The organism is Acinetobacter sp. YH12131 (genome assembly GCF_013418635.1).
Lineage (GTDB): Bacteria > Pseudomonadota > Gammaproteobacteria > Pseudomonadales > Moraxellaceae > Acinetobacter > Acinetobacter towneri.
Genome location: NZ_VPBQ01000003.1, coordinates 1 through 115,343, shown reverse-complemented (window position 1 = coordinate 115,343; position 115,343 = coordinate 1). Strand labels below are relative to the sequence as shown.

Genomic DNA, 115,343 nt, shown 5'->3' with positions numbered 1-115,343 from the left:
ACTTGGTTGTTTTCTGCGTGGTATAACCACCAACCGCCTGAAGAACCTGTTTCACTTAATGGCCAGCCTGCACCGTGCATGACTAAACCTGGTTTGTGTTTTGCAGGGTCAATTTCCCAAAGTTCTTTAATACCAATCCCGTAGTGTTGCGGATCGGCATCTTTATCCAAATTGAATTGCTGGATTAAACGCTTACCTAAATGACCACGACAGCCTTCTGCGAAAATGGTGTATTTGGCATGTAGTTCATAACCCGGTGTGAAGTTATGCGTTGGCTCGCCATCTTTACCAATGCCCATGTCACCAGTTTGGATGCCTTTAACCGTACCATCGGCATGGTAAAGAATTTCAGATGCCGCAAAGCCAGGGAAAATAGAAACTTCTAATTCTTCGGCTTTTTGACCTAACCAACGCACCACGTTGCCTAACGAGATCACGTAGTTACCATCGTTATGCATGGTTTTAGGCACCATCCAATGCGGTGCTTGCTGAGCTTTTTCAGGTGACATCAAGAAGAAAGTTTTATCTTCAGTCACAGGCACATTTAAAGGCGCACCTTCTTCTTTCCAGTTAGGAAATAACTCGTTGATGGCGCGAGGCTCAAGAATTGCACCCGAAAGGATATGCGCACCAACTTCAGAGCCTTTTTCGACCACACAAACGGACAGATCATTTAAATTGTTTTCAATTGCAAGTTGACGAATTTTGATCGCAGCAGAAAGACCCGCAGGGCCTGCGCCTACGATGACTACGTCAAACTCCATCGATTCACGTTCGATGTGTTCCATGTAGGACTCCTCATATAATTGAAGGTGGCAACCGCATCAAGCAACGGTGCTGCCATGAGTATTTTTAGTTGCCAGACACAAATTTAATCGTGTCTTTTACAGTATGGGTAAGTATTGTGAGCTAGTATAGTTTTAAACCGAGTCTTAGCCAATTGGCTGAATCGTATTATTTTTCCGTCAGTAAGGTACTGCAGCATGAAGCATGACGATAATTCAATCAAACCGACAGAAAATGTAGCTACGGCTGATAATAAAAATTTAATGCACATTGCACAATATATAAAAACTGGACAGTCAGGTCACAAAAGATCAATCCCTCCTTTGGAGCAATGGCATCCAAAGCATTGTGGAGCAATGGATTTGCTGGTCAAAGCCAATGGAGAATGGTGGCACGAAGGTCAATTGATCAAACGTCAGGCATTGGTTGATCTGTTTTCTAGTGTGTTATGGAAAGAGCAGGGCAAGTTTTATTTAAAAACCCCAGTGGAACAAATTGAAATCCAGGTAGAAGATGAGCCTTTGTTCATCAATCAGGTTGATGTGGTCGAAATCGGACAGCAAAATTATATTCAACTTATCACTACACATCAGGATATTGTGATTGTTGATGCCGAGCATCCTATTTTTATGCGTGAATATGCAGGTGAGCTGCGTCCTTATGTGCATGTGCGTTTTGGTATTAATGCCCTGATTCAGCGTGCGGCTTTTTTACATTTGGTGGAATTGGGCGAGCTGAGTGAAAATGCGCAGGGCGAAACGATTTTATCGTTGAAAAGTGGTGATTTGCACTTGCATTTAAGCAGCTGAGGTTTAAGCTTTATTCATCCCATTTTGTATTGCTGAATCTCTTGCTATGACAGCCATTCATCCTGTTTCTCCCTTAAATCAAGCCATGCCAAAAGCACAAGCCAGTGCGCCAATTGGTATTTTTGATTCGGGCATAGGAGGCTTGTCAGTTGCCATTGAAATTGCAGAATATTTGCCCAATGAACGCATCCTTTATTATGCCGATACTGCACATGTGCCGTATGGCCCACGTGATGATCAAAATATTCGAGAACTCACTGCAGCTGCAATCGAATGGTTATATCGACAAGGTTGTAAAGTTGCGGTCGTGGCGTGTAATACTGCTTCTGCTTTTAGTCTAGATTATCTGCGCGATCATTACGGCGAAGATTTTCCCATTATTGGTTTAGTGCCTGCTTTAAAGCCTGCCGTATTAAATAGCCAAAGCAAAACTGTGGCTGTACTTGCGACGCCTGCGACTTTTCGCGGACAACTTATTAAAGATGTGATGCAGCGTTTTGCGATTCCTGCTCAAGTGCAAGTCTTGAATGTCACCAATCTAGATTTAGTGCCTTTTGTTGAGCAAGGGGCGCAAATGAGTGAGGCATGTTTAAGTTCCTTACAGCAGAGTTTGCAACCTGTGGTCGATCAGGGCGCGGACTATTTGGTGCTCGGTTGTACCCATTATCCTTTCCTAAAACCTGCGATTGAGTCCATTTTTGGTCAGAAACTGACATTAATTGACTCAGGAATTGCCGTTGCGCGTCAAACTTCCCGCATTTTAATTAAAAATGAGTTATTATTTGAACAAAGTTTGGCAGATACTTTACAAATTGCGTGTTATGTCAGCGGGAACAATGCAGAACAATTAAAGCCCGTGTTGCAGCATCTTATTCCAGGCAATATTTCTTGGAGTATCGCAAATGTGAGTACTGTGGACTGACTTTAAGATAATTTTTTATGATTGGGGAAAGGCATTACAAGTAGACGGTGACCGACTTGTAATGGCAATAGGAGAGGGGAAACCAATGCTCGATAAGCGCTATCAGGTCTTTATCTCGACGTCTGGGGCAGATATGCAGCCAGAACGAGTGATCTTGGCACAAACATTGGTGGGAATGGGTTTTTTTTCGTGGGGTTTAGAACAACGTACCCCACTCAGCACTGCATTTGCACGCCGTCAAATTGATGATTGTGATTATGTGGTGATTCTATTGGGCAGCCAGTACGGTGAGCAATCGGTGTCGGGCGTGGGGTATATGCATTTAGAGTATATTTATGCAGTCACCAAGCAAAAGCCGATCATTGTATTTATGCACGAAGACCCAGATTCACGTGATTCATCTTTACATGATGAAAAACCTGAATTGCGTGAAAAATTCAAAGAGTTCCGTAAATTATTACAACAAGAAGTCGATCAGGTGTTTAGCTACCGCACTCTGCGTGATTTAGAGCTTGCTGTCCGCTTTAATATGTCGCAAATGCTAGAACGTTATCCGACTTCTGGTTGGGTGCGCCCGCAAAATACACAAGCTTTGCATGATGAAATTGAACGTTTAAAAAGTAAGTTACGTCAGCTGGAAACCGATGTGGGACAGCGCGAAGCAGACCCGTTTCTAAGCGTATCTAAAGTGTCGATGAATGAATCATATCGTTTTGAATATCGCATGCATGCCTATCAGGATGGTAACTTTAGAGAGCTGAAAGTTGAGCGAAGTTTAAGTTGGGCGCAGTTGTTGGCAATTTTAGGCAATACTTTTATTCATCCAACCCCTGAAGAATATTTTTCGAAACGCATGAATGAATATTTGAATGAAACTGGTTTGGAGGATGCACGTCGGATCATGCCACGTGCGCATGCAGTTGCACGTGCCCAAATCAATATTCGGGCCTTGCATCAGATTAAAATGCAAATGCGTCAAAATGACTGGATTGTGCAGGCGGGGCGTGATGATCGTCAGCGGATGTTGTGGCAAACCACGGCAAAAGCGCAAAAACTTTTAGAGAGCAATTTGCTAGATACCGATCGGGTTTATTCATTTAAAACACCGTATTAATCTCTCAATACAGAGTGAAAAAACTGTTAAAGTAGTCGGGCTCAATCATCAGACACGAGGGCTGAATGTTGTCTACAGCAAAACCCAAAGTAACCGTTCTTTTAGCCAATTTAGGTACGCCTGATGAACCGACTGCAGCAGCGGTTCGCCGTTTTTTAAAGCAGTTTTTGTCTGATCAGCGCGTGATTGAAATTCCAAAACCGATTTGGCAAATCATTTTGAACTTATTCATTTTGCCATTTCGTCCTAAGCGTGTTGCACATGCTTATGCCATGGTCTGGCAGCAAGATTCACCGATGCGGGAAATTTTGTTGCAACAGGTTGATGCTTTAAAACAGCAGTTATTGCCGCTATATCCTGAGTTTGAATTGAATATTCTACCGGTAATGACCTATGGCAATCCGGGTATTCAACAGGCTTTGGCAGCTTTGAGTCAAAATCCTCAAGATCACGTGATTTTGTTCCCTTTATTTCCACAATATTCGGCAACTTCGACTGCACCTTTATATGATGCCGTTGCCAAATGGGTGCCACAGCAGCGTAATTTGCCGGGCTTATCCATCATTCGTGATTATTATCAGCATCCTTTATACATTCAGGCGTTGGCGCAAAGTGTGCGTGAATTTCAAGCCGAGCATGGTGTGGCAGAAAAATTATTGATGTCGTTTCATGGCATTCCACAGCCGTATGCCGATAAGGGTGATCCGTATGCAGAGCGTTGTCGGATCACGGCCAAATTGCTTGCCGATGCTTTAAATTTAAATGATGATCAGTGGGCAATTAGCTTCCAGTCACGTTTTGGCAAACAAGAATGGGTCAAACCCTATACCGATGTCTTACTTGAAGAATGGGGACAGCAGGGCGTGAAGTCGGTGCAAATTATGAGTCCTGCTTTTTCTGCAGATTGTTTGGAAACGCTAGAAGAATTGGCGATTCAAAACGCAGAATTGTTTTTACAAGCAGGTGGCAAAGAATATGCCTATATTCCTGCACTGAATACCCGTGCCGATCATTTGGATTTGCTCAAACATTTACTTCAAGCTAATCTTGATGCTGTAAAGCTTAACCTAAGCCATTAATTTTTGAGGTTCGCCACCATGTTGCAAGTCAAAATTGTTCCCGTCACCGCTTTTCAGCAAAACTGCTCGATTGTGTGGGATGCAGAAAGCAAAGAAGCAATTTTGATTGATGCAGGCGGTGAGCCTGAAAAGCTGAAAGCCGAAGTTGAAGCGTTGGGTTTAACGGTGAAAGCTTTGTGGCTCACTCATGGACATTTAGACCATGCGGGGGCTGTTGGTGCGTTGCAACATTACTGGAATGTTCCTGTGATTGGTCCACAGAAAGAAGATGCTTTTTGGTTAGATCAACTGCAAGAAGTGTCTGCACGTTATGGTTTTCCTATCCCTGAACAAGTCACGGTTACACAGTGGTTAGAGGGTGGTGAAGTGCTGCAATTCGGTCAAGAAAGCTTTGAAGTGCGTTATGCACCAGGGCATACCCCAGGCCATGTGATGTTTTATAATGCAAAATATGGCGTCTTGTGGACAGGCGATGTGCTATTTAAAGGCTCGATTGGACGCACCGATTTTCCACGTGGGAATCATCAACAATTGCTAGATTCAATTCAGCGCGAGTGTTTTAGTTTGCCTGATGACACCCAGTTTATTTCGGGGCATGGGCCAATCAGCACCATTGGTTTTGAAAAACAGCATAACCCGTTTGTAGCAGGGCAAGCAGGTTAAAAGCAGTGTGTATTTATGCTTTAAGAAAAAGTCAGCAGTCGCTGACTTTTTTATTTGCGAAAGGGATTATTCAGCATTTGTTTGCTTTCAATTGCAAACAGCATTGTGAAAATTGTCAGTAAGATGCCTATGCACAGCATGAGTAAATCATGCGCGTACAGTCCAAAGCCTAAACTGCTGGTAGAGAGTAAAATACACAGCATTACAATTCCTTTTAACATGATTTCCATGGTGAAATGTTCCTAGGTTATTTTTTGCTTTCTTTATTGTTATGTGCAGTGACGGAGTCACGAATAGTGCAAAGTATAACCTGTGCTAATTCTGCTGAAAGCAATTATAGAATAACTAAATTTTGAATAATTTTTCTAAAAATGTGAAAAATTCCATGAAACTGTGTGTAGTTTTAGGCAATATTTGGCGTGGAAATTTATTGCTTATTCCTCAGAGTTTTCTGCTTGCGGAGCATCTTGGGTGGGTAAACGATATTCATCATTTGCCCACGCACCTAAATCAATGAGCTTGCAACGCTCAGAACAAAATGGACGAAAAGGATTGTCTTCCCATTGTGTAGATTCGCCACAACGTGGGCAAGGAAAAGTACGAGGCATGCTGAACTCCTATGAAAAATACAGGATTGGATTATGCAAATAGCACCTGAGTTGGTAGACTTGTGCCGAATTTTGTAAGTTTGATCTGATTATGCCAATTCGTCAATTTCAAGCCCAGCGTATGCATGCCCCTCGTGATTTTCAAGCCATTGCCAATGAATCGGTTTGTGTTGAAATTGGTGCGGGTAAAGGCAAGCATGCTTTATTATTTAGTGGACAACATCCTGTTAAAAAATTAATTGCGATTGAGCGTACCCGCGAAAAATTTGTGGCGATGCAAAAACAGCATCAACTTGAAGGTCAGCGTAACTTACAAATAGTACATGCCGATGCCATTCCGTGGATTGTGCATGCTTTATTTCCTGCTCAAGTTGAGCAATTCTTTATTTTATATCCGAACCCAGAACCGCATAATGCCACCCAGCGTTGGTTGAATATGCCGTTTTTTGAGTTTTTATTGTCACGCTTAAAAGCAGGCGGCAGCATTACTTTGGTGAGTAATATTCCTGAATATATTGCAGAAGCACGGCAGCAGCTGATCGAAGTGTGGAAATTGCCATTTATTCAGCAGGATGTTCCAGTAGATTCAGCACGCACTCACTTTGAAATCAAATATTTAGCACGTGGCGAGCGTTGTCAGGAACTGCAGATCAGCAAACCTGCCGCTTATACAACCCGTTTTGATGATTTTCAGCCTTTGCAAGGACAGCAGCCAACTTTAACACCGACTTCAGTTGAAACAAAATCTTCCGCAGACTCAAGCTCAGTTGCTGAGTAAATAGGCATGAAACAGCGCATTGCAATTATTGGTGCAGGCCCTGCTGGCTTAATGGCTGCCGAAGTGCTGAGTCAGTATGCCTATGAGGTGCATGTCTATGAGCAAAAACCTTCGGCAGCACGTAAATTTTTGATGGCAGGCAAAACGGGGCTGAATATTTCACATGCCGAACCAGTTGCACAATTTATTCAGCGTTATGATCAGGCAGAATGGTTGGCGCCGTGGATTCAGCAATGGGATGCCACATGGATTCAAAACTGGATGCAGGGTTTAGGGATTCAGTCTTATGTAGGTTCATCGGGGCGGATTTTTCCACAAGAAATGAAAGCTGCCCCTTTACTGCGTGCTTGGTTAAAGCGTTTAGCCGATGCAGGTGTGCAATTTCATTATCGACATCAGGTGTGTGATTTAAAACACAATCAACTCAGTATTTTAAATTTAACTAAGGTACAAACTGAGCAGCAGCAATTTGCTGCAATTGTGATGGCATGCGGTGCGGTATCTTGGTCAAAACTGGGTAGCGATGGTGCATGGCAGCGTTGGTTGTCTGCCAATGAAATTCAGCCTTTTCAAGCCAGCAATGCTGGGGTGGAATGTCACTGGTCAAGCTATATGCAGCCTGTATTGGGGCAGCCTTTAAAACGTGTGCAGGCATGGGTGGAAGGTACTGAGCCGAGCATGGGCGATATTGTGATCAGCCATTATGGTTTGGAAAGTGGCCTAATTTATAAGCAGGGGCGTGCGCTTCGACAGTTACAGCAAGCACAGCAACCAATGCAGTTATATCTAGATTTATTGCCCGATTTAAGCATTGAGCAACTCAGTCAAAAGTTACAACCCTCTAAAAAACAGTCGTTAAGTAATCTATGGCGCAAGGCGGGACTGGATGTCGCAAAGGCTGCGATTGTACGTGAACTGGTGGATAAAACACTTTGGCAACAACCGCAACGATTGGCGCAGCAGATTAAAAAACTAAAAGTGCCTTTAAAAGGCTTTCGGCCGATTGAAGAAGCAATTAGCTGTGCGGGTGGGGTGAAGCGTGAGGTATTGTCACCGCAATTACAGTTGAATTCTAATCCTCAGGTTTTCCTTTGTGGTGAAATGCTGGATTGGGATGCTCCGACAGGTGGTTATTTGCTAACAGCCTGTTTTGCCACTGGCCGTGCTGCTGCTGAAGGGGTGCATCAGTATTTACAGCAACATCCCTAAAATGCATTATTCATCAAGCTGAGGATATTGCTCACGCCAATGTTCAAGTTGTTGCTGTGCCTGCAATAAATCTTGCAAACCTTGTTGGCGCTGTTCTGCACGAATTGGATAAGTTGCTGTAGATGTTTGGCTGCTTAGATAAGCTGCTTGTTGTTCCCAATAATTGCTCATCAAACCTTGAATATAGCGCCCTTGAGGGGTTTTTAAATCTAAGTCTTTCAGCATGGCTAAGGCAGATTGCATATTGTCCTGTAGGCGGCTCTGTGCAAAGGCTTCATCAAGTTGCTTGGCTTCATGCAAACGCTCCAATTCATCTAACATATCTTCACTCATTTGCTCGTGACGCTGTTCATAATCGGTCAGCAATTGAATGTCATGCGGGTCATCTGCGGTCATTTCAAAGGGCTGAATTGCAGCCTGTTCAACCTGATTTTGCATGATTTGATCTTCAGGGCTGAGTTGGTCTGCATGCTCAACATTTTTCTGTTCGCAGGCAGTTAGACTCAAAGCCAGACCGATCAGCATGGGAGCAAGGGCGTGTTTGAAAGTAATCTGCATTGAAATGTGCTCCTTTTTTGGTTGATTTTTATGGCTTGGTTTTACCCATTTTTTTGATAGATAAACACATGGGTACAATAAGGAAATTCAATTGTATCTTGCGCATATAGTCCGGTGTATTCCAGTACCAATTGTTCAAATTGTGTTTTGAGTTGTTGTTGCTGAGCGGCAGGCATTGCAGCGATAAAACTGGTCGAAAGCAGACGCTTGGAAACTACTTGCTCGACTGTGCCAACATGCGTGTGGTGAAATTGCTGTTCGTGGCAAAGTTGGAATAAATCTGTATCTGCAAAGACCTGACGCCAGTCTTGATTGTGAAAGCGTGGTGTATCGCCCTCAAAAGGGAGAATCATTTCTGCGAGGGCATTGACCCAATTCACTGAAATATCACGCTGATTCCAGATGAGTAACAAGTGAGCTTGAGGTTTTAAGATACGATGAATTTCCTTTAAACTTTGTAGATTGGCAAACCAATGAAAAGATTGTGCGCAGCTGACTAAATCAGCACATTGGGCAGGCAAGGGCAATTGCTCACTTCGTGCCTGAACGGTTGCAACTTGTGGGTAAAGTTGGCGTAATTCAGTTAACATGCTAGCAATGGGTTCAACTGCTGTAAGCTGCGTTGTTAGTTTGAGCAAATGCGGCAGGAACTTTCCTGTGCCAGAACCCAAGTCTACAATATGGCTATTGGGTAGAACTTTGAGCTGATCTTGCAGGAAAGTATCGACTTCTTGCGGGTAACTGGGGCGAACTTGTTGGTATAGGCTTGCACCAGAACCAAAGCCTTGTTGTGCGGCAGGATGTAGAGATTGTGTCATATTTTGCGATTTTTAATCTGCTGTGCATCTATAAAATAACATATTCACTTTTGAACTTGCGTAACGTGTATTCAAGTTTAAAGTAACGGTTTAATTCAGCGCCTTGGCGCCGGTGTGGGAATGGACAAACACATAATTTTTGAAGACGGACATATCCGCGCTATTTTCATGAAAGGCTCATCTCAGGAGCTGATTTTTTCTTTTGGCGATTTAATCACTCGTGCCAAAGGAACGTCTATTAACGCCGAAAAATCACTGGAAAAGTTTCATTTTAATGTGATTGGGGTGATGCCAAAGGAAAAATCATGGTTTCCTGAAGCATCTATGCGTGCCATGTTGGCAGCCATTCAAGAGCTCATTGCCCCGTTTAAAGTCCGTGTCGGCTATGGCGGCTCTATGGGAGGCTATGCGGCAATTAAGTATTCTAATTTACTGGATTTAAACCGCATTGTGGCTTTGGTGCCGCAGTACTCGATTGACCCTGAAGATATTCACGACGCACGCTACAATATGTTTTACCATGCCGATGTGAATGCCAATATGCGTATTCAAGCGCAGGATGTATCGGCACAGCGTGAATATATTGTGGTTTATGACCAATACTACCCAGAAGATCGTGGGCATTATTTAAAAATACAGCCATTAATTCCACATTTACATACCTTGCATTTGCCATTTACAGGGCATGATGCGATTGCGATTTTGGCCAACTCAGAATTGTTAAATGACTTTTTAACCCATCCATTTGATGCGCCGTTTTTTTACCAAAAAATTCGCAAGGTGAAAAAGAACAGTAAGTTTTACTACCGTAAAGTGATTGAAAATGTATTACCGAATCACCGTTGGTCTTTAGGTCGTATTCTAAAATACAATAACTTACAGTTAGACAGTAATTTCTTTGATGCCAAGCTGAAACAGAATCTGATTCGTTCTTTATTGAGCAATAAACAGGTCGATCAGCACGACCTAAACAAATTGGGTCTGCAAATCCAGTTACCGTATGAAAATCGGAATGTATTGCTCGATCATTTTGGTCATGGTTTGGTGTTTAACATCATCAGCCAAAAAATTGAGAGCTATGCAGCAAATGCAATTGCCTTAAACCATAAATTTTTGATTCCGATTTATGCCAAAGGCAGTGGCTTGGTACAAATTTATCTAAACGATGAGCGCTACTTAATTAGTATGAATGATCGTCATGTCATGAAATTATGCAAAGAGCAAGATGCGCTTGCGGCAGGCATGCATCCCTTAATACTGAAAAAATATAGCGACTATTTTGTCTTGAGTTATAAGGATTTAAACCTGAGCAGCGATGAGTTTGGCGGCAACGACTTTGTAGAAGATTTACCAGATACTGCCAAATTTACTCTAGAACTTGAACAGTAGTCTGCAAAGTTTTAAAGCCTTAATTTCTATGGTTTAAATTTTAGACACTTGTATTGTTTTGCCATTGGGCTAAGATGGTCTTGAAACCTTGTTTTATTGATCATTCCAAGGGTAGTGTGTATGACCAAGTTGTTAATGCCTGCTGTGCTTGTTTTATTGTTCAGTTTAATTGTATCTGCAACGGCTTTTGTCGATGCGCCAGAGCCTAAAGCCTATTTATTCTTTGCTTTAGCTGTGTTGGTATTACTTGGGCTTAGCCTATATGTGTTCCGACAAATACAAAACTCTATTCGTTTTCACATGAATAAGCCTGCAGAATAATTGCAGGCTTTTTTATAATTTTAAAGCAAATCATCAATCCAATATTTTTATAGTTTAATCACTTTAATTTCTTCTTCAGATTCGTCACTTGGGGCAGCCTGAGTCTGTGCTTCCTGTGTCTGTGGCGTTGTAGTGGTTGGCGCAGGCGTTACATTTTGTGATGGTGTACTTAATGGCGCTTGATAGATCGGCACGGCTTGATCACTTTGCCCTGTAATCACTTCTTTGGTTTCCTGAATTTTATTATTGACCTGACCCGCCAGTTGCTGCCCTGTTTGCTTGGCTTGCGCTGCACCCTGACTGCCCAAAGTTTTGGCATTGTCTAAAGCCTGATGTGCCGATGGACGAATTTTCTCAATGCCTTTTTCTGTGACTTCACCCACTTTTTGTGCAGCCTGAATCACACCTTCCTGAGTTTTATAAGCCCAGACGTGTAATAAATTTGGATTGTCTGCATAAGGGCGAATCGGTTTGTGGCTTTGATTGTCTTGTGTAGGTTCAGAACTGTTTTGCGCACATACAGCAGCACTGCTGAGCAATAATCCAATGGCAATACCGAAACTGATTTTATTCATGTGTTGGCCTCTTTAAATACGCAGTGTGGTGGCTACTGAAAGCTTGAATGTAGATGAGGATTCTTGGCAGTACCCATCTTAAAATTAAAACCTTCACGCGCTATGTGGTGATGTTGTTGAGGATTGTATAAAGAATACATGACAAATACTGTTTGCTTCTCGCAAGTTTAATTGTCTTTCGGGTGACGATTGAACATGCGTTTGAATCATTTGGTGTTTCTAAGTGCAATTTATGCAGATCATAAGCAGAGCATAAATAGAAAGACCCACAATAATTTGTGGGTCTTGTTACTCTGGCGAGTTTTAAAGCAGGGCAGTATTGGACTGCACTGCATGATTATCATAATTTGAAATATCTGAAGATGGCGGGTTTGTGTTAAAAGTCACACAATCTTGCTACATCAGGATACATTCAGTTTCGTTTTAAATTAGTTGCATTGTGCAAGTGCATCTTTATGAAAGTGACTGCGCAAGGTAATGAAGTTTTTTTGTACCGTAGCATCGTGCAAGTCAAAGTGCTGTGCAGTGCTGGTGCCGTCTTGGGCAAAAGTTGCAGAACCTGCTGAAATTAAAGTGTTGCCTTTAAATGCCCATTGCTCGATTGAGCGACCTGCCTTGAGTGTACCTGTAAATTCAATAACGCATTTATCAATAAATTTAGTGAGTTTTGCACTGTTGTTTACGGTGTCTGGGTAAACTTCAATGTTTTTCACTTCTTGTAAAACACCTGCTGTGAGCTGCGGAATAACAGGTGCAGAGGTACACGCACTAAGAGAAAGGCAAGTTAAACCCGATAAAATGAGTGTTTTAAGTTTCATAAGCTTGTTTTCTTGTTGAGTGTTGTTAGGTTGAGTATAGGGAATCAGTTGGAAAATGACTATAGCTCAGTGATTAAACGATTCCAATCTTGTGTGCGAATACGGCCAGTTTGGTAATAAATTGAGACCAATTCGATAAAATTTTTAAAGTCTGAATTTTCATTTAAAATTCGATTTATTGATTGCCAATCCACTTCGGGTCTTCGGCGAGCAGGAAGTAAGATTTCACTTTCAGTTGGATTTTCTGGATTGAGTAAAATTACACCTATACCATGTAAAGCTGAAAGCATACGCAGTTCTTCTTCAACTTCATTGGTAGAAATTGAGGTCGCAACTAAATATCCTTCATTTGCCCAACTTGAATTACTAACAGCTTGGAAAAAGCTACTTCTAATATTTGAGTTATTTAGTTCTTTTTTTACCTCGAATGACCAAAGCCGAACATTCTGACCTGAACCATGTTTAACGCAGGTCTTCACTAGTTCATGCCACTTTTTATCAATAGGCTGTATAGCAACAATATCAGGGTGTAACCATTGATTACCATTTTGTCCTCGATTATTTGAAGACTTTTTTTCATCAATTCTCAGGCTATAGAGGTTTAGCTCTTTAGACAAATATTCGATGAGAACAGGATATAAATCATGTTCTGAGAGTACTTTATACGTTGGAGTAGATACTACTTCTTGCTCATCATCGAGAGGAATATTTTCTGAATTATCTAAATCAGGTAAGGGGATGTTATTTTGTTCAAACCAATACAAGCGCGGTCTAGGCTTGTCTTGCATTTGAATTTTTGGCTCGATTTTCAGGATTGCTTTTTTATGTGCACCTATTTCAGCAATAACTTGATTTAAAAAATCTTCTTCATTCGAAAATCGTGAATTGCTTCTTTTTTCTAGGTAGTCATTTGGATAAAGCTTTGTTATCCCTAGAGCAATTTCTCGAGCAGTGAATTTTTGAGTTGGATGTGCTTTTAAAAATTCCGCGACTTTTTGTGGTTGTGATAGTTTCATCTTCATAATTATATAAAAAACCCCACTATCAAAATAGCGGGGTTTCTTTTATTTTACAAGCAATTAAGACTTTAGTGCTGCAACACACTTACATCTGCAACACGTGTAAATAAGCCACGTAACTGTGCCAGTAAACGTAAACGGTTGGCTTTCAATTCAGCATCATCAGCCATGACCATCACATTGTCAAAGAACGCATCTACTGGCGCACGTAATGCTGCCAATTGAGAGAGTGCAGTGGTGTAATCTTTTGCTGCCAATAATGGCTCAACCACAGGTGTGATTTTTGATAGTTCAGCGAATAATGCTTTTTCTGCATCTTCCACCAAGTTTGCTTCAATGACGCTTCCTTCAGGCGCAGTTTCTTTGGCTAAAATGTTGGCAACACGTTTGTTGGCAGCAGCCAAAGCAGCAGCTTCAGGCAAACTACGGAAATGATTCACCGCAGTCACACGCTTATCAAAATCAAGTGGAGATTTTGGTGATAAAGCTTGAACGGCTTGAATCACATCTACCGCAACGCCTTGGTCTTCATATTTAGCACGGTAACGACCTTCAAGGAATGCAACAGCATCTGCCAAAGTCTTGTCGTGATCTTTCAATACATCGCCATAAGCAGCCAAAGCTAGCTTGATTAAGTCTTCAATTGAAACATCTAAACCGTTTTCGGTCACAAGGCGTAAAATACCAATGGCAGAACGACGCAATGCAAATGGGTCTTTAGAACCTGTCGGTGCTTGACCAATACCAAAAATACCTGTGAGCGTGTCTAAACGGTCTGCAAGGGCAATGGTCGTGCCTGTTTTGGTTTTTGGAAGAACATCGCCAGCGAATTTAGGTAAGTATTGTTCACCCAATGCTTCTGCAACTTCGTTATTTTCACCTTCAAGACGTGCGTAATAAGTTCCCGCAATCCCTTGTAGTTCTGGGAATTCACCCACAAGCTCAGACGTTAAGTCACATTTTGCAAGCAAAGCAGCTTTTTCAGCATCTTCAGCTTTTGCACCCGTAATCGGAGCAAGTGCGACAGCCAGTTTAGCAATACGTTCAGACTTGTTCCACAAAGTACCCAGTTGTGCCTGGAATACCATGTTGGCCAGTTTCTCTTTACGAGAAGCTAATGGCTGTTTCTGGTCTTGCAGGAAGAAGAACTCAGCATCTGACAGACGTGGACGAACCACTTTCTCATTACCTTCAATAATTTGAGTCGGATCTTTAGACTCAATGTTTGAAACGGTAATGAAGTAAGGCTGTAATTTGTTTTCAGCATTCACCAGACAGAAATACTTCTGGTTATCCTGCATGGTAGTGATCAGGGCTTCTTGAGGAACGGCAAGGAAGCGTTCTTCGAAGCTGGCACGTAGTGCAACAGGCCATTCTACCAATGCAGTCACTTCATCCCGTAGGTCACTAGGCACAATCGCAATTGCATTGACTTCATCTGCCAACGCTTTTACTTGTTGGTCGATAATTCCTTGACGTTCTTCAAAAGACGCAATGACTTTAGCTGCACGTAACGCATCTAAATAGTCATTGGCGTGTTGTAGTCTGATTGCTTCAGGGGCATGGAAGCGGTGACCATAAGTGACATTAGCTGCCTGATGGTCTTGAATCGTTGCTTCAATTACTTGATGATCTTTAAGTAAAACGACCCATTTTACTGGGCGCACAAATTCAGTACGGCTTGCAGCAGAACGCATACGTTTTGCAATTGGCAGGTTGTCCAATGCTGTTTGTAAAATGTGTGGCAATAACGCATCAAGGCTTTGACCTTTCACGTCTTTTAAGTAGCACACTTTTTCAACTTTACCTGCTTGGAAAGTAGAAACCTGATCAACCGTAATACCTTGACCGCGCATAAAGCCTTCAAGGGCTTTGGTTGGTTTGCCTTCGGCATCGTAAGCAGCTTGAACAGCAGGGCCGTCAAAGCGTTTTTGTGTGTCTGCTTGTGCGGCATCGACATTAGCAATTTTAAGTGCCAAGCGACGTGGTGCTGCATAGGCTTCAATTGCATCAAAAGCCAAGCCTGCATCTTTCAAACCTTTTTCAGTTTCTGCAAGTAGTGCATCACGTAAGGTTTTTAAGCTTTTCGGTGGGAGTTCTTCGCAACCGAGTTCAAATAAAACTGTATGTTTAGACATTATTTGCTTTCCTCAGTATTTTGCGCTTTGGCTTCCGCTTCAACCTGTGCTTTTAATTGTGCCAAGACTTCATCGCGTAAATGCGGTTCAGCCATTGGGAAGCCTAATTTTGCACGTGCAGCCACATAACTTTGTGCAATAGAACGTGCCAAAGTACGAACACGTAAAATATAACGCTGACGTTCAGTCACAGAAATTGCACCGCGCGCATCCAACAGGTTAAAGCAGTGAGATGCTTTAATCACTTGCTCATAAGCAGGTAATGGTAATTCTGCTGCAATTAAACGGCTCGCTTCTACTTCATAGAAGTCAAACAGTTCAAACATTTTTTCTACAGGTGCGTATTCAAAGTTATAGGTCGATTGTTCAACTTCATTTTGATGAAACACATCACCATAAGTGACTGTACCAAACTGTCCTTTAGTCCAAACCAAGTCGTAAACTGAATCTACACCTTGCAGGTACATTGCCAGACGTTCAAGACCATAGGTGATTTCGCCTGTTACAGGGTAGCATTCAACACCACCGACTTGCTGGAAGTAAGTAAACTGAGTCACTTCCATGCCGTTTAGCCATACTTCCCAACCTAAGCCCCAAGCGCCAAGTGTTGGAGATTCCCAGTTATCCTCTACAAAGCGAATGTCATGCACCAATGGGTCAATTCCAATTGCTTTTAAAGAATCTAAATACAATTGTTGGATGTTGTCTGGGTTTGGTTTCAGCACCACCTGAAATTGATAGTAGTGTTGTAAGCGGTTCGGGTTTTCGCCATAACGACCATCTTTAGGGCGGCGAGATGGTTGTACATACGCCGCGTTCCATGTTTCTGGACCTAAAGCACGTAGGAAAGTTGCAGTGTGGAATGTCCCTGCCCCCATTTCCATATCGTAAGGTTGTAAAACGACGCAGCCTTGCTCCGCCCAGTAGTTTTGTAAGGCAAGAATTAAGCCTTGAAAGGTATCAATATGCGATATGGCGCGACTCATGGTCATCCACTTAAAATTAGAGAAAAATTGTGCTCAATTATAAGGATTTTGCGGGGTGCTGGCAAAGGTTAAAGCACAACTAGCGGTTGGTTGTTTGGGGTTTTACAAATTCACTGATAAATGAAAGATATAAAACAAATACATCATTACTAAATGATTGCCTTATAATCTTGTCCAATTGTCACCACTGGATTGCCTGCCCGTGTTTCATTCACAACTTGATTGGCTGAATACGCTGAAACCCAATTTTAAAGTATTGCCGTTAAAAGAACGCCTACTTTGTGGTTTGGGCGCATTATTGGGTTTGGCATTATCTTCCCTGATTAGTTGGTGGGTATTGGGCGATATTAACGCATGGTATATCGCGCCAATGGGTGCATCTTCGGTATTGTTGTTTGCTGTGCCTGCCAGTCCTTTGGCGCAGCCGTGGAATATTGTAGTTGGGAACAGTATTGCAGCAATTATGGGCGTGAGCTGTGCTTTATATATTCCAAATTTAACCGAAGCCTTTAGTGTGGCTGTGGCTTTATCTATTTTCTTGATGATGACCACCGATTCGCTACATCCACCGAGTGGAGCAGTGGCCATTACCGCAGTACTTGGTGGAGATGCTGTGCGTGAGTTGGGTTATCACTTTATTTTTTATCCTGTGCTGCTCAATTCAGTTTTGCTGATGGTGATTGCAATTGTATTTAACCGTATGATTGGTAAGCCTTATCCTCAAACGCCACAGTTGAATCAACGTACCCAAGACCCAACGCCTACTCAAAAAGCCACTATTCAGCCGCAAGATATTCAAGATGTTTTAGATGCACAAACCCAGTTGTTAGATATTAGTGAATATGACTTACAAAAAATCATTTTAGAAGCGCAGCACAAAGCCAGTGAACGACAAACTCAAGCACTGACTTGTGCTGATATTATGAGTAAAGATGTAGTCAGTTTGCACCAAGATGATGATATTCACAGTGCTTTAGAAAAATTCAAACACATGAATTTAATGAGTTTACCTGTCATTGATACAGAGCAACATTTGGTGGGAACTTTGGCGCTGTATGAAGTAGTGGAATGGTTTAAACACGCAACAGATTTACCGTATAGCTGGAAACATCAGGTGAAACATATCATGTTGCGCCAAGTGGTCACGGTGCAACCGCAACAAAGTATTCAAGACCTTGTGCCGTACTTTGTCGAGCGTTCTTTTAACTATATTCCTGTGGTAGATCAGCAGCGTTTGGTGGGGATTATTAGCCGTGCCGATATGATTGCAGTCTTGAATCAACAGCTTGCTGTAAAGACCAATTAATAGACTCGCATTGTCGATGCGCATTCAACATGACTCAATTTTGAAAACACTAAACTGCTGTGACATTCTAAAATATGGTGCAGGCTGCAAGGCAAAAAAAAGCTACGATGCTTGGGGGAGCAATCGTAGCGAAAAAGAAGAAAGTTGTGTGAATAGGGTGGTGTCTAAGAGTGAATCGGTAAACGATTCAAGCCTATGAATCTTTAAATATGGTCAGTCTTTCAAATTTCAATACCGTTTATCGGTCTTGATCAGGATAGACTGTGCGCACAGGTCTTGTGTAGCCCTGAGTATAGTTTGCTGTATTCGACTGGTTTTGTTTAGGGATCACCAACCACAACACCAAATACACCAAAATGCCTGGAAAGGCAGCACTCATCACGGAAACAATCACAAAAATTAAGCGCAGTAAATTTGCGTTCCAACCAAAACGTTCAGCAATACCACCCATAACCCCAGCAATCATATTTGAGCGGTTTGAGCGATATAAACCAACATTGGCCATCTAATTCTCCTTGAGAGATCTAAAATTCAAAATAAATACAGGCTGAGGTTTAGGTTTACAGCACATCATCTGTCTATAGAATAAAAATGGTGATGCACTTGGGTTTTTTAAAGGGCGGTGGCAAAGCAATTAGTAAAGTTATGTAACTTTTGGTGTTGCTTAAACCAGCATCCACCTAAAATATCGTAAAGAAGCAATGGGCAGAGTAAGCGCTTGACCACAAAGGATTGAGGAAAAGCATGGCTTACATTGAGCTGTCTATTCGGTGGTTTGAATAGGACTGAATACTCGGTCTGGTCACTCTATATGAGGGATAGTGTGTCGGCTAAATTAAATATTTGCGCAGTTTCTATATGGAGTGCAGTGGCATTGCTTGGATGCGATGATTCACAACTTGAGCAAGCTGCAGTGCAAAAATATACAGAACAGGTAGAAACCAAAAGACTGACTGAGGTGGCAGGGCAGGCAACCGCACCCATGCTAACGGCTGCAACAGAACATCATATTCCCGAAAATCATCTGACTTATGTGGGACGCTATACTATTCAGATTAGCTGTGAAGATAAGTTTGTTATGTGCGAAAGCGGAAAAGTCGATTATATTCTGACCTTATTGCCTGATGGGACAGCGCATCGTATTTTTGTCAATGCGGGGCAAATCAGTTACGACAATAAAAAAAAATACCGCAAAGATTTATGGTTCTATGATGAAGACGCGCATCAAATTGTGGTGGCACGCGCCTCTGGGGTGAACTTTTACTATAATGTTGATCAAGACCATAATTTAATTATGGATAAAAACAAAATTGCGATTGCAACAGAAAATAATCGTGAATACTTTAAAAGCAATCCCTTACCTTCGCAAAACTATCATTTAATCAGAGCAAGTTAATTATTCGCTCATTCAATTCTTAGCCCATTCGTGAAAAACTTTTGGGCTTTTGTTTTTTTACATCAAGTTTTTATTTGGGATGTGTAAAGTATGATTTATCAATGATGGCACATCGTCTACAACTGAATTGAGCAAGGTGTAGTGGATAAAAGTGTTAGTCAAACAGGGCAGAATACGGGAATTCTATAGTAAATTACGAAACTGCACGATCCACAGAACAGTGCTGTGATGACTGGTAATTTAAAGATTTTTTAGAAGGAATGGTGGGTCGTCCGCGATTCGAACGCGGGACCAACGGATTAAAAGTCCGCTGCTCTACCGACTGAGCTAACGACCCAGAGGAGTAAAAATGACGCTGATCATTTTTAAAGTATCAACCTTGAAGAAGATGGTGGGTCGTCCGCGATTCGAACGCGGGACCAACGGATTAAAAGTCCGCTGCTCTACCGACTGAGCTAACGACCCATCTAAGGTTGATCAAGGAAATGGTGGGTCGTCCGCGATTCGAACGCGGGACCAACGGATTAAAAGTCCGCTGCTCTACCGACTGAGCTAACGACCCTGAACCAGCAATCAAGCAGGCTTGATTGTGAAGTGCAAGAAAAACCAGAGGGTTTTAAGCACCACTTCGTTTGATGGAGCGTATTGTAGCAAGATATGAAGCGAGCGCAAGTAAAAAATAAAAAAGTTGCCTATGTTTGATTATAAATGCAACAAATTTGTCGTATCTAATCAAAAAATAGGCAACATAGTGGCTTAGAAGCGATATTGATACTGTTGAATATTGTCGTAAATTTCTTGGGTCAGCTCGCAATAAGCAGATTGGTTTGGCAATAACACCAGAATTTTTTCATCACACTGTTTTAAATCAAAACCTTGAGTTTTCAGGGTGTTCTTCTGATATTTAAATGTACCTGTGGTTTGCATTTGCTTTTGAATGCGTAAAAAAACGGGTACTGCATAAGCGGGCATTGCTTTTTTAAACTCCACCAGCATTTGACGCAAGTCTTGTTCATCTAACTGGCAGCCTTCGTTTAAGGTAATCGCAGCCATACCTGCACGACCATTGGTATGTGGGATTTCAACGCCATACACGACAGCTTCAGCAATTTTTTCATAGTCACTGACAATGTTTTCTACTTCTGTGGTGGATACGTTCTCACCTTTCCAGCGGAAGGTATCACCTAAACGATCAACAAACTGGGCGTGGCGGAAGCCAATGTCGCGGACTAAATCGCCCGTGTTAAAGTAGGCATCGCCTTGTTTAAACACGTTTTGCATCATCACCGCCTTGTTTTTTTCAGGGTCGGTGTAGCCATCAAACGGTGAGCGACGGGTGATTTTTCCAATCAATAAGCCGACTTCGCCTTTTTTGACTTTCATGCATTTGCCTTTGGCATCGCGTACGGGTTCATTTTTTTCTTTATCAAACTGAATGACCGCATAAGGTGTCGGTGAAAAACCAACCGTGTTGTCAAAGTTAAACACATTGCTAAAGCCGACGTTGCCTTCGCTAGACGCATACAGTTCCAGAATTTCCTGAACGCCAAAGCGTGTTTTGAATTTGCTCCAAATATTAGGACGCATGCCATTGCCAATCATTTTGGTCACACGATGCCCACGCTCTAAATCAGAAGCAGGCGCATCCATTAAATAACGGCACAATTCGCCCACATAGCCAATCGCAGAGGCATTGAATTTGTGTACATCTTGCCAGAAGCATGAAGTGGAGTATTTTCTACGGATGGCAAAGGTGGCACTGCCTGCAATTACGCCACACCAGCACACCACAATGCCTGTGGCGTGGTACAGCGGCAGAGTGCAGTACATCACATCATCCTGATTTAAACCCAAGACATGACCATAGGTACCATAAGCCAACGTCCAACGGCTATTGGTGAAAATCACAGCTTTAGGTAAGCCTGTTGTACCTGAGGTATAGATATAAAACAGCCCATCTTTGCCCTGTACTGACTGTGTGGTGGCAGGGTTAAAGCTTGGGAATGATGCAATGCATTGCGCTAAATTTTGAAAACCTTCAGGGGCAGTGCCAGCATCGGTACGGGTATTTTGATCTGCAAACCAATACAGTCGATTTTCTGTAAGCTCAAGTTCTTGGCGAATATCGGCAACGGCTTGACGACATTCTTCCCCCACAATCACGGAAATTGGTTTGACTAAATTGATGCTGTGCGCCAAAACTTTGGCAACTTGTGCGGTATTGACCAAAGCCACGGTAACGCCAATTTTTGCTAAGCCAATGACACTGGCAATTAATTCAGGGCGATTTTCCAACATCACCGCAATGACATCACCTTTACGTGCACCTATGCTTAAATAGTAATGGGCAATTTGGTTGGCCCAAGCATTGAGCTGTAAATAGCTGTACAGCTGATCTTCAAACACTAGTGCACAGCCATGCGGGTTACGATGCACGGCTTTTTCAAATGCTAGACCTAAGCCTGCAGGCGTGTTGGGTGTGCGTAAATAGGCTTGCTTTAACCCTGTGATCAGGTGAGGCACTTTAGTCATAAACTGCGGAATTTTTGCCGCAACATCCGTTAAGCCAATTAAATCGCTTTTTGTCATCTGGTTCATAAGAATCCTGTTTTTGTCATCATCCGTTGCATCTGCACAGCATCACGTCTTGTTGTTTTGTAATCCCTAAGTCCTAGTGCAATCAACCTAATTTTTAGCTTTGACTGATGTTTTTATAAAAGCTGTTAAAAATCAAAAACACCTAAGTTCAAATTAGCTCGCTTAAATTTAAGTCAGCACCGCGTTGGCTCTAAAGTAGCAAAAAAAATCCAGCCATTAAAATGACTGGATTTTTTTATTCCGCTGCAAAAGTGCGAATTACGACTCAGTTGGCGGAGTTACTTTTTTAGGTGGACGACCACGTGGGCGACGCGGACGTGCAGTTTTCTCTTTTTCTGCTTTGTCCTGTTCAGATTCAGCAGTTTCGACTGGGTCATCTACTGCTAATTCCACTTGTACAGGTGCGACCACTTCAACGGCAGTTTCTTCTTGCGCTGCTGCAGTTTCAGTGACAGTTTGTGCAAGGTCGTCTTGCGCGTTCAACTCTGGCTGAGTAGCTTCAGTTGTAACCTCTACTTCAGGGTTTACTTCTGTAGTTGCTTCGACTTCTGTGCTTAGCGCTACAGACGTTTCTGCAGTAGAGTTTGCTTCTACAGATCCTTCTGTAGCTGCCACAACTTCAGTCGTTGGCTCTGCTGCAGGAGTGCTTTCCGCTTCAGCTTTTTCTACTGCCTGTGCTTGCTTGGCTTGTTCCAATGCTTGCTCAGCAGCTTGTTTGGCTAAACGACGACGCTCACGCGGATCGTTGGCAACACGCTTATCTGACACTGGTTTTGGTGGTGTTAGGTCTAACACAGGTGCAGGCTCAGCTTCAGGAGCAGCTTTGGCAACTTCCACATCACGAGTGACAGGTTTTTTCTCTGCCACAGGCGCAGTGCTAACAAGGCTTGCAGCATACTCGTCAGTGAACTTCTGCAAAGCACGATTGAACGTTGGAATTAAACCAAACTGTTCAATCAGAACTGAACAATCTTCGCCATATACGTGGCGAATCAGGCTACCAATGCTGTATTGCGCTAAAGTTGGCACCTGTGAAGGTGTTAACTTTGGTGCAGTTACTTGCTGCGCTTGACCTTCACGTTGCTGACGACGACGCTGACGCGGGTCATTGCTGGCACGTTTTGCAGGCGCAGTCGGTTGTGCTTGAGCTTCCGCAGGTGCAGCTGTTTCTTCTGCAACAACGGCTGCAGCTTCTACCACTGCAACAGCTTGAGTTGGTTCAGTAACCGTTTCAAGCACAGTTGCTTCTACTGCTGTCACTGGTTCAGCCGCTACTGGCGCAGCATTCAATGCCACAATTTCAGTTTGAGCTTGATCGACATTCACTACCAAAGCCGTCGTGTTGAACTCTTGACGCGGTGCATCAATTAAGTCCACTTTTGGCTGATTAGAAGCCACTGCGGTAGGTGCTTGCTCATTCAATACGCTTGGGTCGCGGTGACGATTTGGGCGTTCTGGACGAGGTTGGTTACGACGGTCACGACGTGGTACGGCATTTTGCTGCTGCTCATTGTTGTTTTGAGCTTCTTGCTGCTGCGGTGCTTGGTCATTGTTGTGCTGACGACGAGAGTTGCGTTTGTTTTCACGCGCTTCTTGACGTTGCTCCTGACGCGACATTTGAACCACTTCTTCATGCACTTGATGTTGTTGATTATCGTGCTGAGTTTGCGGCTCACGTTGCTCTTTGTGCTTGTTATTGTTGTTGCTGTGACGCGGCTTTTTGTTGTTGTGACGCGGAGCAGGTTTGTCTTCACGTTCAGCAGATTTATCTGCAGAGTCACGTTCAGTTTTTTGTGCCACTGTTGATGGTGCAAGGTACACATTTTGACTGCTTGCAGCAGGGGCCACAGAAGCAGTTGTAATTTGACCAAACTGACCACGGCTCACGGCACCGCTATTCACCATTTGCTCAATGGCTGCTGCAGCATTGTTGGCACTACGTGCTTGATCAATAGTGCTGGCTTGCTTTTGAACAAACAGGTTTTCTAACCATGCACATGGGCTTGCAGCTGTTGTGGCTGCCGCAGGTGCAAGCTGCTGTTGTGCAGATGCTTTATTTTGCTGTGCTGCTTGTGGTTTTCTTGCAGAGGTTTTTTCTGCCGCAGGTGCAGCAGCGTGGCTGTGCGCTTGATCGGCTTCTTCTAAATGCCATTCAGAAGATTCATAACCCAATTCTTTTTCACTTGAACGGGTTGCTTCAGTACGCTCATAGCTCGTTGGCGCAAAACCTTCAGGGTTATACGAAATTTCGTAATGCGGCGTTTCTAAGTGTGGGTGCGGTAAAACTGTCACACGTACATTTGAGGTTTGCTCAAGGTAAACCAAGCTATGACGTTTTTCATTCAGTAAGAAGGCTGCAATTTCTACAGGCACTTCAACCTGAACTTCGCCATGACGTTCACGTAGTGCAATTTCTTCCACTTTACGCATAATCGAAAGAGATAGAGAGCGTAAGTCACGCACCATACCTGTACCGTGACAGCGTGGGCAAACGTAACCAGTCGCTTCTTCAAGCGATGGACGTAAACGCTGACGGCTCATTTCCATTAAACCAAAACGTGATAATTGACCAAACTGGATACGTGCGCGGTCACTTTGAGTGGCTTCACGGAGTTTGGCTTCAACCATGCGTTGGTTACGGTCTTTGGTCATGTCGATGAAATCGATAACAACCAAACCACCAATATCACGTAAACGCAATTGGCGTGCAATTTCTTCAGCAGCTTCAAGGTTGGTATTTAACGCTGTATCTTCAACGTCTTGACCACGGGTCGATTTTGCTGAGTTGATGTCAATTGAAACCAATGCTTCAGTTTGGTCAATGACAATTGAACCGCCTGAAGGCAGTTTTACTTCACGCTCATACGCAGTTTGAATTTGGCTTTCAATACCAAAATGTGCAAACAGTGGTTCATTTAAAGTGTAAGTTTTTAGCTTGTCTAACTGACGTGGCATAACCGCTTTCACAAAGTTATAAGCTTCGTTATAGGCTTGTTCTGAGTCAATTAAAATTTCTGCAACATCATCACGCAAATAGTCACGAATGGCACGTGTGACGACACCTGCTTCTTGGTGTACTAGCATTGGTGATGGGCCTGAACTTGCAGTGCTTTGAATTTGTGCCCAAAGGTCCATTAAGTGTTGAAGGTCAAGCTGCAATTCTTCTTGAGAACGACCAATACCCGCAGTACGCACAATCACGCTCATGCCACGAGGAATGTTCAGTGAAGCTAACATCTCTTTCAGTTCTTCACGGACTGAACCCGAAATTTGACGACTGATACCGCCACCTTTCGGGTTGTTTGGCATAAGTACTAAATAACGACCTGCCAAAGAAATGAAGGTGGATAGCGCAGCACCTTTGTTGCCACGTTCTTCTTTTTCTACCTGAACCAAAAGCTCAGTACCTTCAGTAATCAGTTCGCGGATATTTGAAGTTTGGCGAGGATCGGCTTTGTAGTAAGAGTTTGCGATTTCACGCATAGACAGGAAGCCTTGGCGACCTGCACCGTATTCAACAAATACGGCTTCTAAAGAAGGTTCTACACGGGTCACATGACCTTTGTAGATATTCGATTTTTTTTGTTCACGGGTACGATTTTCTAAATCAAAATCGTAAAGACGCTGACCAGTGACAAGTGCAACGCGAATTTCTTCGGCATGTGTTGCATTAATCAACATACGTTTCATGGGTGTAACACCTAATAGTGATACACAGCAAAAAATCGCTAGACACGTAGCGAACATCAAGCATCACGGATCAACTGCTCAGATCTCAAAAAACCTATTGTGGTCTGAGCTTTTTTTACCGGCCTTATTTAGGTTGGCTGCGGTGTATGATTCACGTATTGATGATGGCAATACGGCTTTAACCTTTAAACGGATAAAGTCACCTGATCGCTTCACTGGCGGACGAGCGGTGTATTGGATGTGTGTAACTTTCACTGTCACATTGCTCGAAGATCAGCTCTTCTTTACATAGATAGAGTGTCTTGATACGGAATTATCGTCGTATCTTTACAAATTGTGCAGATCCAATACATCAAACGCTTTAGCCTGAATGCGACTTCAGGGTGCGACTAATCTGATGTGTATCAGTTTACGTTTAAAAACCAACAAAGTTGGCGACATATTTTTTCAGACAAACTGATTTATGTACCTGAGGTACAATTAAACGCAACAGTTTGCTTTTTTGCCGATATAATAAGCCTTCGGCGTCGGCATAATTCTTTTGGGACCTGCTCGTATATGGTGAGGTATTCAGTTGAGTGTTGTTTCAGAAAATTCTGAATAGATTCAACCTTAACCCACTAACGATGGTTTCCGTGCGCTGACTATATCAAACCTTGCATCATCTGCCTATGGGCTAAGCTTATGTTTCTTGTGTAAAGCATAGCCTAAATGATCAGTTTTTAATCAATTTTAGTATTTTATTAGGTCACTTAACTGTATGAATTCTACCCAACAATGGCAAAGTGTCACTTGGTTTGAAGTGGATGAGCATCAAGCGGGTCAACGCATCGATAATTTTTTGTTTAGTCGTTTAAAAGGGGTGCCTAAAAGTCGCATCTATCGTTTGATTCGCGAAGGGCAGGTACGGGTCAATAAAAAGCGTATTAAAGCAGAAACCAAACTCAATATTGGCGATCAAATTCGTGTAGCGCCTATTCGTTATGAGCAAAAAGACGACATTGCTGCGCCTATTTCAGATAAGGTTGCACAAAGCTTATTAAGCCGTGTGATTTATGAAGATGAAGGCTTAATGGTGGTGAATAAGCCTTCGGGCATTGCGGTGCATGGCGGTAGTGGTGTCGCTTATGGTTTGATTGAGGGTTTACGTGCTGCCACAGGTAAAAAATATTTGGAGCTGATTCACCGTATTGACCGTGATACTTCAGGTTTGGTGATGATTTCCAAAAAACGCAGTACCTTAAAAACCCTGCAAGATTTATTGCGCGAACATAAAATTCAAAAAACTTATGCGGCCATTGTCAAAGGGCAGGTGAGTTTAGATCAGCAATTGATTGATGCGCCGTTGCATCGTTATGAATTGGCGAATGGCGAACGTCGTGTACGTGTATCTAAAGAAGGTAAAGAGTCTAAAACCCAGTGGAATGTGGCTGAGCGTTTTATGCATGCAAGCTTGGTATATGCTTCGCCGTTGTCAGGACGTACCCATCAAATTCGTGTGCATGGTTTAAGTATTGGGCATCCTTTGGTGGGTGATGATAAATACGGACATCAAACTGAATATCGGGGTCCTGCACCACGTCGTTTGTGCTTACATGCCATGCGTTTGGAAATTCCAGGCTATCCTGTGATTGAAGCGCCTTTACCTGAAGATATGCAGAGTTTGGTGGCGCAGTTGAGAGCGCAAAAGGCGGATAAGCCGACGGCGCCACCTGAGTTTTAATTTTTGTAACTCTCTGTTGTGCGATAGCAGCTTGCTTCTTTTTAAAGATGAGGAACATTGTTTCTCAAGACGGAGATTGGGCTTTCAGGGGTAATTCACAGCCACATTTTATAGTTTTTAATTTAAATTCTTGTTGTATAGGCTATGCCTTACTTTTCAAAGATGAAAAGTAACAAAAAACTTTTGTTTCGCTGATGGAACATCCCTGTGCCACAGCGAAACGGCGACATCCATGTCGCCCTTCGCGTATCGAATATTTGTTGTGATATATGTGCTGATTCTTGGTCGTTTATCCTTTTGAGTTAAGGTAAAGCGAGGGAATTTAAAAGCCGAATCAAATCTAGGAATCTAATATGAACAAACCTGTAGAACTCATCATTTTTGATTGGGATGGCACCTTATTTAATTCCGTCGGTCAAATTGTGGCGAGTTTGCAGTTCGCAGCACAACAATTTCAGCAACCACTGACCGATGCTGCTGCTAAAAGTATTATTGGTTTGGGCTTGCCAGAAGTGGCGCAGCGCCTGTTTCCGCAGGTGCCTGAACTGCATCAGGATATTTTGCAGTGCTATTCAGAACACTATGTGGAACACTCAAAAACCGATGCTTGGTTTGAGGGTGTGGCAGATATGCTCGATGAGTTGTCAGGTTTGGGACTGAAATTGGCCGTGGCGACAGGTAAAAGCCGTAAAGGTTTAGACCGTGTACTGGCTCAAACCAAAAGTCAGGATTTATTTGTGGCAACACGCGCTGCTAGTGAAACCAAATCTAAACCAGACCCTTTAATGCTGCAGGAAATTTTAAGCAGTACTCAGGTGCAGGTCGAGCAAGCGATTATGGTGGGTGATACTTCTTACGATTTGGAAATGGCACAAAACATTGCCATGCCGCGTGTAGGCGTGAGTTATGGCGTGCATAGTGTAGAGGTGTTGCAGCGTTATCAGCCTTTAACCATTGCAGATGATGTGCCGAGTTTGCATGATTTTTTAGTGCAGCAATATCGTTTACGTCAGGCGAGTTAAACCCAGTAAAACAATTTAGATGAATTTGAAATTAGAGTAACTTGAAAAATTTCAGGTTGCTCTTTTTTTATGTACTTTTGGGAGCGTCATAAAAAGGCTTAGCTTTTAGTCTAAAGTTAGGATTAAGACATTTTAAGATTGCTGCGAATTGCCGAGTCAATGACTCGGAAAATAATGTCATAGCCTACAGACAACTGTTTTGCTTGCTTTTTATAAAAATAGATTAATAGCTAATAGCTATTGAAAAAAAGAAAATAAGTATTGGCATAAACCCGCCATTTTTCCGATTCTTAATCAGTTTACATACCTCTGAGCTGGATAGCTTGTCCTGAGAATGGACAAGATCGGGGTCATCATCCCTATTTTCTATTATTACCTTTCCAACATCTCGGGGTATATGCCCAATTTTTGCAGTTTAAGGAAACATTGATGTCGAATTCTGCTGTTGTTGAATCAGTTGCGCAAGCATTACGTACTGCCGAACTCTCTCAAACTGCGATTGCGCCAATCCGCCCAGAACTTGGTGGTGAAAGTGCTGACGTAGATATTGCCTATGCCGTTCAAGAAGTGAATACCGAACGTGCCTTAAAAGAAGGTCGTCGTTTGGTGGGGCGTAAAATTGGTTTGACCTCTAAAGTGGTTCAAGCACAACTGGGTGTAGATCAGCCTGACTTTGGCATGTTGTTTGCCGATATGGCTTATGGTGATGGTGAAGCGATTCCTGCAGGTTTGCTGATTCAGCCAAAAGTAGAAGCAGAAATTGCATTGGTGATTAACCAAGATCTAACCAAAGAAAAACACACGTATGCGGATATTATCAGCGCGACTGAATATGCCTTGCCTGCCATTGAAGTGGTCGATAGCCGTATTGAAAACTGGAAAATTAGTTTGATTGATACCGTGGCCGATAACGCATCTTCTGCTGCATTCGTTCTAGGTTCAAAACCAGTCAAGCTAGAAAATCTGGATTTGGTGAACTGCAAAATGGTGATGACCCGTGGTGAAGAAGTAGTTTCTCAAGGCGTGGGTAAAGCTTGTTTAGCAAATCCATTAAACGCTGCCGTGTGGTTAGCCGATGAAATGGTGCGCCGTGGTCGTCCATTGTTAAAAGGCGACATCATCTTAACTGGTGCTTTAGGTCCTATGGTTGTTGCACAGCCAGGTGAAGAATTTAAAGTCGAAATTGAAGGCTTTGGTTCAGTGACAGCTGCGTTTGCTGCGGAATAAATCGAGATTCTAAGAGAGTACATGCATGAAAAAGATTAAATGTGCAATGATCGGTCCAGGTAATATTGGTACAGATTTGCTTTATAAATTACAACGCAGTGAATGGTTAGAGCCTGTGTGGATGGTGGGAATTGACCCAACCTCTGAAGGTCTAGCTCGTGCGGCAAAAATGGGTTTAAAAACCACAAGTGACGGTGTAGATGGTCTTCTTCCTCACGTACTTGAAGATGACATTAAAATTGCTTTTGATGCAACTTCTGCTTATGTGCATGCAGAAAATAGCCGCAAACTGAATGAGCTTGGCGTGTTGATGATTGACTTAACGCCTGCAGCAATTGGCCCATTCTGCGTACCACCAGTGAACCTTGAAGCGTTGCTACAAGCGGGCGAAGTGCCAAACGTCAACATGGTGACTTGTGGTGGTCAGGCAACAATTCCTATGGTGGCTGCAGTTTCTCGTGTTCAACCTGTGGAATACGGTGAAATTATTGCAACGGTATCGACTAAATCTGTGGGGCCGGGTACACGTAAAAACATTGATGAATTTACCCGTACAACTGCAGGCGCGATTGAAGAAGTTGGCGGTGCAAAACAAGGTAAAGCCATCATCATCATTAACCCAGCTGAGCCACCTTTAATGATGCGTGATACCGTTCACTGCTTGGTGGAAGGTGAGCCAGATCAGGCAGCAATTACAGAATCTGTGCATGCCATGATTAAAGAAGTGCAAAAATATGTACCAGGTTACAAACTTGTAAACGGCCCTGTTTTTGATGGCAACCGTGTTTCAATTTTCTTGGAAGTTGAAGGTTTGGGTGATTACTTGCCTAAATACGCAGGTAACCTAGACATTATGACTGCAGCGGCTGCACGTACTGCAGAAATGTTTGCAGAACACGTTTTCAAAACTGCTGAAGCTTAAGGAATACCAAAATGTCTAAGATTATTATTAATGATATGACTTTACGTGATGGTATGCACCCAATGCGCCATCAAACCACACCAGAGCAAATGGTTGCAATTGCCACTGCGTTGGATGATGCAGGTGTTCCTTTAATTGAAGTCACACACGGTGATGGCTTAGGTGGTAACTCTGTGAACTATGGTTTTGCAGCAGCTACTGATGAAGAATATCTGAAAGCAGTGATTCCAAACCTGAAACAGGCAAAAGTTTCTGCACTATTACTGCCAGGTATTGGAACAGTTGATCATTTGAGAATGGCGCATGATGTAGGCGTGGCAACCATTCGTGTGGCGACACATTCGACTGAAGCAGACGTTTCTGAACAGCACATTACTGCAGCACGTAAACTGGGTATGGACACTGTGGGCTTCTTGATGATGGCGCACATGGCTTCTCCAGAAAAATTGCTCGAAGAAGCACAAAAAATGGTGTCTTACGGTGCAAACTGTATCTATGTAACGGATTCTGCGGGCTATATGTTGCCTCAAGATGTGACTGATCGCGTAGGTATTTTACGTGCCAACCTTGGCTCAGACATCGAAATTGGTTTCCATGGTCACCATAACTTGGGCATGGGCGTTGCGAACTCTGTATCGGCTGTGACCGCAGGTGCAACCCGTGTTGACTTGGCTTCTGCTGGTTTAGGTGCAGGCGCAGGTAATACACCACTTGAATTGTTTGTAGCGGTTGCAAACCGTATGCAAATGGAAACAGGTGTAGACTTGTTTAAAGTACAAGATATTGCTGAAGACTTGATCATTCCAATGATGACGCATCCAATTCGTGCAGACCGTGATGCAGCAACTTTAGGTTATGCAGGTGTTTACTCATCGTTCCTATTGTTCGCAAAACGTGCCGAAGCAAAATATGGTGTATCTGCGCGTGAAATTCTACTTGAGCTTGGTCGTCGCGGTACGGTGGGCGGTCAGGAAGATATGATTGAAGACTTGGCATTGACCATGTCTAAAGCACGTGAAATGCAAGCTTAATTTTTTAATATAAAACAGGCTTGAATTAAGCACTCCAAATGCGTTTGGGGTGCTTTTTTTATGCTGTGAAAGATGTAAAACGTGCTGAATTTTGTGCTAATTAAAATGTTTTTCTTATAAGTTAGGTTTATAGAAAATAACGCTAACACATGGGCTTAAAGTTAAAAAAGATTAATCCTTCACATGATGCAAAAAATAACAATGTTTTTCGCCTAAATTAAGCAGTGAATTCAAATAAAAATTCATTTAGTGAGGATTTTGAGCTTAATTTTTTATCGTTAAAAAGAATTAAAAAACTTGGAAAAAAGCTGCTCGATACAGAAAGTGCTGAATTTGTAGAAAAGCTTAATACTGTGGTCGGATTTTTTTCATGACAAGAGTTTTGCATGATGCCCAGATTCGCTTATTGGATGAATAGGAAAAACGCATGCATCGTCACAATTTATGGATAGCACTTTTTGCTGCGACAGCAACTTTAGGGACAACTGCAACTCAGGCAGATTTTATTGACGACAGCAATGTTCAACTTAAATTTAAGAATTTTTATTTAGATCGTCAAATTAAAGACAACCCTGCGGGGAACTTTGGTTCATGGTCACAAGCAGTCACCTTGGATGCTAAATCGGGTTATCACGATTTAGGCGTAATTCAGGTGGGTGCTGATCTTCTGGTTCAACACGCAGTAAAACTCAATGGTCGTGATAAAAATGCAGACTGGGTTTTGCCGCATGATGGTAAAGAGTCAAAAGATCATTTTGGTAAGGTCGGTGCAACTCTAAAAGTTAAATTTTCTGAAACTGAATTAAAAGTAGGTGACTTATTACCAATGTCACCTGTGGTGTTTTTTGACCCATCGCGTCAATTGTTAACGACTTATAGCGGTGCATGGTTAGAATCAAAGGATTTAAAAGATACTAAATTAACTTTGGCTTATTTAGACGGTATTAATGCACGTTATGATAACCAATACCAAGATTTTACGTTGTTCCCTCAAAATAATTTTTCTGCTGCTGAAGCGAATAAATTAAGCACAGACGATGGCATGTATCTTGTGGGAGTAGATCATCAATTTACCCCTAAAGTAGGTGGAAGTTATTGGTATGCGGATGTAACCAACATCTATCAACAACATTATGTCGCTGCAAACTATAAAACGACTTTGGCTGAAAAAACTAAGCTGGATACCCATGTACGCTATTTTGACAACAGCGAATCGGGTGACAAGCTGTATGGCAATATTGACAGCCAGGCCGTGTCTGCGGGTGCAAAAATCAACAATGGGATGCACACTGTACAGTTAGGTTATCAACAAATGTTTGGTGAGCACGGTACAAAAGCCCCAATGTTCCCGACCTTGGGCGGGTGGGTGCCGCAGCCTTACTTAGACAACTGGTCTGTGGCGAGCTTCATTCGTAAAGATGAGCGTTCTTGGAGTTTGGGTTATACCTATAATTTTGCTGATGTGGGTGTTCCTGGTTTAACAGCGACAGTACGTCATTTCCGCGGTGACAATATCGATCTGGGCGCAGGCAAGCCAGAAGGTAAAGAAAACGAAAATAACGTCATTGTGAACTATGTTGTGCCAGAAGGTAAGCTTAAAGGTTTAGGCTTTAATTATATGTTCATCGATACCAACTTTAACTTTGCGAATGACTTAGAAGAACACCGTATCGCCACGACTTACACTTATAAATTCTAAAGCTAGATAAAAATTAGAGCGGCTTTTTATAGTCGCTCTTTTTTTAATATTTACTGAATAAATACCTTATATAAATTAAGACTTTTATTTTATTAAATTTATAAAATTCAAAGAGTTGTTTAATCGTTTTTTTGTAGGTTGTGATCGTAAATTTGTATCAGTTGATGCCGTGTGAACAGGTAATATAAGCCTGTAAAAGTAATGTTGAATGAGTCCACTTGACGTCAAATTCTATACCTAGAGCCAAACGCAAGCTAAAGACTGTACGAGGAGTATATATGAGCACTGTTCAAATCCCTGACTATACAACAGATCCATTCTTTGGCTTAGAAGATAAATGGATTGAAACAGCAGAAGGCGAATTAACGCATTATCATGAAGTGGGTGAAGGTACACCTATTCTATTTTTACACGGTTCAGGTACAGGCGTATCGGCTGCTGCAAACTGGTGGTTAAACTTGCCACAAATTGGTGAGCAAGCACGTTGTATCGCCATTGATACCATCGGCTATGGTCAAACTGTGGTTGCACCGGGCACACAATATGGCATCCGTGCATGGGTAGATCATGCTGTACGTACTTTAGATGCATTGGGCATTGAGAAAACTTGGTTGGTGGGTAACTCGTTGGGTGGCTGGTTGGCATTCCAGTTGGCATTGGATTACCCAGAGCGTGTTCTTGGTATTATCTCAATGGGTACAGGCGGTGCAAAACAGACTGCAGCCCTCAAAGCGCATGCAAATCCTGTATTGACTGAAGAAGGCATTAAAAAGACGCTTTCAATGTTCGTGGTAAATAAAGACTTGATTACAGATGAGTTGGTCAAAGTCCGTTTTGCTTCTGCAAAAAATGACTATGCTTCAGACCGTTTAATGGATGTTGTGGGCGCGCGTGACCGTGACCGTTTCGAGTTCCCACTCGACTTTGACAAAATGAAAGACATCAGTGTGCCTGTATTGCTGATTCACGGTACACAAGATGTGGTGATTCCAGTATCGCGTACATGGGATATTTTAAATATTGTGCCACATGCCGATGCACACATTTTCAGCCAATGTGGTCACTGGTCACAGGTTGAAAAAGCGGAAGAATTTAACACTGTGATTAAAAACTACTTAACTGCACGTGGCGTAAATTAAGCGCAGTGAGGTAAAAAAGGATGGCAATTTGCCATCCTTTTTTATGGATGTTTTATGTACCCAATTTAGTGCTGAATAAAGCTCGCGACCAAGTTAATGCAAATTGCCAAAATAGTGGTATTAAAGCTATAAGCCAAAATAATATGTAGCGTGTTCAGTACCCGCATGGGTTGTGAGCTAATCGAGACATCGGCGGTTTGTGCAGATGTACCAATCACATAGCTGAAATATAAAAAGTCAGGATAGGTTGGATGCGACGTCTTGGGAAAATCCAAACCACCTTCTTGCTGCTGTTGCAGTGCCAAATAATAGTCATGCGCATAGTGAATCGCAAAAATGGTGTGCATAAAAAACCAAGCACATAAAATAGTGGTAATGGATAAAATAAAATGTCCCATGCGCACAAACTCACTTTGTGCAAATAAATTCACCTCGACAATGATCGCAATAAAGCACATCACTAAGGTTAGAAATACCAAGAATAAAATCAGCCATTTGCTGGCATCTTGTTGTTGGGCACGTTGTAAAATATGTGCATGATCGCTGTGCCACAAACTGCGCATGGTTAAAACCAAATAGCAGGAAATCGCGATATTCCAGCTAATCAATAAACAGCTTGACCATGACCATGCAGTGAGGGTCTGAAAAATAGCATACAGCACAATGGTAATCACAAAACTGATAAAAAAATAAGGACGATATTGAATCCCTGTTTTCATTCTGCTGAAGGGTGTTTTTATCATTCTTGATCCTTTCTGGATGTGCAATCTAAAGGTGTTACTGCCTGTTATCATCGGCTTAATTTTAGAAAATAGCGATGGGGTGCCTATTTTAACTTATTAGACTTAAGTTGTAATTTGCAGGAAATGTGGTAGCGAAGCGAGGAAAAAGCAGACTGCAAAAATGCGAATGTTTGAGTGTAAGAATGAGCAGTAGTTCAGAAAAAGATTAAAAAAATAAGTTTAGACTTAAGTCTAAAGCTTTGTTTTAGCATTTAGGATGCACAAAAAAAGTGCTTACTACATCAAGCAGCAAGCACTTTTGAAAGGTTGAAAAACGCGAGTGGTTTTAGAATTATTGTTCGCGGTTGATGTCCAAATAGAACACACGTGTGAGCAGTTCCATAAATTTCTGTACCGCAGCGGAATGGCTGTTTTTGCCGTAGCTGACGTACAAATCTAAATGCGGAAGTTCTACATCAAGTGGGCGGATGACGGTATTTTCCATGGTTAGCGGAGCAACATAGCCCGGTAAAATGGTGCAACCCAAGCCCATACCAATCGAGTTGATATTAAATAAAATGTTGTCAGCTTTTTGCACAATGTTTAGTTCAATGTTGTGCTGTTTGGTAAAATCGACAATCAGGTGATGCAGATTATACGAAGCTTCTGCCGAAGGAATAATAAAATCAATACCATTCAATGCTTTGACAGGAATGCGTTCGTATTTTGCTAACGGATGATCTTTGGGCAAAATAAAAATTAACGGTTCACGCAGTACAAACTGGCTCTCAATTTCATCACTGTTGATATTGTGGCGGGTAAAGGTGATATCGAGTTCACCTTTTTTAATCATTTTCATTTGCTCAGTGTTGTTCAAACTTAGCAATTCAATTTTTAATTCTGGGTTTTGTACTCGTAAATTAGGCAGTACAAAAGGGAAAATTTTCATTTCTGCCACAGGAACAAAGCCAATACGCAGCATTTTCTGTTTGGCTTGTGACACCTGACGTGCCATGGCAACCGCTTTGTCGGCTTGCGCCAAAGTCAGACGCGCCTGTTCTAAAAATACAGCACCTTCTTCGGTTAGCTCGACTTTACGTTTGGTACGGTTGAGTAGCTTAACGCCGACATCTTCTTCTAAATCTTTAATTTGCTGACTCAGCGAAGGTTGAGCCGTATAAAGTTTAAGTGCGGCTTTACTGAAGTTGAGTTCTTCAGCAACGGTAATGAAGTAGCGAAGGTGACGTAATTCCATACAACCATTCCAAAGATTAATTCAAAATATGTCTAATTATAGATTAATAAAAGAATGATCTATAAACAACTATTCGGTGAGAATTATTGTGTCATTCGCGAAGTAAATAGGGTTTCATCATTATGCAACGATTTAAATGCAAAATATAATGTTGGATTAATCTATAAAAACTATTAATTGAAACAAAAAAAATATTTCACTAAACGTCCCTAAAAAACCATTATCCATCAAAAGTTGAGTCTATTTACTTTGTGCCGTTGTTGGTCACAGGAGAGCTTTTCATGAGTGGAAAAATTGATGTGCGCGAAATCGACGCTTTGGTCGATGCACAAAATGGACGTATCACTCCATCTATTTATACAGATCCAGATATCTACGAATTAGAACTTGAACGTGTGTTCGGCCGTACGTGGTTGTTCCTGTGTCATGAAAGCCAAATTCCTAAAGCTGGCGACTTCTTCAACACCTACATGGGTGAAGATCCAATTATTGTGGCACGTCAAAAAGACGGTTCAATCAAAGCATTTTTAAACCAGTGCCGTCACCGTTCTATGCGTGTGAGCTTTGCAGACTGTGGTAATACCCGTGCATTTACTTGCCCATATCATGGTTGGTCTTACGGTATTGATGGTTCACTCAAAGATATTCCTTTAGAAGAACGTGCGTATCCACAAGGTGCTTGTAAAGAGCAATGGGGCTTGGTGGAAGTGAACCGTGTGAAGTCTTACAAAGGCTTGATCTTTGGTTGCTGGGATGAAACTACTCCAGATCTAGAAGAATACATGGGCGACATCGCTTGGTACTTAGATGGCGTGATTGACCGTCGTCCGGGTGGTACTGAAATTATTGGTGGTGTACACAAGTGGGAAATTGACTGTAACTGGAAATTTGCTGCAGAACAGTTTGCTTCTGACCAATATCACGCTTTGTTCTCACACGCCTCTGCGATTCAGGTACTTGGTGCAAAACCAGATGATGACAGCAGCAAACAATTAGGTGCAGCGCAAACAGCTCGTCCTGTTTGGGAAACTGCCAAAGATGCGATTCAGTATGGTTCACGTGGTCATGGTTCAGGTTTCTTCTTTACAGAAAAACCAGATGCAAACGTTTGGGTTGATGGTGAAGTTGCCAACTACTTCCGTGAAACGTATGACGAAGTTAAAGAGCGTTTAGGCGAAGTACGTGCCTTACGTCTTGCAGGTCACAACACCATGTTCCCAACACTGTCTTGGTTGAACGGTACTGCAACACTGCGCGTATGGCATCCACGTGGTCCAAATAAAACTGAAGTATGGGCATTCTGTATTGCCGATGCTGAAGCACCTCAAGACGTGAAAGAAGCATTTGAGCGCTCTGCAACACGTGCCTTCGGTCCTGCAGGTTTCTTAGAGCAAGATGACTCTGAGAACTGGATTGAAATTCAAAAAGTATTGCGCGGCTATAAAGCACGTCAAAACAAGCTCATTGTAGAAATGGGTAAAGGTAACGAAAAAGTACGTGAAGATGGTATTCCAGGAATCACCAACTACATTTTCTCTGAAACTGCAGCACGTGGTATGTACCGCCGTTGGGCAGACTTGCTGATCCATGAAAAATGGGAAGACGTTGAAAAAGCAGCTGACGAATACGAGAAGGAGCTAATGAAATGAGTCAAATCAGTTTAGAACTTCAACATGAAGTGAGCCAATTCTTGTATCGCGAAGCAAAATTGCTGGACGACTGGAAATTCCGTGAGTGGTTAGACCTCATGGCAGAAGACATTTCTTATACCTTGCGTACCACACCAAATGCGCAAACCCGTGACCGTCGTCGTTCAGTTGAACCACCTACAACTTGGGTGTTCAACGACAACAAACACTTGCTTGAGCGCCGTGTTGCACGTCTGGAAACAGGTATGGCATGGGCTGAAGAACCTCCGTCACGTACCACGCATATGGTCAGCAACGTGATTGTTGAAGCGACAGAGGTCGAAGGTGAATACGACGTACACGTAACTTACTTGTTGTACCGTACTCAAAAAGAGAAAGACGTGACTATTTACTGTGGTAAGCGCCATGACAAAATCCGTCGTGTTGAAGGTGGCTTAGGCTTCCAGATCTTCAACCGTAAGATTGTACTTGACCAAGTAACCTATAACTCACACAACCTGAGTGTATTCTTCTAATGAATAAAATCTTTGTTTGCCAAGTTGACGAATTAGACGAAGGCGAAGCGTTAAAAGTGGATTGCGGTGTGAACGGTATTGAAGCACTGGCAGTATTCAACAACGGTGGTGAGTTCTTTGCCATGAATGACCGTTGTTCACACGGCAATGCCTCAATGTCTGAAGGTTATCTTGAAGATGATGGCACAGTTGAATGCCCACTGCATTCTGCACGTTTCTGTTTAAAGACTGGTCAAGCATTATGCTTGCCAGCCACCGACCCGATTCAAACTTTCCCTGTGGTGGTTGAAGACGGCGCGTTATATGTAGAAATGGCAGGAGAGTAAGCATGGGTTGGCTAAAAGGCGAAGTGGCACTGATTACAGGTGGCGGTTCTGGTTTAGGTTGGGCTTTGGTCGAGCGCTTTCTTGAAGAAGGTGCGCATGTGGGCGTGTTACAGCGCTCACAATCTAAAGTCGATGCCTTAAAAGAACGTTTTGGTGATCAAATCGTGGCAGTCGCTGGTGATGTTGCCAACTATGCAGACAATGTCCGTGCTGTGCAGGCCACTGTGGAGCGTTTTGGAAAGCTGGATTGCTTTATTGGCAATGCAGGGATTTGGGATCACTACGCAGATATCGTCAATACTTCTGGTGAGCAGCTTGAAAAAGCCTTTGATGAAATCATGGGCATCAATACCAAGGCGTTAATCTTGGGGGCAAAAGCAGCACTGGATGAGTTGGTGAAATCTGAAGGTTCTATCATCTTAACCTTATCCAATTCTGCGCTGTATTCTTCAGGCGGTGGTCCTGTTTACACTGCATCTAAACATGCAGGTGTTGGCATCATGAAAGAGTTGGCTTATGAATTGGCACCTAAAGTACGTGTCAATGCTGTTGCGCCTTCAGCGATGAATGTCAATATTAAGGGCGCAGCATCTTTAGGTCAGGAAAACCTAGGCTTACTCGATGCACGTGATCCTGAAAAAATTGCACGCGGTATGCCGCTGAATTTCTTGCCTGAGCCAGAAGACATGACTGGTTCGTATGTGCTCTTGGCATCGCGTCAAAATAACCGTGCGCTGACTGGCGTTCTGATCAATGCAGAATGTGGTTTGGGTATTCGTGGTTTGCGTCAACCACGTGCAGGTTTTTTTGACGAATAAAATTGAGTCTAAATTCAATAGACGAATCGGCAGCCTTTCTCTGGGCTGCCTTCCTTATTTAGGAGTCTTTCATGGCCGTTAAACTCATTTGTGCATCGCACAGTCCTTTAATGGAATTTGCAACACCGCAAGATCAATCTAAAGAACAAAAAGTTCGTGCTGCCTTTGAGCAACTTTCTGCCGAAGTCAAAGCATACGATCCAACCCTGATCATTACCTTTGGTCCAGACCATTTCAACGGTTTCTTTTACGATTTGATGCCAAGTTTCTGTGTCGGTATTCGTGCTACGGCTGCGGGTGACTGGGACTACGGCAAAGACAATGACCGTATTGATGTACCTGAAGACAAAGCGTTGGCGATGGTGCGTCGTGTATTGGATGAAGGCGTAGATGTGGCGTACTCGTATCGTATGCAGGCCGATCATGGGGTGACTCAACCTTTACACTTTTTGTGTGAAGGGCAGCTAGATCGTTATCCAACCATTCCCGTGTTTATTAATGGCGCTGCAGCGCCGATGCCAACCACCAAGCGTACCATTGCTTTGGGGCGTGCTGTGGGTCAATTTATCAAGTCGTTGAATCTTGAAAATGAACGTGTTCTTGTTTTAGGTACAGGTGGTTTGTCGCACGATCCACCAACACCGCAAATGGGTTCAGTACCGCCTGAAGTTGAAGAATTTTTAATTGCAGGTCGTAATCCGAGTCCTGAAGCACGTCATGCACGTCAGGCTAAAGTGATTGCAGTCGGTCAAAAACTTGCAGCAGGTGATACCTCTGTGGCTGTGCCGCTCAGCCCTGAGTGGGATATTGCCTTGCTTGAAAAATTCAAACAGGCAGACTTTGTGGCTATGGAAGCCATGACCGAAGCTGAAATTCGTCGAGATGGTGGTCGTGGTGGTCAGGAAGTCCGTTCGTGGATGGCTGCTTTTGCTGCGTTAGATGAACTGGGTGCGTATGAAATGACCACGCATTGCTATGAAGATATTAGTGAGTGGATTGCGGGCTTTGGCATCGTATCTGCCGAGTTAAAAGGTTAAGCCCATGAGTGTAGAAACAATTGTGATTGTGGGTGCAGGTCAGGCAGGGGCGAGCGCCATTCTTGAGCTGCGCGGCAATCAATATGCAGGCAACATCATCTTAATTGGCGATGAAATACATTTGCCTTATGAGCGTCCACCGTTGTCTAAAGATGTGATTTTGCGTCCTGAAGAAACCAAAATCGAGATTCTGTCGGAAGAAAAATTGGCAGAACTAGGTGTGACCACTATTCGTGGCAATGGCGTGAGCAAAATCAATGCCGAAGCACATACGGTTGAATTGCAAAATGGTGAGGTTATTGCCTACGACAAGTTGTTACTTGCCACAGGCGGTGCTGCACGTCGCTTGCCAAATTTTGATGCCTTAGGTAAACACGTTTACACGTTGCGTAATCTTGAAGACTCGCAAGCCTTAGTCCCTGTATTGCAAGCGGGTCGTCGCATCATCTTAATTGGTGGTGGTGTGATTGGTTTAGAGTTGGCATCTTCAGCACGTTTTAAAGACTGTCAGGTAACTGTCATTGAAATGGGACCAATGGTGATGGGACGTTCATCACCACTCATCTTGAGTGAGTTTTTACTGCAACAGCAGTTATTGGCAGGAGTTGATGTACGTCTGTCTACGCAAATTGCAGATTGCAAGCTAGATGGTGAAGAAATTGTCGTGACCCTAGAAGGTGGCGAAGAACTACGTGCCGATGCGGTGATTTACGGTATTGGGATTATTCCAAACGCACAACTGGCAGTTGAAGCAGGCTTAGATGCAGACTTTGCCGTGCATGTGAATGAAAACTGTCAAACCTCAAACCCAGACATTTATGCTGCGGGCGATGTCGCATCACAACTGCGTGAATGTGGCAATCATCGTCGTGTAGAAACTTGGGAAAATGCCAACCTGCAAGCAGGCATATTCGCGCGTCATGTGATGGGCGTGGAACATCCTGTAGCCAATCCCGCTTGGTTCTGGACTGATCAACTCGACATTAACTACCAATTTGTAGGAGATATGTCAGCAGCAGAATGGCATGTGCGTGGTGAGATGGATGCTTCCAAACGCAGTGAGTCTTCATTCGTATTGTTTGGTGTGACCGATGGCGTGATTGTCGGCGGAATTACCGTCAACTCAGCCAAAGATATGCGTCACTTGAAAAAGCTGATTGCTAAACAAGCTGCTTTTGAAGCAGACAAATATTTAGATGTGAGCCAAGACCTTCGCAAATTGGTGAAGTAAGCTTGAACTGATGAAAAACAGACCTGAGGCAACTTGGGTCTGTTTTTTATCTGCCGAAGAAAAGTGTCCATTTTATGTTGAGCAAGCGATGAATACGAATACATCTCCTGTTGTGGTAACCGCCAGTATTTATGCCTTATTGGTACTCATCTGGGCGACCACGCCATTGGCGATTGTCTGGAGTGTGCAGGAAATTCATCCAATGTGGGTTTTGATTATCCGCTACTTTGGGGCTTCCGTGATTGCGCTGTGCGTGCTTAAACTCATGCGCGATCCACTGCCTTTTGATCACACCTCAATGAAAAGCTATTTGGCGGGTAGTCTGAATTTAATTGGTGCACAGCTATTTATTTACTTGGCCGCCAATTATTTAACTTCAGGCTTAATGGCACTGATTTTTGGTTTTTCTCCTTTAATCGCAGGCTTGATTGGTCATGTGATTTTACGCACGCAAAAATTGATTGCCTTACAGTGGACAGGGATGGCAATTGCGATTGCAGGACTCAGCTTTGTCTTTGCAGACTCTGCCGACAGCAAAGTGAATCCATGGGGCGTGGTGTTGATGTTTATCAGTATGCTGTCCTATATCAGCTCAATTTTTTTGGTCAAACAAATCAATGCTCCTTTAAAGCCGATGTCACAAGCCACAGGTTCTTTATTGGTATCATCGGCAGGGTCATTGTTATTAATTCCCTTTATTTGGTCGCATTTCCCGACTCAAATGCCAAGCAGCCAAGCCATGATTGGTTTTGTATTTACCATGATCATGTCGTCTATTGTCGCCATGCTGTGTTATTTCTGGCTGATTCGTCGTTTAAATGCTTCAACTGTGTCTTTAAGTAATGTGATGACTCCCATCATCGCGTTAATTTTAGGTGCGACCTTAAATAATGAACACATCAGCATGAATGCGTTTATTGGTATTGCTGTGGTGATGTTTGGGATCGTGATGTATTTCTGGAAAGAATGGCGCGAACAATATTTTGCTAAACGCTAAGCCCGTATTGCTTTACCTGTGTCTAGGTTTTTCTAAAGCCTCGTTTATCTGAGGTGTAAATTTCTGATCTTTAACCCGCTGTCGATACGACTTTTTTCTCAAAACAACAAAAACATAAAGGAAATTGCCTGCTTGATTTCGCTACTATGCGTGATAGAGTCAACACATGAACCAAAGCTGTGTTTTTTCTGAACAGATCAGGATAAAAAGCATCATGGCAGATGCGCTATATATTATTGGGCTTACATGAACAACGTGGAACAAAAGCATTTTCAACTGCCAACGGAAGCCTGTTGGTCGCATACTTGGCGTAAACCCAAGCTGCAGTTTTTGCCTTCAAATCATTATGATGGAGCGCAGTTTTTTAATCCGATTGCGTGTCCTGAGGGGCGCAGCCAAACTGATTTATTGAAATGGTTGCTAAAACGCAAATCGAACAGTTGGAATGTCAATCCGCAACAAGAAGCACAGCAATTTTTTACAGCGCCAAGTGCTTTGCCACAATTACGTCCACACGCCAGTTTGGATGATTGGCAAGTTTGGTTTGTGGGGCATGCAACGGTGCTGATTCAAATTGGACCGTATAACTTTTTAACCGATCCAGTCTGGGCAGAGCATGCCAGTCCGAAACAGGGGCGAGGGCCTAAACGTGCTTGTCCTGCAGGGATTGCACTGGAAGATTTACCGACCATTCATGCCGTCTTCTTGAGCCATAACCATTATGACCACATGGATTTAGCCACCTTAAAATGGCTGAATCATCAATTTGCCATGCCTATTTATACAGGTTTGGGCAATGCTTGGTATTTGCCGCCTGATTTGCATGTGATTGAAATGGACTGGTGGCAATCGGCTTTATTTAAAGAAGTGAAAATTGTCTACACCCCTGCACAACATGGTTCAGGGCGTGGCGCACGTGATCAGAACATGGCGTTATGGGGCGGTTTTTCTATTTTGCATGGGCAAGATCATTGCTTCTTTGCGGGCGATACAGGTTACTCGCCACACTTTAAAGAAATCCAAACCCGCATTGGCGCACCGCGCGTGGCACTTTTACCTATAGGTTCTTACGAGCCACGGAATCTGATGCGTTATATGCATATGAACCCTGAAGATGCTTTTCAGGCACATAAAGACTTACATTCCAAATGTTCATTGGCAATTCACTATCGAACCTTTGAATTGACTGATGAAGGACGTGATCAGCCTGAGGCAGATTTGCATCAAGCCATGAAGCGTTCTTCTAAACTGATGAATCCGTTTTATTGTATTCGTGAGGGTAAGAAATTAATTGTTTAATCTTTTAAAAACTTGACCTTAAATAAAAGTCACACGCTACTTTTCACGCTACTGAAAAGTGGCAATGATAGATATAGAACACAAAGCCCCTATCGAAATAGGGGCTTTGTTTTGGTGTTTAAAGTCTTGCTGTTCAGACTGACTTGATCTTTAACTACAAAGATTACAGTACGCCTGGTTGACCAAGTGCAGGGTCGCTGGCACGTGCTGCTTGCGCATCGGCAACGGTCATGCCTAAAGCTGCTGCAACGCCTTCGCCATAAGCAGGGTCACATGCATAACAGTTACGAATATGACGATACTTAATAAAGTCTAAAGCATCACCCATCGCACGTGCCGTGTTATCAAACAGTGCTTGTTTTTGCTCAGGGTTCATTAAATTGAACAAGGCACGCGGCTGGCTAAAATAGTTGCTATCATCTTCACGATAATCCCAGAAATCTGCATCGCCACGAATTTTTAGCGGTGGTTCGCGGTATTGTGGTTGCTCTTGCCATTGATGGAAGCTGTTTGGCTCATAGTGTGGCAAGCTGCCATAGTTGCCATCCATACGACCCTGACCATCACGACGGTTTGAGTGCACAGGGCAGCGTGCAGCATTCACTGGAATTTGTGAATGGTTCACACCAACACGGTAACGTGCAGCATCGGCATAGTTGACCAAACGCGCTTGTAACATCCGATCTGGCGAGTAGCTAATTCCTGGTACAAGGTTGCTTGGTGCAAAGGCAGCCTGTTCAACATCTTGGAAGTAGTTTTCAGGGTTACGGTTCAGTTCAAATTCACCCACTTCAATCAGTGGATAATCACCTTTCGGCCAAACTTTGGTGAGGTCAAATGGGTGATAAGGGACTTTTTCTGCATCCAGTTCAGGCATGATTTGCACGAACAGCGTCCATTTCGGGAAATCACCGCGTTCAATGGCATTGTAAAGGTCAGTCTGGCTGCTTTCACGGTCACGACCAATCAATTCTGCTGCTTCTGCATCGGTCAGGTTTTGAATGCCTTGTTGAGTGCGGAAGTGGAATTTCACCCAGAAACGCTCATTATTGGCATTAATAAAACTATAGGTGTGGCTACCAAAACCATGCATGTGACGATAACCCACAGGAATACCACGATCCGACATCACAATGGTGACTTGGTGCAGTGCTTCTGGCAGCAAAGTCCAGAAATCCCAGTTATTGGTCGCATTACGCAGGTTGGTGCGTGGGTCACGCTTTACCGCTTTATTCAGGTCAGGGAATTGACGTGGGTCGCGGAAAAAGAACACTGGTGTGTTGTTACCGACTAAATCCCAGTTGCCTTCTTCAGTATAGAATTTTAAAGCAAAACCACGAATGTCACGTTCTGCATCGGCAGCGCCACGCTCACCTGCAACGGTAGAGAAACGAGCAAACATTTCAGTTTTTTTGCCAACTTCAGAGAAAATTTTGGCACGGGTATATTGGCTGATGTCGTGCGTGACCGTAAACGTACCAAACGCACCTGAACCTTTGGCATGCATACGACGCTCAGGAATTACTTCACGTACAAAGTTTGCCAACTTTTCATTGAGCCATAAATCTTGAGTAAGGAGTGGGCCACGTGCGCCCGCAGTCATACTATTTTGGTTATCTACAACAGGTGCGCCTGCATCGGTGGTTAAATGCGTTACAGGGCATTTTTTTATCTCTTGGCTCATCGTTGTTCTCCATTATTGTGATCATCATGTGGTGGGCTGTATTAGAAATTTAGCTTCTAAAACAAGCGGCCATGAACCGTTTTGATTGTTTAAAAAATCAACTACAACACCACAATACCATGCAGATCGGGCTTTGTAGATGAAAGCTTTTCAAATCTCACCATTTTAATGTAAAACGATTTTTATAATTTTACAAATAGATAAATTTATTGTTTATGATTGGTGTATTCGATAGATCTTTGTAAACTAAATAATCAGTTTTGCTGCACTAAATGTCTGAAACTGCTGCTAAAAACGGTTGAATCGCCAATGAAATATCGGTGTGCAAGGCATCCCAATCTTGATAATGTGGATTGATTAATAAACTTTGCGAAATAAAACCATAACTGATGCGATGCAGATTCAAAGCAAGGCGCAGTTGTTGTTCGGCATTGTGTATGACAGGTGCGAAAATCTGTTGCCACATCTGTAGCATCATGCTGTAACTTTTTTGGTAAGTTTCAATGTGTGATACCTGCCGTTCCAGTAAAAAAGTCTGCGCCCAAAGCCATTGTTGTGCCTGAATTTGCTGAAGCTGAAACTGAATGATTGTTGCGATATAGCGGTTTATTTCAACAACTGTGGATAACTCAAGTTGCTGTTGGGCATAACTTTTTAAGCGTTCTGCATGCTGTTTGACTTGCAGGTGAATCGTCAATGCCAGTAAATCTTCTTTCTTGGCAAAGTATTCATAAAAAGTGCCTAAACCGACACCTGCCAAATCGGTAATTTCGCGAATGGTAATTTCAGCTGCCGAGCGTTCATGCAAAAGCCGAACAAAACTTTCCTGTAAAGCCTCTTGAGTCAGTTTAGCCCGCGATTGGCGCGGCTTACGGCGCACTTGAACCTCAGAATTTTTCATAAATAAAGCCGAACACCTGAGCACATATTTTTCTCTATACTAAATGCAATGATAGCATCGCGTTTGTCTAGGAGTGACACAATGCAGACATGGATGACCCATCAAATTCAAAATCAGTTTGATGAATTACAAGACTATAACTTATTTGAAACCGATACGGTTTTACAAGAAATTTTAACCCGTTATGGTAGTCAAGATCAGACTCGACTGAGCGAATTGGGACATATTGCAGCATCGGCAGAATATTATCACTATGCCGATTTAGCCAATCGGCATACGCCTATTTTACATGCCTTCGATGCACGTGGACGCCGTAAAGATGTAGTGGAGTTTCATCCCGCATGGCATCACTGGATGGCGCTGAATCGCAAGTTTGACACGCATGCACATCCATTTAAACAACCGCAATCTACGGCAAAATGGGTCGATTGGGCCAGTCGTTTTTATTTGGCAGGACAGGTTGAGTGCGGTAATTTATGCCCAAATTCTATGACTTTAGGCAGTATTCCGCTCATTCAGCGTGAACCTGAATTATGGGCAAGCATGGGTGAGAAACTGTTATCGCATGAATATGACCCGCGTGATGTGCCGATTTCACAAAAGAAATCTATTTGGCTGGGCATGGGTATGACCGAAAAGCAGGGTGGTTCAGATGTGCGGGCCAACCAAACGCTCGCCGTTCCAGTCGCAGCGACAGGACGTGGGCAAGCCTATTTACTCACAGGTCATAAATGGTTTTTCTCTGCACCAATGTGTGATGCACATTTGGTGGTTGCCAATACCGAACAAGATGGTTTGGCTTGTTTCTTTGTACCGCGTTGGTTAGAAGATGGCAGAAAAAATAATATTCAGGTACAGCGTTTAAAAGACAAAGTGGGAAATCGGAGTAACTCCAGTTCTGAAGTCGAATTTCAGCAGGCGTGGGGCATCATGATTGGCGAAGCAGGGCGCGGTATTCCCACCATTATTGAAATGGCGAACTACACTCGTTTAACCTGTGCTGTGGGCAGTAGTGCCATGCTGCGTCAAGCCTTGGTGCAATGCCTTGCCTATACTCGACAACGTCAAGCATTTGGACAGACTTTGGCGAATCAGCCATTAATGCAGGCAGTCTTGGCAGATTTGGCTTTGGAAACTGAAGCTGCGGTACAGCTCAGTTTTCATTTGGCACATTGTTATGAAAGCGATGATGCTGTGTCTTTGGCATGGAAGCGTTTAATGACCCCTGCTGCAAAGTTCTGGATTTGCAAACGCGCGGTGGAACTTACAGGTGAGATGATGGAAGTTTTTGGTGGCAATGGTTATGTCGATAACAGCATCATGGCACGTATTTTCAAAGAAGCACCTGTAAATACCATTTGGGAAGGTTCAGGCAATGTCATGTGTCTGGATGTACTACGCGCTATGCAGCGAGAACCTGAGCTGATTCAGGTGTTATTGCAGGATTTTGCTCGCACTGCCGTTACTCATCCTATTTTGGGCAGTGAATTAGATGGTTTGCAGCAGTTATTGCAGACCACGAACAGCAACGATTTACAATTTATGGCACGTGCTTTGGTGAGCCGTTTGGTGATTTTGGCACAAGCGGTTTTGTTGTTGCGTTATGCGCCAAGTTTTGTGGCAGAAGGTTTTATTCAGTCGCGTTATAGTGCATTGCATGGGCAAGTGGTGGGTATGCTTAAACCTAAACAGGTCGATGTTGCATCCATCTTGCAGCGTGCATTTTCAGCATAGCATCCCTTGCTACTTGATTCTGCAAAAAAAATTCACCCGCTTGGTAAAACCAAACGGGTGAATTGAACCGTATATTGCAGTCGAGTCGTGATCAATCACGCTCGCTTGTAGCAAAGCTGATTGCTTCAGCGAAACTTATTTCGCAGGCTCTTCAGCTTTTACACCTTTTTGATATAGAGTGTAGATGTAAATTGGAATATCCAAATCTTCTAAGTGTTTGTAGATGAGTGGACGTACATCTTCCCAATCTAAACCGCCTACACCTGTTGCAAGACGCGGTAACGCCAAGCTTTCAATTTTCTCTTCTTCAATCAACTGTTTTAAGTTTTTCAAAGTGCGGTTGACGTATTCTGTCGATGCTTTACCTGGTTTTGAACCGTTGTCATAAGCCGCTTCCTGAGTCATCAGGTTGACGATGCGTTGACCTTCGGCATTGACCCAAGTCCATTGCTCACCCGCTTTAGGATGGTAAATATGACAATAGTTGCGGAAGTCTTTATATAGCGCAGGCCAGTGCTCACGCAGACTTAAAGCCAAACCTGTTGCAAAGTTATCGTTAGGGGCAACACCGTGAGCAATCGCACGTGCTTCGCTCAGTAAAATATCTCCAGAAACTTCATAAATCATGAATTTGACTCCTGTTTTTAATGGTCTTGTTAAACTGATCTTCTATATTCATATTAGCCAATCATTGCAGTTTTTCTAGTGGATTTTATAACTAATAAGTCTTTGAAAAGTAATAAAATTTTTTAGAATTTTATGCTATAATTGTATGGGTAAAGCCGCTGAGTGTTCTTTAAAATAGCCTTCAAAAATAACCGTCAGAAAAATCTGATAAAGTGGCGGCAATAATTTATTTACCCTTCTTTTTATCTTAGCACTATTGAGTGAAAATCGCTTGTAAAATGTACAAAAAAGCGTATGATCGGCTTCCCAATTTAATATGGAACATTGGTGAGAGAATAGTCACGTTATGCAGAAGCAATTGGCTTGAATTTTCCCTCAACATCTCCATCTAAAAGAGTAGCGACACTGCTCATTTCCATGATCAACCGAAAGGAACAGCGTAATGGCAAAGAAAAAACAGCCTGAGCTTATTCAGCATAACTTTGTGGCCAAGCACATGCACGAGGTCAACAAAAGTCAGGTTTTTGTAGACCGTAAGAAAAATGCCAAACGAGGCTATAGCAAACACAAACAAGGGCGATATTCCGATGATTATCGCCCTTGTTGTTTTTGGAGTGAATGGTGTGTTGCTTGAGGCTTAAACTAAGTTTTATGGAGATACGATACGTGTCGCTAGTTTCACCATATCGCCCAAGCCATGGGTTTTAAAATAATATTCCATCAGACTTTTCACCATCAGCGGATTATTCATTTTTAACGCCTGATCTAATAAATGTTGCGAATCGGTCATCGGTACATGACAAATTGCTTTACGCACCCGCAAGATATTACTTGAACTCATCGACAGGGTATTAAAGCCCATTGCCATCAGAATTACCGCAGACAGCGGATCTCCTGCCATTTCGCCACAAACGCTCACAGGCTTGTCATATTTATGACATTCTTTCACCAAGCGGGTTAAGGCGCGCAGTACTGCAGGATGAAAGTGTGAATAGACGTTGGCCACACGCGGATTGTTACGATCCACTGCCAATAAATACTGGGTTAAATCGTTTGATCCTACCGAGAAAAAATCCACCAACGGGGCAAATTCATCAATTTGCAGCAGCACACTCGGTACTTCTACCATAATGCCAATTTTCGGTTTGGTGATTTTAACCTGTTCTTCTTCCTGCACTGCTTGCAAGTCACGATCTAGCAAATACAAGGCTTCTTCAACCTCGCTGACACTGGTGATCATTGGCAGCAAAATATGCAGATTATTCAAACCAATACTGGCTTTGAGCATGGCACGAATTTGCGAAGAAAAAATTTCAGGATGATCTAGCGTGAAGCGAATCCCGCGCCAACCCAAGGCTGAGTTTTCTTCTTCAATCGAAAAGTACGGCAAGTCCTTGTCTGCGCCAATATCTAGCGTACGCATCACCACAGGTTTGTTGGCAAAGTGACTGAGCTGTTGGCGGTAAATAGCACGCTGTTCTTCTTCGCCCGGGAAACGGTCACGTAGCATAAATGGAATTTCAGAACGATATAAACCAACACCTTTAGCACCGCGTTGTACGCCACGCACTACGTCAATCATCAAGCCTGTATTGACATACAATTTTACCGCTACGCCGTCAGGGGTAATGGCATCTTTGGTTTCATATTGCTTGAGGTCTTTGGCAATCTGTTCTTCTTCTTTTTGAATTTCTTTATAGCGTGTCCGCATGCGACGTGGCGGGTTGATAAACACCCGACCTTGGTGCGCATCTACAATCATTTCCACATCGTCTAGGCTGTTGATCGGCAATTCAGTTACGCCAACTACGGTTGGAATACCCAAAGCACGTGCCACAATGACCATGTGAGAATTCATTGCGCCTTCGGTGGTAACAATCGCTGCAATTTTGTCGACAGGTAGTTCTACCAAAGCTGCTGTGGAAATTTCTTCGCCAATTAAAATACTTTCATCGGTCAGTTCACGGTGACTGGCATCGGCTTCTTGTAAAGAGGCGAGAATACGACGCCCTAAATCTTTCAGGTCAGAAACACGTTCGCGTAAATAGTCATCTTCCATTTGCGAAAATAGGGCAATGTGATTGTCAATTACAATACGCACTGCACCTTGTGCCCAGTTACCTTCACGAATCAGTTCTTTAATTTCTGCAGGCAGGGCATTTTCATCCAACATGCGTAGGAACACACTGAATAAAGCGCGTTCTTCTGCCATTAAGGCATCCTGCATTTTGTCATCTAGTGCCTGAATTTCTTGACGCACTGCATCTAGTGCGTTGTCTAGTAATTCTAACTCTTCACTAATGTCTTCAGCTTCACGATCAGGCACAGCCGCCAAATCTGCAGGGGGATACAGAATTACCGCACGACCCAGTGCAATCCCACCTGAACCCGATACGCCCTGAAAGGTTTTGTAGGCAGGCAGGTTGTTGGGTTTGCGGAATACATCAATATTGCCCACGGCATGCGCATGCGCAATGACACCAGAAAGCTGGGCGCAGAGCGTCACTAAAAAGGATTCTGCCGCTTCAGAAAAGTCTTGTTTATCCTTGTTTTGCACCACAAGAACGCCCATCACTTTACGGCGATACATGACAGGCACGCCAAGGAAAGAATTATAAATTTCCTCGCCTGTTTCGGCCAAATACATGAAGCGTTCGTGTTTAGGTGCGTCGTCTAGGTTGACAATTTCTTCACGTTGTCCGACTAAACCGACCAAACCTTCACTGGTATGTAGAGACACATGCCCCACAGCCTCAGGATTTAAACCCTTTGATGCCATGAGCAAATAGCGTTGATTGCGTTCATCGAGCAGGTAAATAGAGCAGACATCCACATGCATGGCTTCTGCGACCTGATTGACCATAATATCGAGTGATTCATGCAAACTGGTGGACGCATTGATTTCTTGTACAATGCGTCTAAGGGTATCCAGTTGCATGTTCGACATACGCGCTACTCCATATTCCAATCAATGATTTGAGGTCAGTTTTACACCACAGATGACCCTATAACAATAAGCTAAAAAATCTACATCTTCATGCAAATTTTAAGGTTTTTTCAGGGGCAATTGATTGCACAATTCCACCATCGCTTTACGGTAGACGTCACGTTTAAAATTGACGACCTGACCAAGCGGATACCAGTAACTGACCCATTGCCATTGATCAAATTCGGGTGGGTCTGACAAATTCAGCCGAATATGATGCGCTGACGCTGTCAGTTGCAATAAAAACCACTTCTGTTTTTGACCAATACATACGGGATCTGAATCCGTGCGTATATACCGATGTGGCAAACGATAACGCAGCCAACCCTTAGTTTGCGCGATAACTTGGACGTGTTCGGGCAGTAAGCCAACTTCTTCTCTCAGCTCACGATAAAGTGCCTGTTCAGGGGTTTCTCCATATTGGATACCTCCTTGCGGAAATTGCCATGCATTGTGACCAATGCGTTTTGCCCATAAAACTTGTCCAAACTCGTTTGCCAAAATGATCCCGACATTGGGTCGGAAACCTTCTGAGTCGATCATTTGGCTACCTAAATATTGTTTAATTTATGACTTTGCACTCGGGGATGATGATTTCTTTTCTCCAACTCGAAAACGCAAAGTGTAAATAATGTTAAAATTGCTATGATCTTAACGAATTTCTATCGACTAGCGGAGATAGATTTACAATTTTTTTCTTAAATTTCAGTTTTTACGAGTATTTTCATGAAATTGGCGCTATTTGATCTCGATCACACCTTGTTAAATACTGATTCAGATCATTCTTGGGGTGAGTTTTTGGTAAGTGAAGGCTTGGTCGATCCTGTTCGCCATCGCGCCATGAACGACAAGTTTTATGAAGACTACAAAGCAGGGCAACTCGACCCAATTGCATATAACGAATTTGTATTTGAGTTTTTAACCCAGCACGACAATCAGTACCTCACAGATTTGCATGAATTATTTATGCAAAAGGTGATTCGTCCACAAATGCGCCCTGAAGGGTTTAAAGCTATTCAGCGTCATCAAGAATTAGGGCATGAATTGGTGGGGATTACAGCAACATCTGACTTTATTACTGCACCTATTTTCCGTGAGTTTGGTATTAGTGAAATTATTGCCACCAATGCCGAAGTGGTCGATGGTAAATATACAGGCAAAGTCATTAATACTGCGTGTTATCAACAAGGCAAGTTGGTGCGTTTGGAGCAGTGGCTTGCAGGGCGCGAAGTCACAGAATCTTGGGCATATTCAGACTCAATTAATGACCGTTTCTTGTTGGAATATGCAGATCACGCCATTGCTGTAAATCCTGATGCACGTTTACAGGCTTTGGCTGAAGAGCAAGGTTGGGATGTGCAGGACTGGTCAATTTAAGTCTGAATTTTTTTGAGGTGTTGCTACTTTGGCTTTTACTAGCTTATTGATTTGTTTTTTGTTTTTATTTATTGCAATGTTGGATTATGTCATTCATTTTTAGAATAGGCATGCTAAGGTAAGACAAGAATTAAAAATGATCAGGAGTGAAAAAATGAGTGGTGTACGCCCAAGAATGACACATTTATTTGAACAACTGGGTTTGGATGCCAGTGAAGCTGCGATTCAGCAATTTATTGAAACGCATCAATTGAATGCAGAAACAACAATTGCCGAGGCAGAATTTTGGACGGAAGCACAGCGTCAGTTTATCGTCGAAAAAATGAAATCGGATGGTTCATGGGCAATTGTGGTAGATCAATTGAATGAATCTTTACATGAAGATTCGGTGAATCGTTAAGACCTCACTTGCACCTAAATTAAGCCAATAAAAAATACCCTCAATACAATCGTGTTTGAGGGTGTTTTCATTCAAAAGAAACCATTAATCTTTGAGTGTTTCATCATCTCAATCAATTCTAAAACAGCGCGTGATTGCGTCCGTCCCGGATGCCATACCATGCCCAATTGACGGTTCATTTCTAAGTCAATATCTAACTGTTGTAAGTCCTGATTGACCAACGTTTTAGGTAAAACAGACCATCCCAAACCAATTGACACCAACATCCGAATAGATTCTAGCGGATTATTGCTCATGGTGACTTTAGGTTTAACACCTTGCTTTTCAAACTCTGCCAAAGTGATTTGACTGGTATAGGTTTGCGCGGCAGGCAACAAACTAGGGTAGGCGAGTAAATCGGTCAATTGCAGGTTTTTCTGATGTGCAAGCGGATGAAAAGATGCGACCACAAACACCAATGGATCATTCCAAATGGTGACATAAGACAGACGTTCATCTAATTTGGGCGGTAAGGTCAGAAAAGCCAGTTCTAAATCGCCTGCCAAAACTTGTTCATGTGCCTGTTCTGAGTCGACAAAATGCACATCTAACGTGACGTTGGGAAATTCCTGTACATATTCACGTAAATGATTGGGTAAATGGTGCAAACCAATATGGTGACTGGTGCCGATTTTCAGTTTGCCTTGAACCTGTCCTTGCTCATGACTGAGAGTGTGGTGAATATCGCCCAGTTCATTCAGCCAGTTTTTGACTTTGGGCAATAGTGAGTGTGCTGCATGCGTGGCTTGCACCCCACGACCTGCCGATTCAAAGAGTTTCACGCCAAAATAGTCTTCTAGGCTGTGAATACGTTTGGTCACCGCAGGTTGGGTAATAAATAACTGATCTGCTGCCAAAGAAATAGAACCTGTTTCCATGACTTTAACAAAGGCTTCAAAGGCTGCAAGATTCATTTGCACCATCCATAAAGATTTTTTATTACTGTGCTTATTATTTAGAAAAAATTAGAATTAATCAAAACAAATTCTACTTATTTTTAAACTATGCATTCGGGATGATCTTGTAGAGATACAGCAGAGATAAAAAAAGATCATCGTGGGCTGCAACCAAGATGATCTCAAACTGAAATGGAATATTCACAATCAGAATCTATAAAACCATTAAGCGATAATTTTAGAATCTTGCGTTTGTGCTTTCTTTTCCCAAATCCGCTCGTGAATGAAATACGCAACAGCTTGTACTGTCGGTTCGACCAAACTTAAGGTAATGGCCATCCAAATATTGCCTGTGACTATATAACCGACCACCATCGCCACGGTGATGTGCATGATGTAGTAGCTTAAAGTTTTTTTGAACATGCGTTGATTGTTGGCGACAAATTTTTGAATATGGCTCATGTGAATACTCCTTCTGCTGCTTTGACCGTTTTCTGTGTGGATAGCTAAAGGATAATTATTCTTATTTAATTTGTAAAAACGAATAATTTTGTAATTTTGATTGGAAAATTAGATTTTAATAGAAAGATTATAAGGTCAAAATTTTAAGCATCTATTTGTTTTTGCTTATAGGCATGTCGTGATGAATCAATAAAAATTATTTTGCTAGAAATTCCTAAAAGTTTTTAAATTAATAAAAATGATAAATTAGATTTATACAAATTCGCGGTTATAATCAAATTAATGAAAAAATTACCCAGTCCAGTGGAGTAGATCTGACATGGCAGGCGAAAACCAACAAGCACAAAATCCAGCTGCAAAAACTTTGTACGACAAATTGTGGGATGATCACTTGGTCACTCAACGTGATGATGGCTCGGCTTTATTGTATATCGACCGTCATTTATTGCATGAAGTGACTTCTCCACAAGCCTTTGAAGGTTTGCAACTTGCAGGACGTAAGCCGTGGCGTTTAAGTGCCAACGTGGCAACGCCTGACCATAACGTACCAACGTCTAAGAAAGAACGTGCAGACGGTATTGCAGGTATTGAAGATGATACCTCACGTATTCAGGTACAAACTTTAGATGACAACTGTAAAACCTTTAACGTGGTGCAGTTTGACATCAACGACATCCGTCAGGGGATTGCGCACGTGGTTGGGCCTGAGCAGGGCTTAACTTTGCCAGGTATGACCGTAGTTTGTGGTGACTCACATACAGCGACTCACGGTGCATTTGGGTGTTTAGCGCATGGTATTGGGACGTCTGAAGTTGAACACGTATTAGCAACCCAATGCTTAGTTCAAAAGAAAATGAAAAACATGCTAGTGCGTGTAGATGGCAAATTAGGTCAAGGCGTTACACCGAAAGATGTCGTTTTAGCGATCATTGGTAAAATTGGTACTGCAGGCGGTACAGGTCACGCGATTGAGTTTGGTGGTCAAGTATTCCGTGATATGTCGATTGAAGGACGTATGACAGTATGTAATATGGCGATTGAAGCAGGCGCGCGCGTAGGTATGGTCGCTGTGGATGACAAAACCATTGAATACGTGAAAGGTCGTAACTATGCACCAAAAGGCGAGCAATGGGATGCAGCAGTTGCTTACTGGAATACTTTACACTCAGATGAAGGCGCGCACTTTGACACCGTAGTGGTATTACAAGGCGAAGAAATTGAGCCGCAAGTGTCTTGGGGAACTTCACCTGAAATGGTCATTCCAGTATCACAAGCCGTACCAACTTTAGAGCAGGCGAAAGATGATGTACAGCGCAATGACTGGACGCGTGCTTATCAATATATGGGCTTAACTGCAGGTCAGTCTTTGGCAGATATTCAATTAGACCGCGTATTTATTGGCTCATGCACCAACTCGCGTATTGAAGATATTCGTGCAGCCGCTGAAGTGATTAAAGGTCGTAAAGTTGCAGCAAGCATTAAACAGGCGATGGTGGTTCCGGGTTCTGGTTTAGTTAAGCAACAAGCGGAACAAGAAGGCTTAGACAAAGTGTTTGTAGAAGCAGGCTTTGAATGGCGTGAACCAGGTTGTTCAATGTGCTTGGCAATGAACGCAGACAAATTGCAACCAGGTGAACACTGTGCATCGACTTCAAACCGTAACTTTGAAGGTCGTCAAGGTAACGGTGGTCGTACCCATTTGGTGAGTCCAGCAATGGCAGCTGCGGCAGCAATCGCAGGTCATTTTGTAGACGTACGTTCATTCTAAGTTATGCCTTCATCCCAGCCTTCTCTCAGAGAGATGGCGTTCCCTCTCGCTATAGCAGAGGGCAAGGGAGAGGTTACGGATTCAGTGAGAATTAAACATGAAAAAATATACCGTTGAACAAGGTATCGTTGCACCATTAGACCGTGCCAATGTCGATACAGACTTAATCATTCCAAAACAGTTTTTGAAATCTATCAAACGTACAGGTTTTGGCGATAACTTATTTGATGAATTGCGTTATTTAGATGAAGGTTATCCGGGTCAGGACAACTCAAAACGTCCGATTAATACTGAGTTTGTATTGAATCAGCCGCGTTATCAGGGTGCTTCAATCTTAATTTCACGTGCCAACTTTGGTTGTGGTTCAAGCCGTGAGCACGCACCTTGGGCATTGAATGAATATGGTTTCCGTACCGTTATTGCACCAAGCTTTGCCGATATTTTCTTCAATAACTGCTTTAAAAACGGCATGTTGCCTGTGATCTTGTCTGAAGAGCAGGTCGAGCAATTATTTAAAGAGTGTGCGGCGACTGAAGGCTATCAATTAACCATCGACTTAGACGCGCAAGAAGTACGCACACCAAGCGGTACGGCATTTAAATTTGAAGTAGATCCATTCCGTAAGCACTGTTTATTGAATGGTTTGGATGATATTGGCTTAACATTACAAGCAGCTGATGACATTCGTGCTTATGAAGAGAAAACTAAGCAGTCGCGTCCATGGGTTTTTGCCGAAATTCAGGCATAAATTCGCTGAAATTTGTCATAGCATCGCTGCCTAACTCTTGCTAACATCGGCACATAATAATTTTTATATTTTGTATCTAACAGGTGAGGTTGGGCGCGAACAATGAGTAAGATTTTCGGTCAGCTTGCTGTAATTGGATTTTGTGTGACTGCGTTAAGTGCATGCCAAACGTGGGATACAGCACGGCTTAAACAGGTAAAAGAAACTGCGCAAACTAAATCCAATGCATTAATTTACTGTACAGGTACGGATGATTGTGAATTTGAACGGTTAAATAAAGTCACCATTGTAGATGCAGAAAATCATCGTGTGACACGTACTGCCATCAAACAAGGTTTGGTGCGTTTACAGGAATCTTCCTTAAATAAATCGAACGCCTTGTATTTGTCTGTACCTCCTGCACAGCATGAGTTGGTAATACGTTTTTATCCGATTTCTAAAGATCGTGCAGAAAAATTGCATGTCATTCATAAGTTTAATGCCAAGCAAAAATACACCTTTAGAATGTATCGAGACCGCATTCGTACTAAAGGCAGCTTATTAAATGTATCTGCACCCGATCCACTTTGCGTGGAACTGATGCAAAACAACAAACCCATTCGTCGTTTTTGCAAACCCTACAATGTCCTGAATGGCTTGGGCGAGTTTGTGGAACAAAAAATTTAGTCTCTACAGTCGTTGACTGTTATTAACAATGGAAATTTTCATGTCAAAACATATTTTGATTTTAGCTGGTGACGGCATTGGTCCAGAAATTGTGAAAGCTGCTGAACAAGTGCTGACACGTGTCAATGAAAAATTCAATTTGGGTTTGACTTGGGAACAAGGTTTATTGGGTGGTTCTGCAATTGATGCACATGGCGAACCGTACCCTGCAGTAACATCTGAACAGGCTAAAAAAGCCGATGCAATTTTATTAGGCGCTGTTGGCGGTCCAAAATGGGATAATATTGAGCGTTCAATTCGTCCAGAGCGTGGCTTATTAAAACTACGCAGTGAATTGAACTTGTTTGCTAACTTACGTCCAGCGATTTTGTACCCACAATTGGCAGATGCTTCTAGCTTGAAACCTGAGATTGTGGCTGGTTTGGATATTCTGATTGTACGTGAATTAACAGGTGGTATTTACTTCGGTCAGCCACGTGGTATTCGTGAATTAGAAAACGGTGAAAAACAAGGTTTTAACACCGACGTATATGCTGAGTCAGAAATCAAACGCATTGCAAAAGTAGCGTTTGAAATGGCGAAATTGCGTGGTGGTAAAGTATGTTCGGTAGATAAAGCCAACGTACTGGAAGTGACTGAATTGTGGAAGCAAACTGTGACTCAGTTACATGCAGAACAGTACCCAGAAATCAACTTGTCGCACATGTATGTAGATAATGCAGCGATGCAATTGGTACGTGCACCAAAACAGTTTGACGTGATTGTAACCTCTAACTTGTTCGGTGATATTTTGTCTGATGAAGCGGCAATGTTGACGGGTTCTATTGGTATGTTGCCATCTGCTTCTTTAGATGAAAATGGTAAAGGTATGTATGAGCCATGTCATGGTTCAGCGCCAGACATCGCAGGTCAAAACTTAGCGAATCCATTGGCGACTATTCTTTCTGTAGCAATGATGTTGCGTTATACCTTCCGTGAAGAAGCTGCAGCAAAAGCCATTGAAGATGCAGTAGGCAATGTATTGGATCAAGGTTTACGTACTGCCGATATTATGTCTGAAGGCATGAATAAAGTTGGTACGGTTGAAATGGGTCAAGCAGTCGTTATGGCACTCAACTAAAAATTTAAGCGATTTAACCTATCGCTTACAGCTCAAAATCAAATCATTAAACGCAGTCTTCGGGCTGCGTTTTTTATTGGTTTTGTACTTTCAGATTATTTTAGCTAGGAGAGTTAACAGCGTTGTCCTGAAACATACACTGCGGTAGCAATACCCTGCTGTAGGTGAAAATATAAATCACAAGTCAGTGCAACATCGTAACTTTCATGACTCGGGATACCTATATTTAACGGAACAGCACCAATACCTGTAGTGGGATGCTGCGCCATAGGGATCGGAACACGTACGGGACGAATGATACGGTAATGCAGCAATTGAGGGGTAGCTTGAGCTGCACCAAATTGTTGATAGCCAATTTGGCTTAATTGCAGATGGGTCAGGATATATTGGCTAGATTGACCAATAAATTGCTGTAAATATGCATCGCGGTTTAAAGTGGAATGCGGTGGATTGCTACTACACGCCACAAAACTGAGCGCAAAAAGACCTGTTATACAAGCAACGCAAGATCGAAAAAACATAAACTTTTCTCCATTGCTCAAAATTTTATTGTAGCGAGCAATGCTGGAAGAAATGTTGTGATTCGATAGGCGGTAACTAGAAAAGGTTGCGAATGAAAGGATTTTAAAAAAGAACGTAAAAAAGCCACTCCGAAAGTGGCTTTGGCTTACTCTAAAACTTAGCGTGCGCGGTAAGTGATGCGACCCTTGGTTAAGTCGTAAGGTGTCATTTCAACCTTCACACTGTCGCCTGTTAAAATACGAATATAGTGTTTACGCATTTTACCAGAAATGTGAGCAATCACTTCATGACCGTTTTCTAAACGTACACGAAACATAGTATTAGGAAGCGTTTCGGTGACAACGCCTTCGAACTCGATGAGTTCCTCTTTATTGGCCATAGCCTACCTGAGTATCAAATTGGAAAGGCGCAAATTATAGGCAATTTTTCTGAAAAAAACAAGATGCTTTACCCTATACACCGCGCATCTGTTAGTAAAATAAGCGAATCATCGGTTTATACTTTTTCTGTAAAAATGGGCTTGGGTAGGTTGTCAGTTCGGTCAATCGCAGTTAATCTAATTTCAATCTTTTTAAGTATAAATGAAGTACATACAAGGAAGGTTTTTGCGTGGGTCAGCTAACTGATGCATCGGTTGTATTGCGTTTAGGCTACCAAGCGATTCGTCGTGCGGGGTTGCCAACCGAAGATATTTTAACAAAAGCAGGTGTGGCCTTAAATCAGGTCGAAGCCAATGAACGTACGCCTTTAAATGCACAATATGCGTTTTGGGTTGCGGCTGAGGAAGTCAGTAAAGACCCTGATATTGGTTTACATCTGGGGGAACATTTGCCACTTTATCGCGGGCAGGTGATTGAACATTTGTTTATTTCTTCAGAAAACTTTGGTGAAGGCCTAAAACGTGCTTTGGCTTATCAACGCCTGATTAGTGATGCTTTTGATGCCAAATTGGTGGTTGAGGATGACCGTTGTTATTTGACCAACGGGGTGCAGCCGTGGTCTGAAAATATTGTCAATCGCCACTTTTCTGAATGTGCCATGTCGGGTGTACTGCGCTTTTTTAAATTCATTACTGAAGGCAGATTTCAACCCATTTATATCGACTTCAATTTTAGTGAAGGGGCAATGGATGATGAATACTTTCGGGTGTTTGAATGTCCAGTAAGCTTGGGGCAAAAAGAAACTCGTTTGTACTTTGATCCAAGTATTTTAGAGTATCCGCTTTGGCAGGCTGAACCTGAGCTGCTGCAGTTACATGAGCAACTGGCATTGGAAAAGCTGCAGGAATTGGCACGTTATGATTTGGTGGGTGAGGTACGACGTGCCATTGGTTCTACCTTGGAAAGTGGTGAAACTACACTGGAAACAGTAGCGGCACAATTGAATATCACACCACGTCGTTTGCGTACCCAATTGAGTGAAGCCAATACCAGTTTTCAGCAAATTCTGTCCGATTATCGATGTCGTTTGGCTAAACGATTATTATCGAATACCAATGAAAGCGTGGAGCGGATTGTGTACTTAACGGGTTTTTCAGAGCCAAGTACTTTTTATCGTGCTTTTAAACGCTGGACCAATGAAACTCCAGTGGAATATAGAAAACGTAAACAGCGTTAAGTTTGAAAATTTAAAACCTTTCCTAAACAGAATCCTCCCTAAATCCCCCTTTTTCAAAGGGGGGGACTTTCGTTTTTAACGCCTCGAAATGGAGCTCCTCTCTTTGGAAAAGGGAGGTCGGGAGGGATTAAATTATTCCGGCATGTTTAACCAATGTGGCCCTAAAGGAACTTTCGGTAAATCATACTGTTCAGGATAATGTGCCTGAATAAAATACAAGCCATCTGGCGGGGCAGTAATTCCTGCTGCTTTACGGTCTTGAGCTGCAAAAATTTGGTCAATATGTGCAATGTCATACAAACCTTGCCCGATCTCCAATAGACAACCCATGATATTGCGAACCATGTGATGCAAAAAACCATCGGCTTGAATATCTAACACTAAATAATTGCCGTGACGAATTAAGCGGCAATGGCTGACATGACGGACAGGCTGATTGGACTGACACGCTGCGGCACGAAAGCTTTCAAAATTATGTGTCCCTTCAAATTTCTGCGCAGCCGCAATCATTTTATCGACATCTAAGGGATAATAAGCGTGAGTGACTTGTTTGTGCAGCAAGGCAGGGCGTTGTGGATTGTTATACACGACATAGCGATAACGCCGTGCCTGAGCCTTAAAACGAGCATGGAAGTCCATATCCATCGTTTTAATCCATTGAATTGCAATGTCTTTGGGTAGTTGGCTGTTGGCACCCATCAACCAACCGCGTTCAGGGCGAATGGCATGCGTATCAAAATGTGCCACCATATTGGTTGCATGCACGCCTGCATCGGTACGTCCTGCACCATGTAAAATAATGGGTTCATCGGCAATTTTGCTCAGAACTTTTTCAATGGTTTCCTGCACACTAGGTACGCCTGCTTGCTGGGTTTGCCAACCCCGATACCGAATGCCACAAAACTCAATTCCGATTGCAAAACGCTGCATAATCACCTCAAATCACACTGAAGACTGCCAATGCGCATACCACTGTGCAAGGCTGTCGTATTGTAAATACATTTTTAAGGCTTTGGCATAAAGATCTGCGTGACTTTGGCAATCACTGATTAAAATTTTACTGTCCTGTAACCACTGGCTGATCGCATAGCGTTGTTGCATGCCACCAAAAGTGACTTGGGTGGTGAGAATCACGGCACATTGTTGAGCTTGCAAGGCCTGAATTAACTCAATCACTTCGGCATTGACGGCCATATTGCCTGTACCATAACTCTGTAAAATGAGGCAGTGTGGTGGCTGTTGCTGTAAGGCTTTTAAATTATCGACCAAAGCGGAAATGGCAATTGGCTGTAACATCCAATTCAGGCAGTTAAAGTGCTGGGCTTTTTCAATATGTTGAGTGCTAATGTTGAATGCTGGCTTATTCTGCGATTTGTTCTCCGTGTAAACCAAAGCAGACTGACCTGTAAATGCATTTAACTCGGTGGTGTGTTGTTTCAGTGCCGTTGCGGCATGAATCAGTTGCTGATGGAAGGCCAGATATACTCCCTGAGTCACTTGATGAATCTGTTGTAAAGCAAAATTTAGGTTGTCCAAGGCATCACTAAATTCACGGGTATCTGTGCCTTGTGCATTGAGTAAGGGATATTGGCTACCCGTGAGAATGACATGGGTACTTTGCGCTAAAAAACGTGCCAAGACTGCGCTGGCATAGCTGAGGGTGTCGGTGCCATGTAAAATAACGAAATGTTGAAAATCATCGTGTTGTAATTTTTGAATATATTGAATGAGCTGTAACCAGTCTGCTGCTGTGCAGGCACTACTGTCTTTAATGACAGGGGCAACAAAACATTCAATCTCTAAATTTAGGGGCAAGACCTGTGCCAAGCGTGGCAGGAATTGCTCGGCAGGCATTGGGCTTAGTGGTTCACCGACACAGCCAAAAGTGCCGCCCATATAGATTAACGCAATTTTTTTCATCATAAAAAAAGCAGTCAAGAATGACTGCTTTATCTTAATCTGATTTGAATTAAGAAGCGATTTGATTCAGTAACTGATCGGCACGTTGGCGTTGTTCAGCAGAGTAATTTGCATCTTGTTCGCCAAGTAAAGCTTTCGCAGCATCATAAGCGCCCAACTCTACATATTGGCTCGCTAAGTCTAAGTTCAACTGAATTTCATCCACTTGATATAAGTCTGGGAATGATTTCACCAATGGATCATTCAGATCAACATCTGTACTGACAACGGTTGCAGCAGGTTCATGTGCAATACTTGGTGCAGCAATGATTTCTGGTTCAGTTGTAGGTTGAAGATTGGTTTCCGCAGCAGGCGTACTGTCAAATGTGAAATTAAAATCAGGCGTTGCAGGTTCAGCTTTTGCTTCAACTGCAGGTGCACTTTCTGGTGTAGAAAAATTGAAGTCTAGACTTGGGGCTTCGACTGCAGCAGCTTCACTTATTGTTGATTCTGGGGCTGCTGTTTCTGGTGCTACTGTGGTTTCAGCTGGGCTTGGTGTTAAATCAAACGTGAAGTCGAGCGGTTTAACTTTCTCTGCAGGGCTTGCACTTGGTTCAGCTGTAATCGCAGGCGCTTCAGTTTTTACTTCTCTTGGTGCAGAATCGAGTGAGAAATTAAAATCCAGTGCCGCAGGTTCTGCTTTGACTTCAGGTTCGGCAGCAGGGCTGAAATTTAAGGATGAGGTGTCAAATTTCAAAGCTGCTTCAGGTTCTGCAGTTTTATTTGAAGTCAGTTCGTGCTGTAACTGGTCAAAAGAAGCCGTTTGATTTGGCGTACTCACAGGTGCAGTAAAATCTAAGCTGCTTGGAGCTGCAGTCGGCGCTTCATTTGCTGATTTTTCAGCAATATCTTCATGTGCATGACTGGCTTTTTTTGCTTCAGCTTGTGACAGAATATCGTCAAGCTCTAAAGAGCGTAAATGATTCAGCAATTGATCAATTGCAAATTCATCTTTTTGTTGTAAATGAATATCAAGCAATAACAAATACAAACCATGCAATGAGTTATCATGTTTTAATGCTTGGTTAATTTGCGCTTCTGCAGCAAAGAAATTACGCTCTTTGATCAGGTTTTCAATGTTAGTTTGGATTTTTACAGGGACAGGGGTAGAGTGTTGTGGAGTTGGAACAACCTCTTCAACCACCACCGATTTCTGGGCAACTTTTTTGGTAGTTGTGGTTTTCTTGGCACTGGTTTTGGCTGGCGCTGCTGTTTTCTTGTTGCTTGGTTCGGCTTCTTTACTTGCTTCACGCTTTTTCAAGAAAATTGCGATCACCAGTAATAAAATAAACGGAATCACATAAATCAGCATGTTTATACCCCTTGAGGATGTGGTCCCTGTTTGACCTTATCCCAAAAAAATCATTGTGTGTAACATTTAGTGTTTTGGCTTATTTGCGGCTTGTTGTTTTTGCAATTGTTGTTGCAGTTCGGCAAGGCGCGCGTTGAGTAATTGAATTCTGTGATCCTTCTGACGTAATGCCAATTCTAATTCTGTTACGTTTCTCTGTAATTTAACGGTTTTCTCGCGGGATGTCATAACTTTTAATGACAAGTCACCCGAAGTTTGTGTGGATTGTGTGTTCTTCTTGGCAGAACCGTGGGTGGAGTCCTGTTGATTCTCTGCCACGAGGCTCATTTCTGCTTGATTTAAACGATATTTGGCTTTGCCTGATTGTGGTGTACTGGCCGTTTCTGGTTTTGGAATTGCGGCTTTTTTCTCTGTTTTAGAGTTAGCTTGTGCATGTAAATTTAAGGTCGCACCACGACGCAAACGATTGGCATCGCCTTGAATAAAAGCATGCTCATTATTGGCTTTAATTTGCTGCATCACTTCAGCAACAGGGCGGTTATTTTCACCCGCAATGCGTGAGGCAATTGCCCATAATGATTCATTCGATTGCACCACGTGTTGGGTATTGACTGCAGGCATGGCTGTGGCAGGGCTTGGTTTAGCCTGTGCAGCCGCTGTTTGTGCAGGCTTTTTCACGGCAGCAGCAGGCTGAGTTTGTGCCAGTTGCTTCGTGCGTTGCTGTTCAGCAAATTTTTGTACCAATGGATCAGCCGATTGTTGTGCAGTGACTGACGTAGTCGCTGTAGATGCTGTCGGTGTTGGGTTGTTATTTGTTTTTGCTGGCGCTGCTTTTGGAGCAGCAACAGTCGTATTTTCACTCGCTGCGCTACGGCTTGGCGCAGTTTGAATCACTGTTACTGCTTGATGGTTTAACGCAGGCGGTGTATTGCGTTTAATGGTTAGCGGTGCTTCAAAAGCCTGTTGTTCAATTGCTTTGGGTGTTTCAACCTGATAGGCCGTACTTACAGGTAAATTTAAAGCAATATCTTGCTCATTGACAATCATAACAGGCATTAAAGCTTGTTCATTGCTACGTTGCATAGCGGCCAATGGCGCAGGTGCACTGCGTTTTAATGGGGTGCGAATATGTTGCAGGCGGGTTGCATTGCCTTCTTTAATTTTGACCACAATATTCAACTCAGACTCGGTTAACGGTCGAGATGAGGTAATGGTGATAACCCCTGTACCATTGCTGTTACGACGTGTAAAAAAGTTAAGATGACCAGGCGGACGGTGACTCGCACCAATCGACATCAGATCTTCGGCCGTAGCTAAACTAACATCAATCGCTTCATTCACATTCGATTGACGAAAGTTGATTTCGGCATAGAGCAATTCCCCAGTTGTTGACTGAATTTGAATCGGGTCAACATTCATTGCATACATTTGCTGTGAAGCCAAAATAGATAAAATGGCGATCTTTAATTTGTTATATACAGTCATCTTAATTGTTAGCTCGGTCATTTATCGCAAGGCGAAAAGGATAGAGTAGCGAGTTGTAGGTCGATTGTAAAATATTAACACGTTGATTACATAAAAAAGCCAGTCAAATTTGACTGGCTTGTTGAGATTGATCACAGAATCAAAAATGATTCAGTGCTCAAGACGAAGCTTAAGCATTTTTGTAATCAATTAAGATGCGTAACATACGACGTAATGGCTCTGCTGCGCCCCAAAGTAATTGGTCACCTACAGTGAATGCACCAAGGTATTCTTTACCCATGTTCATTTTGCGTAAACGACCAACAGGTACTGTTAAAGTCCCTGTAACTGCAACTGGGGTAAGATCGGTCATTGATGCTTCGCGTGTATTTGGTACCACTTTTGCCCATTGGCTTGATTGACGAATCATATCTTCAATTTCGTTCAGTGGAACGTCTTTTTTCAGCTTCAATGTGATTGCCTGAGAGTGACAACGCATTGCGCCAATACGCACACAGTGACCATCAATTGGAACGATCTGCTGATTGCCTAAAATCTTGTTGGTTTCAACCTGACCTTTCCATTCTTCTTTTGACTGACCGCTTTCAAGCTGTTTGTCGATATATGGAATGAGAGAACCCGCTAAAGGCACACCAAAGTTTGCCGATGGGAAACCTTCGCCACGTTGTAATTCGGCAATTTTAGAGTCGATGTCTAAAATTGGTGAACGTGGGTCATCCAACAAGTCTTTGGTGTTGTTATACAAGTAGCCCATGCCTGTGATCAGCTCACGCATGTTTTGCGCACCTGCACCAGAAGCTGCTTGATAGGTCATTGAAGTTGCCCATTCCACCAAATTGTTTTGGAATAATGAACCCAAGCCCATCAACATGAGTGAAACAGTACAGTTACCGCCCACAAATGTTTTAGTGCCATTCACCAAGCCATCTTTAATGACATTCATGTTGACTGGATCAAGTACGATAATCGCTTCATCATCCATACGCAGGGTAGATGCAGCATCAATCCAGTAACCATTCCAACCTTCAGCTTTAAGCTTCGGGAAAACGGCAGAAGTGTAATCACCACCTTGACAGGTAATAATGACATCCATTTGCTTCAGACTTTCAATATCTGTTGCATCCATAAGTGCTGGAGCAGTCTTACCACCAAATGCTGGTGCTTCACCACCAGCATTACTGGTAGAGAAATAGAATGGTTCAAAATGAGCAAAATCATTTTCTTCAACCATACGTTGCATAAGGACGGAACCCACCATCCCGCGCCAACCGACCAGACCTACTTTCATGCCACTTTGCCTCGGTGCGTTAAAAAACAATAAAGGAATATAAGTCTATCAAAAGGGGGCGCAACTGCAAGCATTACATGAACAAAACATGAGTATTATTGAGTGAAATCTCTTGTTTGTGTTACATACAAAATTGATAACTTTGGTTTTCATGTAAAAACGACAAAAAATACAAAAGAGTAAAGCAAGATGATTTGGGTAAAAGGGCTTGCAATATTAGTCATTTGGTTAAGTTTTTGGTCACTGATTCCGCGTGATGAATGGTGGATTCGGGGCGCAGATTTTCCACGTTTACAGATCTTGGTTTTGGGCATCATTGCCTTTGTTTTGCTCCTAATTTGGGAGCAGACGTGGGATGTGTCTAGCCAAGTGATTTTAATTGGGCTGATTGCGGCTTTGGCTTATCAGCTCAAAATGGTCTTGCCCTACACCTTGCTGTGGAGAAAACAGGTCAAACAAGTTCGTCCAGAACAGCTAAATCCTGAAAAACAAATTTCATTAATCGTGTCCAATGTTCTGACACCAAATCAAAAATATCATCTGTTGATTGAACATATTCAAGCCTTAAAACCAGATTTGGTGTTGACCCTAGAATCTGATTTGGCTTGGCAGAAAGCCTTGTCTGTGATTGAAGCCGATTATCCTTATCGGGTCGCTGCACCTTTAGATAATTTATATGGCATGCATTTGTATAGCCGTTTGCCATTAAAAGACAGTGAGATCAAATTTATTCTCAGCGATGAAATTCCATCCATTCATACCAGTGTGATTTTGCCTTCGGGGCAGCCTGTACAGTTGTATTGTTTGCATCCTAAACCACCAAGTCCTACCGAAGCCAAAGATTCAGTTTTAAGAGATGCCGAATTGTTGATTGTAGGCGATCAAATCAAAGATTTAGATGAAAGCTGTATCGTAATGGGTGATTTAAACGATGTGGCGTGGTCGCGGACTACGCGCTTGTTTCAAAGAATCAGTGGCTTGCTCGACCCGCGCGTAGGGCGGCACTATATCAATACCTTTCATGCCGATTATCCTTTACTGCGTTGGTCATTAGACCATGTATTTCATAGTACAGATTTTGCATTGGTAGATATGCAGCGTTTAGCACATATTGGTTCAGATCATTTTCCTGTGTATGTGGTATTGCAAACTGGGCGGGTGTTTGATCGAATTCAGGAAGAACTGCCGCAAACCGATGCCGATGAGCAGGAAGCACAACAGGCGATTCAGGATGGGATTGAAAAAGCAGAGCAAGAAGAAAAACTGGTGACCGATGAAATTGCACAACCATATAAAGCGCAGAATAAATCAGTTTAGAAATTAAACGAAAAGTGTACGAAATGGCTTACACGGATTTAGGCGCATGACGCATGGTTTATTCTGACTGATCTGGTTAAGATTAATTCATCAGCACAAGGACTCGGGAACGGAATATCCCATTAAGGAAGACGACGCTGAGGGATAAACATCAAGGATATGATGTAGGTAAGGAACGCCACACAACAAAATAACAATAAGTTTTGAAAGCACAACCTCATGAGCCCGAGTTTTACAGGATGTAGAACTCGGGCGATGATTTTTTAGGGCTTATTTTTTCATTCTCATTGTTTTTAAACAAATTAAATTTCAATCAGCTCGATTCAGTTTTAAGGCTTTAGGTGTGTTTTGACTGCAAAACTTGCTGATATAAATCTAAGGTTTGATGACACATATCTGCCAAGCTGAACAATTCAACAGGGGTGACACTTTGCGGTATTTCCAGATGCAATTGCACTGCATTGAATAAAGCCACTTGGTCATCTGCTGCGATGAGCCCTTGCGGATACAGTTGTGACAAAATTTCAGCCACACCACCACGGTTCCAGCCAATCACAGGTGTTCCTACAGATAAAGCCTCAAGTGCAGTGCGTCCAAAGGTTTCCGCCTGATTGGAAAGTGAAAGTACAATATCGCTAAACGCAAGCCACTCGCGAATGTCAGAACGGTGTCCAACAAAGGTTATCGCTTCGGTCAGATGTTTATCCCGAATATTGCGTTCCAGTTCCTGTAAATAAGCTGCTTTTTTAACATCTGCACCGCCTACAACAACAGCATGAATCTGTGGATACTGGGTTTTTAATTTCGCAATTAGATCAATCAATGTTTCATGACCTTTTAAGCGGGTGATACGTCCCGGCAAACAAATTAAAAACTTATGTTCAAGTTCTGGGAAATCTTGATAGGTTTGTTGCATCCATTGTGCCGAAGGTTGATACCCGTGCGGAAATGCAGCAGGGTCAATTCCACGATAAATACGGACAATATCTTCAGGTGGACAGTTTTGATAATGATCACGAATGTATTTGACTACACTGTCAGAAACTGCGATCACTTTTTCCGCTTGGGTCATAATTTGGCTGTAACGGTTAACTGAATAAAAACCATGTACAGTTGAAATTAAGTGTGGACGTTTTTCGGCTGGAATACCTTTTAGGGAAAAATGAGTTAGCCATGCAGGTACGCGGGAACGTACATGCACAATATCAGGTTGATGTTGCATAATCAGTTGGCGTAAAGGACGGATTTGCCACAAGCTTGATAATGATTTTTTGTGGATGGCTAACTTTAAATGAGTGGAACCTTCAGCTTCGAGTTGGTTAACCATCCGTCCGCCATTCGACACCACCAATGACGTATGTCCTTGAGCGACCAAGGCTCGGGCGATTTCGAGCGTACCGCGTTCTACACCGCCACTGTTTAATTCGGGTAATAACTGCATGACTTTCATGAATCTTTCCTTCTGCCGTACAGATTAGTAAATACTGTCATAACCTTCGGGGCGGCTCTTAAACCGACGATGAAACCACATATATTGGGTAGGAGCGATCCGTAATTGCTGCTCAATAATGAAATTGGTGCGCGTTGCATCTGCAACTTCATCTGCGCTTGGGAAATCCAGCAGTTCAGGTTCAATCAAGACTTTATATTGAGGGTTGGAAAGCTCACCTGTACGGTAAAAATATAACGGAATTGCTGCGGCTTTGGTCATTTTAAGTAAACGACGATGCGCTGTAACTGTCGCAGCAGGCACGCCAAAAAATGGCGCCATAACACCTTGTTTTAAACCAAAGTCCTGATCTGGGCTATACCAAATGGCACGACCATTTTTTAAGTGGCGGATTAAACCACGCATGTCATCGTGGTCAATTTGATGACCGTAAATGGTGTCGCGACAACGGTAAATCAGCATGTCCAGTAAGGGATTGTTTTGTGGACGATAGACCACATCGGGGTCAAAATATTGTGCACAGACATAGCCACCTGCATCTAGCAGAGTAGAATGTGTGCCTAACAATAAAACCCCGCGACCATCTGCTTGGGCTTGCTGAATATGTTCTAAACCTTCAACCTGAGTGCGTCCTTTAAACCACTGTGGACAGTACCATGCATTTAAGGTTTCAAATACGCCCAGCATTTGATCAACAAAGACTTGGCGAGCATTTTCATGTACTTCAGCCTCGCTCCATTCAGGAAAGCACACTTCCAAATTGCGTAACGTAGTTACGCGACGTGACTTCATGCTGTTAAAGGCAAGATTGCCTAAAAGCTGCGCCAAACGATACTGAATCGCCCACGGCAAAATGGCTAAAATCATCAGGCAGACAATGCCAATCCAGATGCCCCAATATTTTGGCAACAGGAAAGACCATTGAAATTCGCCTGGTTGATATTCAGTGTGTTGACTCATAATGACCGTGTAAAGTGTTGTATCGTTGCAGTTTAGCACGAACCGATTTTAAAATTTAAAAGCATCCGTCCAATGGGAAAGATGCTTAAAACGGTTTTGCGAAGTCTTTCAGGACAAGCGTAGACGAAGTGTCAATAGACCCTAGTTACCATTCGCCAAGTTTTCCAGTTCGTCCCAACGCTCCAGTTTTTCCAGCAGTTCTTCATCAATTTCAGCCAAACGCTGTGAGGCTTTGGTGGCTGCATTGGCATCTGTTACAAACCAAGAACCATCCGCCAGTTTTTCAGCCAATTCGGTTTGTTCCTGTTCCAGTGCTTCAATTTCACCTGGCAACTGCTCTAAAGCACGTTGATCTTTGTAGCTCAATTTTACTTTTTTAGCCGTTGGTGCTGCTGCAGCCGCTTCGGCTTTGGCAACGGCTTTTTTAACATCACTTTTTTGATCAACCACAGTTTGGTCTGGGCGTTGCTGCAAATAGTCCTGATAGCCGCCAATATATTCATCAATATTGCCTTTGCCATCAAATACCCAAGTTGAAGTCACCACGTTGTCCATAAAGGCACGGTCGTGTGAAATCAGCAATAAGGTGCCTTTATAGTCGCTGAGCATTTCCTCAAGCAATTCTAAAGTGACCATATCCAAGTCGTTGGTCGGCTCATCCATCACTATCAGGTTAGATGGTTTGAGTAATAATTTTGCCAGTAAAATACGGTTGCGTTCTCCGCCAGACAAGGCTTTAACTGGCGTGCGCGCACGTTCTGGTGAGAATAAAAAATCTTGCAAATAACTATAGATATGACGACGTTGTCCGTTCACATCAACAAAGTCTGAACCTTCAGATACGTTATCTTTGACTGACTTTTCCAAATCTAAGACGTTACGTAATTGGTCAAAATAGGCAATTTCCAGTTGTGTGCCTGTTTTGACAGAGCCACCATGTTCAATTTCACCTAAAATGGCTTTAATCAGAGTGGTTTTACCGACACCGTTATCACCAACTAAACCAATACGGTCGCCACGTAATACCAATGTTGAAAAGTCTTTGATAATTGGAGCTTGATTGCCAAAGGCCACTTGTAAATGTTCAATATCAAAGACCAGTTTACCTGAGCGATTGGCTTCCTGCGCTGCCATATTGACTTTGCCTTGTTGGAAGCGACGTGCTTTGGATTCTTCACGTAAGGCTTTTAAAGCACGCACACGTCCTTCGTTGCGGGTACGACGTGCTTTAATGCCTTGACGAATCCATGCTTCTTCTTCGGCCAGTTTTTTATCAAACAGCGCATTTTGTTTTTCTTCAGCTTCAAGTTGCTGCGCTTTTAAATCTAAATAACGCGAATAGTTGCCTTCGTAGCTGCGTAATACACCACGATCTAACTCGACAATGCGGGTGGCGATACTATCGACAAAAGCACGGTCATGCGAAATAAACAGTAGAGTTAAATTATTTTGATCGAGTAAAAATTTTTCTAGCCATTCAATACTTTCCACATCTAAGTGGTTGGTCGGCTCATCTAGCAACAATACGTCAGGTTGGGTGAGTAGGGCACGTGCCAACAACACACGACGTTTACGTCCACCCGATAAATCGGCCAAGTCGGCATTTGGATCAAGTCCCATTTTACTTAAAATGGCATTGACCTTATTTTCTAGCGCCCAGCCATCAAGCTGATCTAGCTTGTGTTGCAAGTTCCCCATACGGTCACAGGCATCCATATCGCCCAATACACAGGCATCACTGGCTTCGTGATAGGCTTTTAATACTGCAGCAGCTTCGCCTGCACCATCAGCAACAATATCGGCGACTTTGCCTGAATCCATGGGCACATCTTGCGCCAACATGGCAATGGTGATGCCATTTTGAATAGACACTTCACCTGCATCGGGCAGTAAACTTCCTTCAATCAGTTTAAGTAGAGTAGACTTACCTTCTCCATTACGGCCAATCAAACACACTCGTTCGCCACGTTCTAGGTTAAAATTCGCGCCGTCGAGCAAGGCAGGTCCACCAAATGCAAGTTGGACATCCCTTAAAGTAATATAGGCCATAGTGTTTCCTAAAAAATCTCAAATGAGGATTTGAAATGACTAAACAAAGTATAGATGATCAGGCGTCATTTTCCGCACCCATTGAAGATTTGCAAGTGCGAATTGCATTTTTGGACGATTTAGTTGAGCAATTGAATGAACAAGTGGTTCATCAAAGTCTGGAAATTGCTGATTTAAAGAAACAAATGCAGTTGTTATATCAGCGGGTAGAGTCGGCAGATTTGTCGGATGGGATTGCACCATTTGACCCGATGACCAATCGCCCACCACACTATTAATCAATCGTACTTAATCAACGGTATTGGTTTCCGTGCTGATTTTAATTTGACCTTTGCTGTACTTCCCGCTGTAATGCTCGGCTGCTGTGCCTGAATCTTTTAAACCCTATTGTGTCCGCTAAAGTTTATGTCCTCTAAAGTTGTATTACTTGACCTTGAAAACAACCTGCCTACCGCGACTTTGTTGCGAGAAATTATTGAGCATCATCCGAGTGTGTATCTGTTTAATTGTGCAGGAAAATTTGAATATAACTTGCAGGATTTAACTGAACTCGCTGGCTGGATCAGTACGGGTCAACTTATGATTTTAGACAGCCCGCGCGCAGAGTTTAAAGAGTTTGAATATGCAGTGGTAGTTGGGCAACTGATGGCACTGCTAGAGCCAGAAACACAAGTTAAAGTGATTTCTGCGGCTGACAGTATTCAGATTTTAATGGAAATGTTGCAAGCATCTGAAATTGCCTGTCACCTGATTCATATTCAGCCTGAAATGCAGTCTGGGAAAAGCAAAAATCGTTTACCAAGCCCAATGGCAATTCGCAACAAACCTGAATTGCTGTTGGTAAAAAAGTATTGTGATGCGTTGGCAAAAATGTCAGGCAAGCCAACTAACGTAGAGGCTTTAAAAAACTCGATTGCCAATATTTTGCAACTTGAGGCAGACAAAGTGCAGCATGTGGTTGGTATGTTGATGAACCTGAAAATTGTAAAGCGGGTGGATGAGCAAATTAGCTTTCGTAAAAAAGTACTGAAGCAGTGGGTACAACTTGACCTAGATGTCGTGGAAGAATCTACGCAAGAGGCGACAGTCACTTCTACAATCGTGGCGCAAACTGAAGCCGTAGAGCCACATCCTCAGCACAGTTTATTTAAAAACTTTAGCCAAATTGACCCTGTGCAATGGGAAGTTGCCAAAAAGTTACGTGAGCTAAAAGGTGAAAAACCAAAAGATATTTATGAATTGCGTGATTTGCTGGAACGGTTATTTCCAAAATCTGATATTCGTTTATTGCTCAAAGAACTGATTGAAAAAGGCTATATTTATTGGAATGGACATGAAGTGCTATATAGTCATGAGATGTTTTTAAGCTAAGTTTTAGAATTTTTCGATTAATGGCATGAGTCGATTTAAAACCCATCTGCAAGATAGTTTTTTATCGATACGACTGATTTAAGTCATCATTTATCAACCATTTAAAGTTTTGAAAATGATGCCTTTTCACGTAAGACGATTTTAAGCTGTTTGTAGGCAGATAGACTAAAACACTTGAAATAAATAAATCACAGCTTATTTTAATCTTGCGTTTTATATTGTGCTTATGCAACTCTAATATAAGAATAGAAAGGTTGTACTATGGAAAATACTGGAATTTGGGTTGCCGTTGCCATCATTATATTTGTGATGGGCTCTATTTTTGGTCTGCGTGTCAGCCCAAGAGAAAAAGCTTTAGGATTGATGCGTGAAAAAGCCCGAAAAATGGGACTACACCCTCGTTTGGTGGTTGCACCTGATTGGACAAAAATCCCCAAAGCTACGGAATCACGTGCCAGTATGGTGGCGTATTACAGCGTACTCATTGCCGATGCACGTTTACCGTTAATGCGTGCTTTAGTGACAGATCAAAAGCTAGAGCTGTTGCATGGCGATGAGAAATTCCAAGGCTTACCCATTGCATTAAAGGGCATTTATGCTATTGATATGCAGGCAAACTGTGTAGGAATCTATTGGGATGAAGAAGCCGATCTTCGCGCAACTCAATTAGATGAGATGAAAGCCTTTTTACATAGCTTGGCTGAACGTTAATTTTTAAACCATTAAATAGGAAATACGGTTACTTATGGCGAACGCTCCTCGGTCCACATCCAAAAGCACTGCAGCCAAATCTGAAGCTGGTCACAAACGTGCTTTAGTGATTGTGGAGTCGCCTGCAAAAGCGAAAACAATCAATAAATATCTTGGTTCGGACTACATTGTGAAGTCTTCGGTCGGTCACGTGCGTGATTTGCCAACCAGTGGTGGTGCAAAAACCACAGAAAAGAAAACCACCACCCGAACCAAACTGACCGAGGCTCAGAAAGCTGAAAAAGCTCAACAAGCATTAGTCAACCGTATGGGGGTTGATCCTGAACATGACTGGAAAGCACACTATGAAGTGCTGCCAGGCAAAGAAAATGTAGTCGCTGAATTAAAAAAACTGGCATCGCAGGTCGATGAAGTCTATCTCGCAACGGACTTGGACCGTGAAGGGGAAGCGATTGCGTGGCACTTAAAAGAAGTCATTGGTGGAGATGACTCACGTTATCAACGTGTCGTGTTTAACGAAATTACCAAAAATGCGATTCAAGAAGCCTTTAAGCATCCTGCGCGTTTAGATACCAACAAAGTCAATGCCCAACAGGCACGTCGTTTCTTAGATCGCGTGGTGGGTTTTATGATTTCGCCACTGCTCTGGGAAAAAATTGCCCGTGGTTTATCGGCAGGACGAGTGCAGTCAGTTGCGGTGAAGCTGGTTGTGGAGCGCGAGCGTGAAATTCGCGCCTTTGTACCCGAAGAATATTGGCAAGTCTTTGCAGATACTAAATCTGAAAAAGATGACATTCGTCTAGAAGCGGTTAAGCAAGCGGGTAAAACCCTCAAGTTACGCAACAAAGCGGAAACCGATGCTTTACTGAACTTGATTAAAGATGCGCAATACACCGTATCTGCACGTGAAGATAAGCCGACCAAAGTCAACCCAAGTGCGCCATATATCACGTCAACGCTGCAACAGGCTGCGAGTACCCGTCTTGGTTTTTCAGTCAAGAAAACCATGATGCTAGCACAGCGTTTGTATGAGGCAGGTTTTATCACCTATATGCGTACAGACTCGACCTTCCTGAGTGATGACGCGGTCAATATGGTGCGTACGCATATTGAAGCGGAGTTTGGTCAAAAATATCTGCCTGCTAAACCAAATCGTTATGGCAATAAAGCAGGCGCACAAGAAGCGCACGAAGCGATTCGTCCATCTAATGTTGCGCTTAAAGGCGACAGTTTGGTGGGTGTAGAGCGCGATGCACAGCGTTTATATGATCTGATTTGGCGTCAGTTCGTCGCTTGCCAAATGACACCAGCCGAATATTTATCATCGACCATTTTGGTTGATGCCAATGGTGTCGAGTTAAAAGCCAAAGGTCGTACGCTGGTTTTTGATGGTTTTACTAAAGTGCGTGGGCAAAACAAATCGGATGATGATGTGTTACTGCCTGCAGTTAAAGTCGGTGAAATTCTTAAATTAGAGAAGCTTGATCCATCACAACACTTTACCAAACCACCTGCGCGTTTTACCGAAGCCTCTTTGGTGAAAGAGCTTGAGAAAAAAGGTATTGGACGTCCATCGACCTATGCTGCGATTATTTCAACTATTCAAGACCGTGGTTATGTCAAACTGGAAAACCGTCGTCTTTATGCCGAAAAAATGGGTGAGATTGTTACAGACCGCCTGGATGAAAGTTTTAATAATCTGATGAACTACGACTTTACAGCAGACTTGGAAGGTCAGCTAGATAAGGTTGCAGATGGTGAACGTGACTGGAAAGATTTACTCAACAGTTTTTATGGTGACTTCAAACAGCGTTTGACCAATGCACAGGGCGAACAAGGCATGCGCCGTAACTTGCCTGTAGAGGTCGATGCAGTACATTGTAAAGAATGCTCACGACCAATGCAGATTCGTACAGGTACGACAGGCGTATTCTTAGGCTGCTCAGGCTATAACTTGCCGCCAAAAGAGCGTTGTAAGGGAACGCTGAACCTGACACCTGTAGAATCACTTGCCGCCTTATCCGATGATGATGCCGCTGAAACCGCAGATTTGATGTCTAAAAAGCGCTGTCCAATTTGTGAAACAGCCATGGACAGTTATGTAATTGATGGCGGTCGTAAACTGCACATTTGTGGGAATAACCCAGACTGTTCAGGTTTTGAGCTTGAAGAAGGCGAGTTCAAAATTAAAGGCTATGATGGTCCAACCATTCCTTGTGACAAGTGTGATGGCGAAATGCAGCTGAAAACAGGTCGTTTTGGCCCTTATTTTGCCTGCACCAGTTGTGAAAACACGCGTAAAGTGCTCAAGAATGGTCAACCTGCGCCACCGCGCGTTGATCCAATTAAAATGGAGCATTTACGCTCGACCAAACACGATGACTTTTTTGTACTACGTGATGGTGCAGCAGGTTTATTCTTGGCAGCTAGCAAGTTCCCGAAAGTGCGTGAAACCCGTGCGCCGAAAGTCGCGGAATTGCGTACTGTTGCAGAACAGCTTGATCCAAAATATCAATTTATTTTGCAAGCACCTGATGCAGACCCAGAGGGTAATCCAACATTAGTGAAATTCAGCCGTAAGAATCAAGCGCAATATATTGGTTCGGAAACGCCTGAAGGCAAACAAACCAAATGGTCATTGGTTTACCAAGATGGTAAGTGGGTTGAGGCTTAACACGATCTGTTATGGAGTTGAAGCCAAAAAAATTCGCCATTTTAATCGATGCAGATAACTCATCGGTCAACTCGATTGAGTCTGTATTGGAAGAAGTGGCGAAGTATGGCATCGCCAGTGTAAAGCGCGTGTATGGTGACTGGAGCAGCGAAAGTCTAAAAAATTGGCGTGATGTACTTTTACCGCACGCCATTACGCCTGTACAGCAATTTGCTTATACCAAAAGCAAAGATGCCACCGATATGATTTTAATTATCGATGCCATGGATTTGTTGTATAGCGGTGCTTTAGATGGTTTTTGTATTGTATCTAGCGACAGTGATTTCACGCCTTTAGCCTCTCGCATTCGTGAAAGTGGTTTAATCGTTTATGGTTTTGGGCGTAGTAATACGCCTGAAGCTTTTCGTAAAGCCTGCGATAAATTTATTTATGTAGAAAACTTGGTGTCCGAAGCTGAAAAAGCTGCGGTAGCAGAAGAATCTGATCAGAAAGGGAAAAATAATAAAGTTACCGATGTTGCACTCAGCATAGATAAATACACCTTGAACCTGATTTATAAAGCGGTCAAAGAAAATGCCGATGATAGTGGTTGGGCTTATTTAGGGGCAATTGGTACGTATATCAGCTCGGTCAAGCCCGACTTTGACACCCGAAACTATGGTTACGATAAACTCTCTGGTTTAATTAAAGCCTTGGGTTTATTTGAAACCAAATTACAGGGCAGTCAGATGTATTTGAGAAAGCGTAGTTTTAGTACGTTTGTCAAACTTGTCCAAAAAATCATTCAGCAACTTGCAGATCAGGCAGGTTGGGCAAAAATTTCCGAGATTATTCAACATATCGAACAAAATGATCTCTACTTTAATATTCAAAATCAGGGATTTGAAAATACACAGTCAGCTATACTTTCAATACACAGTGGTTGGTTGGAATTTTCCAATGATCACAATCGTGTTAAAGTCGGCAAGCTGATGTCTTAATGTTGTCCTAATTCATGTGGAAAAAAATCCGAATTTTATGCTTATTGCTGGTTTTGCTGGTCGTTGCAGTCAATGCTTGGCGTGATCAGAGCCAAGACTGGAATAAGCCCATCATCGTATTGTTACACCCAATCAATGCCGATGGACGATCAAACACCCAAAACTATATCAATACATTAAATATCAATAATTTAAATTCAGCTCAAGACTATCTAAAACAAGCTTCTTTGCAGTATCGTGGGCAACCGATTGCGCTTTATTTCAAACAGGGGCGAGAATTAAAGCAGTTGCCACCAAAAGTGCCTGAGCAAGCATCGCTACTGAGCACCGTACTTTGGAGTTTAAAGTTCCGTTTTTACGCTTGGCAGCAACGACAAAGCAGTGATGGTGCTGCAACAGTGACACTGTACCTGAATTATTATGATCCGAGTCAAACTCAAATTTTGAAGCATTCCACCGCTTTGCAAAAAGGCAAAATTGGCTCGGTGAATTTATTTGCTTCTGCTGCGCACAGTCAGCGTAATACGTTGGTGATGGTGCATGAATTACTGCATACCTTTGGTGCCACAGATAAATACGATTTGAGCACAGGTCAGCCGATTTATCCGATTGGTTATGCAGACCCAAATCAGCAACCATTGTATCCACAACGACAGGCTGAACTGATGGCGGGTTATGTGCCACTTTCGCAAAGCAAAAGTAAAATGCCTGAATCGTTACAACAGACACGTATTAACGAAATCACTGCCATAGAATTGGGCTGGAAATAATGTGGATAAGCATGTACTTATCCACATCTCTACAATAGAGCTTGTGTAAAAGTATGTGTTTAGGCATGAACCGAGCCATTTATATTCATGGGTTTATTCCTAAACCGATCTGTTAAACTATTCATCCACCCAGTACGATGAGTCACTATGAGTTTAGCCAGCCTAATTGATGAATTGAATCCCCAGCAAAAACAAGCAGCCACGACAGCATATCAACATAGTCTGGTCTTGGCTGGCGCAGGCTGTGGCAAAACCAAAACCATTGTGGCACGTGCAGCGTACTTGATTGATCAAGGTATTCCAGCCAATCAAATTCAAATTTTGACCTTTACCCGCCGTGCGGCGAGTGAAATTGTCGCACGGGTGGAGTTGGCACTGGGCGAGCAAGCCAAAGGCTTACGTGCTTCGACCTTTCATACTTTTTGTATGTACTTGTTACGACGTATTCCTAAAGCTTTTGGCTTGGAACAATTTTCTATTATTGATCGTGATGATCAGTTGATGATGTTTCGCCTCATTCGCGGAAAAGATGATAAGAAAAATCCAAGTCAGTTGCCTAAGCCTCAAGAATTATGTGATTTGTATTCTTTTGCGCGGAATACCCGTCAAAAACTGAGTGTGGCTTTAGAAAAGCAACAGCCTGAATATTTGGCATTAAAAGATCAAATTGCTGAAATTATGCAGGAATACGAAAGCCGTAAACGTGCACGTGGCTTTCTCGATTATGACGATATTTTGGCTGTGGTGGCATCGGCATTGGCGCAGTCGGAAGGTCTGGTCGATTATGTCGCGTCAATTTGTCAGCATCTTCTGGTCGATGAAATGCAGGACACCAATCCTTTGCAATGGGCTTTGCTTGAGCCTTTAAAAGATCGGGTCAGTTTGTTTTGTGTGGGCGATGATGCACAATCGATTTATGGTTTCCGTGGTGCAGATTTTGAAAATATTCATCATTTCACAGAGCGCGTACCCAATGCTCAAATTTTCAAATTAGAGCAAAATTACCGTTCTACGCAGGAAATTTTAGACCTGTCCAATTGGTTGTTAGATCAAAGTGAGATTCGCTATAACAAACGGTTGCAGGCGCATCGTGGTGATGGCATCAAACCCAAAATGCATATTTTCCCGAATGAATTTGATGAAGCCAAATGGATTGCGATTGATATTAAAGAGCGACATTTCTTGCAAGGCGCGCCGTGGTCAGATCACATGGTCTTGGTGCGTTCAAGTTTTGCAGCGCGACATATTGAAGCTGCCTGTATTGCGGCAAGTGTGCCGTATCGTTTTATTGGCGGCATGAAGCTCTTGGAAACTGCGCATGTAAAAGACATGCTTAGTTTATTGCGCGTTATTGCCAATCCTTTAGATGATATTGCGTGGATGCGTTTTCTCACTTTATGGGATGGCGTGGGTGATGTCGGTGCGAGTAAGTTGGCACAGCAATTGTTGCTTGAACCGACAATGGATCAGGTGATTGAAAAGCTGGAAAAATTTGGACGCTTGCCAGAAAAAACTTTATTGATCATGAAGCAAATGGATGTCTTACGACATGAAGTTGCAGCTTGCGTCGGTTTAGGCATTGAAGCTATTCAGGAACAATTGGCAGATAACTATAAAAAAGACTGGAATCGTCGTCAGGGTGATTTTCAGTTGGTGCAACAACTGGCGGGTAAGCATGCGCAGTTAAGTGAGTTTTTAGAAGAATATGTGCTCGATCCTGTGTCTATTTCTGAAATTGAACGCCAGTCTGATACCGATGTGGTCACTTTAATCACCATTCACTCTGCCAAAGGTACGGAGCAAAAAGTCTGTTATGTGGCGAATGTGACTGCAGGGCAGTACCCGCATGCACGGGCGCAGGGCAGTTTTGATGATATTGAAGAAGAACGTCGAGTGCTGTACGTGGCTTTGACCCGTGCCCAAAATGAACTGATTTTAACCAAGCAAAATTTTAATTTATGGGCGCGTGATACGGTAGATGAACAAGGGCGCAAACTGGACAGTTATTTTTTGAATGATCTGACACGGCAGTTGTGTGCGATGGAAACTCATCACCGTACCCGTCAGCAAACTGTGAAAAGTGCCTTGGTGGAACGCCAAGCGATTAATTTAGATTTTGGCATTGATCTCGATTAAACTATGCCACAAGGTTTCCTGCAAAAAGTAGAGTAGGCGAGTGCTTTTTGATGTTTTTTGCCTATTTTAAGGTTGTAAGATGAAAATTTTAGTTCGTAGTTTAGAGCGTACAGTGACTGAAGAAGAATTGTTAAAGCTTTTTCAGGAATATGGCACTGTAGAATCTTGTAATTTGGTGTTGGATGCTGCAACAGGAAAATCTAAAGGTTTTGCATTTGTAGAAATGCCACATGCACGTGAGGCAGTAAAAGCCATTAAAGCGCTGAATACTTTGCGTCTGCATGGTCATGGAATACGTGTCAAAGCAGCAGAAGATAAACCTGCATCAAAATAGTTCAAAGGGAGCAAAAAATGCTCCTTTTTTATGCGTGATTTTTAGTAAAAATACGAGATTGGCACTGCATTGGTGCGCGATTTTATCGCAGTAAAAATAGTGTATTTTTTATTGGGTGTTGCAGGAAAATCGGTTTAATCTAAGCTTCTTAGAACGCTAAATTGAGGAAATGCTCATGTCCCGTGTTGCTCGTTTTCATGCAGATCGTACCAATCAGAAATTATATTTCGCCCGTCTTTCATGTCAGCAGGCCGAGCAAACCGAGCATGTTCAGCAAGCGCAGGCACATCGTGAAGCTGCGGTGTTTCATTTAAATGGCGCGGTGCTGGCTTTTTTGCAGGAATTGGTGCGGTATTATCGTTTAAATGACAGTAATCCAACCCTTAAATCAATTGAAGAATTGATGGCAGCCAAAGGGCAGATTTCCCCTGAAGTGGCAATTTTAGAGCAACTGAGCAAATCGGGTTTTATTGCAGAGTTAAAGCGCGCTTATCGTTTATGTCAGTACACGCCCGAGCCAAGTGCACCAGGACCTGAACAGGAAACGTCATCCAATTTGATTATTAAAGTCACGCAATCTCCGCAAGCATGGCTACCAGATACGAAAATTTTGCGCGAATGGCATCGTGACTTAACCCAGTTGATTGATGGTTTTCGTAATGAAATGGTGGAATTTTAAGCCGACCAAACGCCCTTGAAAAAAATCTGATCAGCCCGATATAAATATTCTGAACGATGCAAAGTGCAAGCGCCTTTGCCGCCATGTCGAGCATGGAGGATATATGTCTATAGAGCAATTGAAAGAATTATTTGGTAATCAGGAAGCAATTTTAGAGCTGGTTCAGCTTGAAGGTGGCGAGTTGGCATTGCGTAATGCAGGCTCAGAGAAAGAGCCATTGGTCAAAATCCAGTTCAATGACGAAGTCAAAGCCATATTGGGCGATCAGACGGCTGTTGTGGCACAGCACATGATTCAGGCGGCATTATTTGGCTTGTTGGAAAAGCAGGTCAATGAATGGCATGCCGAAATTGTGGATGAACAGCCGCAATTTATGAGTTAATCCGAAAAGGTCTTTCGGTGATGAGCTATCTTTAATGAATAGATTGTCTATCTGCTTTGGTTAAAATCATGGACAGTATTAGATAGTTTTTCATCAACACAGTGAAAGCTAATCTATACGTCAACAAAAAAGCGCAGCTTAAACGGTGCGCTTTTTGTGATTTTGGCTATGGGTTTTAGATGAATGATGCTCAATGCGTTGGTGGCTGATGATGGGCAATTTCAATTTGATTTAAAATATAATTGCTCATATTTTTCGCCATTTCTTCTTTGGCAAAATACACTTCACCAATGTTGTCTTTACGAATTACTTCCGCTTCGGCTTTGCTTTCTGCACACACCAAAACCTGAATTTCAGGGTTTAGGGTTTTGGCAATATCCACAATTTTATGAATATCCAGAATGTCCATAGGCGAGAGAACGAGTAGTCGTGCATGTTGAATATGTGCCTGAATCAGTACACCCGCTTCTGTGGCAATGCCGCTGACTGCAGCAATGCCTTTTTCGCGTAAGTCTTCGACAATTTCACGGTTTTCTTCTGCAATCACGACCTTAATATTTTCAGCCATTAAATTTTGAGTAATGCGGCGTCCGACTTCACCATGTCCAACAATCACCACCTGATCACGTAAATAATCTTGAGAAACTTCATCGGGCAGCATGGCTAAAGGGTCATTGCTGCGTTCAAGCAAACGCGCCAAATAAGAGCGTTCCCGAATCCAGTTTTGCACAGGCTCAATCGCAGAAAAAACAAAGGAATTGAGGGTAATTGAAATGAGTGCGCCTGCTAAAATCAGGTTTTGTCCTTCTAGTGACAGCAGTTGTAAAGATACACCTAGCGTTGCCAAAATAAAGGAAAACTCACCAATTTGTGCCAAGCTCGCGCCTACGGTCAAGGCTGTATTGAGTGGATAGCGGAAGAACAAGACCAATGCCATGGCTGCAATGGTTTTACCCACCATGATAATGCCGACGACCGCTAAAACGTGCAGTGGTTCTTCTATCAGAATACGCGGGTCAAACAGCATGCCCACAGCAACGAAAAATAGAATGGAGAAAATTTCACGTAAGGGTAAAGTTTCTTCTTCGGCGCGATGACTGAAATCAGATTCTTTGACCACCATCCCCGCAAAGAACGCCCCAAGTGCCATCGACACGCCAAAGATTTTATAAGCACCAAAGGCAATTGATACCGCAGCAGCGACCACAGTCAGGGTAAACAGTTCCCGCGAGCCTAAGCGAGCCACAATTTGCATAATGAAGGGCACAAGGCGTTTGCCAACAATCAGCATAAAGGCAATAAAGCCTGAAACTTTCAGTAAAGTCAGCCCGAGTGTTAGCCAAATATTTTCATCACTGGCATTGTCGATAGCTTGTCCACCCAGTAATACAGCTGTGGCAGGCAAAAGCACCAATGCTAAGACCATCACTAAGTCTTCAACTAACAACCAGCCTACGGCAATTTTACCGTTCACGGAGTCGAGCAGGCCACGATCACCCAATGCTTTTAAGAGCACAACGGTACTGGCACAAGACAGACTCAAGCCAAAAATTAAGGCAGAACCAAAACTCCAACCCCACATCATCGACACGCCTACACCGAGCAGGGTCGCCACGGCGATCTGCAATACTGCACCAGGCAAAGCAATGCGTCGTACCTGCATTAAATCATTTAGCGAGAAATGCATGCCAACACCGAACATGAGGAACATGACCCCAAGTTCTGCCAATTGGTTGGCAAGATGAATATCTGCCACAATGCCCGGTGTGTTGGGACTAATGATGACACCTGCAATCAGATAGCCCATAAGCGGTGGAAGGCGTAAGCGCGCAGCGATATAGCCAAATACCAGTGCCAAGCTAAAACCAACGGCAAGTAAGATGATGAGTTCTACATCATGAGGCACGAGAAACTCCTAAGCCATGGTGAAGGTGCGGTCAAAAGACTGAAATAAGACAAGCACAAATAGTGCCAAAAAAGAAAACGAGGAAATTTTAACAAGTGAGGCAAAAAAAGTGCAAAAAAAAACGACCTGAATAAGGTCGTTTTTTAAAAAAGCTAAAATTATTTGATTTTAGCTTCTTTGAAAACTACGTGTTGACGGATTTTTGGATCAAATTTTTTGATTTCCATTTTTTCCGGCATAGTACGTTTGTTTTTAGTAGTGGTATAGAAATAACCTGTACCAGCTGTAGAAACTAAGCGAATCTTATCACGCATTGTCCTGACTCCTTACTTAGATCTTTTGACCTTGAGCACGAAGGTCAGCAACAACCTTTTCAATGCCCAATTTGTCGATAATACGCATACCTTTAGTGGTTAAACGAAGACGTACGAAACGTTTTTCGCTTTCTAACCAGAAACGGTGGTTGTGCAGGTTCGGCTCGAACCGGCGCTTAGTTTTGTTGTTGGCGTGTGAGACGTTGTTACCAACGACTGGACGCTTGCCGGTAACTTGGCAAACCTTAGACATGGTGTAACTCCATTGATTTAGCCAACAGCAAATCTGTATGGCCAGTCAAAAATAAACGGATGAATTCATTCAAGGGGCGTTTTATATCAAAAATACGCTTAAAAGACAAGCGATTTTCTTCAAAAACAGCATGAGCGTGTTTGATAGCTCATGCCTTGATCAGTTAACGAAGAAGCGTCTTCGAAATCAATCGATGAATCGGCTTATCAAATGGGGGGAGAATGAACTTCAAGCTGTAAAGCTTCGGATTAGACATTACCGACCGTTCATGTGACAAGCTGAAAAAACCTTCTGGACCGTGATATTTCCCCATGCCCGATGCACCAACACCACCAAATGGTAAGTCATCTTGTGCAACGTGGGTCAATACAGTATTGAGTCCGAAATGCCCTGAATGGGTTCGCTGTGCGACATAGTCGGCACGCGCCTGATCAAAGTCGAAATAGTATAAAGCAAGAGGACGCGGTCGGCTATTAATAAACTCGATTACATCATCAATTTGTTCATATTCTAAGATTGGCAGGACTGGACCAAAGATCTCATTTTGCATAATTTGCATGTCTGGACTGACATTGGTCAGTACCGTTGGTGCCATTTTACGGGTTGCAGCCACATTTTCACTTTGCGGATTAATTTCAATAATATTTGCACCTCGCTCACGTGCATCTTCTAAATAGCCCTGTAAGCGACGATATTGTTTGTCATTAATAATAGAAGTGTAGTCTTGGTTATCACGAATATGCGGATACATTTCGGTCACAAATTGCTCGAAATGCTCCATAAATTCGGCAGTTTTGCCTTTAGGCAAGAACATATAGTCGGGTGCAACACAGGTTTGTCCAGCATTCCAGAGTTTACCTACCGCAATACGCTGCGCTACATCGACCATATCGCTAGATGGATGCACCAAAACAGGGGATTTTCCACCTAGTTCTAAAATGACAGGCACAAGGTTTTGTGACGCGGCAGCCATTACAGTTTTGCCGACTTCGGTAGAGCCTGTGAAAATAATTTTGTCAAAAGGCAAATGACAGAACGCATCGGAAATAATACCGCCGCCATTAATTACTGCCACCAATTCCTGTGGAAATGCTTCGCTCATGGCGTTTTCCAGTACTTTACCAAAATGCGCAGAAGCACTGGAAATTTTGATCATGGCATGGTTGCCTGCAGCCAAAGCACAGATCAGTGGGCCTAAAGACAACAGCAGCGGATAGTTCCAAGGTGCAATAATGCCAATTACCCCTAAAGGTTGATACTGTACCCATGCTTTTGCAGGTTGGTGGATAATACCAACCTGACGTTTAGATGGCTTCATCCAGTCGGTCAGGTTTTTGCTGTAATATTTGATATGTTCCAAGCAGGTAAGTAATTCACCAATTTTGGTTTCTGCAATGGCGCGGTTGCCATAGTCACGGTTAATGGCTTCGGCAAATTGATCCTGATATTTCACAATCACACGTTTTAAGCGGGCTAAGCGTTCAATGCGTTCTTTGGCACTTGGGACAGGATGACGCTGATAGGCATATTTCTGCAATGCCAAAATATCATCCAGACGTTGTAAATCGGGTGAATGTGGGGTCATTGAAGTTGTTTTTGTTTGACTGTTCATGGCATGTTACCATTCAATAAAAGCAATATAAGTTAATTTTTAGAGTATTTACTCTAATCAGTCAAGTGACTTTATGTTTTCATGCCCCCCCAAATTTTAAAGAATGGTTGTTTTTAGGATGTCTCAAACCAAAACGTTGAAAACCAAAGAACGTATTTTGCAATTGAGTTTGCAATTGTTTAACGAGCGTGGTGAGCGTTCGGTAACAACCAATCATATTGCGGCAGAACTGGGCATGAGCCCAGGAAACTTGTATTACCACTTCCGCAATAAGAACGAAATTATTAAAGAGCTGATGGAACAATATCAGCAAGAAACTTTAGAAATGCTGGCTTTGCCTGAAAATCGTGGCTTAGATGCCAATGACAAAATTCGTTATTTTCAGGTTCTCAGTAGTCAGCTGTGGGCTTATCGTTTTTTGCATCGTGATGTCTATCATTTGGTCGAAACCAATGAAGATTTCCGCAAAATGTATCCACGTTTTGCAGGACAGGTCATGCAGCAGGGACAAAAAATTTATCAGGCCTTTGTGGATGCGGGTCTGATGCAAATGACTGAGTCAGAAATTGAAGCCTTGATTATCAATATTTGGATTGTGCTGACCAACTGGACGAACTTCTTATATATGTCGGGTCACATTACCGATTCAAACCATTTGGAAGAAAAATGGATTTGGCAGGCTTTACGTCAAATGCTGTTCCTTGAAGGGGCATATTTACGGGGTGAAAGTCGTGCAACCTATGAGCGTTTACTAGAAACACTAGGCACATCTGAACTGTTTGAGAGTTTATCATCCAGTAAAAATACTCAAGCCGACTAAGAGACTGAGAATGGCTATTTAGAATGTCTGAGAAACGCGCTAGAATACTCGGCTTGTTTTTCAATTTAACCAAGTAGTGACTAAAAACAACATGAATATGACGACTGCGAATACTGCACGTTTACTGATTACCTGTGAAGATAAGCCAGGTATTGTGCAGGCTGTATCGAGCTTTTTGTATCATCAAGGAGCCAACATTACCGCGCTTGATCAATACGCAACAGAAGCTCAGGGCGGGCGTTATTTCATGCGGGTTGAGTTTGAACTGGATCACTTGCAAAGCCGTAAAGAAAGCTTATTGCAAACCTTTGCTTCTAACGTGGCAGAGCGTTATGAAATGCAATGGCGTTTGGCTTTGGTCAGCGATGTGAAAAAAGTCGGCATTTTGGTGTCTAAAGTTGATCATGCTTTGCTCGAACTATTATGGCGTCATTCACGTGGTGGTTTACCATGTGAAATTACCAAAGTGGTGTCGAACCATGACACCTTGCGTGAAGCGGTAGAAAACTTTGGTATTCCGTTTGAAGTAGTGCCTGTTAATAAAGAAAATAAACGTGAAGCTTACGCTAAAATTGATGAATTGATGCAAGGCAATGATTTGTTGGTATTGGCGCGTTATATGCAAATTTTGGATGAAGAGTTTGTCTCTAAGTGGGAAATGAAAGTGATCAATATTCACCATTCATTCCTGCCTGCTTTCGTAGGCGCAAATCCATATAAACAAGCTTATGAAAAAGGCGTAAAACTGATTGGTGCAACTGCACACTATGTAACAGCAGACCTAGATCAAGGTCCGATCATTGAGCAAGATGTAGAGCGTGTAAACCACGACTTTACGGTAGATCAACTGCGTGAATTGGGTCAGGATGTGGAACGTAATGTACTGGCACGTGCAGTTAAATGGCATTTGGAAGACCGTATTATTGTAGATGGCAACAAAACTGTTGTATTTCAATAGGGTAAAAGCTATCTAAAAATCGAATTAAAACATGCCGACATGGCATGTTTTTTTATGCTAAAATTGTAATGTTATAACATTTATTTAAACTGTTTTTAAAATAGCAAATTTATTGGATGATTCACGTTTGTTATTAAAAAATAGTTGCAAATGAAAACACTTCTCATTTATTATTGCGTTACTTTAATTGTGCTAACCGATCAGTTTGATCGTTCGGAACTGTGATGGTTTGGCAATTGCTTTTGAAGGTCGCTGACTTTAATGAACCAATCTCCCAACGCTATGCTACAAATGCCCAATGCCATGAAAAAGAAAGTTGTGACGGCTTTAGCTGTGGTTGCATTAGGTCATGTCGGTGTGTTGTGGGCATTGGGGAAAATGCAAACTCCGACCTTAAAGCCCATAGAAAAAGAACCTTTAAAAGTACGCTTTGTAAAAATTCAAGAACAGCCTAAACCGTTGCCACCGCAACCTAAGGCTGAACCACAGCCTGAAAAACCCAAGCCTCAGCCTGTAAAAGAAGTGCCTGTGGTAGAAAAACCGTTGCCACCGCCACCGAAAAAAGTAGAAAAAGTACAGCAAGTTAAAAAAGCAGAAGCCCCTAAACCCGTGGCGAAGCCCGTAGAAAAACCAGTCGAACGTGTGGTGCAACCTGCACCTGTAGCAACGGTGACTGAAACTAAAGTGGTACAGCCTGCACCGAAACCGACAGTTGCACCTGTTGCGCCAGCACCTGCTCCTGTCGCACCTTCTGCTCCAAAAACAGTGTCGATTGGCGGCTCAGGCGTGCAATGGAGTCGTTCTCCAAAACCTTCTTATACCAATCGTGATTTACAAGGGGAAACCCGTAACGTGGTGGTTCGGATTGAAGCCAATGAAAAAGGCGTGATCACCGATGCTCAAATTACGCGTTCTAGTGGTGTACCTGCTTTAGATCAAAAGATTTTACGCGCAGTGCGTAGTGCAAAATTCAAACCGTACAAAGAAAATGGCGTGGCTTATCCAATTCGTGCTGAGCAGCCTTTTGAATTGACATTGAACCCTAACGGCTAACCTTCAACAGGAGTTCGAGTATGAACTTTTCCGTCTATTGGCAACACGCAGATGCAGTCAGCAAAACGCTGTATTTCGTGTTATTGGCGATGTCGATTGCGACATGGACCATCTTCGCATTACGTTTGATAGGCACGCGCCAATTGAAGCAACAAGCTTATGCTCAACTGTCACAGGCTTTAAATCAGCTTAAAGCAAAACTGGTGCCCTTAAATTTTGAGCAGCGTAAAGCGGTTGCTGAGCAAGCCTTATTGCGTCAAATTTCGGTAGAAAAAGCATCGGCAGAAAAAGGCGTATCGGTACTGGGTACAATTGCGTCATTAGCACCGTTTGTGGGTTTATTTGGTACAGTTTGGGGTATTTTCCATGCACTCGTTGCGGTTGGAAAAAGCGGTCAGGCGGGATTGGCTCAAGTGGCAACGCCTGTTGGTGAAGCGTTGATTATGACGGGCTTCGGTTTGGCGGTGGCGATTCCTGCCGTGATTGCTTACAACATTTGTTCGCGTGTGAACCGTACCTTATCTACAAATTTGCAAGATCATGCACATAGTTTGTTGATTGACACCATGTTGCAACAAGATTCTTCTGTTCAAAGAACTGAAGTGAATGCAACACAACAAAGTTTAGTGGGAGGTCAGGTTTAATGGCTTTTCAATTGGGTGAAGACAACGATTCAGGCATGAATGAGATGAACCTTATTCCCCTGATCGACATTATGTTGGTATTGATGATCATCTTTTTGGTGACAGCGACCGTTGCCAACCCATCTATACCATTAACCTTACCGCAAACCAGCGCAGAAATTGTTGATTTACCGCCTGAGCAAATTCAGGTCAGTATCAATGCCAATGGTGAAGTGGCGTGGGATGATCAAATCATTAGTTTAGATGAGTTGCAAACCCGCTTTAATGATGCTAGTCAGCAAGCTCAACAGCCAACCGTGGTGTTAAGAGCAGATAAAGATGCGCGTTATGATACTGTGGCGCAAGTGATGTCACGTGCGAGTGAAGCCGGACTCAGTGATATTGCTTTCGCAACAGATGATTAAGTTAATCCTTAAAAATTAGCGATCTATTTAGGTCGCTTTTTTTATGCAAAGTCGCACATAATGCCAAAACTCCTCAAGTACTCAATGATGTTGAATATCCAAAAGATTTAGGTTGAGTCCGCTGCTTACTTTAAAGTCTATTTTTTATCTCAGATCAGGTTCAGCCATGAGTTCACGCCAAGCACTTGATGCAAAAGCCAGCAGTATGATGCTAATTTTGTGTGTTTTTTGGGGTCTGCAACAAGTGGTGCTAAAAGTTGCTGCGGCAGATATTTCACCCTTGATGCAATTGGCACTGCGTTCAGGCTTGTCTGCTGTGATGGTGTTGCCTTTGTTATTGCTTGCAAGAAATACACAATGGGCTTCGACTGAATATCTGCCTGCAGGCATATTGGTGGGTATTTTATTTGCCGCAGAATTTTTTATGTTAGGGCAGGCGATTCAATATACTTCTGCGTCGCATGTGGTGGTTTTACTATATACCGCGCCTATTTTTGTGGCTTTAGCGTTGCATTGGAAACTACCTGCAGAGCGTTTATCTCGCTTGCAATGGGGCGGGATTCTGTTGTCTTTTGCTGGCATAGCGGTGACTTTTTTATGGCGTGATACTGTGCAACAAGAGAGCCACCAAAACTTCAGCCAGATGCTTTTTGGCGATTTACTTGCGCTGAGTGCAGGCATACTTTGGGCAGCCACAACTGTTGCGGTACGTCTAAGTAGTTTATCGGAAGCCCCTGCAACACAAACTTTGTTTTACCAATTGATGGGTGGTTTTTTGATTTTACTGCCGATGGCATGGTGGATGGGACAGGCTGAAATTCATTGGACAGCTTTAGCCATAGGCAGTTTGATTTTTCATGCGGTATTGATTTCGTTTATTAGCTATCTCGCTTGGTTTTGGTTGCTGAAACAATATTTAGCATCCAGTTTAGGCGTGTTTTCATTTTTAACGCCATTATTTGGCGTATTGTTTGGTGTATGGTTGTTGAATGAAAGCTTGAGCCAAAGTTTTATGATTGGGGCTGTTTTGGTCATGCTGGGGGTGTTGATGGTGAATGCTCAATGTTGGTTTAAACATAAAACCCAAGTACTAAAAAGAAAATAAGTATTTGCAGCTTTTCCATGAACTTGAGCAAGACTCAACATCAGCAATGTTGTCATGTAAAAATCATCTTCAAATAACCTAGTAGCTCAATACGGGTTTAAATTTGAAGATGGGTGATATTTAAAATCTAGCGAGCGCGTACAAGATTATTTTTCTTCAAAAATCTTAGAGAGCGGAATCGACAATTTGGCAGCCAAATAGTCATCGGTTTCACTGAGTACGGGGCCAAGTTTTTGCATCCATTCATCATCAGGATAGACATTGGCCAAGTCCTGACGACGTGGCAATGAATACGGTAGCTGTGAATAAAAACTCCAAAAATCTACCTGAGATAAATTGCGCACCAAAACAAATTCATCATTTTCAGTACGTTTAATTAAATTTTGTTGTTCTAGCATCAGCACATAAGACGGCCAGCGCCCAATTTCATTACGTCCCAATACATCTAAGGCTTCAGCTTCAGTGACACTTTCTCCGCGCATTTGTTTTTTGTAAAACAATTCCAGTAAGTCCAATAGCATGAGCAGCGGATGGCATTTTTTTTCGCGACTGGCTTCAAAAGCGGTCAAGGCATAACTAATTTCAACACCTAACAGCACAATATTCCAAGACAGGAAAATCCACAGTAAGAAAATAGGTACGGCAGCAAAAGCACCATAAATAATTTCATAACTGGTGAAGTTGGACATAATAAAACCAAACAGGTTTTTCAAAAATTCAAATACAACAGCACTGAAACCCCCCGCAATTAATGCGGCTTTAATAGGTACACTGCGGTTGGGAATGGTCCAATTCAGAATAAAAAAACCTAAAATGGTTAGGGCAAATGAAATCAGCCATAAAATAAATGCGCCATTGAGTTCATAACCTGCAAAGTTATTACTCAGCACATTCATAGATGCCAAAGTTGAGGAAATGACAAAAGCACTGCCCAGTAAAATAGGGCCTAATGAGATAATGGTCCAGTAACGCATAAAACCCATAATGCCGCCACGGGTTTCCTTAACCCGCCAAATTCGGTTAAACACAGTTTCAATACTGGTCAGCATCATCACCGTGGTCACGAATAAAAACAAAATCCCGATGACGGTTAAGTTGCTAGATTTGTCGGTAAAGGCATTTAAGGCTTTATCAAAGGCGATGGTGGTTTTAGGTAAAAAGTTGCTGTAAATCAGTTGTTGTAATTGTTGCCGTGCAGGTTCGAGTGCCTTAATGGATGAGATGATCACCAAAAATACGGTGAGCATAGGTACAACGGCAAACAGGGTAGTGTAGGTTAAAGAGCCTGCTTGTTCACGGCAGCGATCTGCTTCAAAGCGACGCAGCACAAATAAGACAAATTGAAACCATTGTTTGTCATAAAAAGGCAGTTTCTTTAAATACTCAACGATCATACAGTGGCTGTCTCAACTTTTTTAATCATCTTTATCTGTTTTCATGGTTAAGCTTAACCAAAAAAGCAGCAAAATACCGTATAGTTTTCATTTTTAGTCTGATTTCTTAGCATGATGCAAGCATATATTCTGGTTTTGTACTTTAGTAAATATGGTTCTACCAAAGAAATGGCACATTTAATTGCCAACGGGGTAGAGGCTAGTGGCATGCCCGTTAAAATTAGAACTGTGCCAAATATCTCGACCGTGGTGCAACAAGCCGAGCCAAGTATTCCTGCCGAAGGTGATATTTATTGTACTTTGGATGACTTGGCCAATTGTGCAGGTTTGGCTTTAGGTTCACCTACACGTTTTGGCAATATGGCATCTGAAATGAAATATTTCTGGGATCAAACCACTAGTCTGTGGCTGAATGGCGCATTGCACAATAAACCTGCCTGCGTTTTTACCTCATCGGGTTCGATGCATGGTGGACAGGAAAGTACCTTATTGACCATGTTGCCGCCATTGTTTCACCACGGAATGATGATTATGGGATTGCATAATGCGCATCCTGCTTTATCAAATACCAAAACGGGCGGTACGCCGTATGGTGCAACGCATGTGAGCGGCCCGCGCCACGATCAGGCTTTGAGTCAGGATGAAAAAATCCTTTGTGAAGCGCAAGGACAACGCCTAGGTGAAATGGTAAAAAAATTACAGGGCATGTGAGATTCTTTCTTTAATTAAGATGAAGCGTAAAATGTGGATATCGTTTTACGCTTTTATCTTTTGTACTTGAATTCGATTGGCTTATGTAGCATTGAGCGTGCTAAAAAATAAGTTCACTTTTCACCTAAAATCACCATTTGCAGTGATATTCAGTTTTTCTCTTTTCACGTCTAATAACCGCTTTAAAAGCAGAGTTTTCTGTCACGGTTCACGCAGCATTTTTTTTGCAGGCTAGGGTCTGTTGACATTTCATAAATGGCTTGCGCTGTAGGCTAAAACTGAGCAGATCAGGCATGAAACGCAAGGAATAGCGAGATTATTGCTAAGTTTCATAACGCAATCTGAGAAAGTTTTAGCCACAGCCTTTCGGGGCGAGCATATTTTTTGCTGCTATTGCGTTATGTGCCAGTCATTTAGAATGACTAAATTTCCTGTCCCATGCCTTATATCAGCTAAAAAACCTTGCGAGATATATCTCTCATGCCGCAAACATAGACGAATTGTCAACAGACCCTAATGTATTGAGCACAACGGACTGCTGTAAAAATGAGAGATTGAGGAAAGTGAAAATGAATAAGTGGATGCTGATTGGGTTAGGTCTAATGAGTTTAGGGTGTTCATGGTCGAGTGTTGCAGCGACTGAAATTGTGCATAGTCTGAGTTTTTCAGAAGAACAACGTATTGAAAAACAACCTGCGGAAGCACAGTATTTAGCGGCACAAAAAACTGTGATGACTTCTGCAAGCAGCACTGCAAAATAAAAAGATGCAATCAAAAAGTGCTGCAATGTGCAGCACTTTTTTTGAAATTGATTTAGGGTTACTTAGAGTTGCTTGGCTGTTTCAACTTTTCTTTAAAGCGGTGTTTACATTTGAGGCATTGAAAATCTAGAAAAATATTCTGATCAACAATTACACCTGCTTTTTTACCAAAGCGATGCCCAAGAAAACCACCTGTGATTCCCACGCTAATTGCCCCGACAAATGTTCCAATGGTGCCGCCCATAATCACGCCCAATGGCCCTGCGGCTGTACCAATTGCCGCACCAATAGAAGCTCCCGAAGCTGCGCCGCCCACAGTACCTGCTGCTGTACCTGCAGAGCCTAATAACACGCCACCAATTTTTTGTAAGTTTTGTTGATGGTTGCGTTTTTCAACTTGAGTTGAACCACATTTCGGACAGGTGATACTGTGTTGCATCAACGGATTGTCTTGTGTCATGACTGTAAATTGCCTTATGCTCATGCCGCATGCATCAATGCACGCAGACGATCTAAAAAGTGCTGTCTAGAGCTGCAATCAGAAAAACTAGACTGCTGAATCACTGTTATTTCAAGTGCAGAATGGCGTAGCGCGGCTATTTTGTAAATTCAATATATGTAAATGAGTTGTTTAAGTTTAAAAAAAGCATAAAAAAAAGAGCGCCTAAGCACTCTTTGATCATCGGGTTTAAATGATGAACCAACATCAGTTTTAATCGACCTTAATCGCGTACAAATTCAACTGTACCGTTTGCCAAAGACATTACTCGTGCCAATGATTCAACGCGATAGCCTTTTTCAAGCAATAATTCACGACCCGGCTGGAATGACTTTTCAATCACAATCCCAATACCCACGACTTCTGCATTGGCTTGATGGATTAAATCTGCTAAACCGAGTGCAGCTTGACCATTTGCCAAAAAGTCATCAATCACCAAGACTTTGTCGCTAGCGCTAATATGTTTGTTTGAAATGGCAATCGTGCTTTCAGTTTGCTTGGTAAATGAAAATACTTTAGAGCGGTATAAATCATCTTTTAAGGTTAAAGATTGATATTTACGTGCAAAAATTACAGGTACACCAAGCTCTAAACCTGCCATCACAGCTGGTGCAATGCCAGAAGCTTCGATGGTAATAATTTTGGTGATGCCTGCATCTTTAAACAAACGCGCAAATTCTTGACCAATTTGCTGCATCATCACAGGGTCAATTTGATGGTTTAAGAAAGAGTCGACTTTTAGAACCGCTTCAGATAGAACGATACCTTCGGCTAAAATTTTCTGTTCTAGTGCATGCACGGGAGAATCCTCAAGAGCAGGTGCTTTTCAAAGCAAAAGCGTATTTTAAAAAGCACCTGAAAAAATGCAAGAACAATTTACCAAATGGTGAATAACTGCCAAGCTTTGCTCAGTAGTTATATTCTAAATTAGTTGGTCGGGCCTTTATAGCCTGTGAGTAATAATCCATAAGACTTGTCTTTGTCTTGGTGGGTAACTTTGACAGGCAAGTAGTCAAGTTTTGGTGCCAACCAGAAAATCGTATCACGGTTTGGTTTGTTGTGTTTCAGCACCACTTTAATGGTATCAAAAGTACCATAACTGGTTTTGATTTTTTCTGAACCTTGCTTAATAAAGCGACGTGATTCCACCTCTTTATTATCGGCAATATAGTAGCTCGATTTTAAACCGCCACTTTTTAAGTCTTCACGGATTTGCAGTTCCGCATTCAACTCATCCAACACGCCCGCTTTCCACGCAAAAGAACGGGTGTCGCTGTCCTTTTTGGTGTTAATGGTTTTCGCCGAAGGATTGAAGTTAATACTCATGGTGTTGTTATGCACCAAAATCTTACTGCTGCGGCTAAAGCTAGATGAGCCAATTTTGCCATTATTAAAACTAAAACGGCTAGTTTCTGTAGCAGAGGCAATCACGCCTGCTTTGGCAGCAAACACATAACTCCATTGGTTACCTGTTTGGCTTAAAGTACGTGTTGCAGAACCTAAGTTTTTACCATTGTAGTTAAATTGATAACTGGCTTGGAAAGGACTCATGGCAAATGTTTGGCTAGAGAAACCAGCCAAAAACAGTGCTGTAGACACACCGGCTGCCATACCCATTTTTTTCAATACATGATTTGCCATTGCTGAGATATTTCCTCTGTATGTAGGGAGATGCAATTTGCTTGCTTGTTGCCATTATACGCGTTGAATATGAAGAGAAAATTAGGAATTATGCGGCTTGTGTAGTTTTCCTGTATGTATTCTCTTCTAAAGTTTCAGCTTAGCTTTATTTTTGTTTCAGCGGTGTGACTTGCGTATCTGCAAGAGATTCTTCCACATCTTCTAGTCTTTCTTCAGACATTTTGCGGAACAACGCCGTTAAATTGACGTTGCCAGTGAGCACCAATTCCGCTTCACGTAATACCGCATGATTCACATGAACTTTGCTGAGTGTGTCAATGATAGAGCGGCTTTTGCCCAACCAGCGATTTAAATCTAAATGCAGCAAATCATCTTTGACTTTAATGACTTTGAGTTTTTCTAAAATCATGCCTAAAGGGTCATCATTGCGTATTTTTTGATAGTAAAATAAAGCGCACTTCACAGCGATTTTATGCAAAAAACTTGGATAACTTGCTTCAATCACCTGCGTGTCACTAATTTGTTCAAACACAATCAGCTGAGTATCTTTATTCAATTCCATCTGTACTAATTTTAAATCGACAGACAGAGTGATGTTCAAGCCGTTGTAATCTAGGGTTGCATAAAGACGTAACCAGTCGTCGTGTAAGTCTGCGTGCAGATCTTGCAACATTTTCACATTATCGGTCACAAAGCGCTGAAAAGTCGCATTTAAGAAGACCTGAGATAATGGAAATTCACGTTCATCCTCAATAAATCCTTCCGCTTTTTGGTACACTTGACGGATACGTTGAGAGATATTGGTGATCAGGGTTTGCATACGGCCGTCCAAGTCGTTCATTCATTCTTTACAGATACAAATATTTTGTCGAATTGTATTAAAAATACAGGCATAGAAGCTTGCAGTTTAGCAAAATAAGTTGCACCATTTTTAAGATTTTAAGGCTCAGTAGTCAGCTTTTTGATGAACTTCGCAGTTTTGCAGAAAAGCAAAAACTGAGCAAAGTAATATGCTCTTTAGTTTATACCGCATTTGGCGGCTTGGGGAATCAGACGTTTTGTCGGATTAATGTGATGCTAAAAAAAATTCAATTGATGCCTTCTACGCAAGATTGGTGGAAAGATCCTATTTTTGCTGCAGCGTTGCTGGTGGCTGCTGTATTGCACGCATTAATTTTGGCCGTGCAGTTTGCTGCACCGCAACAAAGCGATGCTGCGGTCAAAGAGATTGCGGTATCGGTACGAATGAGTGATACAAAAGTTGAAGATGCAGACTTTTTAGCACAGGCCGATCAGCAAGGTTCGGGGACTTTTCGAGAAGAACATCGCATGTCGAGTGATATGCCTGCACCCATGACTGAACAAAGTGCAGGGGAGCAGCAATTGGAAAGTTTAGAGCGTATGCAGCAACAGCGCGAATTAAACTTTGAAGAAAAAGTGTTGATGACCACGCTTAGTTGGCAAAAGCAGGCTGCAGAAAATCAGCGCAAAAAAGCCATGCAGGAATTGAATAGTCAGTTTCAGGCCAAGGCGGCCATGGTTGCCAGTATTGAAGCGCAATATTTACAACGCCAACAAAACTTTAGCCGTCAGCAAAAAATTAAAACCATTGATGGAATTCAGGCCAAGCAAGATAACACTGCGGGCTATATGGAAAAATTCCGTCAAAAAGTCGAGTTTTATGGCAACCGCTATTACCCCGAACAGGCCAAAGCACAGAATTTAGCGGGTGAGGTGCATTTAATGGTAGTTTTAAACAGCAATGGTGGGATTCGTGCCATTCGTTTAATTGAAAGTTCAGGTCATGCCATGTTGGATGAAGCAGCGAAGGCTTCGGTGCGTAAGGCTGCACCTTTTGGCGCATTCGATGCGAAAATGAAAGATATTTCTGAATTACGGATTGTGCGGACGTGGCGCTTTGACCCTGCTGAAGCTGAGTTTGAGGTGCGTTAATGATTATTCACCTCCCCCTAACCCTCTCCTGAAAGGAGAGGGAATTTTGTGTGATACACGCATACGATTCTACTCTGTGTTCTTCCTCCCGTTGGGAGGGAGTTAGAGGGAGGGGTAAACAAAAAAGCGAGCCTAAGCCCGCTATTTTTATAGTTTTCTAGAACTTCAAATTCAATCTCTTTCCACGTATGGATTTTCTAAACCCAACTTGGCAAGAATCTCAATTTCTAAAGCTTCCATTTCTTCGGCATCTGCATCTGAGGTTTCATGGTCGTAGCCAATGAGATGCAGCGTGCCGTGTACCAGCATGTGAGTGAAATGTGCCAAAGGTGTTTTAGCTTGTTCGGCTGCTTCCTGTAAAACCACAGGAATACAAATCACCAGATCACCAATTGGAAAGCTTGGCAACACTTGTGCCATTTCATCGGGTAAATCACTCGGGAAAGACAAGACATTGGTCGATTTGTCTTTTTTGCGATATTCCAGATTAAGCTTGAGACTTTCTGCATGATCAACACAGGCAATCCCAATTTCACAGTCACTTTGGGTGTCTATATGCCTTAAAGTGGTTTCCACCACTTTTTTAAGATAGGCGCGCTTTAATACCAGCTCAGGTGCTTGAATGTCCTGTTGCAGGCTTAGACTTAGTTTCAAAATGAATCCTTAATACTTCAGTAGGTTGCAGAACGCACAGCCACTAGTGCTGTGCATCTGCTGCGGCATCTTTTTCCGCAATTAAAGCTTCCTGACGTGCTTTGCGTTCAGCACGTGCTTCGGCACTTAAACGCTGTTGCTCACTGTCCCAGCCTTCGTAGGCTTCAACAATTTTTTGCACCAACTGGTGACGTACTACATCACGTGAGTGGAAACGTGTGATGTGAATTTCATGCACATTTTCCAAGACACGCAGCGCATGAGATAAACCTGATTGCTGACCACGTGGTAAATCAACCTGAGTCACGTCACCAGTAATGACCGCACGAGAGCCAAAGCCCAAACGAGTCAGGAACATTTTCATTTGTTCAGGGGTGGTATTCTGCGCTTCATCCAAAATCACAAAAGAGTGATTTAGGGTGCGACCACGCATATATGCTAGGGGCGCAACTTCAATTACTTGACGTTCAATGAGTTTGGCCACTTTCTCAAAACCCAACATTTCATATAGGGCGTCATAAAGTGGGCGCAAGTAGGGGTCAATTTTTTGGGTTAAATCACCAGGTAGGAAACCCAGTTTTTCACCTGCTTCAACCGCAGGACGCACCAATAGAATTCGCTGAATTTCATTGCGTTCCAGCATATCTACGGCAGCAGCTACGGCCAAATAGGTTTTACCTGTACCTGCAGGACCAATACCAAAAGAAATATCGCTTTGCAAAATACGCTGAACATAACGCTTTTGGTTGGCACCGCGTGGGTTAATACGGCCTTTGCGGGTTTGTAACCAAACAGCATCCAATCCAGTATGCTCTTGCCCATCATCCGATTGTAATTCACGGTCAGTCTGACTGCCTTGAATCATCATGTGGAGCGTGTCTGCACTGATTTGTGCAGAACTTTCCGCTTCTTCATGCAGGCGTTGCAAGAGCGTTTCGGCTCGCTCAACTGCATCAATTTCCCCATCTATAAAAAAGGCGTCACCACGATGGGAAATTTGGACGTCTAGGCGTTGTTCGATTTGTTTCAAATGTCCGTTATAAGCACCGAGCATGCTTTTTAAACGTTCCATTGAAATACCAGGAAAAGTTACTGTACGTCGAATCGCTGCAGTCAAGAGAATTCCTTAATCTGTTATTGGACTTTAGCTCCTACATTACGCCACGTCAGGCTCAAGATTCAAGAGCTCACCATAAACTAAATTCAAAGTTTTAATCTCGGTAATCTCAATCTCCGCAAAGCGTCCGACCCAAGCAGGGTCACCAATAAATGTTACTAAACGTGTATTGTCTGCTGTGCCGACCAAAATGTTCGGATCTTTATCAGAAACATTTTCAATCAGGACACGTTGCACCGTACCCAGCATGGCATCGGTCTTATCAATACTCGATTGTTTGATCCATTGTTGGACTTTGGCCAAACGCTCTTTTTTCACATCTTCAGGTGTGGTGTCTTCAAGTTCAGATGCAGGCGTACCTGGACGTTTTGAATAGATGAAACTGTACGAGTGGTCAAAATCCATCTCTTGAATAAACTGATAAGTTTCTTCAAAGTTTTGATCGGTTTCACCCGGGAAGCCAATAATAAAATCGCTAGATAAATGCATATCTGGGCGCACTTTACGTAATTTGGCAATCTTGTCGATATACACATCAATGGTGTGGTTACGCTTCATGGCTTGTAGCACATCGTTTGAGCCACTTTGTACAGGTAAGTGTAAATGCGACACCATTTGCGGTAAATCACGGTAGCATTGAATTAAATCATCATTAAATTCAAGCGGGTGTGATGTGGTGTAACGAATACGACCAATGCCAGGCACTTCGGCAACTAAACGCAGTAAATCTGCGAAAGTACAAATTTTGCCGTCAAAAGTCTCACCACGGTAACCATTCACGTTTTGACCGAGCAAGCTAATTTCACGTACACCTTTTTCTGCCAAAGTCGCAATTTCAGCCAATACGTCATCTAAAGGACGTGAAACTTCTTCACCACGGGTATATGGCACGACACAGAATGAGCAGTATTTTGAACAGCCTTCCATAATCGATACAAAGGCCTTAAAGCCTTCAACTCGCGGCTCAGGTAGGAAGTCGAACTTTTCGATGTCTGGGAAAGAAATATCCACCAGTTTGATTTTTTCTTTCTTTGGTTTTTCGACCTGATCGTGGTGTTGATCAAGCATTTGCGGTAAACGGTGTAAGGTTTGTGGACCAAAAATCATATCCACATACGGGGCACGCTTTTGAATATTGTCGCCTTCCTGAGAAGCGACGCAACCGCCTACGCCAATCACCAAATCAGGATTTTTTTCTTTCAGCTTACGCCAGCGACCTAATTCAGAAAACACCTTTTCCTGCGCTTTTTCACGAATCGAACAGGTATTCATGAGCAGAATATCGGCATCAGCAGGGTTGCTGGTCAGTACATAGCCGTGAGAATCGCCTAAAAGGTCTGCCATACGGTGACTGTCATACTCATTCATCTGACACCCTTGCGTTTCGATATACAGTTTTTTGACTGAACCGTCGGCTGGGGTGTGCTGTGGCTGGGTAACAGTGTTTTCTGAGGCAGCTTGGGCACCATTGGGGATGAAGGTTTGAACCGTCATGTAGGCTCCTAAGAGATAGTTCACTAAATCGTTTAAAAAAATAAACGTCATTAGACAAAAGAAAGGCGCATATTTTAGCAGGAATTCACGCTAAACTGACAGCCTTAAATCAGCACAACAGCTGATTGAAATATGAAGAAATTTGTTTGAACATGAGTTGTAAGATTAATAGTGTCTAATCAGAAGGTTACATAACAGAACACAACTGCGGTTCTAGACTAATTAAACTAAACCTAAAGATGAGATGCGGACCTCGAGGCGGAAGTAAATGACCGAAAGCAAGCGAATGCTGCAAATGATGAAACAAAATAATAATTTAGCTAAAAAGCTTGCTTTGAGCCTTGTTTCATTTGCAGTCATGGCAAGTACGCATGCGGCAAATGAACAGTTCAATGATGCGTTACGTGCCGCCAATTCAGGTGATGTCGATTTATTGCAGCAGTATCAATACGCCATGCAAAATGATGTATTGGGCTATTATCCTGAATATTGGTCATTAAATACTAACCTTGGCATGCAGCCTGCCACCGCTATTATCCAGTTTGCACAGCGACATCCTCAATCAGCTATGGCGGAAAAATTGGCTGCCGATTATGTCGAAGAAAAAGTTAAACAAGCAGATTTTGGCAGTGCACAACCTGTGCTTGCCTATGTGAGTAATGCCGATCAGGCGGAAAGTTGTGCTATGGCGCAGGTGCGCACCCGTTCGGGCGATCCTTTAGTGCTGGCTGAATATAAAGATGTTTGGCTGACCACTAATTCACAACCTGAATCTTGTACAGGTTTGGGCCGCATGATGCTCTCTAGTCCAATTATGACTCAGCAAGACAAGCAGCAGCGTTTGTGGGGGCAATTGCGTGCAGGGCAGTCAGGGCAAGCTTTGGCGACTGCGCAAAGTTTGGGTATGAATCTGAGTTTGGCACAACTGAACAGTATTCAGGCTAATCCACTGAATTATTTATGGTCGGCCCCAAAAGCCAGCAATGAAGATCACGTTTATTTAATTTATGCCATAGGTCGTTTAGCCGACAGTGATCTGGATTCGGCCTTGTCTTCGCTAAAACGGAGCGCAGAGGGAACACCCGATGCCGTACAAAAAGCGTTGCACCGTGCAGTAGGCTATATTGGCGGCACCACGGTGATGAAAAATAATTTCAACCGTGAAGTGTTAAATGCCTTAGATGCCAGTTATGGCTTGCCATTTAGCCCCGAAGAGGCAGAAATTTATGCCAGACAGGCCATCCGCTTTGGTGCATGGGAAAGTGTGATTCGTGCAGTAGACAGCATGAGTGTGACTCAGAAACAAGAAGACCGTTGGCAATACTGGTTGGCCCGTGCCTCAGAACAACGTGGTGATGCAGCATCAAAACGCAGTGCGCAAAATATTTATAAACAGTTGGCACAGGGCGATGATTATCACAACTTATTAGCAAAAGATCGTCTTGGGCAGCGTTACAATGCCATTCCAGTAAATAGCCAGCCGACAACTAATGATTTGCAGCGTTTAAATCAGGATATTCACTTTAACCGTGCTTTTGCCTTACGTGAAATTAATGCGCCCGCCAATTATGTGAATCGTGAATGGAACTGGGCAGTACGTCAGGCCTATTTAAGACAGGATGATGGTTTGATTTTGGCAGCTGCCAAACGTGCGACCGATATGGGGTGGTACGACCGTGCGATTTATGCGGCAGACCGTACTGTGAATAAGCACAACTACAGTTACCGTTATGCAATGCCACACCGTAATTATGTGGTGAGTCATAGTCAAAATGCAGGTATTGATCCTGCTTGGGCTTATGGTTTGATGCGTCAAGAAAGCCGTTTTAATACTACTGCACGTTCGCATGTAGGTGCAGGTGGACTCATGCAAATTATGCCAGACACGGCACGTTTGGTTGCACGACAAATGGGTGAAACTTATAATCCTGCTGCACTCAGTGACATGAATACCAACATCCGCTACGGTACATTTTATTTGTCGACCATTCAGCGACAATTAAGCAATAGCCCTGTGCTGGCCACAGCAGGATACAACGCCGGGCCAAATCGTGCACGCCGTTGGCAGCCAGAGTTTCAGCAAATTGCGGCAGACCAATATACTGAAAGCATTCCTTTGTTGGAAACACGTGACTATGTGAAACATGTCATGACCAACGCTACACATTATGGATTGATGTTAGGTCAAGGTGGTCAATCTATGAGTAGTCGTATGCAAAGTATTCCATCACGCAATACACCATAGCTCGTGGAATACTCAAGCATGCCATTTGTCATCGAATCACTGTTAAGGGGGCAGAATCATTGAAAATGAGGATGGGTACCATTTTGCAGCCAATTCATTTTGCATTGCTCAGTTTGGGTGGTGCAGCTTGGGTCATGTGTACACAAAACGCATTTTCAGCTCCTGTGCAAGGCTATGTGATGTCGGTTCAAATGACTCCAGCCGTATGTTTGATTGATTCTACCAAAAGCAAAAAGCGTAAATGTTTAGAAGGTTACTCACTGAATATTGAGGGTTTATATCCCGAAGTAGCCACGCGTGAATGTAGCACCCATTCATCGGCAAAGTTACCGCCGCTACAAGCGAAGGTAGTGGCGCGAGTCATGCCCGATGATGCTGCGCGAGTACAGCTTTGGCAGGGTATAGGTGGGTGTGTGCCTATGAATGCTAGTCAGTATTTCCGAATGATCATTAACAATGCAGATCGGATTAATGTGCCTGCGGTATTGACGAGCCAAGACACTCAAACCGTACAACTGGGTCAGTTGCGTAGTCTGTTCTTAAAATCCAACTCGGGTATGTCATCCAAAAGCATTCATTTTCAATGCTCGAATCATCAGGGCAGCAGTTATTTAACCGAAATCAAAATTTGCTATAACAGTGCAGGGCGCTATAAGCAATGTGCTGCCAACATTGGGTCAAATTGCCCAAGTCAGTTTGTGATTAAAGGTTCTTACTAGGTTTTTGAGCGCATTAAATTTGTGGTTTTGAGTCTTTTGGAAATATTTTATTTATATTTTCTATCAGACTTTTGTGGAATTTGATGCGCTTTTGCATGCATCCGCTGAATGATTGGAGTACAATCTTTCGCGTTTATGATTATTAGATTAAATGGACTGACTATTTAATCGCATTGACTATCCTCAACTGGAGATAATTACATGAAGCAACCCGTTCGTGTTGCCGTGACTGGCGCTGCAGGTCAAATTGGTTACAGCCTATTATTCCGTATCGCTAGCGGTGAAATGTTGGGTAAAGACCAACCAGTTATCCTTCAATTATTAGAAGTTCCTTTTGAGAAAGCTCAAGCTGCGCTTAAAGGCGTAATGATGGAACTTGACGACTGTGCTTTCCCATTATTGGCTGGCATGATCGGTACTGATGATCCTAAAGTGGCATTTAAAGATGCTGACTACGCGTTATTGGTTGGTTCTCGTCCACGTGGTCCTGGTATGGAGCGTGCTGACCTTCTTAAAGTAAACGGTGAAATCTTTATTGGTCAAGGTCAAGCACTTAACGAAGTTGCTAGCCGTGATGTTAAAGTTCTAGTTGTTGGTAACCCAGCGAACACGAATGCTTACATCGCAATGAAATCTGCTCCAGATCTTCCAGCGAAAAACTTCACAGCAATGTTACGTCTTGACCACAACCGCGCGTTAACTCAACTTGCTCAAAAAGCTGGCGTTGCTGTTTCTGACATCAAAACAATGACAGTTTGGGGTAACCACTCTCCAACAATGTATGCTGACTACCGTTTTGCAACTGCAAATGGAGAAAGCTTAAAAGACAAAATCAACGATGCTGAATGGAACAAAGACGTATTCCTTCCTACAGTTGGTAAGCGTGGCGCTGCGATCATCGAAGCACGTGGTTTATCTTCTGCTGCATCTGCTGCAAACGCTGCAATTGACCACATGCGTGATTGGGCGCTTGGCACAAACGGCGAATGGGTAACTATGGGTATTCCTTCTGACGGTTCTTACGGTATTCCTGAAGGCGTAATGTTCGGTTTCCCTGTAACTTGCGAAAATGGCGAATACAAAATCGTTCAAGGTCTTGAAATCGACGAGTTTAGCCGTGAGCGTATCAACTTCACGTTAAACGAACTTGAAGAAGAACGCGCAGCAATTGCTGACATGATTAAATAATTTAATCTGCTAGATTAAGTTAAAACTCCTTCGGGAGTGATGCCAGTCAACCTAAAAGTTGACTGGCATTTTTTTGCGCTTGATTTTATCTTTGCAATTAAAAGCCTATCATCAGCTAAGATCATATTGCTTATCAAATATCAGAATGGATAAGCGACTATAAAATAGGTTGATTGACCTGCACGGTAGGGGAAATTGCTTAGAATACGCGGGTTTCCTTTTTCAAATCTTCTCTCTGTCATGTCAGTTATTGTTGCAAGTGCCCATAGATCGAATGTTTCGGTTTGGGTGGCTTTTATCTTACTTGTTGTCGGTACTATCGGCGCCTATCAAATCGTGGGTCTAAATCAAGCACTGTTATTTTTAATTGGTGGTGCTTTGGGGATGACGTTGTATCACGCCTCTTTTGGTTTTACTTCTAGCTGGCGTGTGTTTATTAAAGAACGTCGTGGTCGTGGTTTGCGGGCTTAAATGATTATGCTGGGCTTGGCGGTGTTGTTGTTCTTTCCTGCTTTAGGTGCAGGTGAGTTGTTTGGCAATCCCGTCAAGGGCAATGTCAATCCTGTGTCGATGTCGGTCATGATTGGTGCTTTTATTTTTGGTATTGGCATGCAGTTGGGGGGTGGCTGTGCATCGGGTACGCTATACACGGTAGGCGGTGGCAGTGCGCGTATGTTGGTTACGCTATTTTTCTTCTGCTTAGGTTCACTGATTGCCACTTCGCATTTAGATTGGTGGTTTAATCTGCCGCATTTGGCGCCAATCTCGATTGTCGAAAGTTTTGGGGTGATTCCTGCACTTATTCTAAGCTTTGTTATTTTTGCTGTGATTGCTGCCGCAACCGTGTTTTTTGAAAAGAAACGTCATGGCAGTTTAGAAGTCGAGCCGCAAAGTCAGTACCATGGTTGGAAGCGTTTCCTCAAAGGTCCTTGGCCGTTAATTTGGGGTGGGCTTATTTTAACGCTGCTGAATTTTGCTACCTTGGTATTGGCTGGTCGTCCGTGGGGCGTGACTTCTGCGCTTGCAGTTTGGGCTGCAAAAGTTGCTGTTTTTGCGGGTGTAGATGTAAGTGCTTGGGATTATTGGCAGCAGTCAGGCAATGCTAAAGCATTGGCAAATTCATTGTGGCATGACATCACCTCTATGATGAATTTTGGCATTATGTTGGGTGCATTGCTTGCTGCAAGTTTGGCTGGAAAATTTGCCCCGAACTTTAATATTCCACGCCGTTCACTGGTTGCGGCTGTTATAGGTGGCTTATTACTTGGTTATGGTGCACGTTTGGCCTACGGTTGTAACATTGGCGCATACTTTAGCGGAATTGCTTCGGGCAGTGTGCATGGTTGGTTATGGCTAGTATTTGCATTTATGGGGAATGCCATTGGTGTGAAATTGCGCCCAATCTTCTTTCCAAATGAAAAGCCACAGCCTGAAAAACTAACAGGTTGCTAACTTTTAATTTAAGTAGATGAAAGCCAGTCGGTTTACATTGACTGGCTTTTTTGTTGCCTGTCATCGTGTTAAGAATATTGAGTGGGATGCTTTAGGTATATCGCATCGTACAAAAAATAACATGCTGCAACTCGGCTGCTGCTGAATTGCGGCTCGAAGCAGGTTAAGGTCATTAAAAGTACAAGACGAATCAAAGGAGGATGCCATGTTTGACCAACAACCGACTTTAGAACTGTTATTTCAACAATTGGGTCTAGATGCTGACGATGCAGCAATTGATCAATTTATTCGTGAGCATCAATTACCTGCAGAAACCAAATTACACTGTGCCGAGTTTTGGACGGAAGGGCAGCGCCAATTTTTGCAAAGCCATTGGAAAAAAGATGATGATTGGGCCATTGTGATTGAAACCTTAAATGAGCAATTACATAGTGATCAACATCCGAGTGTTTAATCGGTATTTAAGTTAAAAGTTTTTAAGTTAAATCAAATACTTTTTATCTAAAAAGCGCCAGTAAACTGCGTGCTCACAAAAAGATACAACAAACCCAGTCGGAAGACTGGGTTTTTTATACAAAGTGTTATAAGTTGGTTGAATAAGGAATTACAACGAAACTAATAAAAGGGGGCAAGGTGCTCATGCAAAATACTCCATCATTAGCCATGTTATTCAGCCAACTCGGTTTAGCCAGTAGCCCTGCAGCCATTGAACTGTATGTACGTACGCATCAATTACCTGCACATATTAATTTACATGAAGCGCCGTTTTGGAATAAATCACAACGTGAATTTTTAATCAGTCATTTGGTACAAGACGATGATTGGGCCATTTGGATTGATGAACTCAATCAACAATTGCATTTAGATGCTTATCGTTTACAAGCTGTTTAGGTTTAAGTCATCGTCATATTTAATATGTTTTCATTAAAAACGCCTCAGAACGAGGCGTTTTTTTAATGCATTCTGCTTTTGAGAATTTGTTTAAACCAGACTTCGGTTTGATAGGCGTTAAAGGCAGGGTGAATTTGTAAGAGTTCCAAATCAAATTCGGCAGTTTTACTGTACTTGCCTAACCAGTGGCGACACAGTGCACTTTCATTTATACTGGCGCTGGCATAAGCCAAGAAAAAGAAAATATCTCCATGTACATAATGAGTCATGGCTTTTAAAATTTGTTGGGTAATTAAGGCGTATTTTGCATCGCGGGTCAGTTCAAAATACATCATATAGGCTTTGGCTAAATGCAAAGACAAGTTGATATATAGCGTCAACGGCATTTCTTCAAATTCAATCCGACCCTGTTCCAACAGCACAATGGCTTCTTGCAAAAAGTAAATCTGTTCTTGGCGTAACTCGCTCAAACTCACCAATTGTAAGCGTAAATCGGCACGTTCTAATGCCAATTCAGGCGTATTGCCTTGTAAAAAAAGTTGGTCAGTTTCCCCAATACGTTGAATAATCTGTTGAGTCGAGTTGCGCATGGGTGAATTCCTGATAGCAATATTTGCTCTACATCGGGGCAAATTTACAGTTTTAAAGCCAATAATCTGAAAAATGCGGTCTATCTTTACCAAAGTTGATTGCCGCTGCGGAGCCATGCGGTAATGGAAAGACGTTGCTGTGTTGCAGGTAAAACTTCATGCAATAAATCACTTTGGAAAATTGCAATCCGATTTGGGCGTGGTTCTATAATCTGCCATGCTCCATGTTTGTCTTGTAAGCGTAGTTGTCCACCCCAATCTGTCTGCCACTCAGGATGTAAATAATAGACTGCAGAAATCACCCGATCATTTTTTTGTTGTGGGTTATCGCGGTGCAAGGCATAAAAAGAACCTGCTTGGTAGCTGGCAAAATGCGCTTCGACCTCACGAATCCCTAAATAAAATGCCTGATTGAATTGTTTGGCCAAAGTCAAAAGGGTTTGGGTATGTTGTTGTGCAATGCTTAAATTTTCGTGAATCCATAAAATATGATCACTGCGAATTTTGCTGACCACACCATTTTGAATGGCTGCTTCACGAAATTGATCTAAATTTTGACTACACTCTGCGAGAACTTGTTGTTGATATTCAGGTGAATAGGCATCATCCAACATGGCAAAACCATGCAAATCTAAATCTTCAAGAATTTGATCAATATTCCAAGATTTTGGAAGCAGTGTGGCGTCCATAAAATAGATACTCAGACAAAATGCAAGACAAGCTGATTATTTTAGAGGAATACAAGCTCCTGAATGAAACTTTTTTTCATGCTAAAATGTCGGTTGATTTTAGGAATGAACCAAACATGAATTATCGTCACCATTTCCATGCGGGCAACTTTGCCGATGTCATGAAGCATGTTTTATTGCTGCAAATTCTGACACGTTTAAATGCCAAAGATAAACCTTATCGCTATGTCGATACACATGGCGGTGCGGGTAAATATGACTTATCTTTAGCACCTGCACAAAAATCGGGCGAATTTTTAAATGGTATTCATCGTTTAGTGAAACTAGATGATTCAATCAAACGTCAGGCACCAGAAGGCGTACAGCAGTATTTAAAACTGGTTGAAGCAATGCGTGAAACGGATGGGCAAGGTGCATATCCCGGTTCGCCATGGTTTGCTTTACAAGGTATGCGTGACATCGACAAAGCAACTATTTTTGAAATGCAGCGCGATGTATTCCAGCAATTGCGTCATAACATTCGTGACAAACGCGCAGGTTTACATGAGCGTGATGCTTACGAAGGTTTATTGGGCGTCATTCCACCAAAAGAAAAACGCGGTTTGGTGATGATTGATCCACCGTATGAATTGGAACGTAAAGATTTCCCTCAGTTGGTTGAATTATTGGCAGCTGCACATAAAAAATGGCCAACAGGCGTATTTGCGGTGTGGTATCCAATTAAAGACCGCGCCATGATTGAACGTTTTGAAAAGAAAATGTTTAAAACAGGTATTCGCCGTCAACTCATTTGTGAAATTTGTGTGTGGCCTGACGATACTCCTGTGGGCTTAAACGGTTGTGGTTTATTGGTGATTAATCCACCATGGAAATTCTCTGAAGATGCAGATGAAGCCCTGCAATGGTTGTTCCCGCACTTGCGTATGCAAGAACATGGTGGACATGCTGCAGTGCGTTGGTTAGTTGGCGAATAAAAAATTTAAATAGACGTTCAAGTTACAGTTAGGACACAAAATAATGACAAACACATCCAAACCCGAAGGAGAATATAGTTCCCGTGATCTTGAGCATGACGGAATTACATTTGAAGTGGTGGAAGAAGAACATACCCGTGAAGGGCAAAAGGTGAAACGTCGTGGTATCTATCTGTGGCCAAACCTGATTACCACGGCAGCCTTGCTGTCGGGTTTTTACTCCATTATTGCCAGTATGAATGGCGAATTTAGCCAAGCGATTTATGCCATTTTTCTAGCAGCATTGTTTGATGGTTTAGATGGTCGTGTGGCACGTGCGATTGGTGCGCAAAGTCCATTTGGCGAACAGTTTGATTCATTATCCGATATGCTCGCCTTTGGTGTTGCACCTGCGATTTTGATGTATAGCTGGAGTTTGCATGATTTAGGTCGTATCGGCTTGGCGGCTTGCTTTGTTTATACGGCTTGTGCCGCATTCCGTTTGGCGCGTTTTAATGTGCAAATTGGTGTGGTCGATAAACGCTACTTTATTGGTGTTGCAAGTCCTTTGGCTGCGCTGATTATCGTGTCGCTGGTTTGGGTAGGACGGGATTTTCCTGAACTGTATGATATTCGTGAAATTGGTCTACAAATCCTCAATGCTGTGATTATTATTGCAGTAGGATTGTTGATGATTTCCAATATTAAATATTATTCATTTAAAACCTTTGATCGTAAGCGTGTGCCGTTTTTTGTATTGCCAATCGCAGTATTTATCCTTGCAGCCATGACTTATAATATTCCTGTTGGAATTTTAGTGATTTCAATTATTTATGCACTTTCAGGTTTTGTGACCACTTTTATGGCAAGAAAAAATGCAGTGAGTTAATTAAGCTTTCATAAAAGCATCAACTCACAAGGAGTTTGATATGCAGCTGTTTCAAGATTTTCTCGATCGTTCCAAACAACTCAATCAAACTCCTGCGGCAACCACCAAACTGCCTTATCACGCCCCAAAACATCATTATAAATTTATCTATCAGGGCTTAATTCTTCCTAATTTGCCTGCACCCTTACATTATCTCAACTTTATTGGTTTATTGGGCAGCCTAAATACCGCAATGCTGCGCCCTGAAAATGTGATTACAACCTCAGCTTTAGACACAGCCAGTATTCTTTGTAGTAGCAGCCCACACATGGTGGGGCAGTCCAATCATTATTCAATACAACATGATTGCGTATTTACTGCAGAGTATTTTCAGTTTGCCAATAAAGAGCGCATTACTGGACACTTTCCGCAATTTCATATTCAACGTGAAGATAGCGAACTTAGCTTTGATTTAAAGATCACCACAAGCTCTACAATTTCATATTTCACTAAATTGCGAATGAATTTGGCAGAACATTGGTCTTTGCTGTGTCAGTGTCAGGGAAGTGTACGCTATAAAGATCAGCATTTTCAGATTGAGCAATTGGGTAGTTTTGAGTTTGCCCGCTCAATCCAGTTTCCTTATTTCGCTGTGGCATTTTTTTGCTATCAAGTGATTAATCTGAATCATCAGCAACAAATGATATTGCTACAAAGTCGTGATGTGTTGAATCGAATTTTGCAATCTCGAATCTATCTGCGAAATGCGAACACGGAGCAAACTCGGGTATTTGATGGGCAAGTACAATTTAATATTCAACGGGTTTATCCAAAAGTAAAAACGCCAACAGGTCAGTGTATGTATTTGCCACGTGAGTTTGAATGGCGTTATCAAGATGAAGATGGCACCTCAATTCATTTACAGGCGCAGAGTCGTGGTGATTTTAAATTTGGGGCTGCAGCAGGTTATGTCGGAAGTTTTCAATATCAGTTGGCTATAAATGGAGATCAACAACAAGGAAAAGGAGGCTATTGTGAATATATCGACTGCCGCGCACTGAAATGGCAGGAACATGATCAGCCAGAAAAAATGCCAGATGTAGTTATGAATCCTGAACCTTTTATGATCAAGAAAAAGAAATAAACAGTATTTTGTGGAAAAGTGAAGTATTTTGCTGAATAATTAACCGTTTGGATTAAAAAACTGATAAAACTTAAAAAGAGGGGTTGCATGGCGAAATATTTGCCCTATAATGCACATCCATCGGCGGTGATGAAGATTGAAACTTCTGATAAAACAATGACTTGGTTAAACTTGATTAAGTTGGGTTTTAGAAAGAAAGTTTAAAATAATTTAAATTACCAGTTGACACTTTAGAAATAAAGCGTAATATAGCCGACCTAGCTTGATGCTGACGAAGCATTGAGAAGATCATTAAGAGATTATGAAGAACAACTTGTGTGGATTTTTACTGATTGATTGATCGAAGATATTTCATTGATTGATTGGTTTAAATTACTCGAAGTTTATTTGAGCGAAATTTAAGTCAGAAAATTGATGAGCCAGATTTGGAAGTTTAGATTAAAACTTCAAAATGATTTTAACTGAAGAGTTTGATCATGGCTCAGATTGAACGCTGGCGGCAGGCTTAACACATGCAAGTCGAGCGGGCGAGGTTGCTTCGGTAACTGAGCTAGCGGCGGACGGGTGAGTAATGCTTAGGAATCTGCCTATTAGTGGGGGACAACATTCCGAAAGGGATGCTAATACCGCATACGTCCTACGGGAGAAAGCAGGGGATCATTTGACCTTGCGCTAATAGATGAGCCTAAGTCGGATTAGCTAGTTGGTGGGGTAAAGGCCTACCAAGGCGACGATCTGTAGCGGGTCTGAGAGGATGATCCGCCACACTGGGACTGAGACACGGCCCAGACTCCTACGGGAGGCAGCAGTGGGGAATATTGGACAATGGGGGGAACCCTGATCCAGCCATGCCGCGTGTGTGAAGAAGGCCTTTTGGTTGTAAAGCACTTTAAGCGAGGAGGAGGCTCTCTTGGTTAATACCTGAGAAGAGTGGACGTTACTCGCAGAATAAGCACCGGCTAACTCTGTGCCAGCAGCCGCGGTAATACAGAGGGTGCGAGCGTTAATCGGATTTACTGGGCGTAAAGCGCGCGTAGGTGGTTAATTAAGTCAAATGTGAAATCCCCGAGCTTAACTTGGGAATTGCATTCGATACTGGTTAGCTAGAGTATGGGAGAGGATGGTAGAATTCCAGGTGTAGCGGTGAAATGCGTAGAGATCTGGAGGAATACCGATGGCGAAGGCAGCCATCTGGCCTAATACTGACACTGAGGTGCGAAAGCATGGGGAGCAAACAGGATTAGATACCCTGGTAGTCCATGCCGTAAACGATGTCTACTAGCCGTTGGGGGATTTGATCCTTTAGTGGCGCAGCTAACGCGATAAGTAGACCGCCTGGGGAGTACGGTCGCAAGACTAAAACTCAAATGAATTGACGGGGGCCCGCACAAGCGGTGGAGCATGTGGTTTAATTCGATGCAACGCGAAGAACCTTACCTGGCCTTGACATAGTAGAAACTTTCCAGAGATGGATTGGTGCCTTCGGGAATCTACATACAGGTGCTGCATGGCTGTCGTCAGCTCGTGTCGTGAGATGTTGGGTTAAGTCCCGCAACGAGCGCAACCCTTTTCCTTACTTGCCAGCATTTCGGATGGGAACTTTAAGGATACTGCCAGTGACAAACTGGAGGAAGGCGGGGACGACGTCAAGTCATCATGGCCCTTACGGCCAGGGCTACACACGTGCTACAATGGTCGGTACAAAGGGTTGCTAC

The 115,343-nt window shown here is 42.7% G+C and carries 108 protein-coding genes, 3 tRNA genes, 1 rRNA gene and 1 pseudogene (1 of these 113 running past the window's edge); 65 read left to right on the top strand and 48 right to left on the bottom strand.

Annotated elements, in window-relative coordinates:
• Nucleotides 1–788, bottom strand: the 5' portion of a protein-coding gene (locus FTU66_RS03360; protein ID WP_004975965.1) for an electron transfer flavoprotein-ubiquinone oxidoreductase. The gene continues 925 nt to the left of window position 1, outside the view; the window shows 788 of its 1,713 coding nt (coding positions 1–788); its start codon is at nt 786–788; the stop codon falls past the left edge of the window.
• 195 nt (nt 789–983) lie between these two features.
• Between FTU66_RS03360 and FTU66_RS03355 the strand changes: the two genes are divergently transcribed.
• The 5 genes from FTU66_RS03355 to FTU66_RS03335 all read left to right on the top strand — a co-directional run bounded on the left by FTU66_RS03355 (nt 984) and on the right by FTU66_RS03335 (nt 5,373).
• Nucleotides 984–1,595, top strand: a complete 612-nt coding sequence (locus tag FTU66_RS03355) for a DUF1285 domain-containing protein (protein ID WP_004975967.1) — start codon at nt 984–986, stop codon at nt 1,593–1,595.
• A 46-nt stretch (nt 1,596–1,641) separates the two neighbouring features.
• Nucleotides 1,642–2,517: a glutamate racemase gene (murI, locus tag FTU66_RS03350; protein WP_004975969.1), complete on the top strand. Its 876-nt coding sequence runs from the start codon at nt 1,642–1,644 to the stop codon at nt 2,515–2,517.
• 85 nt (nt 2,518–2,602) lie between these two features.
• A complete protein-coding gene (locus tag FTU66_RS03345) occupies nt 2,603–3,631 on the top strand; it encodes a DUF4062 domain-containing protein (RefSeq protein WP_096901324.1) in 1,029 nt (342 codons plus the stop codon).
• Nucleotides 3,632–3,696: 65 nt separating this feature from the next.
• Nucleotides 3,697–4,710, top strand: coding sequence for a ferrochelatase (gene hemH, locus FTU66_RS03340; RefSeq protein ID WP_104852985.1), 1,014 nt, complete (start codon nt 3,697–3,699; stop codon nt 4,708–4,710).
• Nucleotides 4,711–4,728: 18 nt separating this feature from the next.
• Nucleotides 4,729–5,373, top strand: coding sequence for an MBL fold metallo-hydrolase (locus FTU66_RS03335; RefSeq protein ID WP_180112302.1), 645 nt, complete (start codon nt 4,729–4,731; stop codon nt 5,371–5,373).
• A gap of 434 nt (nt 5,374–5,807) precedes the next feature.
• Here the strand turns inward: FTU66_RS03335 and FTU66_RS03330 are convergent, their stop codons facing one another.
• Nucleotides 5,808–5,981, bottom strand: coding sequence for a DNA gyrase inhibitor YacG (locus FTU66_RS03330; RefSeq protein ID WP_019836038.1), 174 nt, complete (start codon nt 5,979–5,981; stop codon nt 5,808–5,810).
• A gap of 85 nt (nt 5,982–6,066) precedes the next feature.
• Between FTU66_RS03330 and FTU66_RS03325 the strand changes: the two genes are divergently transcribed.
• A complete protein-coding gene (locus FTU66_RS03325; protein ID WP_257222052.1) occupies nt 6,067–6,759 on the top strand; it encodes a tRNA (guanine-N(7)-)-methyltransferase in 693 nt (230 codons plus the stop codon).
• A gap of 6 nt (nt 6,760–6,765) precedes the next feature.
• Nucleotides 6,766–7,968: a TIGR03862 family flavoprotein gene (locus tag FTU66_RS03320; protein WP_180112300.1), complete on the top strand. Its 1,203-nt coding sequence runs from the start codon at nt 6,766–6,768 to the stop codon at nt 7,966–7,968.
• A gap of 6 nt (nt 7,969–7,974) precedes the next feature.
• Here FTU66_RS03320 and FTU66_RS03315 read toward each other — a convergent pair whose 3' ends face one another.
• Nucleotides 7,975–8,526 carry a hypothetical protein gene (locus FTU66_RS03315; protein ID WP_180112299.1) on the bottom strand — a complete coding sequence of 184 codons (552 nt, stop codon included), beginning with the start codon at nt 8,524–8,526 and terminating at the stop codon, nt 7,975–7,977.
• A gap of 41 nt (nt 8,527–8,567) precedes the next feature.
• The gene (locus FTU66_RS03310) at nt 8,568–9,344 is read right to left on the bottom strand and encodes a class I SAM-dependent methyltransferase (protein WP_180112298.1); all 777 of its coding nucleotides are present in this window, start codon (nt 9,342–9,344) and stop codon (nt 8,568–8,570) included.
• Nucleotides 9,345–9,464: 120 nt separating this feature from the next.
• Between FTU66_RS03310 and FTU66_RS03305 the strand changes: the two genes are divergently transcribed.
• On the top strand, nt 9,465–10,733 hold the full coding sequence (locus tag FTU66_RS03305; RefSeq protein ID WP_168460381.1) for a hypothetical protein: 1,269 nt from the start codon (nt 9,465–9,467) through the stop codon (nt 10,731–10,733).
• Between the two features lie 120 nt (nt 10,734–10,853).
• Complete coding sequence (locus FTU66_RS03300; RefSeq protein WP_168460379.1) at nt 10,854–11,054, top strand: hypothetical protein; 201 nt, start codon at nt 10,854–10,856, stop codon at nt 11,052–11,054.
• A gap of 47 nt (nt 11,055–11,101) precedes the next feature.
• Here FTU66_RS03300 and FTU66_RS03295 read toward each other — a convergent pair whose 3' ends face one another.
• The 5 genes from FTU66_RS03295 to glyQ all read right to left on the bottom strand — a co-directional run bounded on the left by FTU66_RS03295 (nt 11,102) and on the right by glyQ (nt 16,590).
• Nucleotides 11,102–11,629: a hypothetical protein gene (locus FTU66_RS03295; RefSeq protein ID WP_168525235.1), complete on the bottom strand. Its 528-nt coding sequence runs from the start codon at nt 11,627–11,629 to the stop codon at nt 11,102–11,104.
• 428 nt (nt 11,630–12,057) lie between these two features.
• On the bottom strand, nt 12,058–12,447 hold the full coding sequence (locus tag FTU66_RS03290; protein ID WP_168417537.1) for a hypothetical protein: 390 nt from the start codon (nt 12,445–12,447) through the stop codon (nt 12,058–12,060).
• A gap of 59 nt (nt 12,448–12,506) precedes the next feature.
• A complete protein-coding gene (locus FTU66_RS03285) occupies nt 12,507–13,463 on the bottom strand; it encodes a COG2958 family protein (protein WP_180112297.1) in 957 nt (318 codons plus the stop codon).
• Nucleotides 13,464–13,534: 71 nt separating this feature from the next.
• A complete protein-coding gene (gene glyS / locus FTU66_RS03280) occupies nt 13,535–15,604 on the bottom strand; it encodes a glycine--tRNA ligase subunit beta (protein WP_180112296.1) in 2,070 nt (689 codons plus the stop codon).
• On the bottom strand, nt 15,604–16,590 hold the full coding sequence (gene glyQ / locus FTU66_RS03275; RefSeq protein ID WP_004976017.1) for a glycine--tRNA ligase subunit alpha: 987 nt from the start codon (nt 16,588–16,590) through the stop codon (nt 15,604–15,606). Before glyQ ends, glyS begins: the two co-directional genes overlap by 1 nt.
• Nucleotides 16,591–16,792: 202 nt before the next feature.
• On the opposite strand from glyQ, the gene FTU66_RS03270 reads away from it, so the two are divergent.
• Nucleotides 16,793–17,896 (top strand): HPP family protein, encoded by a 1,104-nt coding sequence (locus FTU66_RS03270; RefSeq protein ID WP_180112295.1) that lies wholly within the window; start codon nt 16,793–16,795, stop codon nt 17,894–17,896.
• 238 nt (nt 17,897–18,134) lie between these two features.
• On the opposite strand, the gene FTU66_RS03265 is transcribed toward FTU66_RS03270, so the two are convergent.
• Nucleotides 18,135–18,401: a PspC domain-containing protein gene (locus FTU66_RS03265; RefSeq protein ID WP_180112294.1), complete on the bottom strand. Its 267-nt coding sequence runs from the start codon at nt 18,399–18,401 to the stop codon at nt 18,135–18,137.
• A gap of 318 nt (nt 18,402–18,719) precedes the next feature.
• Between FTU66_RS03265 and FTU66_RS03260 the strand changes: the two genes are divergently transcribed.
• On the top strand, nt 18,720–19,292 hold the full coding sequence (locus FTU66_RS03260; RefSeq protein ID WP_180112293.1) for a hypothetical protein: 573 nt from the start codon (nt 18,720–18,722) through the stop codon (nt 19,290–19,292).
• A 261-nt stretch (nt 19,293–19,553) separates the two neighbouring features.
• On the opposite strand, the gene FTU66_RS03255 is transcribed toward FTU66_RS03260, so the two are convergent.
• The 5 genes from FTU66_RS03255 to FTU66_RS03235 form a co-directional block, all read right to left on the bottom strand.
• A tRNA-Lys gene (locus FTU66_RS03255) sits at nt 19,554–19,629 on the bottom strand.
• Nucleotides 19,630–19,681: 52 nt separating this feature from the next.
• Nucleotides 19,682–19,757: transfer RNA gene (locus FTU66_RS03250), tRNA-Lys, on the bottom strand.
• Nucleotides 19,758–19,778: 21 nt separating this feature from the next.
• Nucleotides 19,779–19,854 (bottom strand) — tRNA-Lys (locus FTU66_RS03245).
• A gap of 194 nt (nt 19,855–20,048) precedes the next feature.
• On the bottom strand, nt 20,049–21,890 hold the full coding sequence (locus tag FTU66_RS03240) for a long-chain-acyl-CoA synthetase (RefSeq protein WP_180112292.1): 1,842 nt from the start codon (nt 21,888–21,890) through the stop codon (nt 20,049–20,051).
• Between the two features lie 258 nt (nt 21,891–22,148).
• Nucleotides 22,149–25,580 (bottom strand): Rne/Rng family ribonuclease, encoded by a 3,432-nt coding sequence (locus FTU66_RS03235; protein WP_180112291.1) that lies wholly within the window; start codon nt 25,578–25,580, stop codon nt 22,149–22,151.
• Nucleotides 25,581–26,340: 760 nt separating this feature from the next.
• On the opposite strand from FTU66_RS03235, the gene FTU66_RS03230 reads away from it, so the two are divergent.
• From FTU66_RS03230 to FTU66_RS03200, 7 genes are all read left to right on the top strand, one after another.
• Entirely contained in the window at nt 26,341–27,303 is a 963-nt protein-coding gene (locus FTU66_RS03230) for an RluA family pseudouridine synthase (protein ID WP_180112290.1), read from the top strand.
• Nucleotides 27,304–27,656: 353 nt separating this feature from the next.
• Complete coding sequence (locus FTU66_RS03225) at nt 27,657–28,325, top strand: HAD-IA family hydrolase (protein WP_180112289.1); 669 nt, start codon at nt 27,657–27,659, stop codon at nt 28,323–28,325.
• A gap of 429 nt (nt 28,326–28,754) precedes the next feature.
• On the top strand, nt 28,755–29,552 hold the full coding sequence (locus tag FTU66_RS03220; protein ID WP_004976036.1) for a 2-keto-4-pentenoate hydratase: 798 nt from the start codon (nt 28,755–28,757) through the stop codon (nt 29,550–29,552).
• 25 nt (nt 29,553–29,577) lie between these two features.
• Nucleotides 29,578–30,474 (top strand): acetaldehyde dehydrogenase (acetylating), encoded by an 897-nt coding sequence (locus FTU66_RS03215; RefSeq protein WP_178866053.1) that lies wholly within the window; start codon nt 29,578–29,580, stop codon nt 30,472–30,474.
• An 11-nt stretch (nt 30,475–30,485) separates the two neighbouring features.
• A complete protein-coding gene (dmpG, locus tag FTU66_RS03210; protein WP_180037502.1) occupies nt 30,486–31,505 on the top strand; it encodes a 4-hydroxy-2-oxovalerate aldolase in 1,020 nt (339 codons plus the stop codon).
• 427 nt (nt 31,506–31,932) lie between these two features.
• Nucleotides 31,933–33,204, top strand: a complete 1,272-nt coding sequence (locus FTU66_RS03205; protein WP_154321082.1) for an OprD family outer membrane porin — start codon at nt 31,933–31,935, stop codon at nt 33,202–33,204.
• A 278-nt stretch (nt 33,205–33,482) separates the two neighbouring features.
• Nucleotides 33,483–34,343: an alpha/beta fold hydrolase gene (locus tag FTU66_RS03200; RefSeq protein WP_180112288.1), complete on the top strand. Its 861-nt coding sequence runs from the start codon at nt 33,483–33,485 to the stop codon at nt 34,341–34,343.
• A gap of 65 nt (nt 34,344–34,408) precedes the next feature.
• Here the strand turns inward: FTU66_RS03200 and FTU66_RS03195 are convergent, their stop codons facing one another.
• Together FTU66_RS03195 and hcaR are read right to left on the bottom strand one after the other, a co-directional pair.
• Entirely contained in the window at nt 34,409–35,086 is a 678-nt protein-coding gene (locus FTU66_RS03195) for a DUF1345 domain-containing protein (RefSeq protein ID WP_096901303.1), read from the bottom strand.
• 331 nt (nt 35,087–35,417) lie between these two features.
• A complete protein-coding gene (hcaR, locus tag FTU66_RS03190) occupies nt 35,418–36,320 on the bottom strand; it encodes a DNA-binding transcriptional regulator HcaR (RefSeq protein WP_180112287.1) in 903 nt (300 codons plus the stop codon).
• Nucleotides 36,321–36,601: 281 nt separating this feature from the next.
• On the opposite strand from hcaR, the gene hcaE reads away from it, so the two are divergent.
• From hcaE to FTU66_RS03150, 8 genes are all read left to right on the top strand, one after another.
• Entirely contained in the window at nt 36,602–37,969 is a 1,368-nt protein-coding gene (hcaE, locus tag FTU66_RS03185) for a 3-phenylpropionate/cinnamic acid dioxygenase subunit alpha (protein ID WP_180112286.1), read from the top strand.
• A complete protein-coding gene (gene hcaF, locus FTU66_RS03180) occupies nt 37,966–38,484 on the top strand; it encodes a 3-phenylpropionate/cinnamic acid dioxygenase subunit beta (protein WP_104853007.1) in 519 nt (172 codons plus the stop codon). Before hcaE ends, hcaF begins: the two co-directional genes overlap by 4 nt.
• Nucleotides 38,484–38,810 carry a 3-phenylpropionate/cinnamic acid dioxygenase ferredoxin subunit gene (hcaC, locus tag FTU66_RS03175; RefSeq protein ID WP_004976057.1) on the top strand — a complete coding sequence of 109 codons (327 nt, stop codon included), beginning with the start codon at nt 38,484–38,486 and terminating at the stop codon, nt 38,808–38,810. The genes hcaF and hcaC overlap by 1 nt, the downstream gene beginning before the upstream one ends.
• A gap of 2 nt (nt 38,811–38,812) precedes the next feature.
• Nucleotides 38,813–39,628: a 3-phenylpropionate-dihydrodiol/cinnamic acid-dihydrodiol dehydrogenase gene (gene hcaB / locus FTU66_RS03170; RefSeq protein WP_004976058.1), complete on the top strand. Its 816-nt coding sequence runs from the start codon at nt 38,813–38,815 to the stop codon at nt 39,626–39,628.
• Nucleotides 39,629–39,699: 71 nt separating this feature from the next.
• Nucleotides 39,700–40,665 carry a 3-carboxyethylcatechol 2,3-dioxygenase gene (locus tag FTU66_RS03165; RefSeq protein ID WP_180112285.1) on the top strand — a complete coding sequence of 322 codons (966 nt, stop codon included), beginning with the start codon at nt 39,700–39,702 and terminating at the stop codon, nt 40,663–40,665.
• Between the two features lie 4 nt (nt 40,666–40,669).
• A complete protein-coding gene (gene hcaD / locus FTU66_RS03160; RefSeq protein WP_167845748.1) occupies nt 40,670–41,896 on the top strand; it encodes a 3-phenylpropionate/cinnamic acid dioxygenase ferredoxin--NAD(+) reductase subunit in 1,227 nt (408 codons plus the stop codon).
• 88 nt (nt 41,897–41,984) lie between these two features.
• Complete coding sequence (locus FTU66_RS03155) at nt 41,985–42,893, top strand: DMT family transporter (protein WP_180112284.1); 909 nt, start codon at nt 41,985–41,987, stop codon at nt 42,891–42,893.
• A gap of 246 nt (nt 42,894–43,139) precedes the next feature.
• Nucleotides 43,140–44,192 (top strand): MBL fold metallo-hydrolase, encoded by a 1,053-nt coding sequence (locus FTU66_RS03150; RefSeq protein ID WP_180061994.1) that lies wholly within the window; start codon nt 43,140–43,142, stop codon nt 44,190–44,192.
• A gap of 163 nt (nt 44,193–44,355) precedes the next feature.
• Here the strand turns inward: FTU66_RS03150 and FTU66_RS03145 are convergent, their stop codons facing one another.
• On the bottom strand, nt 44,356–45,876 hold the full coding sequence (locus FTU66_RS03145) for a catalase (protein ID WP_096902685.1): 1,521 nt from the start codon (nt 45,874–45,876) through the stop codon (nt 44,356–44,358).
• A 268-nt stretch (nt 45,877–46,144) separates the two neighbouring features.
• Nucleotides 46,145–46,777: a TetR/AcrR family transcriptional regulator gene (locus FTU66_RS03140; protein ID WP_179993531.1), complete on the bottom strand. Its 633-nt coding sequence runs from the start codon at nt 46,775–46,777 to the stop codon at nt 46,145–46,147.
• A gap of 81 nt (nt 46,778–46,858) precedes the next feature.
• On the opposite strand from FTU66_RS03140, the gene FTU66_RS03135 reads away from it, so the two are divergent.
• On the top strand, nt 46,859–48,511 hold the full coding sequence (locus FTU66_RS03135) for an acyl-CoA dehydrogenase family protein (protein WP_178866070.1): 1,653 nt from the start codon (nt 46,859–46,861) through the stop codon (nt 48,509–48,511).
• 135 nt (nt 48,512–48,646) lie between these two features.
• Here the strand turns inward: FTU66_RS03135 and FTU66_RS03130 are convergent, their stop codons facing one another.
• On the bottom strand, nt 48,647–49,138 hold the full coding sequence (locus tag FTU66_RS03130; protein ID WP_004976080.1) for a macro domain-containing protein: 492 nt from the start codon (nt 49,136–49,138) through the stop codon (nt 48,647–48,649).
• A gap of 442 nt (nt 49,139–49,580) precedes the next feature.
• Between FTU66_RS03130 and FTU66_RS03125 the strand changes: the two genes are divergently transcribed.
• Nucleotides 49,581–49,772 (top strand): hypothetical protein, encoded by a 192-nt coding sequence (locus FTU66_RS03125; protein ID WP_004976081.1) that lies wholly within the window; start codon nt 49,581–49,583, stop codon nt 49,770–49,772.
• A 15-nt stretch (nt 49,773–49,787) separates the two neighbouring features.
• Here the strand turns inward: FTU66_RS03125 and ptsP are convergent, their stop codons facing one another.
• Together ptsP and FTU66_RS03115 are read right to left on the bottom strand one after the other, a co-directional pair.
• Nucleotides 49,788–52,085, bottom strand: coding sequence for a phosphoenolpyruvate--protein phosphotransferase (gene ptsP, locus FTU66_RS03120; protein ID WP_180112283.1), 2,298 nt, complete (start codon nt 52,083–52,085; stop codon nt 49,788–49,790).
• 99 nt (nt 52,086–52,184) lie between these two features.
• The gene (locus FTU66_RS03115; RefSeq protein WP_004976084.1) at nt 52,185–52,667 is read right to left on the bottom strand and encodes an RNA pyrophosphohydrolase; all 483 of its coding nucleotides are present in this window, start codon (nt 52,665–52,667) and stop codon (nt 52,185–52,187) included.
• Nucleotides 52,668–52,850: 183 nt separating this feature from the next.
• Between FTU66_RS03115 and FTU66_RS03110 the strand changes: the two genes are divergently transcribed.
• Both FTU66_RS03110 and FTU66_RS03105 read left to right on the top strand, forming a co-directional pair.
• Nucleotides 52,851–53,501 (top strand): HAD family phosphatase, encoded by a 651-nt coding sequence (locus FTU66_RS03110; RefSeq protein ID WP_070155338.1) that lies wholly within the window; start codon nt 52,851–52,853, stop codon nt 53,499–53,501.
• Between the two features lie 154 nt (nt 53,502–53,655).
• A complete protein-coding gene (locus FTU66_RS03105; RefSeq protein WP_136144729.1) occupies nt 53,656–53,901 on the top strand; it encodes a DUF2789 family protein in 246 nt (81 codons plus the stop codon).
• Nucleotides 53,902–53,972: 71 nt separating this feature from the next.
• Here the strand turns inward: FTU66_RS03105 and FTU66_RS03100 are convergent, their stop codons facing one another.
• Both FTU66_RS03100 and FTU66_RS03095 read right to left on the bottom strand, forming a co-directional pair.
• Nucleotides 53,973–54,854, bottom strand: a complete 882-nt coding sequence (locus FTU66_RS03100; protein ID WP_180051873.1) for a LysR family transcriptional regulator — start codon at nt 54,852–54,854, stop codon at nt 53,973–53,975.
• Between the two features lie 207 nt (nt 54,855–55,061).
• A complete protein-coding gene (locus FTU66_RS03095) occupies nt 55,062–55,298 on the bottom strand; it encodes a DUF2061 domain-containing protein (protein WP_004976091.1) in 237 nt (78 codons plus the stop codon).
• Nucleotides 55,299–55,617: 319 nt separating this feature from the next.
• Here FTU66_RS03095 and leuC point away from each other — a divergent pair, with 319 nt between their 5' ends.
• The 4 genes from leuC (at nt 55,618) to leuB (ending at nt 59,600) form a co-directional block, all read left to right on the top strand.
• Nucleotides 55,618–57,066, top strand: a complete 1,449-nt coding sequence (leuC, locus tag FTU66_RS03090) for a 3-isopropylmalate dehydratase large subunit (RefSeq protein ID WP_004976092.1) — start codon at nt 55,618–55,620, stop codon at nt 57,064–57,066.
• A gap of 97 nt (nt 57,067–57,163) precedes the next feature.
• The gene (leuD, locus tag FTU66_RS03085; protein WP_004976094.1) at nt 57,164–57,814 is read left to right on the top strand and encodes a 3-isopropylmalate dehydratase small subunit; all 651 of its coding nucleotides are present in this window, start codon (nt 57,164–57,166) and stop codon (nt 57,812–57,814) included.
• Between the two features lie 102 nt (nt 57,815–57,916).
• Nucleotides 57,917–58,480: a hypothetical protein gene (locus tag FTU66_RS03080; protein ID WP_168417507.1), complete on the top strand. Its 564-nt coding sequence runs from the start codon at nt 57,917–57,919 to the stop codon at nt 58,478–58,480.
• 40 nt (nt 58,481–58,520) lie between these two features.
• Complete coding sequence (leuB, locus tag FTU66_RS03075; protein WP_180112282.1) at nt 58,521–59,600, top strand: 3-isopropylmalate dehydrogenase; 1,080 nt, start codon at nt 58,521–58,523, stop codon at nt 59,598–59,600.
• A 113-nt stretch (nt 59,601–59,713) separates the two neighbouring features.
• Here leuB and FTU66_RS03070 read toward each other — a convergent pair whose 3' ends face one another.
• Together FTU66_RS03070 and infA are read right to left on the bottom strand one after the other, a co-directional pair.
• Nucleotides 59,714–60,121, bottom strand: a complete 408-nt coding sequence (locus FTU66_RS03070; RefSeq protein WP_180112281.1) for a hypothetical protein — start codon at nt 60,119–60,121, stop codon at nt 59,714–59,716.
• Between the two features lie 158 nt (nt 60,122–60,279).
• On the bottom strand, nt 60,280–60,501 hold the full coding sequence (gene infA / locus FTU66_RS03065; RefSeq protein ID WP_001284370.1) for a translation initiation factor IF-1: 222 nt from the start codon (nt 60,499–60,501) through the stop codon (nt 60,280–60,282).
• 230 nt (nt 60,502–60,731) lie between these two features.
• Between infA and FTU66_RS03060 the strand changes: the two genes are divergently transcribed.
• Nucleotides 60,732–61,739 carry an AraC family transcriptional regulator gene (locus FTU66_RS03060; protein WP_180112280.1) on the top strand — a complete coding sequence of 336 codons (1,008 nt, stop codon included), beginning with the start codon at nt 60,732–60,734 and terminating at the stop codon, nt 61,737–61,739.
• Between the two features lie 132 nt (nt 61,740–61,871).
• Here FTU66_RS03060 and truA read toward each other — a convergent pair whose 3' ends face one another.
• The 5 genes from truA to asd form a co-directional block, all read right to left on the bottom strand.
• Nucleotides 61,872–62,669, bottom strand: coding sequence for a tRNA pseudouridine(38-40) synthase TruA (gene truA, locus FTU66_RS03055; protein ID WP_154321070.1), 798 nt, complete (start codon nt 62,667–62,669; stop codon nt 61,872–61,874).
• Nucleotides 62,670–62,681: 12 nt separating this feature from the next.
• Complete coding sequence (locus FTU66_RS03050) at nt 62,682–63,662, bottom strand: asparaginase (protein ID WP_180112362.1); 981 nt, start codon at nt 63,660–63,662, stop codon at nt 62,682–62,684.
• A 46-nt stretch (nt 63,663–63,708) separates the two neighbouring features.
• Nucleotides 63,709–65,010 (bottom strand): fimbrial protein FimV, encoded by a 1,302-nt coding sequence (locus FTU66_RS03045; RefSeq protein ID WP_180112279.1) that lies wholly within the window; start codon nt 65,008–65,010, stop codon nt 63,709–63,711.
• 66 nt (nt 65,011–65,076) lie between these two features.
• The gene (locus FTU66_RS03040; protein WP_228153767.1) at nt 65,077–66,495 is read right to left on the bottom strand and encodes a FimV family protein; all 1,419 of its coding nucleotides are present in this window, start codon (nt 66,493–66,495) and stop codon (nt 65,077–65,079) included.
• A 169-nt stretch (nt 66,496–66,664) separates the two neighbouring features.
• Complete coding sequence (gene asd, locus FTU66_RS03035) at nt 66,665–67,783, bottom strand: aspartate-semialdehyde dehydrogenase (RefSeq protein WP_004976115.1); 1,119 nt, start codon at nt 67,781–67,783, stop codon at nt 66,665–66,667.
• Between the two features lie 189 nt (nt 67,784–67,972).
• Between asd and FTU66_RS03030 the strand changes: the two genes are divergently transcribed.
• Nucleotides 67,973–69,100: an endonuclease/exonuclease/phosphatase family protein gene (locus FTU66_RS03030; RefSeq protein WP_180112278.1), complete on the top strand. Its 1,128-nt coding sequence runs from the start codon at nt 67,973–67,975 to the stop codon at nt 69,098–69,100.
• 337 nt (nt 69,101–69,437) lie between these two features.
• Here the strand turns inward: FTU66_RS03030 and FTU66_RS03025 are convergent, their stop codons facing one another.
• From FTU66_RS03025 to FTU66_RS03015, 3 genes are all read right to left on the bottom strand, one after another.
• On the bottom strand, nt 69,438–70,550 hold the full coding sequence (locus FTU66_RS03025) for a glycosyltransferase family 4 protein (protein WP_004976117.1): 1,113 nt from the start codon (nt 70,548–70,550) through the stop codon (nt 69,438–69,440).
• 24 nt (nt 70,551–70,574) lie between these two features.
• Complete coding sequence (locus FTU66_RS03020; protein WP_180112277.1) at nt 70,575–71,510, bottom strand: lauroyl acyltransferase; 936 nt, start codon at nt 71,508–71,510, stop codon at nt 70,575–70,577.
• 141 nt (nt 71,511–71,651) lie between these two features.
• Nucleotides 71,652–73,559, bottom strand: a complete 1,908-nt coding sequence (locus tag FTU66_RS03015; RefSeq protein ID WP_004976119.1) for an ATP-binding cassette domain-containing protein — start codon at nt 73,557–73,559, stop codon at nt 71,652–71,654.
• A 35-nt stretch (nt 73,560–73,594) separates the two neighbouring features.
• Here FTU66_RS03015 and FTU66_RS03010 point away from each other — a divergent pair, with 35 nt between their 5' ends.
• The 10 genes from FTU66_RS03010 (at nt 73,595) to FTU66_RS02965 (ending at nt 83,596) form a co-directional block, all read left to right on the top strand.
• The gene (locus tag FTU66_RS03010; protein ID WP_004976120.1) at nt 73,595–73,837 is read left to right on the top strand and encodes a SlyX family protein; all 243 of its coding nucleotides are present in this window, start codon (nt 73,595–73,597) and stop codon (nt 73,835–73,837) included.
• A gap of 127 nt (nt 73,838–73,964) precedes the next feature.
• On the top strand, nt 73,965–74,930 hold the full coding sequence (locus FTU66_RS03005; protein ID WP_180112276.1) for a hypothetical protein: 966 nt from the start codon (nt 73,965–73,967) through the stop codon (nt 74,928–74,930).
• Nucleotides 74,931–75,191: 261 nt separating this feature from the next.
• The gene (locus FTU66_RS03000) at nt 75,192–75,641 is read left to right on the top strand and encodes an ammonium transporter (protein ID WP_004976129.1); all 450 of its coding nucleotides are present in this window, start codon (nt 75,192–75,194) and stop codon (nt 75,639–75,641) included.
• Between the two features lie 34 nt (nt 75,642–75,675).
• Nucleotides 75,676–78,315, top strand: a complete 2,640-nt coding sequence (gene topA, locus FTU66_RS02995) for a type I DNA topoisomerase (RefSeq protein WP_180061244.1) — start codon at nt 75,676–75,678, stop codon at nt 78,313–78,315.
• Nucleotides 78,316–78,326: 11 nt separating this feature from the next.
• Nucleotides 78,327–79,295, top strand: coding sequence for an NYN domain-containing protein (locus FTU66_RS02990; RefSeq protein WP_180112275.1), 969 nt, complete (start codon nt 78,327–78,329; stop codon nt 79,293–79,295).
• Between the two features lie 14 nt (nt 79,296–79,309).
• Nucleotides 79,310–80,065, top strand: coding sequence for a hypothetical protein (locus tag FTU66_RS02985; RefSeq protein WP_180112274.1), 756 nt, complete (start codon nt 79,310–79,312; stop codon nt 80,063–80,065).
• 147 nt (nt 80,066–80,212) lie between these two features.
• Entirely contained in the window at nt 80,213–82,201 is a 1,989-nt protein-coding gene (locus FTU66_RS02980; protein ID WP_180112273.1) for an ATP-dependent helicase, read from the top strand.
• 79 nt (nt 82,202–82,280) lie between these two features.
• Nucleotides 82,281–82,535, top strand: coding sequence for an RNA-binding protein (locus FTU66_RS02975; RefSeq protein WP_004976139.1), 255 nt, complete (start codon nt 82,281–82,283; stop codon nt 82,533–82,535).
• A 175-nt stretch (nt 82,536–82,710) separates the two neighbouring features.
• Complete coding sequence (locus FTU66_RS02970) at nt 82,711–83,214, top strand: DUF6586 family protein (protein ID WP_180112272.1); 504 nt, start codon at nt 82,711–82,713, stop codon at nt 83,212–83,214.
• A gap of 103 nt (nt 83,215–83,317) precedes the next feature.
• The gene (locus FTU66_RS02965) at nt 83,318–83,596 is read left to right on the top strand and encodes a hypothetical protein (protein WP_131261040.1); all 279 of its coding nucleotides are present in this window, start codon (nt 83,318–83,320) and stop codon (nt 83,594–83,596) included.
• Nucleotides 83,597–83,786: 190 nt separating this feature from the next.
• On the opposite strand, the gene FTU66_RS02960 is transcribed toward FTU66_RS02965, so the two are convergent.
• The 4 genes from FTU66_RS02960 to FTU66_RS02945 all read right to left on the bottom strand — a co-directional run bounded on the left by FTU66_RS02960 (nt 83,787) and on the right by FTU66_RS02945 (nt 87,681).
• On the bottom strand, nt 83,787–85,502 hold the full coding sequence (locus FTU66_RS02960; protein ID WP_154321057.1) for a cation:proton antiporter: 1,716 nt from the start codon (nt 85,500–85,502) through the stop codon (nt 83,787–83,789).
• 158 nt (nt 85,503–85,660) lie between these two features.
• Nucleotides 85,661–85,816: a 50S ribosomal protein L33 gene (rpmG, locus tag FTU66_RS02955; RefSeq protein WP_004976146.1), complete on the bottom strand. Its 156-nt coding sequence runs from the start codon at nt 85,814–85,816 to the stop codon at nt 85,661–85,663.
• A gap of 16 nt (nt 85,817–85,832) precedes the next feature.
• Nucleotides 85,833–86,069, bottom strand: coding sequence for a 50S ribosomal protein L28 (gene rpmB / locus FTU66_RS02950; RefSeq protein ID WP_004976147.1), 237 nt, complete (start codon nt 86,067–86,069; stop codon nt 85,833–85,835).
• Between the two features lie 163 nt (nt 86,070–86,232).
• A complete protein-coding gene (locus FTU66_RS02945; protein WP_004976148.1) occupies nt 86,233–87,681 on the bottom strand; it encodes a coniferyl aldehyde dehydrogenase in 1,449 nt (482 codons plus the stop codon).
• Nucleotides 87,682–87,799: 118 nt separating this feature from the next.
• Here FTU66_RS02945 and FTU66_RS02940 point away from each other — a divergent pair, with 118 nt between their 5' ends.
• The 6 genes from FTU66_RS02940 (at nt 87,800) to FTU66_RS02915 (ending at nt 92,665) form a co-directional block, all read left to right on the top strand.
• Nucleotides 87,800–88,501 carry a TetR/AcrR family transcriptional regulator gene (locus tag FTU66_RS02940; protein WP_004976150.1) on the top strand — a complete coding sequence of 234 codons (702 nt, stop codon included), beginning with the start codon at nt 87,800–87,802 and terminating at the stop codon, nt 88,499–88,501.
• 91 nt (nt 88,502–88,592) lie between these two features.
• Nucleotides 88,593–89,459: a formyltetrahydrofolate deformylase gene (gene purU / locus FTU66_RS02935; protein WP_004976151.1), complete on the top strand. Its 867-nt coding sequence runs from the start codon at nt 88,593–88,595 to the stop codon at nt 89,457–89,459.
• A gap of 261 nt (nt 89,460–89,720) precedes the next feature.
• A complete protein-coding gene (locus tag FTU66_RS02930; RefSeq protein ID WP_180112271.1) occupies nt 89,721–90,512 on the top strand; it encodes an energy transducer TonB in 792 nt (263 codons plus the stop codon).
• 20 nt (nt 90,513–90,532) lie between these two features.
• Complete coding sequence (locus FTU66_RS02925; RefSeq protein WP_096901723.1) at nt 90,533–91,156, top strand: MotA/TolQ/ExbB proton channel family protein; 624 nt, start codon at nt 90,533–90,535, stop codon at nt 91,154–91,156.
• On the top strand, nt 91,156–91,560 hold the full coding sequence (locus FTU66_RS02920) for a biopolymer transporter ExbD (protein ID WP_004976158.1): 405 nt from the start codon (nt 91,156–91,158) through the stop codon (nt 91,558–91,560). Before FTU66_RS02925 ends, FTU66_RS02920 begins: the two co-directional genes overlap by 1 nt.
• A 166-nt stretch (nt 91,561–91,726) precedes the next feature.
• Complete coding sequence (locus FTU66_RS02915) at nt 91,727–92,665, top strand: DMT family transporter (RefSeq protein WP_096901725.1); 939 nt, start codon at nt 91,727–91,729, stop codon at nt 92,663–92,665.
• 146 nt (nt 92,666–92,811) lie between these two features.
• On the opposite strand, the gene FTU66_RS02910 is transcribed toward FTU66_RS02915, so the two are convergent.
• Nucleotides 92,812–94,059, bottom strand: a complete 1,248-nt coding sequence (locus FTU66_RS02910) for a YihY family inner membrane protein (RefSeq protein WP_178866098.1) — start codon at nt 94,057–94,059, stop codon at nt 92,812–92,814.
• Between the two features lie 114 nt (nt 94,060–94,173).
• Between FTU66_RS02910 and wrbA the strand changes: the two genes are divergently transcribed.
• Together wrbA and FTU66_RS02900 are read left to right on the top strand one after the other, a co-directional pair.
• On the top strand, nt 94,174–94,770 hold the full coding sequence (gene wrbA / locus FTU66_RS02905) for an NAD(P)H:quinone oxidoreductase (protein WP_026438329.1): 597 nt from the start codon (nt 94,174–94,176) through the stop codon (nt 94,768–94,770).
• Between the two features lie 569 nt (nt 94,771–95,339).
• The gene (locus tag FTU66_RS02900; protein WP_179989432.1) at nt 95,340–95,531 is read left to right on the top strand and encodes a hypothetical protein; all 192 of its coding nucleotides are present in this window, start codon (nt 95,340–95,342) and stop codon (nt 95,529–95,531) included.
• Between the two features lie 58 nt (nt 95,532–95,589).
• Here the strand turns inward: FTU66_RS02900 and FTU66_RS02895 are convergent, their stop codons facing one another.
• The 4 genes from FTU66_RS02895 to FTU66_RS02880 form a co-directional block, all read right to left on the bottom strand.
• On the bottom strand, nt 95,590–95,991 hold the full coding sequence (locus FTU66_RS02895) for a hypothetical protein (RefSeq protein ID WP_179989430.1): 402 nt from the start codon (nt 95,989–95,991) through the stop codon (nt 95,590–95,592).
• 262 nt (nt 95,992–96,253) lie between these two features.
• A complete protein-coding gene (locus FTU66_RS02890) occupies nt 96,254–96,829 on the bottom strand; it encodes a xanthine phosphoribosyltransferase (RefSeq protein WP_180112270.1) in 576 nt (191 codons plus the stop codon).
• 128 nt (nt 96,830–96,957) lie between these two features.
• On the bottom strand, nt 96,958–97,671 hold the full coding sequence (locus FTU66_RS02885) for a DUF3108 domain-containing protein (RefSeq protein WP_004976176.1): 714 nt from the start codon (nt 97,669–97,671) through the stop codon (nt 96,958–96,960).
• 145 nt (nt 97,672–97,816) lie between these two features.
• Nucleotides 97,817–98,491, bottom strand: coding sequence for a hypothetical protein (locus FTU66_RS02880; RefSeq protein WP_004976182.1), 675 nt, complete (start codon nt 98,489–98,491; stop codon nt 97,817–97,819).
• 275 nt (nt 98,492–98,766) lie between these two features.
• Between FTU66_RS02880 and FTU66_RS02875 the strand changes: the two genes are divergently transcribed.
• On the top strand, nt 98,767–99,624 hold the full coding sequence (locus FTU66_RS02875; protein ID WP_218949284.1) for an energy transducer TonB: 858 nt from the start codon (nt 98,767–98,769) through the stop codon (nt 99,622–99,624).
• A gap of 171 nt (nt 99,625–99,795) precedes the next feature.
• On the opposite strand, the gene ybeY is transcribed toward FTU66_RS02875, so the two are convergent.
• The 3 genes from ybeY to miaB are packed head-to-tail and all read right to left on the bottom strand — an operon-like array spanning nt 99,796 to nt 102,889.
• The gene (ybeY, locus tag FTU66_RS02870) at nt 99,796–100,278 is read right to left on the bottom strand and encodes an rRNA maturation RNase YbeY (protein WP_180112268.1); all 483 of its coding nucleotides are present in this window, start codon (nt 100,276–100,278) and stop codon (nt 99,796–99,798) included.
• 43 nt (nt 100,279–100,321) lie between these two features.
• The gene (locus FTU66_RS02865) at nt 100,322–101,395 is read right to left on the bottom strand and encodes a PhoH family protein (RefSeq protein WP_180112267.1); all 1,074 of its coding nucleotides are present in this window, start codon (nt 101,393–101,395) and stop codon (nt 100,322–100,324) included.
• 39 nt (nt 101,396–101,434) lie between these two features.
• Nucleotides 101,435–102,889 (bottom strand): tRNA (N6-isopentenyl adenosine(37)-C2)-methylthiotransferase MiaB, encoded by a 1,455-nt coding sequence (gene miaB, locus FTU66_RS02860; protein ID WP_168418537.1) that lies wholly within the window; start codon nt 102,887–102,889, stop codon nt 101,435–101,437.
• Nucleotides 102,890–103,247: 358 nt separating this feature from the next.
• Between miaB and FTU66_RS02855 the strand changes: the two genes are divergently transcribed.
• From FTU66_RS02855 to FTU66_RS02830, 6 genes and pseudogenes are all read left to right on the top strand, one after another.
• Nucleotides 103,248–105,134, top strand: a complete 1,887-nt coding sequence (locus FTU66_RS02855; protein WP_180112361.1) for a lytic transglycosylase domain-containing protein — start codon at nt 103,248–103,250, stop codon at nt 105,132–105,134.
• 71 nt (nt 105,135–105,205) lie between these two features.
• Nucleotides 105,206–105,853 carry a ribonuclease I gene (locus tag FTU66_RS02850; protein ID WP_180061979.1) on the top strand — a complete coding sequence of 216 codons (648 nt, stop codon included), beginning with the start codon at nt 105,206–105,208 and terminating at the stop codon, nt 105,851–105,853.
• 201 nt (nt 105,854–106,054) lie between these two features.
• A complete protein-coding gene (locus tag FTU66_RS02845; RefSeq protein ID WP_019836931.1) occupies nt 106,055–107,041 on the top strand; it encodes a malate dehydrogenase in 987 nt (328 codons plus the stop codon).
• Between the two features lie 240 nt (nt 107,042–107,281).
• Nucleotides 107,282–108,493, top strand: a pseudogene (locus tag FTU66_RS02840) (YeeE/YedE family protein).
• Nucleotides 108,494–108,698: 205 nt separating this feature from the next.
• Complete coding sequence (locus FTU66_RS02835; RefSeq protein ID WP_096901745.1) at nt 108,699–108,947, top strand: DUF2789 family protein; 249 nt, start codon at nt 108,699–108,701, stop codon at nt 108,945–108,947.
• A 179-nt stretch (nt 108,948–109,126) separates the two neighbouring features.
• The gene (locus FTU66_RS02830; protein ID WP_026438086.1) at nt 109,127–109,384 is read left to right on the top strand and encodes a DUF2789 family protein; all 258 of its coding nucleotides are present in this window, start codon (nt 109,127–109,129) and stop codon (nt 109,382–109,384) included.
• A gap of 62 nt (nt 109,385–109,446) precedes the next feature.
• On the opposite strand, the gene FTU66_RS02825 is transcribed toward FTU66_RS02830, so the two are convergent.
• Together FTU66_RS02825 and FTU66_RS02820 are read right to left on the bottom strand one after the other, a co-directional pair.
• A complete protein-coding gene (locus tag FTU66_RS02825) occupies nt 109,447–109,974 on the bottom strand; it encodes a hypothetical protein (protein WP_180112266.1) in 528 nt (175 codons plus the stop codon).
• Nucleotides 109,975–110,060: 86 nt separating this feature from the next.
• On the bottom strand, nt 110,061–110,663 hold the full coding sequence (locus tag FTU66_RS02820) for a 2OG-Fe(II) oxygenase (RefSeq protein WP_180112265.1): 603 nt from the start codon (nt 110,661–110,663) through the stop codon (nt 110,061–110,063).
• A gap of 116 nt (nt 110,664–110,779) precedes the next feature.
• Between FTU66_RS02820 and FTU66_RS02815 the strand changes: the two genes are divergently transcribed.
• The 4 genes from FTU66_RS02815 to FTU66_RS02800 all read left to right on the top strand — a co-directional run.
• Nucleotides 110,780–111,637: a 23S rRNA (adenine(2030)-N(6))-methyltransferase RlmJ gene (locus tag FTU66_RS02815; RefSeq protein WP_026438537.1), complete on the top strand. Its 858-nt coding sequence runs from the start codon at nt 110,780–110,782 to the stop codon at nt 111,635–111,637.
• Between the two features lie 43 nt (nt 111,638–111,680).
• Nucleotides 111,681–112,505, top strand: a complete 825-nt coding sequence (pssA, locus tag FTU66_RS02810; protein WP_004976213.1) for a CDP-diacylglycerol--serine O-phosphatidyltransferase — start codon at nt 111,681–111,683, stop codon at nt 112,503–112,505.
• Nucleotides 112,506–112,545: 40 nt separating this feature from the next.
• Nucleotides 112,546–113,628: a DUF6670 family protein gene (locus FTU66_RS02805; RefSeq protein WP_180112264.1), complete on the top strand. Its 1,083-nt coding sequence runs from the start codon at nt 112,546–112,548 to the stop codon at nt 113,626–113,628.
• Between the two features lie 458 nt (nt 113,629–114,086).
• Nucleotides 114,087–115,343 (top strand): 16S ribosomal RNA (locus FTU66_RS02800); the annotation flags it as partial.

Excerpts from the sequence above, each read along its gene's own strand:
- FTU66_RS03355 (WP_004975967.1), top strand. The coding sequence starts at position 984 with ATGAAGCATGACGATAATTCAATCAAACCGACAGAAAATGTAGCTACG.
- murI (WP_004975969.1), top strand. The coding sequence starts at position 1,642 with ATGACAGCCATTCATCCTGTTTCTCCCTTAAATCAAGCCATGCCAAAA.
- FTU66_RS03345 (WP_096901324.1), top strand. The coding sequence starts at position 2,603 with ATGCTCGATAAGCGCTATCAGGTCTTTATCTCGACGTCTGGGGCAGAT.
- hemH (WP_104852985.1), top strand. The coding sequence starts at position 3,697 with ATGTTGTCTACAGCAAAACCCAAAGTAACCGTTCTTTTAGCCAATTTA.
- FTU66_RS03335 (WP_180112302.1), top strand. The coding sequence starts at position 4,729 with ATGTTGCAAGTCAAAATTGTTCCCGTCACCGCTTTTCAGCAAAACTGC.
- FTU66_RS03330 (WP_019836038.1), bottom strand. The coding sequence starts at position 5,981 with ATGCCTCGTACTTTTCCTTGCCCACGTTGTGGCGAATCTACACAATGG.
- FTU66_RS03320 (WP_180112300.1), top strand. The coding sequence starts at position 6,766 with ATGAAACAGCGCATTGCAATTATTGGTGCAGGCCCTGCTGGCTTAATG.
- FTU66_RS03315 (WP_180112299.1), bottom strand. The coding sequence starts at position 8,526 with ATGCAGATTACTTTCAAACACGCCCTTGCTCCCATGCTGATCGGTCTG.
- FTU66_RS03310 (WP_180112298.1), bottom strand. The coding sequence starts at position 9,344 with ATGACACAATCTCTACATCCTGCCGCACAACAAGGCTTTGGTTCTGGT.
- FTU66_RS03305 (WP_168460381.1), top strand. The coding sequence starts at position 9,465 with ATGGACAAACACATAATTTTTGAAGACGGACATATCCGCGCTATTTTC.
- FTU66_RS03300 (WP_168460379.1), top strand. The coding sequence starts at position 10,854 with ATGACCAAGTTGTTAATGCCTGCTGTGCTTGTTTTATTGTTCAGTTTA.
- FTU66_RS03295 (WP_168525235.1), bottom strand. The coding sequence starts at position 11,629 with ATGAATAAAATCAGTTTCGGTATTGCCATTGGATTATTGCTCAGCAGT.
- FTU66_RS03290 (WP_168417537.1), bottom strand. The coding sequence starts at position 12,447 with ATGAAACTTAAAACACTCATTTTATCGGGTTTAACTTGCCTTTCTCTT.
- FTU66_RS03285 (WP_180112297.1), bottom strand. The coding sequence starts at position 13,463 with ATGAAACTATCACAACCACAAAAAGTCGCGGAATTTTTAAAAGCACAT.
- glyS (WP_180112296.1), bottom strand. The coding sequence starts at position 15,604 with ATGTCTAAACATACAGTTTTATTTGAACTCGGTTGCGAAGAACTCCCA.
- glyQ (WP_004976017.1), bottom strand. The coding sequence starts at position 16,590 with ATGAGTCGCGCCATATCGCATATTGATACCTTTCAAGGCTTAATTCTT.
- FTU66_RS03265 (WP_180112294.1), bottom strand. The coding sequence starts at position 18,401 with ATGGCCAATGTTGGTTTATATCGCTCAAACCGCTCAAATATGATTGCT.
- FTU66_RS03240 (WP_180112292.1), bottom strand. The coding sequence starts at position 21,890 with ATGAACCAGATGACAAAAAGCGATTTAATTGGCTTAACGGATGTTGCG.
- FTU66_RS03235 (WP_180112291.1), bottom strand. The coding sequence starts at position 25,580 with ATGAAACGTATGTTGATTAATGCAACACATGCCGAAGAAATTCGCGTT.
- FTU66_RS03230 (WP_180112290.1), top strand. The coding sequence starts at position 26,341 with ATGAATTCTACCCAACAATGGCAAAGTGTCACTTGGTTTGAAGTGGAT.
- FTU66_RS03225 (WP_180112289.1), top strand. The coding sequence starts at position 27,657 with ATGAACAAACCTGTAGAACTCATCATTTTTGATTGGGATGGCACCTTA.
- FTU66_RS03220 (WP_004976036.1), top strand. The coding sequence starts at position 28,755 with ATGTCGAATTCTGCTGTTGTTGAATCAGTTGCGCAAGCATTACGTACT.
- FTU66_RS03215 (WP_178866053.1), top strand. The coding sequence starts at position 29,578 with ATGAAAAAGATTAAATGTGCAATGATCGGTCCAGGTAATATTGGTACA.
- dmpG (WP_180037502.1), top strand. The coding sequence starts at position 30,486 with ATGTCTAAGATTATTATTAATGATATGACTTTACGTGATGGTATGCAC.
- FTU66_RS03205 (WP_154321082.1), top strand. The coding sequence starts at position 31,933 with ATGCATCGTCACAATTTATGGATAGCACTTTTTGCTGCGACAGCAACT.
- FTU66_RS03200 (WP_180112288.1), top strand. The coding sequence starts at position 33,483 with ATGAGCACTGTTCAAATCCCTGACTATACAACAGATCCATTCTTTGGC.
- FTU66_RS03195 (WP_096901303.1), bottom strand. The coding sequence starts at position 35,086 with ATGATAAAAACACCCTTCAGCAGAATGAAAACAGGGATTCAATATCGT.
- hcaR (WP_180112287.1), bottom strand. The coding sequence starts at position 36,320 with ATGGAATTACGTCACCTTCGCTACTTCATTACCGTTGCTGAAGAACTC.
- hcaE (WP_180112286.1), top strand. The coding sequence starts at position 36,602 with ATGAGTGGAAAAATTGATGTGCGCGAAATCGACGCTTTGGTCGATGCA.
- hcaF (WP_104853007.1), top strand. The coding sequence starts at position 37,966 with ATGAGTCAAATCAGTTTAGAACTTCAACATGAAGTGAGCCAATTCTTG.
- hcaC (WP_004976057.1), top strand. The coding sequence starts at position 38,484 with ATGAATAAAATCTTTGTTTGCCAAGTTGACGAATTAGACGAAGGCGAA.
- hcaB (WP_004976058.1), top strand. The coding sequence starts at position 38,813 with ATGGGTTGGCTAAAAGGCGAAGTGGCACTGATTACAGGTGGCGGTTCT.
- FTU66_RS03165 (WP_180112285.1), top strand. The coding sequence starts at position 39,700 with ATGGCCGTTAAACTCATTTGTGCATCGCACAGTCCTTTAATGGAATTT.
- hcaD (WP_167845748.1), top strand. The coding sequence starts at position 40,670 with ATGAGTGTAGAAACAATTGTGATTGTGGGTGCAGGTCAGGCAGGGGCG.
- FTU66_RS03155 (WP_180112284.1), top strand. The coding sequence starts at position 41,985 with ATGAATACGAATACATCTCCTGTTGTGGTAACCGCCAGTATTTATGCC.
- FTU66_RS03150 (WP_180061994.1), top strand. The coding sequence starts at position 43,140 with ATGAACAACGTGGAACAAAAGCATTTTCAACTGCCAACGGAAGCCTGT.
- FTU66_RS03145 (WP_096902685.1), bottom strand. The coding sequence starts at position 45,876 with ATGAGCCAAGAGATAAAAAAATGCCCTGTAACGCATTTAACCACCGAT.
- FTU66_RS03140 (WP_179993531.1), bottom strand. The coding sequence starts at position 46,777 with ATGAAAAATTCTGAGGTTCAAGTGCGCCGTAAGCCGCGCCAATCGCGG.
- FTU66_RS03135 (WP_178866070.1), top strand. The coding sequence starts at position 46,859 with ATGCAGACATGGATGACCCATCAAATTCAAAATCAGTTTGATGAATTA.
- FTU66_RS03130 (WP_004976080.1), bottom strand. The coding sequence starts at position 49,138 with ATGATTTATGAAGTTTCTGGAGATATTTTACTGAGCGAAGCACGTGCG.
- FTU66_RS03125 (WP_004976081.1), top strand. The coding sequence starts at position 49,581 with ATGGCAAAGAAAAAACAGCCTGAGCTTATTCAGCATAACTTTGTGGCC.
- ptsP (WP_180112283.1), bottom strand. The coding sequence starts at position 52,085 with ATGTCGAACATGCAACTGGATACCCTTAGACGCATTGTACAAGAAATC.
- FTU66_RS03115 (WP_004976084.1), bottom strand. The coding sequence starts at position 52,667 with ATGATCGACTCAGAAGGTTTCCGACCCAATGTCGGGATCATTTTGGCA.
- FTU66_RS03110 (WP_070155338.1), top strand. The coding sequence starts at position 52,851 with ATGAAATTGGCGCTATTTGATCTCGATCACACCTTGTTAAATACTGAT.
- FTU66_RS03105 (WP_136144729.1), top strand. The coding sequence starts at position 53,656 with ATGAGTGGTGTACGCCCAAGAATGACACATTTATTTGAACAACTGGGT.
- FTU66_RS03100 (WP_180051873.1), bottom strand. The coding sequence starts at position 54,854 with ATGAATCTTGCAGCCTTTGAAGCCTTTGTTAAAGTCATGGAAACAGGT.
- FTU66_RS03095 (WP_004976091.1), bottom strand. The coding sequence starts at position 55,298 with ATGAGCCATATTCAAAAATTTGTCGCCAACAATCAACGCATGTTCAAA.
- leuC (WP_004976092.1), top strand. The coding sequence starts at position 55,618 with ATGGCAGGCGAAAACCAACAAGCACAAAATCCAGCTGCAAAAACTTTG.
- leuD (WP_004976094.1), top strand. The coding sequence starts at position 57,164 with ATGAAAAAATATACCGTTGAACAAGGTATCGTTGCACCATTAGACCGT.
- FTU66_RS03080 (WP_168417507.1), top strand. The coding sequence starts at position 57,917 with ATGAGTAAGATTTTCGGTCAGCTTGCTGTAATTGGATTTTGTGTGACT.
- leuB (WP_180112282.1), top strand. The coding sequence starts at position 58,521 with ATGTCAAAACATATTTTGATTTTAGCTGGTGACGGCATTGGTCCAGAA.
- FTU66_RS03070 (WP_180112281.1), bottom strand. The coding sequence starts at position 60,121 with ATGTTTTTTCGATCTTGCGTTGCTTGTATAACAGGTCTTTTTGCGCTC.
- infA (WP_001284370.1), bottom strand. The coding sequence starts at position 60,501 with ATGGCCAATAAAGAGGAACTCATCGAGTTCGAAGGCGTTGTCACCGAA.
- truA (WP_154321070.1), bottom strand. The coding sequence starts at position 62,669 with ATGCAGCGTTTTGCAATCGGAATTGAGTTTTGTGGCATTCGGTATCGG.
- FTU66_RS03050 (WP_180112362.1), bottom strand. The coding sequence starts at position 63,662 with ATGATGAAAAAAATTGCGTTAATCTATATGGGCGGCACTTTTGGCTGT.
- FTU66_RS03045 (WP_180112279.1), bottom strand. The coding sequence starts at position 65,010 with ATGCTGATTTATGTGATTCCGTTTATTTTATTACTGGTGATCGCAATT.
- FTU66_RS03040 (WP_228153767.1), bottom strand. The coding sequence starts at position 66,495 with ATGACTGTATATAACAAATTAAAGATCGCCATTTTATCTATTTTGGCT.
- asd (WP_004976115.1), bottom strand. The coding sequence starts at position 67,783 with ATGAAAGTAGGTCTGGTCGGTTGGCGCGGGATGGTGGGTTCCGTCCTT.
- FTU66_RS03030 (WP_180112278.1), top strand. The coding sequence starts at position 67,973 with ATGATTTGGGTAAAAGGGCTTGCAATATTAGTCATTTGGTTAAGTTTT.
- FTU66_RS03025 (WP_004976117.1), bottom strand. The coding sequence starts at position 70,550 with ATGAAAGTCATGCAGTTATTACCCGAATTAAACAGTGGCGGTGTAGAA.
- FTU66_RS03020 (WP_180112277.1), bottom strand. The coding sequence starts at position 71,510 with ATGAGTCAACACACTGAATATCAACCAGGCGAATTTCAATGGTCTTTC.
- FTU66_RS03015 (WP_004976119.1), bottom strand. The coding sequence starts at position 73,559 with ATGGCCTATATTACTTTAAGGGATGTCCAACTTGCATTTGGTGGACCT.
- FTU66_RS03010 (WP_004976120.1), top strand. The coding sequence starts at position 73,595 with ATGACTAAACAAAGTATAGATGATCAGGCGTCATTTTCCGCACCCATT.
- FTU66_RS03005 (WP_180112276.1), top strand. The coding sequence starts at position 73,965 with ATGTCCTCTAAAGTTGTATTACTTGACCTTGAAAACAACCTGCCTACC.
- FTU66_RS03000 (WP_004976129.1), top strand. The coding sequence starts at position 75,192 with ATGGAAAATACTGGAATTTGGGTTGCCGTTGCCATCATTATATTTGTG.
- topA (WP_180061244.1), top strand. The coding sequence starts at position 75,676 with ATGGCGAACGCTCCTCGGTCCACATCCAAAAGCACTGCAGCCAAATCT.
- FTU66_RS02990 (WP_180112275.1), top strand. The coding sequence starts at position 78,327 with ATGGAGTTGAAGCCAAAAAAATTCGCCATTTTAATCGATGCAGATAAC.
- FTU66_RS02985 (WP_180112274.1), top strand. The coding sequence starts at position 79,310 with ATGTGGAAAAAAATCCGAATTTTATGCTTATTGCTGGTTTTGCTGGTC.
- FTU66_RS02980 (WP_180112273.1), top strand. The coding sequence starts at position 80,213 with ATGAGTTTAGCCAGCCTAATTGATGAATTGAATCCCCAGCAAAAACAA.
- FTU66_RS02975 (WP_004976139.1), top strand. The coding sequence starts at position 82,281 with ATGAAAATTTTAGTTCGTAGTTTAGAGCGTACAGTGACTGAAGAAGAA.
- FTU66_RS02970 (WP_180112272.1), top strand. The coding sequence starts at position 82,711 with ATGTCCCGTGTTGCTCGTTTTCATGCAGATCGTACCAATCAGAAATTA.
- FTU66_RS02965 (WP_131261040.1), top strand. The coding sequence starts at position 83,318 with ATGTCTATAGAGCAATTGAAAGAATTATTTGGTAATCAGGAAGCAATT.
- rpmG (WP_004976146.1), bottom strand. The coding sequence starts at position 85,816 with ATGCGTGATAAGATTCGCTTAGTTTCTACAGCTGGTACAGGTTATTTC.
- rpmB (WP_004976147.1), bottom strand. The coding sequence starts at position 86,069 with ATGTCTAAGGTTTGCCAAGTTACCGGCAAGCGTCCAGTCGTTGGTAAC.
- FTU66_RS02945 (WP_004976148.1), bottom strand. The coding sequence starts at position 87,681 with ATGAACAGTCAAACAAAAACAACTTCAATGACCCCACATTCACCCGAT.
- FTU66_RS02940 (WP_004976150.1), top strand. The coding sequence starts at position 87,800 with ATGTCTCAAACCAAAACGTTGAAAACCAAAGAACGTATTTTGCAATTG.
- purU (WP_004976151.1), top strand. The coding sequence starts at position 88,593 with ATGAATATGACGACTGCGAATACTGCACGTTTACTGATTACCTGTGAA.
- FTU66_RS02930 (WP_180112271.1), top strand. The coding sequence starts at position 89,721 with ATGAACCAATCTCCCAACGCTATGCTACAAATGCCCAATGCCATGAAA.
- FTU66_RS02925 (WP_096901723.1), top strand. The coding sequence starts at position 90,533 with ATGAACTTTTCCGTCTATTGGCAACACGCAGATGCAGTCAGCAAAACG.
- FTU66_RS02920 (WP_004976158.1), top strand. The coding sequence starts at position 91,156 with ATGGCTTTTCAATTGGGTGAAGACAACGATTCAGGCATGAATGAGATG.
- FTU66_RS02915 (WP_096901725.1), top strand. The coding sequence starts at position 91,727 with ATGAGTTCACGCCAAGCACTTGATGCAAAAGCCAGCAGTATGATGCTA.
- FTU66_RS02910 (WP_178866098.1), bottom strand. The coding sequence starts at position 94,059 with ATGATCGTTGAGTATTTAAAGAAACTGCCTTTTTATGACAAACAATGG.
- wrbA (WP_026438329.1), top strand. The coding sequence starts at position 94,174 with ATGCAAGCATATATTCTGGTTTTGTACTTTAGTAAATATGGTTCTACC.
- FTU66_RS02900 (WP_179989432.1), top strand. The coding sequence starts at position 95,340 with ATGAATAAGTGGATGCTGATTGGGTTAGGTCTAATGAGTTTAGGGTGT.
- FTU66_RS02895 (WP_179989430.1), bottom strand. The coding sequence starts at position 95,991 with ATGACACAAGACAATCCGTTGATGCAACACAGTATCACCTGTCCGAAA.
- FTU66_RS02885 (WP_004976176.1), bottom strand. The coding sequence starts at position 97,671 with ATGGCAAATCATGTATTGAAAAAAATGGGTATGGCAGCCGGTGTGTCT.
- FTU66_RS02880 (WP_004976182.1), bottom strand. The coding sequence starts at position 98,491 with ATGCAAACCCTGATCACCAATATCTCTCAACGTATCCGTCAAGTGTAC.
- FTU66_RS02875 (WP_218949284.1), top strand. The coding sequence starts at position 98,767 with ATGCCTTCTACGCAAGATTGGTGGAAAGATCCTATTTTTGCTGCAGCG.
- miaB (WP_168418537.1), bottom strand. The coding sequence starts at position 102,889 with ATGACGGTTCAAACCTTCATCCCCAATGGTGCCCAAGCTGCCTCAGAA.
- FTU66_RS02855 (WP_180112361.1), top strand. The coding sequence starts at position 103,248 with ATGGCAAGTACGCATGCGGCAAATGAACAGTTCAATGATGCGTTACGT.
- FTU66_RS02850 (WP_180061979.1), top strand. The coding sequence starts at position 105,206 with ATGGGTACCATTTTGCAGCCAATTCATTTTGCATTGCTCAGTTTGGGT.
- FTU66_RS02845 (WP_019836931.1), top strand. The coding sequence starts at position 106,055 with ATGAAGCAACCCGTTCGTGTTGCCGTGACTGGCGCTGCAGGTCAAATT.
- FTU66_RS02835 (WP_096901745.1), top strand. The coding sequence starts at position 108,699 with ATGTTTGACCAACAACCGACTTTAGAACTGTTATTTCAACAATTGGGT.
- FTU66_RS02825 (WP_180112266.1), bottom strand. The coding sequence starts at position 109,974 with ATGCGCAACTCGACTCAACAGATTATTCAACGTATTGGGGAAACTGAC.
- FTU66_RS02820 (WP_180112265.1), bottom strand. The coding sequence starts at position 110,663 with ATGGACGCCACACTGCTTCCAAAATCTTGGAATATTGATCAAATTCTT.
- FTU66_RS02815 (WP_026438537.1), top strand. The coding sequence starts at position 110,780 with ATGAATTATCGTCACCATTTCCATGCGGGCAACTTTGCCGATGTCATG.
- pssA (WP_004976213.1), top strand. The coding sequence starts at position 111,681 with ATGACAAACACATCCAAACCCGAAGGAGAATATAGTTCCCGTGATCTT.
- FTU66_RS02805 (WP_180112264.1), top strand. The coding sequence starts at position 112,546 with ATGCAGCTGTTTCAAGATTTTCTCGATCGTTCCAAACAACTCAATCAA.